Genomic DNA, 107,270 nt, shown 5'->3' with positions numbered 1-107,270 from the left:
GAGCGGCAGCCAGTGCTCCATGCCGGCATAACGCCGCCCTTCGGATACGGCCTGGTAGAGCGCATCGTCGCGGGTGGTCGCGCCGAAAAGCGACAGATACTGCTTGCGGAAATGGCTGATCGTCTCCGGCGTCAGCGACACCTCGCTCATCGGGTTGAGATCGAGAGAGCGGACCTGGCCGGTCGTGCGCTGGCTTGCGGGATCGAAGGAGCGGATGGTCTCCAACGTATCGCCGAAGAAGTCGAGGCGCAAAGGTTCGCCGCTGCCGGGCACGAAGACATCGAGGATGCCGCCGCGCACGGCATATTCGCCAACCTCACGCACCGTCGCGACGCGCTCGAAACCATTGCGCTCGAGCCGCATCGCGATGTCATCCATGCGCACCTGGTTGCCCGGGCGGGCCGAAAACGCCAGACTCTCGATCACATTCTGCGGCGAGATCTTCTGCAGGGCAGCGTTGATCGTCACCAGCACGATCGCTGCATGCGGTTTCTTCTTGTGCGCGATGAGCGCACTGAGCGCCGCGAGACGCCGCGCTGACGTGTCGGCGCTTGGCGACACGCGGTCATAGGGAAGGCAGTCCCAGCCCGGCAGCGTCAATACCGGGATATCGGGTGCCACGAAGCCGAGAACCTGCTCAAGATCCGCGATCCGTTGACCATCCGAGAGAATATAGGCGACCGGCTGGCCCGCCCGCGCGAGCTCGGCGAGAACCAGTGCCTCGGCGCCTGATGGAACCGGGCCGATCGTGATCTCTCGTTGTGCTTCGACAATCTTCTTCGGATCAAGGCCAACCAGCATCATCGCTCTATTTCATCCCTTCGGGAAGCTTGTCGAAATCCGGACGATAGGCGGCAATGCGCTCGAACATCGGCGTCTGATAGCGAACGGGCAGAGGTTGTTCACCGGTGATCCACCTGACGAGATCATTGTCCTCTTCGCGCATGATCGTCTCGAGTTCATCGAGCTCCACTTCGGAAAGCACCGAAAGCTCGGCCTCTGCAAACTGCCCGAGGATCAGGTCCATCTCGCGGATGCCGCGATGCCAGGCGCGGAACAGGATCCGCCGTCGCCGCGGATCGAGATCGGCGCTGGTGCGTGAGATGCCAGTCATGGAAATTCCTTCCTGCCGCCCGCTACCGCGCCGCGCGTCTTCCAAGGCGCACGAAAGTCGCTGTAGCACTTTAGATTGCTGCATGTTTTTGTCCCTAAACCGGATTGGATTTAGGGAGAAAGGAAACATGCAGGAGAGCGCCGCGCATTCGGACGAACACGCGAGGGACGCTCCAGCGCTTTGATTCCAGAGCACCTTGTCGCCTTCAGTGATACCACTTGAAAGCGGGACGCTCTAGGCTACGGTTTGTCGTCAATGGGCTCTATAAACTCTGAATTGGTGATTGTCAGCCTTGCCAAAGCCCGATTTATCATCGCAATTTCATCACCATGCGTCCCGCCCTGCTCGACCCGCTCTTCTCACCGCTCGACACGCTTCCCGGCATCGGCCCGAAGATCGGCGAGCTCTATGCCAAGCTGCTCGGCCGCGAAACGATCGAGGATTGCCGTGTCGTCGATCTTGTCTTCCATGCGCCGCATTCGCTGATCGACCGTCGCCAGCAGCCCGGCATTGCCCATGCGCCGCAAGGGGTAATCGTCACCATTACCGGCCGGGTCGATCGCCATCAGCCACCGCCGCGCGGCAAACCAAACCTGCCCTACCGCGTCTTCCTGCATGACGAAACCGGCGAACTGGCGCTCACCTACTTCCGGGTCAAAGGCAATTGGCTGGAGAAATCGCTGCCGGTGGATGAGACGGTGATCGTCAGCGGCAAGGTCGACTGGTTCAACGGCCGGCCTTCGATGGTCCATCCAGACTACGCGGTCCGCGCAAGCGAGGCGGAAAACCTGCCGCTGGTCGAACCGGTCTATGGTCTGACCGCCGGACTTTCGCCCCGGACCTTGCGCAAGTCGATCGAGGCGGCTGTCGCCCGCGTCCCGGAAATGCCGGAATGGGTGGACGATGCGCTGCTCACCAAGCAGGGCTTCGCCAGTGCGGCCGAGAGTTTCCGAGCGCTGCATGATCCCCGGGATGCAACGGATATCGATCCCCAGGCACCCGCGCGCCGCCGCCTGGCCTATGACGAATTTCTTGCCGGGCAACTGTCATTGGCACTGGTCCGGCAACGTCTGCGCAAGGTCGCAGGCATTCCGGTCCATGCTACCGGCGCGCTCTCCCGCCCGGTCATCGACGCCCTTCCCTTTTCGCTGACGGCGAGCCAGTCCACGGCTATTGCCGACATCCTCAAGGATATGGCAGGCACCGAACGCATGCTGCGGCTGCTGCAGGGCGACGTCGGCTCCGGCAAGACGATGGTGGCGCTGATGGCGATGCTCGCAGCGGTCGAATCCGGCGGCCAGGCCGTGCTGATGGCACCGACGGAAATCCTCGCCCGGCAACACCATGCGACCCTTGCCAGGATGGCCGCCCCGGCCGGCATCACGATTGACGTCCTGACTGGCCGCACCAAGGGCAAGGAACGCGATGCAATCCTTGATCGCATCGCATCCGGCGAGACGCGGATGGTGATCGGTACGCACGCACTTTTCCAGGATACGGTGAACTATAGAGAATTGACGCTGGCGGTGGTGGACGAGCAGCATCGTTTCGGCGTTCACCAGCGCCTGCGCCTGACCGCCAAGGGAATCTCGCCGCATATGCTCGTCATGACGGCAACACCGATCCCGCGTACGCTGGTGCTCGCGGCCTTCGGCGACATGGATGTCTCGAAGCTGACTGAGAAGCCTGCCGGGCGGAAGCCGATCCAGACCGTGACGATTCCGACGGAGCGTACCGGCGATATCGTCGAACGGCTGGATGCAGCGCTTCGCGAAGGCAAAAAGGCCTATTGGATCTGCCCGCTTGTCGAGGAGTCGGAAGCAGTCGACGTCATGTCGGCGGAAGAGAGGTACGAAGGCCTCGCCAAACGCTTCGGCAACACCGTCGGCCTCGTACACGGTCGCATGAATGGGGCGGAGAAAGATGCAGTCATGCTCGCCTTCAAGAATGGCGAGATCCGCTTGCTGGTCGCCACCACCGTCGTGGAAGTCGGCGTCGACGTGCCCGATGCGACGATCATGGTGATCGAACATGCGGAACGCTTCGGCCTTGCCCAGCTTCATCAATTGCGCGGCCGCGTTGGCCGGGGCGATGAGGCTTCGACCTGCATCCTGCTCTACAAGGGACCGCTCAGCGAAAATGGCCGATCACGGCTCTCGATCCTGCGCGACAGCGAGGACGGCTTCCTGATCGCCGAGGAAGACTTGAAGCTGCGCGGCGAAGGCGAGTTGCTCGGCACGCGCCAGTCGGGCACGCCGGGCTTCCGCATCGCCAGCCTGGAAGCCCATGGCGACCTGTTGGAAATCGCGCGGAAGGACGCCGCCTATGTGATCGAGCGCGACCCAGATCTGACGTCGGAACGCGGTGAAGCACTCCGGACGCTGCTCTATCTCTACCGACGCGACGAGGCGATCCGCTTCCTGCGCGCCGGCTAGAGGCGAGAAAGCGTGAGCCGGTTTCCGTCCCGAAGTGTGCCTCGATGTCAGGCGGTTTTCTGCTGGCTGATCTTCAGCGGCGCGTTGGCGAGCGGCTTGTAGTCGGGCGTCACCAAGCCGCCGGAAATCAGCAGCTTGGCTGCATCTTCCGCGCTCATCTCAAGCGGTATGATCTTGTCGCGCGCAACAAACAGCAGAAAGCCGGCAGTGGGGATCGGAGTCGGTGGCAGGAACACCGCCACCATGTCCATGCCACGATCGTCGAACTTGGATGCGATCTCGCCTTTAACGTCGGTCGCAATGAACACGAGCGACCAGAGGCCGGGGCTCGGATACTCGATCAGCCCTGCCTTCTTGAAGGACGACGACTGTTCCTGCAGCACCGTCTGGAAGATCTGTTTCGTTGCCTTGTAGATCGTACGGACGAGCGGCGTTCGATTGACCAGGGACTCGGCGAAATTGACGATCGACCGACCGACGAGGTTTGCGGTCATGAAGCCGACGAACGTGATCACGAAAATGGCAACGAGCAACCCGAAGCCGGGAATGGCTACGGGCGAATAGGTGTCCGGATTGTAGAAGTTCGGCAGATACGGCTTCACCCACCCATCGGCCCAATCGATGAACGTGCGCACGAGCCAAACGGTGATCGCCACCGGTGCGCAGACGATCAGGCCGGTCAGGAAATAGTTGCGCAGCCGGGTGCCGATATAGCCGCGTTTTGAGTGTTCCGTCATGCTTCTTCCGTCTTAACCTCACTCGGCCCCAAAGGCCGGATGATAGGCGACCGTGCCAGCCGCCATCGCGCTGGAAAGAGCCAGCGCCATGAAATATTGCGGCGCACAACCGGGGAATACAAGAGCCGATTCGTTGCGGAAACCGAACTTTTGATAATAGGCAGGATCGCCGACGACGACGCAGCCAGAGGCACCCTCGGCACGCAGCCATTCGAGGCCCTCGCGGATCAACTGCCTGCCGATGCCCTGTGCCTGAACGTCCGGCTTGACCGACACAGGCCCAAGCCCGAACCAGCCGGATTCTGCCGGCGTCAGAGTGACGGGCGAGAAGGCGACGTGCCCGACAATCTCGTCGTTCATCTCGGCAACCAAAGACACGCTGAGCGCCCCGGCTTCGCGCAGGCGTTCGATGATGAGGGGCTCGCTCTGATCACTGTGCGGATGCCCTTCGAAGGCGGCCGCGGTCACCTCGCGGATCCCCTTCTCATCTCCTGGGCGCTCATGCCGGACGTAGATCACTCAACGGTCACCGATTTGGCGAGGTTGCGGGGCTGGTCGACGTCTGTGCCCATGAACACCGCGGTGTGGTAGGCAAGCAGCTGGATCGGCAGAGAAAAGATCATCGGCGCGACGACCTCGTCGACATTTGGCAGCACGATCGTCGCCATCGTTTCGAGCTTGGAGGCGGCGGCCCCCTTCTCGTCGGTGATCAGGATGATCCGGCCACCGCGCGCAGCCACTTCCTGCATGTTGGAGACCGTCTTCTCATAGAAGCGGTCGTGCGGCGCGATGACGATGACCGGCATGTTTTCATCGATCAGCGCGATCGGTCCATGCTTCAGCTCGCCGGCGGCATAACCTTCGGCGTGGATATAGGAGATCTCCTTGAGCTTCAGCGCGCCTTCCATCGCCAGCGGGAAGCTGGTGCCGCGGCCGAGATAGAGCACGTCGCGGCACTTCGACAGCTCGCGCGACAGAAGCTCGATCTGCGGCTGGATCGCGTTCAGCACCTGGCCCATGATACGCGGCATTTCGGCGAGAGAGCGAACCAGCACCTGCTCCTCGTCTGCACTGACCGTGCCGCGGGCGCGTCCGGCGCCGATCGCGAGCGACGCCAGCACCGCGAGCTGGCAGGTGAAGGCCTTGGTGGAGGCGACACCGATCTCCGGACCGGCGAGGATCGGGAACACGGCGTCCGACTCGCGGGCGATCGTCGATTCGCGCGTATTGACGACGGCGCCGATCTTTAAGCCCAGCTCCTTGCAATAGCGCAGCGAAGCCAGCGTGTCGGCAGTTTCGCCCGACTGCGAGATGAACAGTGCTGCCGACTGCGGCGACAACGGGATTTCGCGATAGCGGAACTCGGAAGCGACGTCGATTTCCACCGGCAGGCGGGCATAGCGCTCGAACCAGTATTTGCCGACGAGGCCGGCAAGATAGGCCGTGCCGCAAGCGGAGATTGCGAGACTCGGAACCTTGGCAAAATCGATCGTGTCGCCGAGTGCCTTGATGCGGTTGCCGGCAAAATCGACGTAGTGACTGAGCGCGTGCGCGATCACCTCCGGCTGCTCATAGATCTCCTTCTCCATGAAATGCCGGTGGTTGCCCTTGTCGATCATATAGGCGGCGGCCGACGAGATCTGCCGCGGACGGTCGATGGCATTGCCGGCGAGATCGAAGATATGCACGCCGTTTGCGCCGATCACCGCCCAGTCACCATCGATCAGATAGGTGATCTCGTTGGTGAAGGGCGAAAGCGCGATCGCGTCGGAGCCGAGGAACATCTCGCCCTTGCCGTGGCCGATCGCCAGCGGCGGTCCGTTGCGCGCCGCCATGATCGTCGACGGGTCGTCCTCAAAGAGCACGGCGAGCGCATATGCGCCGGTGACCCGCTTGAGCATCGCATGCATCGCCTCGCGCCGGCCAAGGCCCTCGCGGCGGAACCTGGAGAGCAGATGTGCCACGACCTCGGTGTCGGTGTCCGTCTCGAACTTGGCGCCGTCGGCGATCAGTTCGTCCTTCAAATCGGCAAAGTTCTCAATGATGCCGTTGTGGACGACGGCGACACCGTCGGTGAAGTGCGGATGGGCGTTGCGCTCGGTCGGCGCGCCATGGGTCGCCCAACGCGTGTGCGCAATGCCGATCGTGCCGGCGAGCGGCTCTTCGCGAAGCCGGATCTCGAGATTGACGAGCTTGCCCTCGGCACGCCGGCGCTCCAACGCTCCACCATTGATGGTCGCAACGCCGGCGGAATCATAGCCGCGGTATTCGAGGCGCTTCAGCGCATCAACCAGGCGCTCCGATACCGGCTGGTTGCCAACGATGCCAACAATACCGCACATAGTCGTCTCCGATTTGTCCCCGCGCCCGTTGTGGCGCCTCAGCCGATAAGGGCGGATGTCCCGCCCGTTGCGCTGCCTTGGTAAAGCATTTGTCGAGCGAGGCAATCCGCCCCGATTTCACTTTCGGTTTCAGTATTTAACGCTCCGCAGGCTTCCTTGAATCGCAACCGATTCAGGCAAGAAAACCTGCAGCAATCAAAGCGCTACAGCGACCTTTGCGCATCCGATAAGGCGCGCGGCGCTGTAGATCTATTCGGCCGTTTTCGCAGCTTTCTTGGCCGCCTTCACAGCCAGGTAGCGCTCGCGCAGCAGCCGCGCCCGACCCGGCTTGATCTCCTGGCGCGCGCGGCCGAAGGCAACGGCATCGGCCGGAACATCCTCGGTAATCACGCTGCCCGAGGCGACCAGGGCGCCATCGCCGATCGTCACCGGTGCGACCAGCGACGAATTCGACCCGATGAAGGCATCTTCGCCGATGCGGGTCTCATGCTTGTTCACGCCATCATAGTTGCAGGTGATCGTACCGGCCCCGATGTTCGAACCCGCGCCGACGAAGGCGTCGCCGATATAGGTCAGGTGGTTGACCTTGGCGCCGGCGCCGATCTCCGCCTTCTTGACCTCGCAGAAGTTGCCGACCTTGGACTTTTCGCCAAGATCGGCGCCCGGGCGCAGCCGAGCAAAGGGACCAACTGTCGCCCCTGCCCGGACCGTCGCGCCCTCGACATGCGAGAAAGCGTGGATGATCGCACCGCTCTCGACGCGCGCGCCGGGACCGAAGACGACATTCGGCTCGACCAGCACATCCTGCTCAAGCACCGTATCCCAGGCGAGGAACACCGTTTCCGGCGCGATCATCGATACGCCCGACAACATCAGCTCGTGGCGCCGCCGCTGCTGCCAGAGCCGCTCGATGAAGGCGAGTTCGGCGCGTGTGTTGCAGCCGGTCAGTTCCTCCTCAGGAGCCTCGACGGCGATCGCCCGCCCGCCGATCTCGCGCACGATCTCGACGAGATCCGTCAGGTAATATTCGCCCTTGACGTTGGCGTTGCCGATGCGCCCGAGGAGATCGAGCGCCTTGCGGCCGTCGATCGCCATCAGTCCACCGTTGCAATAGGTGATGCGGCGTTCTTCGTCGGTCGCATCCTTATGCTCGCGAATGGCGAGCAAGGCACCGTCCTTGACGATTAGACGTCCATACCCGCTCGGATCCGCCGCCTCGAAGCCGATCACCACCACGTCGTTGCCGGCGGCAAGGCCATCACGTGCGGCCTTCAGCGGCTCCGGCTTGATCAGCGGCGTATCACCGAAGACGACGAGAATATCGTCATAGCCTTTCGCTATGGCGTCACGCGCGGCCAGCACTGCATGACCCGTGCCCAGCCGTTCCTTCTGCAGATAGGAAGAGACCGACACGCCGCCGACATCGGCCGCCGCCGAAACCGATTCCGCATCACGACCGACCACCAGGGCGATATCGGAAATCGAAGCGCTTGCCAGCGCCTGGACGACATGAGCGATCATCGGCCGGCCGGCGACCGGATGCAGCACCTTCGACATGGACGATTTCATCCGCGTGCTTTCACCCGCAGCCAGAATGATGGCCAGGCACGTCCGTTCCATACAATAGTCTCCTTGGTCTTTCCGAGGCCGACGCCCCCTGCACAATTTCTTAAATCGAAATCGCCTCAAGTACAAAATCACGCACGATTCGGCGCTGTGGTATCGCCAAGATATTGCGAGAAGCATAATTCTCACAATCACGTCGCATTAACCGGCTTAAAACCGGATGATGGCATAAGAAGGCGCGGAGCCTGTGTCAGCAAGCAGTGCGGGTGCATCGCTCCCCGGGGGGAACGAAACCGCAATGCATAGCCGCACCGAACTGGATGTACAGGCACGACAGGCGAGCGTGGCCCTCACCTTCGTCCGCTCACCATTGTTCTTGCTTGTCGTCACCCTCGGCGTGCTCGCGCTCCTGCTCTCCATCACGATCCGGCAGCCGATCGGCCCGATGTTCTGGGATCACTACCTTTATCTCGATGCCGCCAACCGCATACGAGACGGGCAAGTGCCGTCAGTCGACTTCTTCACGCCCGTTGGCGCGCTTGGCTACTACCTGTTCACGGGTCTCCAGGGCATCTTTCCCAACGGCCAGCCGTTGCTGCTGGCGAGCTGGTGCTTGCTGCTCGTCACCGGGCCGGCGATCGCGCTCGTCGTCTTCGACGTGCAAAAGCGCTCTGCGCTCCTTGCCTATGCGATCCTGCTGCCGTTCCTGGTCTTCTCGGTGGTGCCGTTCAACACCGGCGATTTCTACCCCTACCCCGGCTCCGATGGCTTCGGCATTTACAACCGCCAGGTCTGCCAGCTCCTCTACGTGCTGGCAGCGGCATTGGTTCATGTTCGCGACCGTCGTATTCTCGTGGTCGTCGTTGCAGCGGCGATGGCCGCTCTCTTTTTCGTGAAGATCACGGGCGTTATCGCTGGCACAGTTCTTTGCCTAGTGGCATTTGCCGCAGGCCGTATCCCCTTCAAATCAGCGGTAGCCGTAGCGTTGCTGTTCTTCGCCGTGCTGGCCGTGGTCGAGATTTCGATGGGCGCGGTGTCTGCCTATATCGACGACATCCTTGCGCTGCTGGCCGTCAATGACGGCAGCCTGTTGCCGCGTCTGCTGCAGGCGGCGTCGCTCAATGCCGGCCTGCTGATTCCGGCCGGACTGCTCGCGCTGGTGCTTTTCGTGGCGCACCTTCTGTCCTTTGCGCGGTCCTTGCGACAGCTTGGCGGGAACCCCTCTGCATCGGCACTCGCGGACGTCTTCGACCAATCGTTTCTTTGGCTGGCGGCCTTCGTTTTCGCCGGCATTCTTTTCGAAAGCCAGAACACCGGCAGCCAGGCCTTTATCTTTCTGCTGCCTTTGCTGCTCAAGATCGTTGTCGACGAGGTCAGCGGTGCCGCGCCCAAGCCACGTGCGATCACAGTGGCCATTCTTGCCCTGGCGGCCGCCCTGCCGCCGGCCAGCGCCATTGTTCAAAAGAGCGCTCGCGCCTGGATCGGCGCCGTCAACAATGTGCCGCTCGAGAGCCGAAACCTCAAAACGATGGGGGCAGTCAATCTACGGCCGATTCTCGCACTGCGCGCCGAGCGCCTGCGCGATATCTATGCGGCGCATCGCCCCACATTCGATGCCATGGCGGATGCCGGCGAGCTACCGTCTTTCCTGCTTTACAGCGATTTCGATTTCCAGGCCGGCTGGCTGACCAATGTGGATGAAGCCATCGATGCGATGCGCGCCTATGAAACGGCAAATGGCGTACGTTTCGAGACGATCCTCAACGTCGATTTCACCAATCCTTTTCCCTGGCTGATGGATCGCCGCGCGCCGGAACATGTCGCCATCGGTGCCGATCCGTTCCGTGCTGTCCCTCCGCCGGATGAAAATGTCCGCGCCGCTATCCGGTCACTCGACATCGCGCTCGTACCGACTTGTCCGGTCACCAACGTAAACCGCATGCTGCTTTCGCTCTATCAGCCGAGCCTCGAGCCCGGCCACACCCGAGTGATGCTGACGAAATGCTATGACGCCTTCATCCGCAATGAATTAAAGGCCGCGGCGCCCGCCGCCAGTGGCTCTTGAGATCTGACGATTAGGCTTCGGGCCGGAGACGGCTTTCGGTCAAAAGCCCGCTCTCCTCCAGGATCGGATAGGCGACGGACGCGATATGCGCGTTGACGCGCTTGAGATCGCGCAGCATGTCGAGATGCAGCGAGCTGGTCTGCAGGCTTTGAACCAGCCCGTCGCGCAACCGCTCGATGTGCCGCTCGGCCGAACGCTTCTCCATGTGGCGAACGCTCACCTTCACCTCGATGAGCTGGCGGGCGAGATCGGCATTGCGACTGACGAAGATGGATTGGGCAACGCGAAGATTGTCGATCGTAAGATTGAACAGGCTTTTCAGCTCCTGATAACCTTCCTCCGAGAACTTCAGACCGTTGTTGACCTTCTTGGCGATCTCATCGCAGAGCCCCTTCTCGATGATGTCGCCCATATGCTCGAGGTTGATGGCGTAGTCGATGATGACGATCGAGCGCCGGCCGTCTTCCTGGCTCAAACCATCGCGCCCCAAGCGCGACAGGAAGATCTTCACTTCCTGCTGTAGCTGGTCGACCTGTTTTTCGAACTTGGCGATGTCGCGAATATCGGAGAGATCGTTGTTCTCGAAAGCATTGGCTGCGCGCATCAGCATCATCTCGACCAGGTCGCCCACGCGCAGCACCTCGCGGGTCGCTCCGGAAAGCGCCATGACCGGGGTGTGCAGGGCATTTTCGTCGAGATAGCGCGGCCCGCTCTCTTCCGTCTCCGTATCGGGAATGAAGCGGACCATCAGTTGCGACAATAGCCCGGCAAAAGGCCAGGCGAGGATCGCGACGGCGAGATTGAAGGCAAGATGGATATCGACGGGCAGGTTCTGGCGCGGCAGCGGCAGGCTCTGCAGGAACTCGACGCTCATGCTGGTCAGCGGCAGCGCAATCAAACAGCCGACCGCACGAATGACGAGATTGCCGAGAGTGACGCGGCGCGCGGACGGGGCAGAAGCCAGGGTCGCCATGACCGGCGGGATCGCTCCTCCAAGGTTCGCGCCAAGCACGAGCGCCACCGTCAGCCCCACGGTGAGAATGCCCGCAGACGAAAGCGACAGGACCAGCATGACGACCGCCAGGCTGGAAGATGAAGCGAAGGCAAGCCCGGCAGATATGATGAGCGCGACGGGCCAGGCGCTGTCGAGCATGCCGAGAAACGCGGCGAGCGCCGGAGAATCACGCATCGGCTCGGTCGCCGAGCCCAGCAGATGCAACGACAGCAGCATGAGGCCGATGCCGACAAAGGCCGCCCCGAGACCCTGGCGGGCGTTCGAGCGGCTGGCACGGTGCAGAACTACGCCGACGAGGATCACGAGCGGCGACAGCCACTCGATGCCGGTCGCGACGATCCAGGCGGTCATGGCTGTCCCGACATTGGCCCCGAGAAGCACGATCTGCGCCATGCGCGAGCGCACGAGCCCCTTCTCCACGAAGGAAGCGGTCATCAAGGCGGTGGCCGTCGAACTCTGCAGGGCCAGCGTCGCCACAAGTCCGGTCGCGAACGAGCGTACGGCCCCGTTGGTTCCTTGGGCGAGACCGGCGCGCAAGCGCGCACCGAAGGCGCGTGTCACGCCGTCCTTGACGAGCGACAGGCCGAAGAGCAGCAGTGCGACTGCTCCAAAAAGATTGACCATCACGATTGTCGACTGCATGGCATGCCTTCCTGCGGGGTCTTCAGAATCGCCCCTTACCGTGCAACAGAAGCACAGTTCCAAGGCGTATTCGACACAATCTGACAGATAAATTTCAATTGCCGGCTAATGAATCCGACATGGATTGTACCGCGCGCGCCCGATGGGCTGGCGGGCTGACCGGCGATCTCACGCGCGCGCTGCAATGCGCCGGTGGCAACCATTGAAAACCGGGCGATCGGGATCGACCAACGATCCCGTGAGCGTGCGCAATTTGCGGCAAACAACCCTTCATTTCCTGTTTCGTTTGTTTTAAGGAACGAATTCGTTTTGGCCAATGGCCGCCGCATTGCAACGAGGTTTCTGCCCCCATGCTCGAATTCCTGAGAACTGCCGCCCAGACCTGGGTTGTCAAAGGCCTGCTAGTCATTCTCGTGCTGTCGTTCATGGTGTGGGGCGGCTCATCTCTGACGATGACGAACCAATCGGATGCGGTGGTGGTCGTCGGCGACGTCAAGGTCAAGGCGCCGGAGTTCCGGCTTACCTATGAAACCATGCTGGCTCAGGCCTCCCGCCAGCTCGGCACGCGGCTGACGCCACAACAGGCACGCGCCTTCGGCATCGAACAGCGGGTCTATTCGCAGGTCGTCGCCGGCGCTGCTCTCGACCAGCTTGCAGACGACATGAACCTCGGGCTGTCGCAGGACCGGCTGGCCAAGCTGATCGCCGACGATCCGGCGTTCCACAGCGTCAACGGCCAGTTCGACCGTCTGACGTTCTCCAGCGTTCTGCGCAACGCCGGCCTGCGCGAACAGGACTACATCAACAGCCAGAGCCAGACCGCGATCCGTTCGCAGATCGTCGATGCCCTCTCGGACGGTTATGCCGCTCCCAAGGTGCTGACCGACGCGATCGGCGCCTACCGCCACGAAAAGCGGACGGTCGACTACCTGCTGCTCTCGAACGCCAATATCGACGCTGTGAAGGCACCGGGCGACGACGTGTTGACGCCCTGGTACGATGGCCGCAAGGCAAACTATCGCGCCCCCGAATACCGCAAGGTCAGCTATGTAAAGCTCGAGCCGGTCGACGTCGCCGACACCGCAGCCGTGACGGAAGATGAGATGCGCACCGAGTATGACCGGCGCAAGGAGAGCTTCCGCACCGTTGCGACGCGGACCATCGAGCAGCTTACCTTCCCGTCGCGTGCAGCGGCTGACGCCGCAGCGGCCAAGCTCTCGTCCGGCACGAGCTTCGACGATCTGGTGAAAGCCGAAGGCAAGACGTCGGCCGACGTTCTTCTCGGCGAATTCTCCAAGGATCGCGTGCCCGATGCCAAGGTCGCCGAGGCGGCCTTCGCAGTTGCCGCAGACGGCGGCGTATCTCCGGTTGTCGACGGCGCCTTCGGCCCGGTCATTCTCCGCGTGACGAATATCCGGCCGGAAGCGGTGCGCAGCTTCGACGAAGTCAAGGAAGAGCTGCGCAAGGACATCGCGCTTTCCGCGGCGAGCGAAGAAGTCATGCGCCTCCACGACAAGATCGAGGACGAGCGCGCTTCCGGGGCTCCGATCAAGGAAGTGGCCGACCAGCTCAAGCTGAAGCTGGTGACCATCGATGCGATCGATGCAACCGGCAAGGACAAGAACGGCGACGACGTTGCCGGTCTGCCGGAGCAGGCAGCCCTTCTGCAGGAAGTCTTCAAGGCGGATGTCGGCGCAGAAACCCTGCCGGTGAATGTCGGCCGCGACGGCTATGTCTGGTTCGACCTCGATGAAGTTACCCCCGCGCGTGATCGCACGCTGGACGAGGCTCGCGACGAAGTCGGCGCCGACTGGATGGCAGAACAGCAGCGCGCAGCACTTGCCAAGAAGGCCGGTGAGCTGAAGCAGCGTCTCGCGCAGGGTGCAAAGCTTGCCGACATTGCCAATGAACTCGGCCTCGCCGTCGAAACGAAGTCCGGCCTGATGCGCTCCACTTCGGACGCCGCCCTTAGCCCGGCGGCTGTCGTCGCTGCCTTCTCGGGCCCGAACGGTCTTGTCACCAACGCTGCCGGCATCGGTGGCGAGGGACAGGTGCTCTTGCAGGTGACGGCGGTCGAGGATGGCGGCCCGACGGATGCCCTGCAGGACGATAGCCGTCAGATCGAGGCTCTGGCCAGCGTCAGCGGTGCAGATATTGTCGATCAAATGGTCGCCACGCTGCAGGCCGCTTATGGCGTGACGATCAACCAGACGCTCGGCGAAACCGCAATTGCGCAACGATAGGCTTCGAGGAAACAAACGATGAGTGATCTGAAGCCATTCGTCGCCAAGGTGGCCGCCCGTGAGGCGCTGAACCGCGAAGACGCGCGTGCCGCCTTCGAAATCATCATGTCGGGGGCCGCGACGCCATCGCAGATCGGTGGCTTCCTGATGGCGCTGCGCGTGCGCGGCGAAACGGTCGATGAGATCGTCGGCGCGGTCGGCGCCATGCGTGCCCGCATGCTGCCGGTCGATGCACCTGATGATGCCATCGATATCGTCGGAACCGGCGGCGACGGCGCCGGCACCTACAACATCTCGACGCTCGCTTCGCTCATCGTCGCCGGCGCCGGTGTACCGGTTGCCAAGCACGGCAACCGCGCGCTGAGCTCGAAGTCGGGCACCGCCGATGCGCTCTCGTGCCTCGGCGTCAAGCTCGACATCGGCCCCGAAGCTATCTCGCAGTGCATTCGCGAGGCGGGCGTCGGCTTCATGTTCGCACAGCAGCATCATTCGGCAATGCGCCACGTCGGCCCAACGCGGGTGGAGCTTGGCACGCGCACGATATTCAACTTGCTCGGCCCGCTCTCCAATCCGGCGGGCGTCAAGCGACAGCTGGTCGGCGTCTATGCGCCGCAGTGGGTACAGCCGCTCGCGGAAGTGCTGCGCGATCTCGGTTCCAAAAATGTCTGGGTCGTTCACGGCGAAGGCCTCGACGAGATCACCACGACCGGGACGACGCAGGTCGCTGCCCTCGAAGACGGCAAGATCTCGACTTTCACGCTGACGCCGGCCGATTTCGGCCTTCCTACGGTGACGCTCGATGTACTGAAAGGCGGCGACGGCGCGCACAATGCCGTTGCGCTCCAGGCCGTGCTCGATGGCGCCGAGAACCCCTATCGGGACATTTCCCTTGCCAATGCGGCCGCATCGCTGATGATAGCCGGACGGGCGAAAGACCTCGGCGAGGGCATGGCGCTCGCCCGCCAGTCGCTTTCGAGCGGCGGCGCCAAGATGGCGCTGCAGCGCCTGATCAGCGTTTCGAACGCAGCCTGAAGAAGGATCGGCAACGATGACGGATATCCTGCGCAAGATCGAAGCCTACAAGCGCGACGAGATCGCGGCCGCGAAAGCACAGACGCCGCTTTCCGAACTCAAGGCGCATATTGCCGAACAGTCTGCGCCGCGTGGCTTTCACTCAGCGCTCACCGCGCGCAGGGCCGGCGGCACATTCGGGCTGATCGCGGAGATCAAGAAGGCGAGCCCATCCAAGGGGCTCATTCGTCCGGACTTCGACCCGCCGGCGCTTGCCAAGGCCTACGAAGCTGGTGGTGCCGCCTGTCTCTCGGTACTCACGGATGCGCCGAGCTTTCAAGGTGCACCGGCCTTTCTGGAAGCCGCACGCGCGGCCTGCGGCCTGCCGGCACTGCGCAAGGACTTCATGTTCGAAAGCTACCAGGTGTTCGAGGCTCGGGCCTGGGGCGCGGACTGCATCCTGCTGATCATGGCTTCGCTCAGCGACGACGACGCCCGCCGCCTTGAAGATGCGGCCTTCGAGCTTGGCATGGATGTGCTGATCGAAGTGCACGACGCCGAGGAAATGGAACGGGCGCTCAAGCTCGCCTCCCCCCTCGTCGGCATCAACAACCGCAATTTGCGCACCTTCGAGGTCAACCTCGCCGTCTCGGAGCAGCTAGCAGGCATGGTCCCTTCCGACCGGCTGCTGGTCGGCGAAAGCGGCATCTTCACCCATGAGGATTGCCAGCGCCTGGAAAAGAGCGGCATCACCACCTTCCTCGTCGGCGAAAGCCTGATGCGCAAGAGCGATGTGGAAGCGGCCACGCGTACCCTGCTGACCGGCGCTGCAAACACATTGGCGGCCGAGTGATGGGTAAGCCGACGCTCACGCATCTTGGTGGCAGCGGCGAAGCGAACATGGTGGATGTCGGCGAAAAGGCCGAGACGGTGCGCATTGCGGTCGCCGAGGGCCATGTGCGCATGAAGGCGGAAACGCTGACGCTCATTCTCGAAGGCGATGCGAAGAAGGGCGATGTCATCGGCACCGCGCGGCTCGCCGGCATCATGGCCGCCAAGCAGACCGCCAATCTCATCCCGCTCTGCCACCCGCTGATGCTGACGAAGGTTGCCGTTGACATCACGCCCGACCCCACGCTTCCCGGCCTCCGGGTCGAGGCACTCGCCAAACTCACCGGCCGCACGGGCGTCGAGATGGAAGCGTTGACGGCTGTGAGCGTCGCGTGCCTTACCATCTACGATATGGCGAAGGCCGCAGATCGGGAAATGGAGATCGGCGGGATCCGGGTGGTCAGCAAGTCCGGCGGTCGGTCCGGCGATTTTCGGCGCGAAGGGAACTGAGGTCATGTCGCTGCTGTCCGTCGAAGATGCACTCGACCGAATTCTCGACAGCGCAACCCCGAGACCACTGGCAGAGCGTGTCGATCTTCACGACGCTGTCGGCCGCGTCCTTGCCGAGGATATCTCGGCACTCGTCACTCATCCCGCCTTCGACAATTCGGCGATGGACGGCTATGCGGTTCGCCATCAGGATATCGAGACCGCTGGCGCGGAACTTATTGTGATCGGCCAATCGGCTGCCGGCCATGGCTTCAAGGGAGAGGTGGGGCCTGGAGAGGCCGTCCGCATCTTCACCGGAGCCCCCCTGCCCGCCGGTGCCGATACGGTGATCATCCAGGAAGATACCGAGCGCCGGCCGGAAGACCGGATCCGCACCAAGTTCGTGCCCGGCAAGGGCCGCCATATCCGCTTGGCCGGACAGGACTTCGCTCAGGACGAAAAGGCGCTATCGGCTGGTAACCTACTCGATGCCGGGCGACTGACGCTGGCCGCGGGCATGAACCACGCGAATCTCCCCGTTTTCAAGCGGCCGAAGATCGCAATCCTTGCGACCGGCGACGAGCTTCTGCCTCCCGGGAGCAAGCCGGGGCCGGACCAGATCATCGCCTCGAACAGCTTCGGCGTCGCGGCAATCGCGCGCGACAATGGCGCGGAGGTCATCGATCTTGGCATTGTCGCCGACGACCAGCAGGCAATCGCCGCTCAGGTCGCGCGGGCTCAAGCAGCCGATGTCGACGTGCTTGTCACGCTCGGCGGCGCGTCGGTCGGCGACCATGACCTGGTTCAGGCAACTCTACTTTCCTGCGGCATGACGCTCGACTTCTGGCGCATCGCCATGCGGCCGGGAAAGCCACTGATGGTAGGCAAGCTCGGAGCTACGACCGTGCTCGGCCTCCCCGGCAACCCGGTCTCGAGCCTCGTTTGCGCGCTGCTGTTCCTGGAGCCGCTGACACGCAAGCTCGCACAGCTACCGTTCCGCGAACGCATGACGACGGCGAAACTTGCAAGCGCCTTGCCCGCCAACGACATCAGGCAGGACTATGTGCGCGCGCGGCTCACTAAGGGTGAGGATGGTGACCTCATTGCCCATCCGTTCTCGCGGCAGGATTCGTCGATGATGAAAGTCTTTGCCCAGTCCGACTGCCTGATCGTGCGCCGGCCGCACGCTGCAGAAGCACCCCAGGGCGCATCCTGCGACATCCTCAGGCTTCGCTGAACCGCTTTGTCAATTCTGCTGGCATCCGCGGACCGGCGGACCAAGCGTCGCCGATACTGGACGGACTCATTTCTGCTCCGGAGCCGTGGCTGGTGTCATGGCGCCGACATCATAACTCTGTACAAGCAAGCTACCACCGCCGAGGACCTCCGACTACGGATGTACTAGCGGACCCGCGGTGATCTGGAAAAAGGTCGGGTTTAGCCCGGCCTTTTGCATTTGCGGCGGGTGAGGCAATCCATAGCGACGCTACCGCCTCGCGCCGAGAGCAACTGCGCCCCCGGCCCCCTCGACACGTTTCATGGACTGGATCAGTTGGCCGCTTCGTCGCTTCGGCTGACCAGGATCTTGTCGATCCGGCGTGCATCCATGTCGATTACCTCGAACCGGTAGCCGTGAGCGATGGCGATATCGCCCTCCTCCGGCGTCTTGCGCAGCTGCTGCACCAGGAAACCGGCGATTGTCTCGAAGTTACCGTCGGCATCGATGCCTTCGATGCCGATCGTCAGGTGAATTTCGTCGATCGGCGTGCGGCCGTCGACGAGGTAGCTGCCATCCTCACGCACACGGATCAGCGCGTGTTCGATGTCGTCGTAGTTCGACGGCAACACGCCGACGATCGCTTCGAGGATATCGGCGATGGTGATGATGCCTTCGGTGCTGCCATATTCGTCGACGATCATCGCCAAATTGATGCTCGACGACTTGAAGGCTTCCAGTGCCTTTAGGCAGGAAGCCGTCTCCGGCAAGGTGTGGATTTCCTTTATGTACCTGCGCACATCGAACGGACTGGAGGTCGGGGCGTTCAGGACCTCCTTCGCTAGGACGGCGCCAAGCACGTCGCCGCTCGGTCCATCGACCACCGGATAACGGGAATGGTTGAATTGGCCGATCTTGCGGCCCACCGTCTCCAGACTGTCGTTGACGTCGATGAAGCTCACCTCGGTCCGGTGGGTCATAATCGACTTCACGTTGCGGTCGCCAAGCCGGATGATGCGGCGGAGCATCTCGTGCTCCGACTTCTCGATCGCGCCGCTTTCGACACCCTCGGCCATGATCGCGTGGACTTCCTCCTCCGTTACATGGTCCGGATCATCCGGGCGCATGCCGAGGAGGCGCATGGCGACCGATGCGGCCGTTTCGAACAGATAGACGATCGGAGCCGCGATCCGCGACAGAAGATGCATCGGGCGCGCGACGAACATCGCCAGCGCTTCGGAATTCTTCAGTGCCAGTTGCTTCGGGATAAGCTCGCCGATCACGACCGAGAGGAACGTAATCAGGGTGACGACGAGCGCGACGGCGACCGTATTTCCGTAGGGATGAATCCAGGCGATTTCATCGAGGGTCGGTGCGATCTTGGCAGCGATAGTCGCACCGCCATAGGCGCCGGCCAGCGTGCCGACCAGCGTAATGCCGACCTGTACCGTGGAAAGGAATTTACCGGGATCTTCCGCCAGCCGCAGCGCAACCTCGGCGCGGGCGTTTCCCTGTTTTGCCATCTGGCGAAGCATGGGCTTGCTTGCCGAGACGATTGCCATTTCCGAGAGAGCAAAAAATGCATTAATCAAAAGCAGGACGAAAATGACAAAAAATTCGGACATGGTCTCCAGATCACCGTTGACGAAAGCCGCTCCGCTGGGAACGACCAATCACCAGATAAGGCCAGCGGGCGATCTGAGCAAGCGCAAGCATTGAAATCTATGCGATCTGCTGAACATTGGAGATCATCAATAGCGGGATTTCGAACAATCCCGGAGAAGCTGAACTCAGGCGCGGTTATGCAAGGCGCTGCGGACCCGCTCGCGACCGATCTTGATCACATTCTCCATCGCGAGCCGGGCGCCGACTTCGTCGCGGCGGCCGATTTCCTCAACGATGCGGATATGGTTGCGGGCGACCTCGTCTATGCCGCCCCTTTCGGCGACAGGCGAGCTCAGCTTGAAGACGCCAACCAGCGCCGCTTCAATCAGCCCGCCGACCGTCCGCATGAACGGATTTCCGGAGGCTTCGGCGACAGCGAGGTGAAATTTCAGATCCGCCACGGCAAGGCTCTCTGCCGTGTGTCCCTCTTCGCCCATGGCAACGGCGAGCCGCATCATACGGCTGATTTCCGCTTCCGAGGCGTTTCGCGCGGCCAGGGCTGCTGCATGCGGCTCGAAGGCGAGGCGCACTTCACTCAGGTGGTAGAGAAAATCTTCATCGACCCCGCACTCGAAATGCCAGGTCAGGATATCGCTGTCGAACAGGTTCCAGTCGTTGCGCGGCGTTACGCGCGTGCCGATGCGGGCACGGGGCACGACCAGCCCCTTGGCGGCAAGCGTCTTCATGGACTCGCGCAGTACTGTTCGCGACACCTTGAAGCGCGCGGCGAGCTCCGGATCTCCCGGAAGGATCGAGCCCACAGGAAACTCGCCGGATATGATCGCCTTTCCCAGTTGATCGACGACATGCGCATGGCTCGTGCGTTTGCGCGAGCCGGACACAACGGTTTCCAGCAAACTCCTGTTCAATCCATCTCCTCCAGGCACTCCCCTGCCTGACTTTGCCGACACACGGATATCGGTGCTGCGCAGCGCCGCCGACCGTTTGTCCAAACTTGCGCAAACGAGTGTAGTTTGATCGACCGATTCCGGAAAGCCCCCGGAAAGACAGGCGAAATCGGCGTTGGCAAACGATGTCCGATCGTAGCCGCACAGGCTTGCCATGCCCCATTCTGAAACGAACAAACCCCGCCAGGCGGCGGGGTTTGTCCCACTTCGCTTCTGTGCAGCCGTTTACTTCGGCAGCTGGTCGTCGACGCCCTCGACGTAGAAGTTCATGCCGAGCAGGGTGCCGTCATCAGACGTTGCGCCGGCTGCGAGCCATTCGCTGCCGTCCTGCTTCTTCAGCGGGCCGGTGAAGGGCTTGAGCTCGCCCGACTTGATCTTGGCTTCGGTTTCCTCGGCCAGCTTCTTCACGTCATCAGGCATGTTGGTGTAGGGCGCCATCGTCAGGATGCCGTCCTTCAGGCCGTCCCAGCTCGATGTCGTTTCCCACTTGCCGTCGAGGAAAGCCTGCGTGCGTTTGATGTAATAGGCGCCCCAGGTGTCGACAATGGCCGTCAGCTGCGTCTCCGGGCCAGCCTTGATCATGTCGGAAGCCTGGCCGAAGGCCTTGATGCCGCGTTCCGCGGCAACCTGCATCGGAGCCGTCGTGTCGGTGTGCTGCGTCAGGATGTCGACGCCCTGGTCAACCAGCGCCTTGGCGGCATCGGCTTCCTTGCCGGGGTCAAACCAGGTGTTTGCCCACACGACCTTGATCTTGAAATCGGGGTTTACCGAGCGCGCACCGATGATGAAGGAGTTGATGCCCATCACCACTTCCGGGATCGGGAAGGATGCGATGTAGCCGGCGACGCCCTTCTGCGACATTTTCGCGGCGATCTGGCCCTGGATGTAGCGGCCTTCATAGAAGCGGCTGTTGTAGGTCGCGACGTTCGGCGCGGTCTTGTAGCCGGTGGCATGTTCGAACTTCACGTCCGGGAACTTCTGCGCGATCTTGATGGTCGCATCCATGAAGCCGAACGACGTCGTGAAGATCAGGCCGCAACCAGAGCGTGCCAGGCGCTCGATTGCGCGCTCCGCATCGGGGCCTTCCGGCACGCTTTCGAGATACTGGGTCTCGATCTTGTCGCCGAGTTGCTTTTCCAGCTCCTGACGGCCGATGTCGTGCGCCTGGGTCCAGCCGCCATCGGTCTTGGCACCGACGTAGACGAAGCAGACCTTGGCCTTTTCCTGAGCGCTGGCACCCGTGGCGAAGCCGATCACCGCCGCGGTGCTTGCGAGAGCGAGCAGTAGTTTCTTCATTTTTTTACCCCTGTCGGTTTGAGAAACGTTTGTCTGAAATACTGTCTGTCAGCGGTCCGGCACGAACGGTTTGCCGAGCGATGCCGGTGTATTGATCAAGGTCATGCGCCGGTTGTGCGAAATGAGAATGAGTACGACGATCGTCGCCACATAAGGAAGCGATGAAAGGAGTTGTGAGGGAATACCCAGACCGAAGGCCTGCGCATGCAGCTGGCTGATCGAGACCGCACCGAAGAGATAGCCGCCGGCCACCAGCCGCCAGGGCCGCCAGGAAGAAAAGACCACCAGCGCCAGCCCGATCCAGCCGCGCCCCGCCGACATGTTTTCCACCCATTGCGGCGTGTAGACGAGCGACAGCTGCGCACCGGCGAGCCCGGCGCAAGCGCCGCCGAACATGACGGCCAGATAACGGGTGCGGATGACGTCAACGCCGAGCGCGTGCGCGGAAGCGTGGCTGTCGCCGACAGCCCTGAGCTTGAGACCGGCGCGGCTGCGAAACAGGAACCAGTGCACGCCGGCGACAATCGCAATCGATAGATAAAAGATGATGTCCTGTCGGAACAGCAGCGGACCGATCACCGGAATGTCCGCCAGAAGCGGTATCGTGATCGGCTGCAGCTTGATGCCCTGAAGGCCGAGGAAACTCTCGCCCATCATGCCGGAAACGCCGATCCCGAGCAGCGTCAGGGCAAGGCCGGTCGCCACCTGGTTTGCCACGAGCGTCAACGTCAGGAAAGCGAAGAGCTGCGAGAAGATCGCGCCGCAGGCAACACCTGCAAGCATGCCGAGATAGGGCGAGCCGGTAATCTGGGTGATCGCGAAGGCGGAGACCGCCCCCATGATCATCATGCCTTCGACGCCGAGGTTGAGAACGCCTGAGCGTTCCGTCACCAGTTCGCCGATCGCGGCGAGCACCAGCGGGGTCGCGGCGGTGATGACACTCAAGAGGATCGCTTCGACAATACCCATCAGCGGCTCACCTCGGTGTTTGTCGCGGTCAACCGGTCGAAGACCAGTTTGATGCGGTAGTGGATGAGGGTGTCGCAGGAGAGCACGAAGAAGAGCAGCAATCCCTGGAAGACGCGCGTCACCTTTTCGGAAACGCCGATCGAAAGCTGCGCCGCTTCACCGCCGAGATAGGTCAAGGCGAGCACCAGGCCGGCGGCCACAATGCCGAGCGGATTGAGGCGACCAAGGAAGGCGACGATGATCGCGGTGAAGCCGTAGCCGGGCGAGATGACCGGGCGCAGCTGCTGGATCGCACCGCTGACCTCGGATATGCCGGCGAGCCCAGCCAAGGCGCCGGACAGCAGCATCGAAAACCAGATCATCCGGCGCGACGAGAAACCGGCAAAGCGCCCTGCCCGTTCCGACTGGCCGAGAACGGAAATCTCGAAGCCCTTCAGCGTGTAGCGCATCATGAACCAGACGAGGACTGCCGCGATGATGGCGAAAGCGAAGCCCCAATGGGTCCGTCCCGAGGCGATCATCTCCGGCAGGATCGCATCGACGGCGAAAGTGCGCGTCTCCGGAAAATTCATCCCACCCGGGTTGCGCCAGGGGCCACGCACCAGCCAGTCGAGAAAGAGCTGAGCGACATAGACCAGCATCAGGCTCGTCAGGATTTCATTGGTGTTCATATGCGCCTTGAGGAAGGCGGGAATTGCCGCAAACAAAGCGCCGCCGAGCATGCCCATTAGCATCATCAGCGGCAGCACCAGCGGCGACTGCCAGTCGTAGAAGACCACCGGCAGGATCGAACCGGCGATGGCGCCCATGATGAACTGGCCCTCGGCACCGATGTTCCAGTTGTTGGAGCGGAAGCAGACCGAAAGCCCGACGCCGATCAGGATCAGGGGGGCTGCCTTGATCGCCAGTTCGTGCAGCGACCAGACCTCGCTCAACGGTTCGACGAAGAAGCTGTAGAGCGCCATCACCGGGTTCTTGCCGAGCAGCGCGAACATGATGCCGCCGAAGACAATCGTCAGCAGGAAGGCGATGAACGGCGACAGGATCGAAAACAGCGTCGAGACCTTGGCGCGCTTTTCCAGTTCAATGCGCATGTGCGGCCTCCGTGCCTTCCGTCTTGCCGTACATGCCGCCCATCAGCAGGCCGATCTTTTCGCGCGAGAGTTCTTTCGCCGGATAGGGATCGGAGAGCCGCCCGTCGCTGATGACGGCGATTTCCGTCGCCACCTCGAAGATCTCGTCCAGATCCTGGCTGATGACGAGAACAGCCGAGCCCGCCTTGGCAAGGTCAACGAGCGCCTGGCGAATACGGCTGGCGGCGCCGGCATCGACACCCCAGGTCGGTTGATTGACGACGAGCACGCTCGGCTGCCGGTCGAGCTCACGGCCGACGATGAACTTCTGCAGGTTGCCGCCCGACAGCGAGCCCGCCGGCGGGTCCTCGCCGCTCTTGCGCACGTCCATCGCCTCGGAAATGCGCTTCGTGGCGCTCGTCACCGCATCGCGGCGGATGATCTTGAGGAAACCGCCACCAAGGAATGCCTTGGCGTCCGAACGGCTGCGGGCAAGCACGAGATTGTCCGAGAGCGGCAGCGCCGATACGGCGGCATGGCCGTGGCGCTCTTCGGGAACGAAGCCCGCGCCCATCAGGCGGCGGGCATTGATGTTCCTGTTGCCGACCGGCTTCTGCCGGATCTGCACGGCATTCTCGTCAACGACCGGATACTCGCCCGACAGCGCATCGAAGAGTTCGCCCTGGCCATTGCCGGCGACACCGGAGATTGCCAGCACCTCGCCGGCGTGGACCTTTAGACAGATGTTCTTCAGCGAAACGGCAAAGGGTGTGCGGGCCGGAACCGTCAGACGCCGCGCCTCGAGCTGCACCTGGCCCTTGGCGCTCGTGCCTTCGGCCGTCACCGCCGCGACGTCACTTCCAACCATCATGCGCGCCAGCGACGACGGGGTCTCCGCCTTCGGATCGCAAGCGCCCGTCACCTTGCCGTGACGCAGCACCGTTGCGCGGTCGCAGATGCGTTGGACCTCTTCGAGCCGGTGGCTGATATAGAGAACCGAGCGGCCCTCCGCCTTCAGCTTGTAGAGCGTTTCGAACAGGCGATCGGCTTCCTGCGGAGTCAGAACCGAAGTCGGCTCGTCGAGAATGATGAGGCGCGGGTTCTGCAGCAGCGCGCGCACGATCTCGATCCGCTGGCGCTCGCCCACGGAAAGATCGGCCACATGCGCCTTGGGGTCGAGCGGCAAGCCGTAGGCATGCGATAGGCGCGAAGCCTCTTCCGCCACCTTCGCGAGCGAGATGTTCGCATCCATGGAGAGCGCAATGTTTTCCGCGACGGTCAGCGCCTCGAACAGCGAAAAATGCTGGAAAACCATGCCGATGCCGAGTTTGCGCGCGGCGGCGGGATTGGCGATGCGCACGCTCTGGCCCTGCCAAAGGATCTCTCCTGCCGTCGGCGCCAATACGCCGAACAGCATCTTCACCAGGGTCGATTTTCCGGCACCGTTTTCGCCGAGAAGGGCGTGGATTTCGCCCTGTTCAATCTGCAGATTGATCCCATTGCAGGCCGCGAAGCTGCCAAACAATTTCGTCAGGTTGCTCACAGCCAATAGGTGACCGTTCGCCGCTACTCCCTCAACAGGCACGCTGCCCTCTTTCCCCTCTGTTGATCCGCGTCCGCCTTAAGGCTTCGATCACGGAATCAGCAGTGTTGTTCCACTTGTTTTTCTTGTCTCGAGATCCGTATGCGCCCGCCCTGCATCGGCGAGCGGATAAGTCTGATTTATATTGATACGCACTTTGTTGCTTTGCACAATATCAAACAGGGAATTTGCACACGCTTCCAGCGCAGGCCGCGTGGCAACGTAACCGAAGAGTGTCGGACGGGTCGCGAAAATCGATCCCTTCTGCGCCAGAATGCCGATGCTAAACGCGTCCACCGGACCGGACGAATTGCCGAAGCTGACCCAGAGACCGCGCGGCTTCAGGCAGTCCAGCGACGCCGGATAGGTATCGCGCCCGACGGAATCGTAGACGACATCAACACCGCGGCCATCGGTCAATTCCTTCACCCGCGCGACAAAATTGTCGGTGCTGTAGTTGATGACGTGGTCGTAGCCGTGCGCCAGCGCCAGATCGATCTTGCCCTGCGAGCCCGCGGTGCCGATCACGGTTGCGCCAAGCGCCTTTGCCCACTGCCCAGCGATTAGACCGACGCCGCCGGCGGCCGCATGGAACAGGATCGTCGCGCCGGGGCCCACCTGATATGTCTGGTTGAGCAGATATTGCGCCGTCATGCCCTTCAACATCATCGCCGCCGCGGTCTCGAGGCTGATGCCGTCTGGCACATTCACCAGTTGCGAGGCGTCGACATTGCGCTCACTGGCATAGGCGCCGTCGGCCGACGCATAGGCGACGCGATCACCAACGGAGAAGAGGCTGACGCCATCGCCAACCGCCGTGACGATGCCTGCGCCCTCCTTGCCCGGCACGAAAGGCAGGCCAGAGGCGGATTTATAGAGGCCGGTGCGGAAATAGACGTCGATGAAGTTGAGGCCAACAGCAACCTGGCGGATCTGCACCTCGCCCGGACCCGGCGGCGAGAGCGTGACGCCTTCGAGTTTCAGGACCTCCGGTCCACCGAGTTCGCGTACCACAATCGCCTGTGCCATTGCCTGCTCCTATTTCTGGCCGAGACTTGGAAAAATCTGCAGCACGAAGCCAATTACGTAGAGATAGATGCCTGTCACGACAAAACCGGTCACGACCCAAGCCGGCGTCGCGAAATGCAGGAGCAGCGCATAGACACCCAGCGCCGACCAGATCAGGAAGACGCCGAGGTTCAGCGGCCGCAAACGCTGGACGCGGACCGGGTGAAGGAAATTGATCGGCAGGAAGGTCAGCACCACGGAGACGAAGACGACGACCGACGCCGTCACCTCGCTCGCCTGGATGACGAACAGCGTGAAGACCACCATGTTCCAGACGACGGGGAAGCCAGAGAAAAAGTATTCATCCGTTTTCATGCCCATGTCGGCATAGTAGATCGCGCTCGAGACGACGATCGCACCCGCCGCCACGAAGGACCATGGCTCGCCGATCATGCCACTCTGATAGAGCGCAAAGGCCGGCAGCAGGACATAGGTCACGTAGTCGATGACGTTGTCGAGCGTGTCGCCCGACCAGTTGGGCAGCACTTCCTTGACGCGGACCTTGCGGGCGATCGGCCCATCGATACCATCGACGAGCAGCGCCAGGCCCAGCCACCAGAACATATCGACGAAGCGGTGCTCGGCCGCCGCAACGACGCCGAGGAAAGCAAGAAACGATCCCGAGGCGGTCAAGATATGCACGGAAAAGGCGCGAATCTCGGCGTAGGGAACTCGTTTGTAGTTAAAGAACTTCATCTGCGGACGCCGCCCACCCCTGCTGTTTTCCCCGTACGGACCCGGAAGCCCGCCTCAACCGCTCTGCGGCGCATTGGGCGTAATATGCACCCTTTGCAACGCATCGCCACTAAAATTCAAGCTCGGTCGCTTCCTGCAGCCCCATTGTCCTGTGGACACCTGCAAATTGCTTCTGCGCTGATTCTACCCATTTATTTCGCTCTCGCCCGCGACTAGAGGTATGATCGAGGCTCGGCCAAGACGCCTCGCAGCGTGCGTGAAAGGTTGGTTGCCTCATGGATCACTACGATATCGCCATCATCGGTGCAGGTCTCGCGGGATCGCTCGCGGCCATCGCGCTTGCCGACGCCGGTTACCACGTCGCCTTGATCGGTCCGGAGCCGACGGTCGCCGACGGACGCACCACGGCGCTGATGGACCAATCGATCGAGTATCTCAAAAAGCTCAACCTTTGGGAAAAGGTCGAGCCGCTGACGGCAACGCTCTCGACCATGCGCATTCTCGACGGAACCAACCGGCTGCTGCGTGCGCCGCCGGTCAATTTTCGCGCCTCGGAAGTCGGGCTCGACGCCTTTGGTTACAACATCCCGAACGCGCCTTTCATCGACATTCTCCGCCAGCGGGCCGAAGAGAGCCCGAAGCTGACGCGCATCACCGCCTCCGCAATCGGCTTCGACCTTTCGGATACTGTCGCGACGATCGAGCTGGCAAACGGCAGCCAATGCAGTGCGCATCTGCTCGTCGGCGCCGATGGCCGCCGCTCGCCGGTGCGCGAAGCGGCAAAGATCTCCGTCAGCACCTGGTCCTATCCGCAGACGGCGGTCGTTTTGAACTTTGCGCACGAACTGCCGCACCAGAACATCTCGACCGAGTTCCACACCGAAAGCGGCCCCTTCACCCAGGTTCCCCTGCCCGGCAACCGCTCCAGCCTCGTCTGGGTACGCAAACCCGACGATGCCGCACAGACGCTGACGTTGGATCTTGCTGCACTCTCCCGCGCGGTCGAGGACCGGATGCAATCGATTCTCGGCAAGGTGACGGTCGAGGGCACGCCGCAATCCTTCCCGCTTTCGGGCATGACCGCGCGGCGCTTCGGCAAGGGGCGTGTCGTGCTCCTCGGCGAGGCGGCGCACGCCTTTCCGCCGATCGGTGCCCAAGGCCTGAACCTCAGCCTGCGCGATGTGATGACGCTCGTCGATATCATCGGTACGGCCAGTGGAGAAACGCTCGCCGGCGATATCGGCGATCGTTTCGATAGCCGCCGCCGGCCGGACATCATCAGCCGCACGGCGAGCGTGGATCTGCTCAATCGCTCGCTGCTTTCCGGCTTCCTGCCGGTGCAGGCGCTACGCGCCCTCGGGCTGCACGTGCTTTCCGCCGTCGGGCCGCTCCGCAGCCTCCTGATGCGCGAAGGCGTTCATCCCGGCAGCGCGCTTCACGCCTTTAGGGATAGCCTACGGGAAAAGATCGGGCGGAAGAGCGCCTGAGCGGATCAGGTAAAGCAGGCCGGTGACGGTTGCGACCGACAGCGTCGTTGTGATCAAGATCGTCGCCGAGGCCCGCTCCTGCCATACGCCATACTGGTGGCCGATGACGAAGACGTTCGTTGCCGTCGGTAGTGCTGCCAGCAGCACCGCGGTCTGCACCCAGATCGGATCATAGTTGCCCGTCAGGCTCATGGCCGTGAACATGACGAGCGGATGTAAAAGCAGCTTGGCCGGAACGATGTAGCCGATCTCGACGGGAATGCGCTTGATCGGGCGCAGCGCCAGTGTCACGCCCATGGCAAAGAGCGCGCAAGGTGCTGCACACTGCGCGAGATAATCGATGAGCCGCTGAACCGGCACCGGCGGCAGCACCGCGAAGAAGGCGGCGACGACGCCGGCGAGCGTCGCAAGGATGAACGGGTGCAGGATGATCTTGCGCGCGACACTTGCGGCAAACACCAGCGGTTTTTCCTGTCGGCCGCCTGATATCGCCATCATCGCCGGCGCGACGGCGAAATGGGCTGCATTCTCGAAACTGAAGATCAGCGCCACCGGCACCGCGGCCGCATCACCCAACGCAAGAAGCGCCAGGCCGGGACCCATGTAGCCGATATTGCCATAGGCGGCGCCGAAGCCCTGGATCGTCGCCTCGGCAATGGAGTTGCGCCTGATATAGACGCCGATGAGAAAGATCAGCGAGAACACGATATAAGTCGCCCCGACCGTCGTCAGGATGAAGTCGGCGCGCGCCAGCTGCTCGATCGGCGTGCGTGAGACGAGCTTGAAGAACAGCGCTGGCAGGGCGAGATAGATGATGAAAGTGTTGAGCCACCCCATTGCCTCGCCTGGATGCTGGACGAAACGCGCCGTCAGATAGCCGAGAAAGATCAGGCCGAAGAACGGCATCACCAGGCCCGCGATTTCCGTCATCTTTCCCCTCGCATCTTTCACTTCCCCGCGCCGGCACCTACAGCGCCGCGCGTCTTACCAGACGCGCAAAGGTCGCTGCAGCACTTTGAATTGCAGCATCTTTTTGTACTTTAATCGGGTACGATTAAAGGAAACATGCAGTAGCCTTCGCACGCCTAGCCCATGAACCGGCCTGACGATTAGGCCGGCCCTTAGGAAAAGTGATTCCGAAATACGAGGGTATGCCCTAGCCGATTTTCATCAGGATCGGGAAGGTCGTCTGGAACCAGATGGCGACGGAACTGATGAAACCGAAGAGGAAAGCGAGGCCCGCCAGCACCAACAGGCCGCCCATCAGCTTCTCGACCAGGCCGAGATGACGGCGGAAGCGCAACAGGAAGCGCATGAAGGCGCCAGAGAAGCCAGCCGCGATCCAGAACGGAATGGCAAGCCCGAGCGAATAGACGGCCAGCAGCATGGCGCCGTCGGACACCGTGTCACGAGCAGCGGCGACACCGAGGATCGTGCCGAGTACCGGACCGATGCAGGGCGTCCAGCCGAAGGCGAAGGCTAGCCCCATGATATAGGCGCCGGAGAGCGTCGCCGGCTTGCCGCCGCCCTGGAAGCGTGCCTCGCGCGCCAGCAGCCCGATCTTGAACACGCCGAGGAAATGCAGGCCCATGATGATGATGATCACGCCGCCGATGCGCGACAGGAGATCCATATGCTGCCTGAGCAGCATGCCGATCGACGAGGCCCCTGCCCCAAGGGCCACAAAGACAGTTGCGAACCCGAGCGTGAACAACAGCGCCGCCGGCAGGACCGCACGCCGGGTGCTTCCGACCGTCGCCGCATCGCCGCTACGAAACTGGTCGACCGAAACGCCCGCCATGTAACAAAGATAGGGCGGCACGAGTGGCAGAACACAAGGGGAAAGGAACGAGAGGGCGCCGGCAAGAATGGCGGTCCAGATGGAAATATCGGCGATCGACAACGGCAAGAACTCCGGCATGCGGCATTTGGGCCATTCCTTAGCCGCAGGATCATGATGATACCAATCACCTTTTGGCGATCATTGCGCCATGCACCGTTTCTTCACAAAAGCCGCAATTTTTCGGTTGACCGACAGGAAACACGCGTGCATATGTCCGCCCACTTCCGCCGGGCTTCACAGCCGCGGCCAGGGAGCGCGTAGCTCAGCCGGTAGAGCAACTGACTTTTAATCAGTAGGTCCAGGGTTCGAATCCCTGCGCGCTCACCAACGAATTCAAGGGGTTAGGGCCATTCCTAGCCCCTTTTTCATGCGCCCCAGCAATAACATGCTTTCCCTTATTCTCCGGGCTTTTTTAGGCGCTTCCCGCCCTTCCCGGTATCAAAATGGTCTCACGAAAACATGAGGGCGGAACGCCTTCAGAGCCGTCGGCTCCAGAGACCCTTGCATGCGCCCGGAAGTTGCCACTTGGATGTGGCGCGGCGGCGGCTTTGGCACACATTTGCACTAGCTTTGTCACAACGAGAAATCCGTAGCGCGCCTTTTTGGCGACGGTCACCCCGAGGCCCGCAACTTCCGTCTAGTTGCATTGCCGCAGTGTCGGCTCATAATCGCGCCATCGCCGGGCGTAGATGAGGGCCTCGGCGGCTGGAAGATCATCACGCTTTCGCCCCAGTATAGGAGGTCGCGCGATGTCTCCGACGACCAATTCGAAGATGCTTCTCCCGCACGAAATCGACCAGATAGACCAGATTTTTAAGGACGTCCTGCGTGGGCTCGGCCTGTCGCGGAATAGTGAGGCCGCTGAGGCGATCGCAAGCCGCATTATCAATTGCTACCAAGGCGGCGTTCGTGAGAGCGGCGCTCTGAAACACATGATCGGATTCTACAAATCCGCTGCGTTGGATCCGAACGCGGACACTCTTCGGCAGGGCAACCAAGAGGTCTCGATGGAGGAGATTGCGGGAGGCCTAAACAGCCGGATCACCCCGGACGAACTAGACATGCTTCAACGGACGTTCGACCGGGTGTGCATCTGGTGCAGTATCCCGCGTCATGGAAAACGCGCCGATTTACTGGCCCGGTACATCACCGATCAATTCCGCGAGGGACTGAGCGACGAGGCCGCACTGTTCGGCGACGCCATGTGGCGGGAGCAGAATTCCGACGCCGCTCGATATCGCCCGGATGCCTAGCTCCGTTTCCGGATATCACACTGGACTTAAGTTCAAGATCACCAGCAGGCTATCTGATCTGCAATAATGTGAGGCGCGTTGGCAGCTTACATTGTGCATTCTCGCCACTATGAGGGGGTCATGCCCGAGCGCAAGCCGACGACCTCATCGACCTGCTGAATGTCCTCACGCGATTCCCGCTAAAAATCGAAGTAGACCGTAACGCCGGATCGACGCTGGTAGCGGTAATAGTCGCGGTAGCCATAGTAGCCGCGGTCACGGTAGCCACCATAGTAACCGTAATGGCGGGGGTAGCACCTGCCATAGTAACCGCAGGCGTACCGCCTATCCCACCGACGATCCCACCGGCGATCCGCGCGCCAATGACGATGACTCCGGTGCTTAACCAGTTCGACAGTGTCCGTCTGCACTTGGACGGGTTTCGGCGCGAAAATCGGAGCGGCGCTTAGCGGCAACGCGAAAGACGCAGCCAAGCCAATCGCTGCGAAGGCGGATAAGAGCTTTTTCATCGTAACTCCTCCTATCTGCCAATTACTCTGGGCTGATCAGCCTGAACCTCCGATGAACAATGGACCCCGCACGGGCCGAGTGGTCTGGCACCATCGGAGCCGTCCCCGCGAGCGGTATGGCGGCGGCGCAGGCGTGCAGTTCCGGAACTTCCTGTCGAATCGACAGTTCCTTCCCTGACCACCACAAGGAGAAACATCGTGGCGAAAGATCTGAAAGCGGGCTTCACCGGAAAACCCATCGAACCACCTACAGGCGCCCGCAAGGTCGCAAAGACAGCCGCCGACGCCGTGAGCCGTGAGGCAAACGCCGCGGCGGTCGGGGCCGCAGATCACCCGTACACTGCAGCCGGACTAGCGCTTGCCGTCGGCTTGCTTGCGTTTGCGATTGGCTACGTCATGGGCCGATCGTCGGTCGCCAGCGGGCAAAGCTACTGGCGATAGTTGCCCCTGCGCTTAGATGATCTACCGCCGGTTGGTGGACCGCCGGCTGTGGGCCTCGAGCGAGCAATGCCTGACCGTCAGAGATTCCTTGCTCCCAGCAAAACACCACTATCGACAATTGCGCGCGTTGCGTAGATGCTTAAGCTCGCGCTGAGGATGCAGAGTGGTGAACTCCCAGGTTGATTTGTAGCAAAGGGGTGAAAGCATGAAAAAGCTTATCATTGCGATTGGAATGATTGGTACGCTTGCGTCCTGCACGCAGACCGAGAAAGGGACGGCGATTGGCGCTGGCACCGGTGCCATCATCGGGGGCGCCGTGAGCGATAGCTGGGGCGGCGCGGCAATCGGCGCTGTCGCCGGCGGCGTCATAGGCAACCTGATCGGTCGTTCGCAAGAGCGCGCCGGCTATTGCATCTATCGTGATCGCTACGGTCGGCGATACGAAGCACGCTGCCGATAACAGCAACATTCGGAGCGGACGGGGTGTCAATTTCGACGCTCCGTAGCTTCGAATCTGGCCAGCGGCCTTCCCATCGCCAACAACCTAGCCGCCACGCGTAGCGCCTGGGCGGTCGGGCCATGTTTTTGGATGGGGCCAAGCCATGCCGGCACCAGCTTCTCGGTGCCAAGTACAAGATGGCGGTGACGACTAGCATCGATGCCCGCTGGAGCAGCGATAACTGCCGAACAGCATGAGACGTCCTTTATCAAGCGTGTTAGACTGCGGAAATGACTGACGAAGAGCAGACGTACGAGTATTCAGAATTTTCCGGCCAGTTCAGTGACGACGGCGTCGTCGTCGAATTGCGCATTTATCGGCCAGCGGGCTCGAATCTCGATTGGGTCCTCGAGGTTATCGATGAGGAAGGTTTTTCCACCACGTGGGAGGAACCCTTCCCCACCGATCGCGAAGCCTTTGAGGAGTTCATTGCGACCGTGCGGCGAGACGGCATCCAGGCGTTTACCGACGAACCGCCGCAGACGGTCCACTGACCCCTAGTCCTGATCTGAATATCTGAGATGTCTACAGCGCCGCGCGTCTTATCAGACGCGCAAAGGTCGCTGTAGCACTTTGAATTGCTGCATTTTTTTGTCCTTTAATCGGGTACGATTAAAGGACAAAAACATGCAGCAGGCGCGTTTGGCCTTTGCCAACGCTAAGCCGCAGCCGCTCGCCGCGCCAGCCGCATCTTCAGTGGGCTCATGCCGTATTCGCGGCTATAGGCACGCGAGAAAGCCGACAGGCTGTCGAAGCCGCAGCGGAGTGCAATCTCGCGAATCGGGCTGCCAGAATCGCGAACCAGACGGTGTGCGACCTGAAGGCGAAGGCGCAGATAGTAGGCGCCGGGACTGGTCGACAGTCCCCGCGCAAAAAGTAACTCCAGCTTGCGCTGCGAAATCGACAGCCGCTTCGTTAAAGCCGCGATCGTCAACGGACGCTCAAGGGTGCGCTCCATCAGCCGAATCGCCTCGGCGAGCTCCGGGTCGCGCGTCTCGATGCGCCCAAGCGAAACGAATGGCTGAACGTCGGTCGCGTTGTGCGTTTGGTCGTAGACGAAGATGCTGGCGACATCGAGTGCCAGCGCCGAACCCAATCTCTGCGTGATCCAGTGCAGCATCATGTCGAAGGTCGGCGATGCGCCGCCCGATGTCCAGAACTTGCCGTCGGCGACGAAGCGGTCGCCAAGCACGGTCAAGGCCGGAAAAGCCTGGCTGAAATCTTCGAGCTCTTCCCAGTGGGCGGTCGCCCGCCGGCCATTGAGCAAGCCGGTTCGCCCGAGCAGCCAACAGCCTGACTCGATGCCGGCGACGATGTCGAAATGCCGGGAGGACTCCTGCAGGATCCCGATGAATTTTTTTCCCACATGCCGGTCGAGATTGAAACCGCCAATCACCAGCAGCGCGTCGCCGGCGAGCGGCTGGGCAAAGGTGCCATCGACCACGATCGGCACGCCGCAGGTCAACGTCACCGCCTTTCCATCCGCCGAGAGCAACCGCCAGCGAAATACATCGCGACCGCAGATGCGGTTGGCAGCGCGCATTGGATCCAGCACCGAGGCGAGCGACATGATCGACGACTCCGGCAGGATGACAACAGAAACTTCGATCACAGATTGTGGGCGTCCATCGGAGGGCATGCGGGAAATGTCAATTTTTGAGCGATAAATGTCAATTCCGGAAATGGCGTTCGGGCATTATCAGTCCGTATCGATCTCCCTACGCGCGGCGCTGCAGCCCCGCGCAGAGACGTTCCCCTTTCCGCCTTTTGCCGGAACGGGCCGGTTGGAGCCATCCACCGGCCCGTTTTTTTATGTGTCATCACAAGAGGAAGGGCCGCAGGCGGCCGTCACAGACATTGTCGACCAGGCTCACCTGGTCCAGTCTTCGTGCGGACGTCGAGGATCGGCACGGCGTGAGCAAAATACAGACCAATTACAACTTCTACCGGATGTTAGCGAACATATCCGCCACTGGCTCCGGACGTTTCGCACCATCCGCTGACACTGCAGTACTCAGCATCAATATTTTCGGATATTTCGATCGATGTCGTTTTTTTTGACGGAGACTCTTCTCTCCCTGTAGCTGGATGTGGCGTCATGAGCATCACAAGATTTCTACTCATCTTGCCGCTGGTGGCGGTGCTGACCTATCTCGTTCTTCTCGGCCTCATCTATTTTTCGCAGCGCACCCTTCTCTATCCCGGTGCCGACGCCACTGCCGCACCGAACCCAGCGAGTTGGGGTGAGAACGTCTCCGTCAAAACACCGGATGGTGAGACGCTGCACGGGCTTTATAGTCACGGTAAGCCCGACAAACCCGGTGTGCTGCTCTTTTTCGGGAATGGAGATCGAACAGACAACTATGGGTTTCTCGCACAGGCATTGGCTGCGCGGGACATTGGATTGCTTGCGATTTCCTATCGCGGCTATCCGGGATCGACCGGCTCACCAAGCGAGGACGGCTTGCTGACCGACGGCATCGCGGCGTTCGACTGGCTGGCGCATCGCAACAAAGGGGGCATCGTCGTGCTCGGCCGCTCGCTCGGCACCGGCGTCGCCGTGAACACGGCGGCACAAAGGCCAGTCTCCGGCGTGATCCTTATCTCCCCATATCTGTCGGTTCTGTCGGCCGCCGAAGCGCGCTATCCGTTCCTGCCGGTCGCGCTTCTCATCAAGGATCCCTTCCGCTCCGACCTCAAAATAACGACGGTGAAGCAACCAAAGCTTTTCATTCACGGGCGGTTGGACGACAGCATTCCCCTGTCGTCGGGCGAGGCGCTCTATCGCATTGCGCCTGAACCCAAGCAGATGCAGATCGACGAGCGCGCCGGCCACAACGACATCTGGAACGACAATACGGTAAGCGAGGTTATCCACTTCGTGGAGGCGCTGAAGCGGAACGCCACATAGGCCGCCCTCCGCACCTCGTGACAGGATCCACAAATTCTATCGAAGAAACAGATCGTTAGAAACTTGGCGACCCCTGCAGGATTCGAACCTGCGACAACCTGCTTAGAAGGCAGAAAGCGAACTGAGGGTTTCCAGGCAGTGCAGCGAAACGGTTTACAATCACCGCCCTGCTTTTCATTGAATAATCCGAGGTCGATGTAAACGGGACTGGCGCCTCACGTCTCGAATTCATAGACCAAAATTGTGCCATCGTCACGCCGCCTAGCCGCACCACGGCTGTTTGAAGCCAACCCATCGATGTGCCAATCCTTCGTCAACGAGTTGGGCGCCGAGGGATTGCCCATTGCGATACACGTCCCGTAGCTTGCGGCCGTATTTATAGCCCCCTTTTGCGTGACGCGGTTAAACAAGAGGAGCGAAACGAGATGGGAGTACGTGAGAGGTCACGCCGCCCGATTACTCCTGCCTTTGGCGTAGCTCACGTGAGCAACTGGCGCTGAATTTCAGTGGCTGCTATTTTAACTCTGAAGATCAAACCCAGCTTAGGCGGGGCTTTCCAGGAGGCTGGAATGCACAGGGACGATGCTCGGATCAAACAAAAGCTGGCGCAGATCGACAATCATCGCCGCCATGCGAAATACGCGGAAGACCAAGCCTATATGCTGTTGGAGGATGCGCAGTATTCGTATGAGCACATTGCGCGTCTGAAGCGCGAGATTTTCGAAATCGAGAGGAGCCAATCCCAAAGCAGTTTCATGCTGTCCCAGTAGATCGCCATGGATGCGCCGGACTACAGGCCGATCCGCTCGACCAAGTCTTGCACCCGAAATCGGACGTATTGGCTTTCTTCATTCGCTCCGCGCCAAACCGCGCTGCTATAGCGCCCCTCGGACGCGATCCAGTCGACCGCCAGGCCGGACGCTACCAAAGCACGGCGACTTAACTGGTATGGCTCGCGCACATCTGGTTCCCTCAAACCAAAACTGCAGATCCGCGCTTTTTGTATTCCCCTGCGCCGGACGATAACACACGTTAAAATTTAGAGAAGCCTAAATAAGACTTGACTGTAACTTGTATTGTGGGACCATTCGACCTCATGGTTGTAGTGCGTTGGGGGCAAAATCATGAATCTTTCCACTGCCGAGCAGATACTGGTTGAGCAGCGCGTGACGAACGAGGCGAAATCCGTGGGTGTCGCCTACCTGCTATGGATCTTCCTTGGTGGCTTCGGAGCGCACAGGTTTTATATCGGGCGCACCGGAAGCGGGATTGCAATGATCGCTTTGCTCGTGATTGGCCTCGTCACCGCGGGCGTTGGAATCGGGGCTCTGTTTATTGTCGCCTTGGGTGTATGGCTGCTAGTCGACCTGTTTCTCATCCCCGGGATGATCCGCAATCATACGAACGCGGTGCGAGAGAGCTTTAGCGCGCAGATATATGCCGAGAGCCTGGTCGCTGTTGAACGTCTCGGGCGGGCTGCGCAATGATCAGGAAATACGGAAAACTAGTCTGGTTCTATGCTTGCTTAACGTTGCTTTCGGCCAATCAAGCATTCGCGTTCACTCTTACCAGGCGCATAAGAGTCCCGGACTGGATGGACATCTATCTCATTGAGTTTGGGGTGGCTGTGTTCTTTAGCTATGTGGGCCTGCTGATAACGAAACCGCGTGGTGTGCCTGTTAAGCAGCTTTATCGATTGCATCTTCCACCACTCGCAAATTTCTTCCGCATCCTCTTTGGGGCCATGTACATGATGATGCTAGGTATGTTCTTCACTGGGATGTTCTTAAGTCGGTTCGCAGAAAACTGACGGTAGATCTGCCTCTTTCGCCGCGCGCATAATTGGCAATTGGTTTGGAAAGCCTGCAACGAGGCAGGTTCACTGCACTGCAGTTCGCATTGGCTGCGCATTGATCTCGTAGACATCGGATGGTCCTTCCATCTCTCGCACGCCTTTGAAGGAAGGATGCCGAAGCTTTCCATCTTGCGTCCACGCGCGATACTCGACTTCGGCTACCAAGAGCGGACGGGCGAAAACCGCCCCCTTGCGCTTCAATCCTACCGGCGGCTTCTCCGCTGGGATTGCGTTGAGCAATTCGCGAAGCGCGACGGATTCCTGATTGCTCCACCCAGTGCCGCACCCTCCGACGTAGATGAGATCATCACCCTTCCTCGCGGCCAGGAGCAGCCGGCCAATTGCGCCTGGCATGGTCGAAGGCTCATAGCCGACGATCACGAACCAGTCGCGCCGCGCGCATTTGATCTTCAGCCATTCCGGCCGGCGGCCTGAGTGATAGGGCTTATCCCGTCGCTTGGCGATGATGCCTTCGAGACCATGCTCGCACGCGACGCGGAAGAACTCGGCGCCGTCGGCGTGCACCTCCTCAGAGAAGCGGATCGCGCCAGTCCTTCCAGAGACGATCGGTTCGAGCAGTTGCCGGCGTTCGGCAAGCGGCATCATCCGGAGGTCTTGGCCGTCGAGATAGAGAAGATCGAAGGCGAAGAAGAGGATCTCGGCGGCATCATGCAGGCTAGGACGCCTGCCCACCGCGCGCTGCAGCAGACCGAAATCAGAACGGCCCTGGTCGTCGAGAACGACGGCCTCGCCATCGAGGATCATGGAGGAGTGCCCCAGCTCGCGCGCCTCTGCGACGATCGAGCCGAACTTCTTGGACCAATCATATCCGCCGCGCGTGATCGCCCTCACCTCGCCAGGCTCGACGTGCACCGCCAGTCGGTACCCGTCCCACTTCACCTCGAAGGCCCATTCCGGACCCTTCGGCGGCTTGTCGACGAGGGTTGCGACGCAGGGATCGACCCGCCGCGGCATCGGCTCGGACAGCGGTGTGGGAGTTGATCTCCGAGGTGTTTTAGCCATGACGCATTAACGCACGAACCAGCGAAAACGTCTAAGCTGCCGCACGAGGAGGAACGCCATGCCGAAACAGCCGATATTTTCAGCTCCCAAGCGCGGTGAAGCCTATCCCGATCGGGATCTGGATTGCCAAATGGCGATGGAGGAAGTGTTCCGGGCAGTGGCCGAGGAAGCGCAGGCCGTTGGCTGGTCTGAGCGAGAGGTCGCCGACGCGCTGATCGAGCTAGCACATAATCATTGGTTCGCGCTGGACGCCAAGGACCGCATGTTCGACGAGGCCGCCGGCGTGCTCATTCGCAAAGCAAAGCCAGCAGCGGTGCATTGAGGGCTAGGCCGCGCCCCTCCTCAGATCTCCATCCGCCGGCGGGATAAAGACCACCGACACCAGGCGCGACCCGCAGCGGGGGCACCGGAGCCGGGAAGCAAGTATTGCGAGGGGAAAGTCGCGGCCGCGCGTCGTGACGAGCGTCAGCATATCGAGATCATAGGTCCATGTGCATTCCCGGATAGACTTCAGGCCCTCGCGCTTGCCATACGCGCAGCGCGCCTTGAGGCGCCATCCGAGGCTGAAGGCTTCACCGATTGTCTCGACCATAAGGTTGAAATAATATAAGAACAAAAGAAGAACAATCTTTAGCATTCGAATTCCCCAAATTTGGGGAGGGAGGCCTACTGTGAGCGACGATCCATCCGCCGCAAAGAAGTCAACCGAAGGCCCCAAGGCGCACGTCTGCGAGCACCCTGGCCGCAAGCAATGGGGCGGCTTCGGCTTTGCCATCGGCAAGGGCCCGTCCAACTGGTTCTGTTTCGAGCACCGGCCGGCGGTCTGGTCGCCTTCGAAGCAAGCATGATCCCATGACCGATCACCGGAGCCTCGATCAAGGCATCTACATCCGCCTCGTGACCACACGGGAGCCAATAAAGCGAGCGTTCGCCGGCACTGGCCGATCACGGCGGCGCGAGAAATCGAGCGCTCATTGGATTGCTCAGTCCATCGTCACCGGCATCCGCGGCAATCACCGTATCGAGCAGGACGGTGTGGCAATAGACGAAGCAGAAATCGTCGAACTACTGGCGGACGAACTTTGGAAGGTGCCCGAGGCGATAGCTAAGGATTTCGTCGGCGTTGATGCCAGCAAACGGGACGATGCTAAGGCGGCGATCACACATGCGCTGCTAACGGCCCTGACCAGCCGTTTCGAATGCACGTTCTTTCAGCCTGAGTATCGCGGCATGGGGCCATCGTCCTATCCTTCGTGTCGTTGACGAAAACAACGGCGCGGAACGACTTTGATGAGCGTGCGTTATTAGAGCGGGCTCCGTTTCTTCCGGGGCTCTGCCACCCTTCCTTCTGGCCCCGGGCGACGCGTTTCGGGGCCATTCTTTTTGGCTCGCTCCCTGCCTGGGAACCTTTTCGCCGTATGTGCGTTTCGGGCGTGTCCTGGCCCCGACCTCCCCCTCGGGGTCACAGGCCGGCTTCACCAAATCCCCGGAGTGAAGTCCGAAGCAGCCTCTGGCCTCGTCACCCCGACGAGGCCATTTCTTTGCGCAGTCTCCATAGGCGAAGGGAAGCGCACGCGGCTGGGAACAATGCTCGTACGGACGGGTTGGAACTCCAATAAGGAGCTCTGCCGATGATCCTAATCCCACCTGAATTTGGCTGTCGCGCCGGCGAGGGGTCTGATCCCTCGGGACTTATCGCCTCCCTAAAATATGCGCTGGCAGCCGAAGCTCCATTTGATACGCAAGGCCTCTGCTTTAGAGCGCTCGGAAACAGCGTCGTGATCGAGGGCCAAGTAAGTGCCGCCGGCGCGGACGAGTTTATCCGCAGGGTTGCTGAGGATATAGCGGGCGCCGATCGGGTTGTCGTACGGGTCGGGTGTCCCGTCGGACCATTTCCGAACGGTCCACTGGATAAAGGTTCGGAACCCGGAGACCGAAGTCTGGCCATCGGAGCGAAAATTGCGCAACAGGTGGTAGTAGTCGCGCCTCCCCATCTGCGGAGTTGGCTGGATAAAAAAAGACCCCGCTGAACGGGACCTGAGGCGAACCAGCGCCCGGCTTTTGCTAGCCGGTCGAGAACGCGAGCATCAATGCCTCAGTAGGCCCCACACCTTGCGGGGACGCTAATGGCAGCGGGGCCTAGAGGCGCCTCGATCGACCGGGTTGAGGATCGAGAGCATTATAAAACGTAGGGGGGAGGAAAAGGTTCCGCCATGGGACTTCCCCCCATATGGCCGCACAAAGGTGCCTTCGGAAGCAAAAAGGAGGACGCGACGCGGATGGCCCAACTCCACCCCCCGTCATTCGGTCACCGCCTCGGACTTAGGTCTGATAACTCCCCCGCAAAGGTCCTACCCGCATTGCCGAATCTCATTCGCGTTGCCATTCCTAGTTGAGCGTCAACCGCACTTGGCGCGAGTGACCCCGGAGCGCGTCCCAGCCCCAAGCACTGCGCGCTCTGGGGTCCGGCTCTCTACCCCCAAATTTTAGGAACCATTTCTGCGCCTAGCGGATCTACTTAGTGCCGCCCTACCCTTCCTGCTGGATCAAAGGAGGATTGAGATGGCCCAAAGCAAGCGGCGAATGATGAAGCCGAGCGAAATACCAGATTTCGTGTCTGAGCTGATTGCGGCCGGCTGGGAGATCACCGCCATAGGCCACGACAAGTACGTGCTTGGCGATATCGAGGAACAGCATCGAGCAAGAGACGAACTCGACCGCATAACCGAAAAGTACGGCGACCGCGATAGCCTGAAGCTGGAGATTGTCGCCTACCTCTGGTCGATCGGGCGATACATAGAGATTGCCTCAGAAGGCACGCGGCATTAGCGCCCACCGAAGCACTAGGCTCAGGACCCATTACTCTGGCAGGCTGCAACCACCTGTTTGTGTGGTGAACAGCGCGGGCCGATTTCGCCTTGCATCTGGCGATTTCAACGGAACCTGGAAGGTGCCGGGACGTTGACGGTTATGCGACCCACAGCGGCGACCCGAAAGAGCCGCAGCGATCATCAAACAACAACACGTCAGGGAGACGAGCAATGGTTAGCAACGCATTGAAGGCGCTTCTGGGGGTTCTGGCGGTCGCCGGCTACCAGAACCGGGATAAAATTGGCGAGTTGTTGAAGGGGCTCAGAAACCCGGCACAACTCGGACCTGATGGTCAACCGCAAGCGGGCGGAGGATTGGGCGATCTTCTCGGAGGACTGGCGGGCGGCAGCCAAACGGGCATGGGTGGTCTCGGAGGTCTTGGTGGCCTGTTTGGGGGCGCTGCCTCAGGAGGTGGGCTCGGTGGAAGTCTTGGCGAGTTGCTCCGGCAGTTTGAACAGAAGGGGCACGGCGAAACGGCTAACTCATGGGTTCGCCCCGGGGAGAATAAGCCAGTCGGCGATCGCGAGCTGTCCGAGGTGCTTGGCCCAGAGGTGCTCAACGACCTCTCGGCACGCACAGGCCTGCCCCCCGCGGAAATTCTAAGCCGTTTGAGCCGCGAACTTCCGACGGCCGTTGACGATCTCACTCCGAACGGCCAGTTGCCATCTGATGTGGATGACGAGGCAGGCGCGCCCGGCTCCGTCCCGTCGGTGAAGCCCCAGATCGTGTGAGGCCACGACGTTCCGGCATTAGATTCAGGTGATTAAGCGTACTAGGGCTCGTTGGAACAGTATCTCTCTCTTTTTGGCCCCGCCCCATCGGGCCATTTCTTTCCCTGCACGGAAAGATTGATTTCTGTCATTGTCAAATAGAAGGTGAGCCGCCATTACTGGTTGAGCGTCATCACACCATTGACGCTAGGCCCCCAGAGCACGACCCGCCCCAAGCACTGCGCGCTCTGGGGTCCGCTTAGGCGAAGGGTCGACATGTGAAAGCCCCTCTTCATCACGAAGGCGACGCCGCCGGCCACCATTGCACTTTTCTGTGCGTGCGCTGGGAGAACCTCCGCCAGCCACAATCTGACATTGTGCGCCACCGAAAGGAGGCAGCACATGTCCTACGATTGGGAAAGCTCCAGACGGCAACGGTTTAGGCACGCTCGGGTTTGGCTTTTGATCGCCTTGGCAGCTTGGCTGGTTGTCCTCGCTCTAGCGCCATAATTTCGTGCGTCGTTTATCTCCTCAACTGCCCGCCTTCGACCCGCTGCAAAATCTCCTTGATCACCTTCAGATCGCCGGACTGCTGGCTGACCAGCGTTTGCAGATCCTTGATCGCAGCGGCTGTCGACGTCGACGACTGTTCGGTCGACGCAACGCGATAGGCGAGGTTGTCGATCTTCCGCACTTCGGATTCGAGTGCACGGAACCGCTCTTCGCTCCGGGCTTCCATTGCGCTGCGCCACTTCTGAAGCTCCTCGATGTCCCGCCCCTTGTTCACCCAGATCGTGACGCCGCCAACACACATGCCGAAGAGGGTCACGAGCTGGATGATCGTGTTCAGATTCCATTCGAGTTTCTGTGCGCGCTTCGGGAGTTCCATCGGTTGATCCTCAAGCCCCATTATGCCCCTCGTTGTCTTCAATGCCGCTCGTGCTGAAAATGATGGCGGGCCCCCGAGGTTGAGAGCCCGCGGATGCTTTACTGCTGGTTCTTCGGCGCCAGATAGGTCAGGACTGCCGGCAGGCCGATTGTGAGCGCGTAAAGCGCGAGATAGCCATACCAGGGCGTGCCTTCCGGCATGAAGGGGATGCCGACAGTGCCGACCCCTGCCCCGCCGACAGCGGCGGCGATGGCTTTCGAGACATTCTGCATGATGTTTCCTTTCTACTGAGCCGCGCGGGCTTCTTTGAGGGCGAGAGAAACGGTGGCGTAGGCGGTCGCAGCGACGACGAGCGCGTTGGCAGCCGTGACGCTGCCCGGATCGGTGCAGATGACGCGAACGCCGTCGTAGGCGGCCTTTTCCTTGGCGATGGTCGAAGGCTTGATGTTGCCGGAGACCGAGGCCGCGATGAACGCGGCATGAGCCGTTTCGAGCAGAGCGCATGTCTTCGGCAGGTTGTTCTTGATCGTGGTGTCGATCGAGCCGGTGGTGGTGCAAGGGGACAGCACAAAGGCCGCCGCCGATACGATGATCAGCGAACGCATTTGATTTCCTTCGATGTTGGGAGGTTGGTTAGAGGCGTGCTTTGACTTCGGCGCGCATCTTGTCGCCGCATGCTTTGGCGCCGATGACGTTCGGCGCGAACGGGAGCCGGGTGAAATCCCACTTGCCGGCCTGCTTGATGCCCAGGTTCGGCTGAACCTCGGCATGGGAAAGGATCGTCTTCGAGGTGACCTGGATCTTATAGAACTCGGCCAGATGCGCGATGACGTCCATGGCGCGGTGCCACTGGGTTTCCGTCATCGGGAACTTGCCGGCATGGAACGGGCTTTCCATCGCGCCCGCCATGCAGGCGAGCGAGACGCCGATCGATCCGGTGTTGCAGCCCCGCGTATGCGCGGCGTAGTCATCGTCGGCCGTGTTCACGTTGTCGGAGATGGTGTGGTCGCCGCGGACTACGTTGCCGGAACCTTCGACGATCAGGTGATAGTGCTCCTTGTCGAGCTCGGATGCTCGATGGGCGCCGGCACTCCAATGCGCGATGATACGCGACATCTTCACCGGCTGGAGCCAATCCAGCGGCAGGCGGTATGTCATCTTGAAAATACTTCTCAAAGGGACAGGTTGTAGAAAGACTGAAAAGCAACGGGAGACGCGGCAACGGCTTTGAAGGGCTCCAAAGATCACGTCCGCGTGGAAAGGCTAAATTAACCCGCTCCCCCGCAATCTATGGTCGGTTGCCATTGTCCCTGCACGTTACAACTGGCACTCAGAACCGCAGCCCCATAGACCCCGGGGCTGCGGTTTTGCCGTCGGGCCAACGCGGCGAAGCTCGGCAGGACAAGTGAGCTCGTCGTTTACCGAGGTCGCTCGCAATTGAAATATTGATTTAACTCTTCCTTGGCAGCGCCACCTTAGATTGCACTGAAATGGGAGAGGAAAATGCAAAAACTCAGGGAACTGGGGCGGCGCCGTTTATGGGTGAGACTGCCGAAATTTCGACGAGCGCTCGAAGCTGATGTCTGCCCGGCGGAGCTGAATGACCTTTTCGAGGCGTATGCACTCGCCGCCGAACGGTTAGAAGAACTGCGAGAAGCAGAACAACCAGATCAACATCTTGTATTTGAGTACGAGGTGGCAAGCAGAGGGATCGAAGAGGAGGTAACGCGGCTTCTAGATGCGATCCTCTGGGATCCGGTCAACAATCCCTTGTCATTGATCGAAAGTGGCCCGGTCCAAGGTCGCATACGAATTCGAGCTGGTTGGCCATCTTCATACTGAGAGGTCCTGTTCAAAGCACGCGGCCAGGTCGTGACGAGCGCGCTCCGAAACGCAAAAGGCCCCTTCTCCTACGAATAAGAGAAGAGGGCCCCGTCTGAGCGTTCGAATTCACAGACGGCGCTATCTACAGCTGAAATTTCCCTTCATTCAAGCCTCACGTCTACCTTGCTCCCGTATTTGTCCAGCGCCACAAGCACGGACGCAAGGTTGCTCTCGTTCAGGGGGGAGCATGATGGGCTATGATTGGGATGGCGCTCGCAGGCGCCGGATGAAGATCGTACGATTTGGAACGGCCGTCGCACTGGCGGCTTTACTGGTATCGGTCGCAGCCCAAGTGGTGACGCGAGCGATCTGATTGGAGACAGAGATGGATTCCGCAAAGCCGCGATACCGCGTTAATCTGCTTGACGACGGTTCTGTCGTTACCGACGACGGCGAGTTTCTGGGTACTTGGGATACTGACGAGACCGACGCGCTGTATCGATTTTCCCCAGACGGCGCGGCAAGCCCACTGTTCATTCACCCATTTCGTAAGTTTCTGTGCGAAGCGATTGACACGTGGCACAGGCAGAACGCTTGAGAAGCTAGACTCCCTTTAGGCTTCGTCTGATATCGCCGTCAGGGCCCCAACCACACCCGACTGCGGGGTCACCCGTGCCACGCCGAAGCGCGCACGCATGCCGGCGACAAAATCCGGATCGTGGCTCTCCAACGCCGTCAGGGTCTCATTCAGCGCTGCCACCACTGTGTCCAGGCTGTTCGCATGTCGTTCATTCTCTTCGTGGGCGAGCGCCAGTTGTTTCTTCAGGGATGCTGCAAGTGAGGACATTTCAGGCTCCATAGTTGACGTTTGCGGCAGCGTTGATCGCCTCGATCGTGGCCGCCTCGGCTATGGCCTTCTTTGCGCCGAGGCGTTTAGCCTCGATCTCGGCCGATACGTTCTGCCACTGCACGAAGGTAGCGATGATCTCGCTGGCCTTGACCTCGACCGTGACGCTGTCGATCGCCGCCTCTGCGACGATGTGCGGGATCTCGCTTTCGGCTGCCGGCGGGTCGGCCACAGCCGCGCGCGCCTCAGCAAGCTTCTGCTGGTAGGCCATGACTTGGCCGGAGCCGGGCGTGATGAAATTCCGCCGATACTTCTCGGCTTCTCGATCGACCTTGCGGACAGCGTCAGCCCGCAACGCGACAAGATCCGGAGCGGGCTGGACGGGGTCCCAGGAGGTGAACAGGCCCGCCAGCGCTGGGGGCAGAACCGGCCAATCCGAGATCGGGTTATCGACATAGGCGTCTTCTTGCTTGCCGAGCTGCGCAACGATCGCGTCTCGATCGGCGGCCGGGAGCATAGATGTGACCCGGCCGGCGACCTGGAACCAGTATTCGCGCTCGTTCATGATCTGCTGGCGACCGAGCCACCATGCGGTGGCGGCCATCGAGCGATGGATGGTCCCGGCCGCCATCGCCGCGTGAAGCGCCTCCATCATCGGGTTGTAGCTGTTTTCGATGCTGTACATGCGGGTGTCCTCTTAGGGTTGGGGGATGCCGAAAATGAAGTAGCGGATGCCAACGGGCGCGTAGGCGCCGGAGGTGCGCCACGTACCGGGACTGTCGTTGCGATTGTAGTAATCGCCGACGTTGCCGGCGAAGGTGACAAACCGGGCATTGTTGCCCGTCAGCTCGCAATAGGTGCTTTCCCCGGCGTGCGCCTGGTTGCCGTTGTAGATGTACTTCAGCCGCTTCACGAACGGCAGGCGCCACATCGCGCTCCACGACATCGGCAGGTTGGTCTGTCCGAGGCTCGCACCGTTTCCGGCGCCGTGATGCGTGAGGTACTTCACCATCGGGAACATGCCCGTCCCATCAAAGGGAATGTCCGTGATGACGCCATTGCCGGCGCCGAAAGTGAAGTACCCTTGCGCCAGTATCTGGACTTGCGGGCGCCGACTATCGACAATGATGTCAGCCCATGACGGCGGGTCGGCGGAGCCTGGACGCAGGATCTGGACGACGTCCACGCCACCCTCGGTGAATTTCCGAAGGGGCTTATTGCTTCCGCCCGTCGGCGCGCTCGTATCCTCAAGATAGAGCATGAACCGGGCGCGCATTGCCTTTGTTGCGTTGAAACCGATGTTCGTCCCGTCGAACCAGTACTCGGCGCCGAAATCGAGCACTTGCGGGTTGGACGGATACATGATCGTCGCGCTGTCGTAGAAATGAACGTCGAGCACGACAGTGTCCGGGAGGGGAATTCCGGTGTTGTAGTAGCTCACGCCGGCCGGCAGCGCGATGTCAGCCGCCGCGATCACCTTCACCGGCATTTTCGAGAGGTCGAAAGCCATCTGTTGAGGCGTCGCGGTGTCGACGTTGTACCCCGGCTTGGCGATCTTCGTTTCAGTTGAGGTGATCTTGATGGTCTTGGTCCCGTTCGGCGCCAAGACAGGAGCATCATCCGGAGCGACATTGTTCCCCGGCAAATTCCAGACAATCAGACGCTTGTCGCGTGATCGGAATTTGTTGAATGCATCGATACCGTCATTCGGCGTGACGATGATCGGCATCCCGTAGGCGAAGTTCCCCAGATTGTTGTTGAGAACCATGTTCTCCGCCCATCCCATCTGGGCGTAATTCCCCACGGCGTAATAACCACCCTGACCGTGGTAGTATTCCCCGTTGTCGGTCCAGGCGACCATCTGTTGATTGTAGACGTTGCTGCCGCCGCCCTTCTTCGCCTTCACGTCGAATAGCGGGACATTGTAGCGGAGCGTCGGGAACGCCGAGTTGCGAAAGCCCCAAAGCGTTCCCTGCGCAACGGTGAGAGACATGTAAGTGAATGTCGCCGCATTGCTTCCGGGCGGATAGTAGGTGACGCCGTTGCCCGCCTGGAACGTGTTGACGACCCAGATGTCGCACAAGCTCGCCTGAATGCCGAACTTGCTGTTGTAGAGGAACTTCCAGCGCTCACTATCCGGCGTCGAATAGGGATCGTCGGCGTTGCTTTTCATGATCTTCAGCGCACCGGCGCCGGTGTAGTCGTTGCCGATCCGGATCCTCGCCATCAGGTGAATACCTCGATGCCGCCGTTGTTGAAGTCCAACAGGAGCTTGCCGTTGACGCTTCGGGCGATGCCGGAGAAGTAGGCGTCGCCGAAGTTCGCGGAGATAGCTGAAAGGCTGTTCACGTTCAGCTTGTTCGCGGTGACGGCCCCGTCGACGATCAGCTCGGCATTCGCGGCGCGACGCATGACCGGCTTTGACCAAAATGTGGATGAACCTGTTCCGGCCGTCCGATCAACCTGCAACAACATCCGGATGAACGCCTTGCCAGCCGGTACGGTCAGCCGGCCCTGAAGTCTGACCCAAGCGTTTTTGACGTCAGTTCCCGTCGCGGCCCACCACGTATGGGCGCCATCGTTGCCGTCCGTGAAAATCGCGTAGAGGTTCGCGCGACTGGCGTCCGTATTGTAGACCCAAGCGTCGAAGAAGTAGGCTTCTCCCGGCGAGCAAGCGGTTCGCTGCGAGGTCGCGCAATCTCGGCCAAGAGTTTGCAGGATGTATCCGGCCGCGTCCCCGCCTTGCTCGTTCGGGCCGAAGTAAAAGGCTTGCTGGTTCTGGGTAAACCACGCCTCCAGCGTGCCCCGCTGCCAACCGTTGTCGACAATGTTGGAGAAGTCCGTCAGGACGAGCTTGCTCGCCGTGATGGAGTTCGCAGCGATGTGGACCGCGCCGATCGAGTTGGCGGCAATCTTGTCGGCCGTCACTGCGCTCGCGGCGATCTTCTCTGCCGTCACCGCGCCGGCCGCGATCGTTCCGGCGGTGACCGCGTTCGCGGCGATCTTTCCGGCAATGACGGCGCCCGTTCGGATATAATCCGCACCGATCGTGGTGATACCACCCGGCTCCCAAGGCGAGAATTGCGTCTGGTTGGGGTATGCCTCGCCGAAGTACGGCCTGACCATGTGCATGTAGCTATTCGCTTGGCCGGGTAGGGTCGCGGATTTCCGAACAAAGAACATCGCGGTGGCTGCATTGGCGGGTGCGATCGCGAAGACGCCAGCTTGTGCATAGCCCGTCAGCGCCTTGCCATTGCTGATCTGAACTTGCTCATTGATCCAGCCAGTACTTGCCTCTGAAATCCAAACCCCGGCGCTGTCGGAAAAAGATATTCCCACGAAATGCTGGCACCGGTGAGAACCGAAAAAGGCAAACGCCTCGTACCGCACTCCGGCCTTTACCGGGATGCGTCGATCGCAAGTCCACTGCTGTGCGGAAAAATCGGCATTCGCATCGGTCTGCTCCAACACGATCGTGACCGGTTGCCCCGCCAGCGCCCAAGTATCTCCGTCCGAGCGATAGCTCCATTGGCGGTTGGCGATGCCGTTCTGGTTCCAATAGGACCAATCCTGGGTGAAGCCATAGTTTTCCGTGTTCGGAAGCATATTTTTCCCCGAACCGACTGAAAGATGCTTCGCAAGAATGGCGCCATCGACGATCAGCTCTGCGCCCGAGGCGCGTCGCATGACCGGCTTCGTCCAGTAGGTTTCAGTTCCGACCCCTGCCGTCCGATCGGTCGTAAGTGCCATCGCAATTCGCACTTTGCCGGCGGGCACTGTCGCGATCCCGCGAAGACGGACCCATTGGTTCTTGAGATTGGTGGTGGCTATCGCTTGGCCCGTCCAGCTCACGCCCGTCGCATCCCAGGCGAACCAGTAGAGGTTGGCCGGCGACGCATCGGTTTGATAGACCCACGCCTCCAAGTAATATTGCTCACCGGGCGTACAAGCGATCCACTGCGAGACCGCTTGATCGCGGCCAATGCTTCGCATCCGCCAGCCGGCCTGATCGCCGGCCGCCGCCGCAAGCACGAACTCCTGCATGAAGCTCGTCGACCAGCCGTCGAGCGTGCCTTGCTGCCAGCCGTTGTCCGCGATGTTGGAGAAGTCCGTCAGGACCAGCGAGCGTGCTGTGACAGAGTCCGCCGCAAGCGCCGTTGCGGTGACGGCGTTCGCCGCGATCTTGCCGGCCGTGACCGAGTTCGCCTGCAGCTTGTCGGCCGAGACCGCGAGTGCCTGCAGCTTGGGGGTCGAGATCGCATCGTTGGCAATCTTCGTCTCGGTAATGGCAAGATCGACGATCTTGGTGCCGGTGATTGCCGCGTCCGCGATCTTCGCGCCGGTCACCGCCGCGTTGGCGATCTTATTCGCCACAACCGAGTTGTCGGCAAGGCGCAGCGCGTCGATCGCACCGACCTGGATCTTCGCTGTCGTGACCGCCTCGGCCGCCAGCTTAATGCTGGTGATCGCCTCGTTCATGATCTTGTCGGCCGTAACGGCGGCGTCCGCTATCTTCGTGGCGGTGATCGAGTTGTCGAGTACGCTCAAATTGCCGGTCGGAGCGGCAGTCGTCACCCACGGCGTTTCCGTCCGGAACCGATCCGGGTTCGTCGTGATCGTCGCCTTCGCACGGTAGGCCTTACCCGAGACCACGTTGTCCGTCGTCAGCTTCAGCCCGCTCTCAGGGTCATTCGACACATCGCTAAAGGTCTGAGTGTCGCCCACGATCTGATAAGTGATGTTGACCGAGACGATGGTCGGATCTTCTGGCGGGGTCCAGGTGAAGCGCAGGCACGGGACCTGGCTGCCACTGGCGCCAGCGATAACGTCGGTCACCACACCAAAATTCTGAATGACCGACAACTGCGACGGATTGATCGGCGCTAAGGGCGGAATGACGATCGGACCCGGCGCGATGTCGGCGTCGTCATAGATGTCGGCGCCCGCCTCGGTGAGTTCGAGTGTGCCTTCGAACTGCTCCGAGAGCCGCCATTCCGCGACCATCCAGGTCTTGCCTTCGTAGGTGACCCATTCACCTTCCTGCACTGCAAAGCCCACGCGACGGCTGACGGGGACCGTCGCCGTGCCACCCTTGCGGTTCTGGCGATAGCGGATGTTGAGCAGATATTGAGCGACGTCGGCGTCGTGCACCTGAAGGAAGTCGTTGGACGTCTGCCGCGGGCGCTTGTCGGCGGCAACGTCCGCATTGACGACCACTGTCTTCAGACTTTCCGGATTCCACATAGCATCCGGAGAGGTGAACTGGCCGGATAGATGGTTGTAGAGCGCAAAGGCCGACTTGCGGAGCTGCTTCTGCTTAGCGCGCTTCGCCGGTATGTCCTGCGGCGTGATGTCGAGAACAGGGATCTGCGGCGCGCCGACGATGACGCCGGAAAGGCCGCGCCTGTTGACGCCATAACCCGCCATCGCGTCATCGAAGGCAGACAGCGCTTCGGTATGGTCGGTATCACCGTCCACCCAAAGCGAACACTGATAGACCGGCTTTCCCTTCCTCAGCGTGCGGCAATAGTTGATGGCCGTGAAATAGGACGCGAGATCGAGTTGGCCGAGGCTCTTGCCCTCGCCCACGATCGAGCGACCAGAGCGCAGACCTCGAAGCCCAAGCTGATAATTGAGGCGATGGATAGCCGGATTGAGCGTGTGCACCCAGGTCGAGCGATCATTGATCCGCTGCGGGCCGTTGCCGCCCGCGACCGTTGAATCTTTCGTCGGATCGTATTCACGAAGTCCGCGCAACACCCATTCAAAATCCGGCCGCCCCCTGCCCGCATCACGGAAGAACTTGAGATGATAGTACCGGTAGACGACGACGTAACAGATGCCACTCAGGCGGCTGGTGTTCTTCCACGAGTTGCCCAGAGCCGCCGTCTTTGAGACAAGCTCGGCATCAGCCACCTGCCCCGGTCGACCGTCATAAAAGCGAATATCGATCGAGCTATTGCCGTCGCCATCAATGTAGCCTTCGACGAAGTAGCGCGCGGCCTCTCCGCCAACCACAGGCTTCGCAATGAGGTTGGCCTTGGAGCCGAACATATAGAAGTACGGCTCCAGTCCATCGCACCAGCCGTTCGCCAGGATGAAGACATCGGCATTCATCTTGTTGCCTTTGTCCCACTTGGCGTAATAGGCGCGATGTCCCTTCGTCTTGCCAGTGCCGAAGAGCGAGCCGGCAGGAACGTCACCGCCCATCTGGACCTGCCCTTGAACGGCAGTGAACTTCTGCTTCTTCGGCTGAGTCGCTTTCGAGAAGGCGAATTTGGTGCCAAAAGCCAGAGCGCCACCAATCAGCTTCGCGACAGAAATAGACGCACCGAACAGCGACAACGTCGCCGTGCCCGCCAGCAGCGTGCCGATTGCAGAGAAGATTGCCATTTAGGAACTATCCGAGATGAAAGGTCGCGATGACGTCGGAAAGGCCATGATCGGAACGGCCATTCTCGGTTTTGGTGGTGAAGCGTAGGCCGTTGCAGACGCCGACATGCTCGGCCCCGTCGGCAAGTCGCAGAATGACCAGGTCGAAGTATTGCGCTGACCCGGCGCCATCCGGTTCCTGACCGAGTTCAGCCGACCAGAAATCGACAAGGCTCGAAAACCCGCGTCGGCGCAGCGCGATATGCGCGCCCTTCAAGGTCTTGTAGGTGCCGCGATATTTCTCGACGAGCGATGTGCCGTGCAACGCATCCGCCATGGCGCAGCCGAGATGAAAGCAATCGGCCGAGCCATAGGCATAGGGGGTCGACAGCTCACGCGTCAGCGTGGCCGATCCGATACGAAACCGTTCCATGATTACCTCGAAACCTGTCCCCATTCCTCGGGGATCGTTCCGACCGTGGCGACGTATTCGAGCCCCGTGTCGGTTTCGTCATTGTCAAACTGCTGCTCAGCCTGCGATCGCTTCACCAGCGTCTGACCGCGCGCCGATCGACCAGACGGCTGCAGCTCGATTGTGACCGAGAGCGTGCGGGTGCCGCTATCGTCGACCGCGCCCTTTTCATAGCGAACGTTGTCGATCTCATAGATGCTGGAAGCAAGGATGCCGAGCACCTGGTCGCTGTTCGGCACACCGGCGAGGTGCGTGAGGATGACCGGAGAATTGGGGTAGTCGTAGAGCTCGAGCCGCGCGATTGCATCCTCGGGATTTGTGACCGGGATGTTCGAAAAACGCACGGTTCGGCTTGTGACCGACACCCCGAGCGCGCTGCGCATCTCCCCCGGCTGAAGGAACCGGTTCGGCAGATAGGTCAGCCCATTGTAGGTGTAGGGCCGACCGCCCCTGTGATAGCCAACCGTCTTGCCGGGCAAATCGAAGCGGATCAGGTCGATACGTGAAATATGCCCGCTCTCAAGGGCAGCGACGACGGCGGGATCAAGAATGCTCACGAGTAGAAAACCTCAGTTGCTGTGAACGAGGGAGAGCGGTTTGCCCATGATTTCTTCCCGTCGTAACTGCCGGGATCGATTTGCATGGTGCACGACGGCTTCTCGAAATGAACGGTGCACGTTGTGTTGAAGACGCCGGTGTCCAGGCCGTATCGGATCGACAACGTCGCGACGCCGCTTGCGTTTGCGGTCGCCGGCGCGATGATCCGATGCAGGGACCGCACAAGCTGGCTCTTCCTGATCTCGGCATAGTCTCCGGGCGACAGACGAAAGCCAACAGGGAGCCCGGAAACCACGATTGTGGTCGGGTTCGCAATCGCTTGAAAGACGGCATCGCCATTGAATGTCCCGCCCCCGGCTTTGGTGCCGGAAAGCGGGAAACCGGTGTCGTGAGCTATGGGCCGAGGCCGGAAGACATCGTGGGCGAAGAACGTCTGCCCATTGTCGTCAAGCTGCATCATAAATGCATCCATGACGCCGAACTCAGGACGAAGCAGTGGACGGGTCACATAGCTGGCAACCCAAAAGGGCGTTCCGAATGTCTGGCTTTCGGTTCGGCGGCCTTCCATCTGATCGCTATTGCGAGGCTGGATTGGGTCGAACCTGCATTCGGCCCAATCCTTCCGTCCGTCGGTGAATTTCGGAAGAGGAACTGGATCTGGCATCAGTAGACCTCACCGCCGTTGTCGTACTCGTTTCGCTTGCCCTGATCGTAGGCGCGGATGTTCTCGATGGTCACGTTCTCGCTCTCGGATCGGATTGTCGGCCGGAACATCGGACCTTCCTCCCCGATGACGCGAAGGACGACCTGCATAGGCTGCGCTTGAGCGGACGAACTGCTTTGTGCGGGTGCGTTGGTGTTTGCTGGCCGGTACAGGCGATGATTCGGGATCACCTCTTCGCCGCCTTTGAAGCGGACCAGCTCAGGCCCCTTCTCGCCAACCCAAGCTACACCCGGCCGCGCCGAAGGCGTACCAGTCGCGTAACCGCGCAGGCCCGCCCAGGGATCAGCAGCGGAGGAGCCTCCGAAGATACCGCCGAGAATTCCCAACAGACCACCGCCGCCCTTCCCTGCGTTGCTAACGGTGAATACCGCATCGATGACGTCGGTCAGCAGCTTGTCGGCGATGCGGTCGAGAACACCGAGCGCTGCGTCACCAAAGGATCGCCATATCGACTTTCCGCGCTCGATCCCGGCGAAGAAGTCATCGAAGAAGCCCCGGGTCAGCGCTTTGCCGAAGTCGAGCGCCTGGCCCAACAGCCGGGTCTCTTCCTCGATCGTCGCCATGGTCTCGGCGAGACCAGCCAGTTCGCTCCTCTGGGCGTCAGTGAGCGAGATGCCGCGCTGCTGCGCTTCGTTCAGGAACTGCTGCTCATAGCGGAGCGCGGCCGCGGCCCGTTCTGTCAGGCCCATTGCGTCCCGCTCCGCCTCGAGCATTGCGATCTGGCGCTCCGCCCCGGCGACAATGTCGGCGTACTTCTCCTGTTCGCTCTTGCCGGCGCGCTTCTTCGACTTCTCGTCGACGTCGGTCAGGCCCTTGGCGAGCTCGCGCAGCTTATCGGATGCCGCTGAGGCGCCGCGCCCGATCGCGTCCACCACGCCCCCGACATAGTCGGTGCCTTGAGCGGCCTTCATTTCGTCGATAGCGGTCTGCAATGCTCCACCAGCCGCGCCTTTGTAAGGATTGGTGATGTTGCCGAACTCGATGGGTTCGATGATCATGTCATTGTAGTTCTGAAGCGGGCGCCCGATTGACGCCGACCAGAGCGCATACTTGTTTATGAGGTTGTTGATGCCGCCGACGGTGGTTTGCACCATCGCCTGAACTGCTTTGATCACGCCTTGAGCGGTAGAATAGACAACGTCCCCCAAGGCAGCCGGCAGCTTGTCCCAGGCGGCTTTGACCGCATTGAAACCGCCGACGAAGGCCCCGACGATGAAGTTGATCCCATTCTTCGCGTCAGCCACGATGTCCCGACCGAAAATCTCCGCGAGTTCATCACGAAACACGACCGCCGCTGCAACAGCTGCAGTGATACCCGCAATGAATGCGACTGCTGGGTTAGCGAGAAGAAGTGACCCGGCCACAATGCCCAGTTGGACAACAAATCGGCCAAGAAGGGCTATTAGCGACACGACGCCTCCGACAATTGCCGGGGCGTACAACAGAGCCAGGGCCGCGGCCGCCGCGACTGCATAGGGGGCGATATCTTCGAGAACCGAGGCAAGCAACTCAAGGGCGGAAGCTGCAAGCTTGCTCCAGTTGACGGTTTGAATGCCCACAGCCGCCAGGGTGGTCAACGCCACAGCCAAGAATGTCACGGGCGAAAGCATCGCCGCAAACGATGCGGCGAGCGTTTTGGCGAAGCTGTCCGACGACATCATCGCCACTTGGGCGACCTGCAGGCCCTGCTGCATGCCGATCAAGCCTGCGTTCATCCCGCCAGCGGCGGTGGTAACTATATCGAAGCCTTGGGCCGCCAGATTTGCGGTATTGTTCATCTTGACGAGACCGGACGAATTCTGGTTGGCCGCCAAGTTTAACATTTGAACCTGCTTGGATGCGGCGGCTGCCGCTGCACCCTCATTGGCATAGGCCTTGGCAGCTACCGAAGCCGCGCCTGTGACGCCACGATTCGTGACGTTCAGGCCTTCAACCTCAGCCTGCGCGCGCGCCGCGGCGCCTGAAACCTTGGTGAGCTCTGCCGTCGCCCGCTCAGTCCCGTCTGTTTTGACTTGAATGCCCAACGTGGCGACATCGGCCATGGCTTTTCCTTTTCAAAGAACGTGCGATATCGTCCTGCCCTTCAATCGGAGGATGATTCATGCGCAAATTTGCGGTTGCTGTTGCACTTGCAGCAATGAGCTCAGGGCTCGCGGCCAACGCTGCTGATCAAAAGGCGGACCCGCGCGCCGTTGAGTATTGCAAGGCAACCTCCGGCACCTTTGTCGCGGTCGCCGAGTGCCTCCCCAACGCGCATGTCTCGATCAAAACTCTTGATGCGTTCGAGAATATCTATCCAGCAGCGGGTCAACCGTTACGGACGAAGTGCGCCGAGCTTAACGAAGGCAATATCATCGGCACAGCTACGTGCGTGACAGAAGCGGTGAGTGCTGCAATCGATCTGAAAGAGACTCTGCCTGCTGGGTCTCGACTTGATGACGCCGTGTTTGAAGCAGTTTCAGATCCAGCATTGGGAAGGCAGCTTGATGAAGCGGAAGCCGCCGCCAAAGCCACATTTCCTAAGGTCAGTATTTGGGGCGGGTCAGTTTACCGCGCGTACAAATAACCCTTAGTGCCGTCCTCTATGAAGACGGCACTAAGGAAGAACTAGAAGACTCGACTCCTCGACAAGTTGTGACATGATCCACTGCGATGGCACACGAATGGAGGCCGGCATTTTCTGGTTAGTCTTATTGGCCGCAGCAGGTGCTGCTGTTTATCTATTTCAGAAGTCGAGACCTTCTAAAGCGCACCAAAAATCGCAGCCTCGTCAGCAGGAGTGGGGCTCCTCCGATAAGGGAAATCCGACGCAGATTTACCACGGCAAACACGTCACTGTGTTCGAATCCGATGGCGGATGGAAGTTCACCATTGGTGACCCGAACGATCGACGCGAACCGTATTTTTCCGAACCGTATGAGACTGTCGACATAGCAAAGACTGAAGCTCTCCGGCACATGAACCGCCTACCCTCGCTACACCAGTCGTTGCCGGAGCAGCGTCGTGAAGAGCGCCGCCAAAAAGAAGAGGAGCAGCGCGAGGAGTTTGTTTCCAATGAACCGGAAATCATCGCGGCATTGGCGGCTTCCGCTGACGCAGCGGCCAACGTTACTGAACTCAGAAAGATTGAACGCAAAGCCGAAACCCAGCTTCGACACGTTGACCGCGTCGTGGGTTCTATCGCCATTTATGGCTCCGACGAGGCGATTGAGAAGGCGTTGATTGTCCAGAAGCAAGCTCGAGAGTTGTTGGAAAAGATCCGCATGCGCGTCGCCGAACTGAAAGAGAAACCCAAGACTAACAAGACGGGGCCGTCCGCCAGTTAGTTTGCAGTCTCTCTTGCCCTGATGGCCTCACTCTCCCTCTCGATCTCAGCGCAGAACCTTGCGTCCATCACCTTGAGGATCGAGGCTTCCTCCCTGCTGACAATATTTCCGGTCACCTGACACCAGGTTATCAATTCGAGATTGGAAACAGGTACCGGTCCAGAGAACCCCGGCGGCTGCGACTGACGGAGTTCCCAAAACCAATCCCAGATGAAGGCACCGTAATCCGGCACCTCCGCTTCCGGGCTTTCTGTCGCGAAGGCCTCATTGCGCTCGCGCCTGGTCTCGCCATCCTTGTCGCGGACGCTGTCGTAACGAGCGACAACGGCCACAGCCTCGGCTAGGGCTTCGCCGAGATCTTCGTAAAATTTGCCCGGTCCTCCGATGCCGCTGCAATCTGGTCGTAGATCCAGCCCGCTTCTTCCAGCACCTCGCGCACCTGCTCAAAGGTGCATTCCGGCTTGGCGCCCTTCCAATCGTGGTCGCCCCAGTCCCAGGACGCCACGGAGGCAGCAGCCTTGTCGAGATATTCGGCCTCAACCTTGCTCGAGGTGAGCTTCTTCTTGCGGCTGGCGAGGAACTTGTCACTGTGCTGGCGAACGACACGCTTTACAGCGTCGCTCTCGGCCGAACGGATCATGAAGCGGATGCCGATGAGTTCGTCCGTGTCTGGGCCGGTAAGCTTCAGTTCATAGAGGTCTTCAGAATTGACGAGCTTGGAAATGTCCATGTTTTCACCTCTGATTACGGTATGGCAGTTGGATTGACGCGGATCGGCAGCTGGTTGAGGCCGATCGTGAAACGTTCGAGTTCGAAATCGTCAGAGCCGCCGCCCGGGTAGAGCGGGCCGGAAACGACACCGCGGCTGTAGAAGATCGTGTTCGTCTTGCCGGCGCCGCCGTCGTTGCGCTCGATCTTGATGGCCATGTTGTCGAGGTTGAGCGGGTCGCCAAAGGTGCGCAGGATAATCTGGCCGGCGTCGTCGAAAACGGAAGCGACTTCGATCTGCGGGTCGCCCGCATTGGCGGTGCCCTTCTGTTTCTGGGTAACCGGCTCGTCGAGCGTGTTGTAGCTGTTCATTGTGCTGTCGGCGCCGAAATCACCGACGTTGCCGACCTTCCCGACCTGCACCCAGGTCAGCGCCACATAAGCGGACTGTATGAGATCGGTATTCTGGGCGAGCGCGCAAACATAGACCTTGCTGCCCTTCTTCGTTGCCTTGTTTGCCATGTCAGTTCTCCGGTTCGAAGGCGTGGTAGGGAATGGAGACAGGGATCTGCACCCGGTCATCCTCTTGGAATGTGCCAGCCGCCCAGGGCTCGCAAGTGGTCGATGACCTGATCGACGACCTCGAGCGCGTCGATGATGCCCTCCCCGACCGGCCAGACGACCGAGACTTGCAGAAGGCCTCGTTTCTGCTGAGGATCATCGCCCATGGTGATCTGGCGTGTCCGGTTGGGCATGAAGGAGAGGCGCAGGTACTTTGCCGGCGTATGCTGACCGGCCGCCGGAAAGACGACGTTCGGGCCTGCTATGGGCAAGACCTGCGGCATGGCCCGCAACCGATCGGTCAGTGCCTTGAAGATTATTGCGTCGGTCCCGGTCGCCATGTATCGATTGCCTATGTCTGAAAAGCCGCCTCTCAGCGACGACGAAGTCTATGAGCGCATCCATGCCGCGCTGCTGGCGTTGGGCCGGGATTCGGGCGCAACGGTGCGAGGCGACACCTCTCTCAAGGCCGCCCGAAAATCGTTGACGTTGCTTCAACTTGGTTTGCTGGCGGCGATGGAAAAGAACATCGACAACAATGCAGCGATCAAAGACCCAGGCGGGCCCTCAACTCAGCTGCCTTTCGATCCACGATAATCGGCCAGTTTTGGGCGGCCAACCGGACGAAGCCGTCGGCTGGCTGGCTGTTTGAGCCGTATTCCCTGTGGCCCGCATATGCGGCGGTGTATCCCAAATAGAGCGTGTCCCCGATATCGGCGCCGGCTATGACTGCCTCAACCTGGGCGAAATCGGGTGTGTAAGCCCTGCCCTCAGCTGGCTTGGACGAGGCATTGATCGCCGGCATCGATGTCGAGGACGCAAGCAAGGAGGCGCGCAGAAAGCCAGTGTCGACCCGCATTCGCCCGCCCTGCGCGACGGGTGTCTGCATCTCCTCGACGACCTCTTGCGTAGCTTCCTTGAAAACTGCCTCGACCGCGCCTTCGACCTTATCGGCCCACTGAGCGACCGCTGCGCTAAACGTGAGCGTCGCCATCACGCCATCTCGGCTCTGTAGCGCCGGGTGACCGCGCCGATGTAGTCGATCTTGTATTGCAGCCGGCAGCGGCAGCCCGAAGTCTCCGAGATGGGCGCCTGCGGATCTCCTGGATACCGGAGCCGCGCACCGGATGGGCTCACAAAGGTCTCCCCGAATGCAACCGTCTGACCGTTGAGAGATCGATGGGTATGGCGCACCCGATTGTCACCGGCAGTCTGCCAAGTAGGTGTCACGTCTTGCGCCTGGACCTTCCCGCTTTCGATCTGCTGACGCATCGCTTCATCGCGAGCCGAGCCGAGCGCCATCATGGTTTCGGTTCGCGCCAGCATCTCCGCGCGGAGAAGCAGGTTTTTGTCGCGCAGCCGGCCAATGACCTTCGAGAGCGCGTCGCCGGTGATCGGCTTACCCTCGCGCATGGCCGCCACGATGGTCCGGTCGAAGCGCTTATCGCGGGTCTTGAGCTCGAAGTACTGCTTCATCAACTCCGGGTCGCCCGAGGCGAGATTGACGCGGGCCCGCTCGATGAAGGCGATCTGGTGGCGCGTCAGGCCGATGACGCCGCCCTCGCGCTGCTTGCTCACCCTGTTGACGCGACCGACGACGTCGAGCGCCGTCGATCGTGGGTTCGCACCTCTGGTGAGGCCCGCTTCCAACGCCTGGCGGATGCCCTGCCGCTGATCGTCGGTGATGTGTGTGACCATCGTCGACGACAACTCGCGCAGGATCGCCTCGGCGGCCGGATTGCGAACGCCGAAGCGCCAGATGACACGGTTGCCTTGCGGGTCGGTTACCTTCGGCAGTTCGACGACGGCATTCGTGCCGCCGGCGTTGAAGGCCTCCTGAAGGGCTATTTCGAGAGCCGAGAAAGCCTCGGACTCGATCTGCATCGCTTCGACCGCGCCATTTATGTCGCCACGTTCAAGTCGCTCGATGACGCGTGCCAAGACGATGGAGGAGCGGATTTCGTCTATCGCTTCTCGAAACGCGGCCGTAAGGCGTGGCTCGTAAGTGGCGAGCAATTCGTCGAAGGTCATTCATCCCCCTGATCGCTCGCAACTGGTTTGAGTAACCGGGCATTAAAGCCAGGTCGCTACGAAGAGCCCCCCACACGGAGGTGCTGAGAATGGCGAAGAAATCGGTAAACCAAAAAAGCACGAGGCGAGCAAAAATCTACTTAGTGCGATTGGACGGAGGTGGGTCGAACAGGGACTACCAGCAGTTCTTCGACAACCAAAATCAACTGCTTGGCAAATGGCCGGATCTGACGGGGCATCACAACGAATATCTGCTGAAATCCTTTGCGCCGATCGAATTTCTTCATTCGGAGGCTTCGCGTCGCAAGGATAACAGTTCATTCCGAGAAAGTGTCAGCGTCGTAGAAATCACCAAGAAGATGGCGGCGACCACTCACTCACCGTACCTCGAAACCATACAGAGATACTTCAAGGTCTTCACAGCGGTGAAGCCCCAGATAGACCCTTAACGTCTCCCCTGCACGATGAACACGACGTTGGTCACCCCGTCGTATTTGTTCGGGTCGCCATTCACGATGGCGTAGTCGGTACCGTTGGCAGTGACGACGTCGCCGACGGTCGGCTCGACCGCCAGGCCGACCGACGAGATGTAGATCTGCATGTCGCCGGTCTTGATCGTGGTGCCGTCGATGTAGCGGGCCTCGTAGGCCATCGGGACGAGCGTTGCCGGGTATGGCGTGGGCACCGGCTCGCCGCCTAGGACGGGATCGGGCGGGATCACGCGGGTGACGACGCCGGTCTGGCCGTACTTGGCGATGAGGCGCTGCGCCGTTGCCTGTAGGCGCGCGTAGAGCGGGTTGACCATCAGACTACCAGCGCCCCGGGCCAGACTGGCGTCAAGAACGGCCACAGCAGCCCCTCGATCGTGGTGACGACCGGAGTTGCAAGCGCGACCACATCGTCGATATCGGTCGACGACGACGTCGCGTATTCGACTTCAAGCTGCCCGACCTTCTCACGCTTGACCGTCGAGGTGCCGGTGACGACGGGCGATAGGCTGCCGGGGTTCGTCGTTTCGAGGAACGCGGCCTCATAGGAAGCGTTGATGATTGGGACAGGCACCTCGCCGGATGGGATCGCCTCCCCGTAATAGGTCGACGCACCGGTGCGCGGCCATGCCCGCTCCTGGGCATAGCCGCCGGAGCGGCGGCCATTGAACCGAGGCTCGTACCGATCGATCACCAGAGAACCGCGCTGGCGCGCCGCGGTCTTCTGGGCATCGGTCGTACCATCGGGGAAGACATAGCCGGCCGCCGTAGCGTAAGCCGTGAAGCCGTCGTTATCGCCGTATCCAGCCATGTCATTCTCCGGTGGGTAGAACCCGGCGCTTATGCGCCGGGCTTGGTTGCCAGGTCTTCGAGTGCCGCGATGATCTCGTCCTTCTTGGCCGGCGTCTTGTCGCCGAGCAGCTTCGCAGCTGCTGCCTTGAAGGACATAAACTGGACGGCCGGATCCTTAGCCATTTCCAGGACCTCGGCGGCAGTCTTCGGCGGCTCTTCCTGCTGTGCCTTGAGCTTCGCCAGTTCGGCGTCGCGGTCGGCAAGCAGAGCCTGAAGGCGCTCAAGTTCGGAGCCGGTGTTATCGGCTGCTTCCTTGAGGACCGGAGCCCCTGCGACGACAACGACCGGGTTTTCGGTGTATTCGCCGTCGATCTCGAACCAGTTCGAAGCCTCGATATGAGCCTTCTCGCGGTCGAAGATTTCGACCTCGACCGTCTCGCCCGGCTCAATGAGAACCGGGCCGTTCACCGCGTTGACGCCGCGGGGGCCCTTTTGGGTGTTGGTGACCTTCATTGCCGCCTCCCTTAAATGCCGTCGAGGTAGCGAACGGCCTTCGGCCGACGAATATCGACGCCGCCGACGCGGAAGATGCCGGGGACATCGAACTTCATCGGACCGGTCTGCCATGCCGGCAGGAACCGGAACGGCATCGGAATGTGCATCTTCAGCACTTCCGGCGAGCGACGGTAGGCAACCATGCGCTTGGTACCGCCTGCGCCGGCGGTATCGAGGTAACCGAACACACCGCGGATGGTGAGCGGCTGGCCGGTAGTCCGGGTGTAGATGTTGTTCTTCTCGATCCATTCGAGGATGGTCGTCTGGTTGACGGCATCGATACGACGGGTCGAAAGGTCCAACAGGACCGAGTACGGCAGGAGCAGCGTGTCCGCGATCTCCGCGCCGAGCGTGCCGGTAAAGATGCCGGTGAGCTGGCCGTTGATATCGCGAAGGATCTGGTCCGGCGTCTTGCTGGCGAAGGTCGTCGCCGAGCCGGTACCGTCGGCCGGAGCCGTGGTGGCCGTCGGCGTCGAGGAGTTGACCAGACCGGTGTAGCCCTTGCCGGTATCACCGACGAAGGCGACGCTGTCGATCTTCTCTTCAGCGATGCGACGGGCCGAGCTCGCCTTGTCCGAGGTCAGGCTCATGCCGAGCAGCTGGGCGGTGCCCAGTTCCTCGAGCGTATACCCGTAGCCGATCGCCGCCATGCTGACGGTCGTTTCGAACTTCTCGCGGGTCAGTTCGACCTTCGGCACATCGTGCGCGAGGCCGCTGAACCACTGAGCCTGGCCGACCGAGTCCATGGAGAAGTACGTGACCGACTGAATCCATTCCGGCGCCGAGGTGTCGACGGGGATCAGCTGGGAATACTGGATCTCCTGGTACTTCATCGCGTAGACCGTCGGCTCGATCAACGAGGCCTGACGGATAAGGAAGCTCATCGCGACCTGCTGAGCGTCCTGGGTGATAAGCATGTTCATGTTGGAACGCTCCTGTTAGCCGAGGCGGAGAGCGGCGAGGCCGGCACCCGAGGTGCTGGTATCCCACTGCGCGCCAACGATCTGGGTGTTGCTGGTCGAGACGTTGGTCAGGACGCCCGTTGCCGGGACGTAGTAGACCGGATCGCCAACGGCGACGGCGACCGAGGCCTGGACCACGATCACGCCTTTCTTCATCAGCGCGACGTTGGAGTACTGCTCGTACTTGCCCGTCGGCTGCGTGGGGTCGAGGACAGCGATGCCGACGAACTTGACCGTGGCCTCGGAATCCACGACCTGATTGTCGGCGGTGCCCTGAACGCCGACCTTGCCGAAACCGATACCCTCAGCGTCTTCCGCAAGGCGGGTGACGATGTCGCTCGGCTCCATGTTGAGAACCATACCCTCGACCCAGCGGGCGTGGGTGGCGCTGTAAGTAGTCTGAACTGCCGGCATCACTTGGCTCCCTTCGTCTGCCAGGCCGATTCAAGATCGGAGACCATGGCCTTGTGGGCGGTTGCGGATGCGTTGGCGTCAGTGGTCTGCGAGAGACCCTGCTGAACAGCCACGCGGAACGGATCGACGCCGCCGGCGCTCTTGCCAGCGTCCTCGACGAGCATGTCGAAGCGGGCATCGATGTAGGCGTCCGACTTGTCGGCGACGGCGGCATCGCCGATCTTGGCAACGACGACGGCCTTGCGGATGGCAGCATCGGACAGGCCTTCGGTCTTGACGTCCTTCGCCAGGACCTTGGCCTTGGCGACGAGATCGGCGCGAGCCTGCACGCGCTTGTCGAGGTCGGCGTCGGAAAGCACTTTGGCCTTCGTGGCGTCGAGCTCAGCATCCTTCTTCGCCAGTTCGGCATCCTTGGCGGCCAAAGCCGTCTGATGTGCCGTTTCAGTGGCGGTAAGCTTGGAAATGGCGTCGGCAAGGCGCTGCTGCAGCGTGCCGATAACCGTGGCACCCTGATCGGTTACTTCAACCGGGATGCCATCGACGGTAACCGTCTTCAGGGTCATGATCTTTTCCTCTTTCGGTTTCTGATCACTGGTGAACGGGGCAGCGCCCCACTGTCCCGCACCGTCGCCGATGCGAGCTTGCGACCCGGCGCGCCCACGCTCGACGATGGCGACGTGGTTGATCCGGATATCTTTCTGGATTGCGTCGTACTTCTCGCCCTCGGGCGTCGTGCCCGGCTCCCATGCGAGATCGCAGGTGTAGCCGGCGGAAAGCTCGCGCTTGCCCTCGTCGATCGCCTTGATCGCCGCGGCGTCCATGACAACGAGCGGGATGCGGACGAATTCACCGTCGCGCGCCACCTCGTCGCCGATCTGGCCGACCGAAACGGCCTTCCAAGTGTCGGCGGTGACTGCCTCGGTCGGGTGATCGTTGGTCACCGGCTTGTGGGCGTAGCTGCCGAGGCTGGCCTTGTCGAAAACCTGATCGGCGGAGCGGTAGACCTTCACGGACTGCATTTCCGGCTTCCCGACCTCGCGGCCGGCATAAAGCTGGATACCAGTGCGCGCGGTCTTGACGTCCGCAACAAGGTAGCCGTCGGCGGTCCGTCGCGTTCCCGCGATCGGTGCTGCATCTATGAATTGCATTATTGTCTCCGCGCCGTGTATATGGCCTCCGGAAAAGGAGACCCCAAATGTCAGCACTCGAAAATGCCATCCGCCAGTCTGCTGCCCTGCGTGGCAAAGGAGAATTTCAAGCCGCGATCAATTTGATTGACGAAGCTTTGGCCAACGCTAGCGGAGACGATGATGTACTTGTCATCGCTAACCTCGAAGGGTTGAAGGCAGCAGAGGAGGCAGGTTTCTCTGCTGAAGCAAAGCGATTTGCCGTGGCGATTAAAGCGACTGATCCCGACATGCCACGTATTCAGAAGTACTTTTAAGTAGTCGCATCAATCCCGCCGAAAATTCACGGAGAACACGAATGCTCGCCAAGCTTCACGACACATCAAACGGCCGCCGAGAAGTTTACATCAACCCTCGCTACGTATCAGCAGTAATGGAGCGGTTCGGTCGAACCGAGGTGCTTCTCAACGTTGGGGGCAGCAGTATGGAAGTTCAAGTTTCTGAGTCCGTAGCCGAAGCCGGCGCGGCTCTGAACAAGGCTACGCAAAACGATTGAGGTGTTCACGCCGTGATGTGCTCCACATCACGGCCTTTGCTTGATCCCTTGTCGCCAGTCCTCGAACACCTCACTGAAGATCTCCGGACCCAGCGCGATCTCGCCCTGATAAGGCTGAACCTTGGCAAGGTCCGCGGCATCCTCATCGTAGCTGATGGTGATGTGCGGCTGGTATTCGGGATGATCCCAGCTTGCTCCCCTGTCGACCATCTCGTCGTGGCGCCACGACAGCATGTTGGAGACGAATAGCAGGACATGCGCCTCGCCGAACTTCTCCATCAATCTCGCACCGCCACGCGGGATCTTCACCTCGTCTTCCCAAGTGCTGCCCATCTTCATCCAATCAACCGGTGTGCGGCTGAATGTGATGGTGACGTGCAAGTCGTCGGCCGGGAGCGTGGTCTTGAAGCCTTGCCCCTTGGCCCAGGCAATGATCTCGTCGGCGTTTAGCACCTTGCGCGAGACGTAGAGCGTGCGTGGCGCGGCGTCGGCGGTAACTGGCTTCGCCTTTTCCTTCGGCTCCTCGCCGACGGCGGCGCGCTGCTCGTCATCGTCTGGCTCCTGCTCGCTGAGCGCCCCATGCTCCTCAATCGCCGCATCGAGACCGGGCAACGCGCCGTCCTCGACGAACGTATTGACCAGAGCATCCGACAGGGCGTCGATCGGCAGCAGCGGCGGAGATGTCGATGTGCCGGCGAGCGCCCGGGCTGCATCGGCCTTTGTCTTGAAGACGTCGGCCTTTTCCTTCTCGGACATGCCCCAGAGCGGTGCCCACTCGTAATAGATATCCTGGTCACGCGAACCGAGGGCGCTGCGGATAATGCACTCATCGAGCCGGGCCATTGCCGGCGTCATCTCGACCGACTGCATGGCCTGCAAACGGTCGTAGTAGTTGCGCAGGTCGCTTTCGCCGGTGGCGTTCATGCCGGCCGGCGATTGACCGAGAAGACGGGTTGCCGGGATGTCGGCGGCGCCGGATACCAGCTGCATGAACGACATCAGCACGTCGGGAAGCGTGGCGAAGCTCGCCGTCTTCTGTTCGAACTCCTCTTCCTTGTCGAGGAGGAGGTCGCCGTTGATACCCTTGGCCGTGGCAGCGAGCGTGTAGCGTTCGAGGATCTTCTCGCGGTACCGCTGATCACCGACGTTCTGCATGAAGTCGGGGATACGGATGACGTTGACCTTGGCCTCGAAGACGAGGCTGGCAATGTTCGCCGCGGTACCGTCGGCCTGCTTGATCGCCTCGACGACCGACAGGAGCACGCTATCGCCCCAGCCTGCATAGGTCGTGGTGACGATCTCCTCGTCAGGCTGGGCGGCCCCATTGAAGACGACCAGTCGCGACGGGTGAATGTCGACCTGCACGCCGTCTGTCGATTTGATTTGATAGACCTTCGGCTTTCCGTACCATTCGGAGGCCGGGTCGCGCTCGATCTCGCCGGCGGTCAGATTGCGACGGGAGATAACCGTCAGGTACTTCAGGCCACCTTTGCCAACGCGCTCGACATCGAGCGGCTCGGTCAGGTTCTGATCGCCGGTACCGATGACGACGGCGGCGCCACCCCAGAGCCGAGCCTTGATCTTGGCTTCGAGGATCTTGCCCTTGACGTTGAGGCGCTTCTCTTCGGCCTCGATGGCTTCGATCTGAGCTTTCTTCGCCTGCCAGTCACGCCAGGCACGCACGCTGTCGAAAGCCGGGATATCGACGATCTTCCGCGGTAGCCACGCACCACGGTAGGCGTTGAGCAACTCCTCGTCCGAAAGCATCGGCATCGAGTAGAAGGTCGATGACGCCTTGTCCCGGCTGGTGCCGATGTTCGCAACCATGTTCGTCAGGCTGTCGCGGACGAAAGCGATGATGTTTCCCATGTCCGCTCCTAAACGTTCGCCAGCGTGTACGTGCTTGCGCTGAGAAGCGCGTTGAATGCCCGGCTCGTGCTGTCGGCGTCGTCATCGTGCGTCGCCTCAGGAAAGCCTTCGAGCGACGAAAACCATGCTGCATTCCAAGGGGCCCGAAGGACGAGGACGTTGCCTGCTTCCGCCTGAGCGGAGAACGGGCTGAACCGTGTCACCTTGTCACCGGATTCGGGCGTGGCCCGTACCGTGAAGCCGGCAAGCAGCTTCGTCAGGTTGGTGACCTGCGACTTGCCCGCCTGGCCCGGATCCTGCGGCAGCGATATGTGCACGTCCTTGCCATCGGCTTCCGCCGTGTTTCTGATGAGCCGCTCGACGCCTGACGGTGACAAGAAGTCGTTGCAGTGATGCGCCACGATGTAGCGGCCGTCGGACAACTTGCCGATCTTGGTGCCGGCGGTGGCATCTGGGTCGGTGCCTTCTGCCTTCGGCGTGGCCGCCATGTCCCAACCGCGCATCCATTTGACGACGCCGGCCGGGATCACATCGACGACCTCACACCAGCCACGCTGGAACAACAGCCCGGCGGCCGGCCTGATCTTCCAGTTGCCGCCGAGGAGGCGCTCGCGCTCAACAGTCGGCAGGGCCATCAGGTTGGCGAGGTAGCCGGGATCGGCTGCCATCAGCGCGGCGTTGTCAGTCAGCTTCGCCGGGACGAACGTCACCGACTTCGGCGGGATCGGCGTGCCGTCGACCGGGTTCTTGTATTCGGCGAGCTTTTCCGGATCATCGGCCCAGATGACCGCGTCACCGATGCGGACGAACCAACGAAGCTTGCCGGCCCGCTCTGGTATCGGGAGACCGGTATCCTGGTCGATCCACCACGAAATGAACTCGGCAACCCAACTATCCGCATCCGGGTTGCAGGTTGCCCTGACATACGGCCGGACGCCGCACATCGATCGGTTACGTGACAACAGGTACCAGAACTGCTTTGCACTGAAGTGCGTGAGCTCGTCGAAGCAGATCAGCGGGATCTGCGAACCCTGCCAGTTCGATACCGTCTTGTCGTGCTCGAGGTGGGCGAAGCTGACTGACGCCCCCGACGGGAACGTCCACGATAGATCCGGCGCCACCTTCGGCCTTGCGTTCAGGCTGGGATAGAGCTTCTCGCTCTCGTCCCAAAGGCCACCCTCGTTTCTGACCTGCACCAGCGTGCGCCGAAAGAACACGGCGCCGAACTGAGGATTGGCAACGTGGCGCAGCGGCTCCATGAGGAGCGCCCACGTCTTGCCGCCACCTGCCGACCCGCCGTAGATGGCGATGTCAGCTGGCGAACCAAGGAACTGTGTCTGCGGGCCAGCCTGCGGCCGGATGATTGTCTGGGCGCCCTGCCCTTGCTCAACCCCTGCCATTATCGGGCAACTGGAAGATCGTCACCGGAGAGACCGGCGCCGGAAGATCCTTGCCGTCCTTGCCCGTGATCTCGCGTCGGTTCGTATAGGCGCCGCCGACCTCTTCCGCCGCCTGCTTCAGCAACGACGATGCAAGCACCATGTTGCCCTGGGTCTCTGCCTTGTCTGCCATGCGCTGGAGAGCGCGGAGACGAACGGCGCGATGGCTGATCGCGATCGAGGCGGTGTCCTCAAGGAAGGTCTTGCGGGTCTCCTCGAAGAGCATTTTCCATTTCGCGGCGAGGCGCGCACCGGCCTTCTTGTTCGGGTCATAGGCTTCGATCGCCTGAGGCGTCAGCGTGACCGCGTAATCCTTCTTGAGTGCAGCGGCGACAACCGACGGGCTATCGAAGCAAGCCAGCGACTGGACGACAAAGGTCTGCTGCTCATGTGTGAGTTTTCGCTCGGCCATAGCTTTATCAGGACACCATCAGGATCAGGCGGCGCGAGCCTGGCAGGTCCCGCATGCACAGCCGATTAGGTCTGCGGTCATCAACGGCGGCTTTGACAGCGCCTCGACCAATTCCTTTACGCCCGCCTCTACTGCACCGTACCGAGCAGCCACGCCGATGAAGGCTTCCACATCATGGGAGCGCATCGTGTAGACCGGTAGCCCTGTGCTCTTTCGGAACTTCGGGGCGCCGAAGTCGTCAAGCTCCTGGGCGCAGTGTGAAAGCTCATGCTCGATCAGAGCACAGGCTTGTGCATCACTGGCCGATACCCAGAAGTTGGCATCGATCGTGATGATGAAATCTGGGACGGAGCCGAACCAACCGAGGACCTGCGCCTCTGCTCTTGCCCGGGCCCACTTGCCCATCATGCCCGCAGGCTGACCCATCTCGGCTTGACCGATGACGGTGCGGCCCTTCTTTGTGTTGCTCACTGTGGTCCACAGCATGCCGATCGACGCCGGGATGAGATGGGCGTGATCCGGGTTGAACATATCGCTGTCCGGATCGATGAAGGTATCGCGGGCCCAGGCTTCGAGTTCAGGAGCGGCCACGAAGGCGCATCCGCTGAAATCCTCGAAAATCTCTGATGGCGGTTGTGGGCGCATCAATTCACCACTTGCCTTTACACAACACACACGCGAACTTCTTCACCCCCGGTGAAGGATCAGTGGCGTTCCGCGTTTGGAGGTAAGCATGCCGATTGAGCAACAGTCAGTGCAGTCTCTGTTTATCGAGATGTACTTCGACCAGACCCGGTTGAGCACGGGGACGGCGTTCGTTGTCAGTGCGGTGCGCGGCAACGCTCTGATCACCAACAGGCACAATGTCACCGGCCGGAGGCAGGACAACAATCAACCACTATCGCCTCACGGCGGCGTCCCAAACAAAATACGCGTCTGGCACAATGCTGCTACCGGTCTCGGGAATTGGGGGTCGATCGATTATCCACTGTATGACAACAATGATGTCCCGCTGTGGGTGGAACATCCAGTTCTTGGGGCCGCAGCCGACTTTGTCGCGCTTCCTATCGATGTTCCTGATGTCGCGACAGTCTACCCATACGATTTAACGGCGCCGCAAAATGGCCTGTTAATCCGGGCGTCCGACCCACTCAGCATTATCGGATTTCCATTTGGGCAGGCCGCCGGCGGGTTATTCGGCATGTGGGTTACCGGGTTCGTCGCTTCAGAGTTGGACATCGACTACGATGCGAAGCCCATCTTTCTAATCGACAGCCGTACAAGACCCGGCCAGTCCGGTTCTCCCGTTATTGCTGCGCGTCGCGGCATGATCCACTACAAGAACGGGAACATCAACATGGGTGGTGAAGCTGTCGAATTCCTAGGGATATACAGTGGACGGATCAACGAGCAATCAGATCTCGGCTTCGTGTGGAAGCGGTCTGCCATCAAAGAACTTGTCGACACGCTTCGATAACGTGCGACCAACCACGAAATTCGCGACTGTCGCGTGGCCATGTGACGCGCTGTCTGATGTTGTCTTTCTGATGTAAGCGCGAAGCATTACCCCGGTCAGGTTTGAACCCTGCCTCCGCATGTGCGTCATCTGCTGTCTTGCCTTTGGACAACGCCTGCGCGAACTTCTCGTGGCGCGCGTTCTTTAGGACGGGCATAGGGGAACCTTGGGGAGGATGAGATTGCGCGACATGGCAATCCCGATTTCGATAGTGCTCGGCTTCATGATGCTGAGCTTTGCTGTTTTGTTACGGGACAACGACTTCGAGAGTTGCTTGTCGACCCTGAGCGCGAGCATGGAAACCAGGGCTGGCAACACCATCACCGAGAGGGCGGCGGCCTCCAGAGAATTTGCACTTGGCCGCATGTGCGCTGGGTCTCCGATCGGAAACTGACGCCCCTTTCTCTACTCTCATCCGAGGATACAGAGAGAAGCATCGGGGAACCGGGCCAGAGGTCCGGCTCCCTATTCAGGCATGCGAATCAGGGTCACAGGGGCTCATTTTGCTAATGACCGAGGTAAACACCCGACGCTTCCAATTTATCCGAGGCAGCGACATTCATCGAGATGGAATGTACCTGGAATTGTTGGATGTCGATGCCCAAACAACCGTTGCTGAGGTCTTCTACACAGACGCAACGGGAGCGCTGACGTTTAGTGCCTACGAACGAGACATTCCGCTTGAGGCCATTGAAGCGTTGATCGAACGGGGCAAACAATTGCTGACACCCTCGACCTCCGCCTAAAGACACTGGCGAGCTACCGGGCTGCTCTACTCCGACATGATGTTTATGATAGCAATTGCAACAGGAGCGACGGTGAACTGAGGAAACAGCCGCCTACGAAGCCCACGAAACCTAACGCTAACGCTCCGACGAACCCGTGGTTATCCCAACCATAGTGGGCGCCGATAGCAGTCGCCGCCAGGACGATCGATACCGACCACACGACCTTAAGCGCCGATACTGGCCGGCCACTATTTGTTGGCTTCTCGTCCGCCATCGCGACCCCTGCATATACGTCTACCTGCATGCTTTAATTGAGCGGTGTCAACAGTTCAAACAAGGCGGCAGGGGTGAAAGTCGCGACGACCAATACCCCGGGGATGAAGGCGACCATCCTGCGCATAGACTGCGGTCCTTGGGTGGTCGCGCTTGCCAACCTTAACCGCGCCCTAGCGTCCCCGTGATAGTGATTTATCGTCAACCAAAGTTAAGTGGTCATGAGCGAGACAGGAAAGTCGACGGAAGTAGAACGGTTCCCCCGCCTAAGAAAGATAGCAGCGGCGATAGGCCTCGCGGCATTTGGCCCTGCGACTCTCTACGGTGTGCTTGAAGCAACGATAGCTGGTGAAATCCGCAACAAATGGGGTGGGGTAATAGCGTCTGCCAAGGACGATGTCTTCGAATTTTACTTGCTCATACTTATCGGCGGCGGCGCCGCCCTGTTTATCACCGTACTGGGCGCCTTGTTTCTGTTCCTGCTTTACAAAGGGAGATCGCGCCGCGTCTAATCTGTTGCCGGATTCATCCGCCTCTCCGGCGGGAGGTAAAGGTCGCCATTGGCGTGGCGCTGGATCTCAGAATTTCGGCAATATTCGTCAAAGGCGGGAGGCGGTGACATCCTCCCTAAGGCCCGGCGAGTGTTCCCTCTAATCGAGGTCCGCGATCAGAACAGCCTGCAAATCACCAATGATTGCAGCGACATTAAGCGACTTTATCGATCAGTTCAAGCGGAAGATCGACGTGGACGAGACCGCCGAGGTATTCGACCACAGCTTTGATCGTGTTGCGGCCGGTGACGTCGAGGACGGTTGCCAGCATGCCGCCAACCAGGCGGTGTTCGGGCGCGATTCGGACGGCTGCATCCTTCGGGAACTCCTGCTGCAGTTGCTTGCGGCTACGCTTCTTCCGGGCGTCACGCTCGCGCTGTAGGGCCGATCCAGCCATGTCTTCGGCTTGGCGAATGCTCGCGACCTCGAAGTCTGAGATACGCAGCGGGTAGCCGGCAACGCCGAGGATCGCCGTCACACCGTCAACGCGCGATAGCCGGTAGAAGTCTCGCGTCGGCAGGTAGACGAACGAGTAGCCGACGATCATGGCGAAGCGGCGCTCGATCAGTTCCTTGGTTCGGTGGTGTTTGATGTCCTTCCGGAACGACGGCATGTAGATTTCGATGTCGGCGTCGCGGAGGTTTCGCTCGATGATGAACTCGCCCTTGCGGTCCTCGGTCTCGCCTATCCGCGGCGTTGCAGGACGCTGGGTTCCGGGTCGGGTCTTGATTGCGTACCAGCTCATTGGGGGTTCTCCTATTCGATCCAGCCGGAGCGAAGAGCCAGGCCGACAAGGCCGGTGGCCTTAGAAGCGCCTGCTTTGCTCATGGCGTTGATGATGTTGCGATTGACTGTGTGGATGCTGATTCCCATGATCGTGGCCGCCTCTTCCGCCGTTTTGCCGAGTGATAGCCATTTGACCGTTTCGAGTTCTCGGGCGGCAAGCGGGCAACCTGCGTCTGGTCGGGGGCGAGGCTTATGCTGCATGGCTGGCCTCGTCGTCGGTCCGTGCCTCGGAGACCTCGGCTTCGATCTTGCGGCGGAAGGCCATCTGCTCGGCGCCAACTTCCCACCAGTCGGGCAGTTCTTTGATCTTGGCCCAGTATTCGGCCTTCTCTGGCGACATTGGCTCGTGAACGACGATGCCCCGTTCTTTGGCCTTGGCCTCCTCGTGGTCCTGGCGGAACTGGGCCAGCCGGGCGCGAACGCGGGCCATCACCTCCGGCGAGCGGTCGACCTCCGGAGCGACGCCCTTCATCGCCGAGGCGATCTCGCGCTTGCGGGCCAGATCCTCGCGGGCCGCCCTCGCCTCCTGCTTCGCCAGCGCGGCGAGGATCGGCGGCTTCGGGATCATGCCGAGCAAGATATCCGGGTTGCCGGCGTAGTCGCCCTTAATGAGCTTCTGGGTCGCGATCGTCAGACCGCAACTCGGCACGCCGTCGAGGGCGTAACCGTAGATCACGTCAAACTTCTGGGGGTCGATACCCTGGGGCAGGCTCATGCCAGCGCTCTGCATGACGCCGAGGCTGCGAACGATGGCATCAGCGCGAGCCGGTGCCAGTCGCTCGGTGAGCGTGGTAATCTCCCGGTTCAAGGTCGAAAGCTGGGCCGGTGCTGGCAAATTCGTCATGGCCTGGATTCCCGTTCAGTTTCTGCTGGATGGCTTCTCGAAACTCCCGCTGATGGCGGGCATTCTCGGTTTCTCGCGGGGGCGCTTGAGCTTGGGCTCGCGGCTTCGCCACGTTCCGCATCCAGTTGCGCCAGGTGGCCTCCCAATCGAGCTTGGCGGCGTCCTTGCCGCTCTTGCCGACCCAGAAGTCGCGGAACTTGTCGGCCTCGAAACGGATCGTTGCTTCGGAGTGGCCCTGATCGATAGCCCACTGGCCCCATGCTGCCGGGAGAGCCCAGCCAGCCGGCAAACGCGTCCCGCGTTTGTTTTCCGAGCGAAGCGAGGATGGGGTGGGGTTAATTTCTTTAGGGGGTGTGGGGGACCTTTCTTTATCAGGGGTGGGGTTGTCCCCGGACGGTCCCGTGACTGTCCCGTCCTTGTCCCGTGACTGTCCCGCCCGCTGACGGCGTTTGCGGTCGCGCTCGACCTGCCGACGGCGCTCGATTTCAGCGTCTTTGCCCTCGATCGCCTCGACGGCGAGCGCTATTGCCTCCGGCGGTGCACCGGCTTCAGCCATCTTTCGGATCAGTTCGGCAATGCTCACTTGACCACCTCGACTTCCAAGCCGTGGCAGGCTTTCATGAGCTTCTGCTTGATGCGGAATACGGGCGTGACCATGCCCTTCACATCGATGACGCGGCGGCGCTTCATGGCGACGTCCCAAAAGACGAAATCGGCCCGGTAGGTGCAGACCAGCACGCCGTTGATCGTCAGCGCATAGGAGCGCTGCATTTCCACGTCTTCGACCTCGCCCGCCCGCTGGCGGAGCTTCAGGCTGGCGTAGTATGCGGCCTCGGCTTTGCTATCGAAGCAGATGCCGTCGAGAAGCGTGCGCTGGGCCTTGTACTTGTTCCCGCGCTTCGATTTGGCGATCGCGGCCTGGTACTGGGCGGCGGACAAACGCTCGTTCATGCCGCACCTCCGAAGAAGTGTTTTTGTGCAAGTCGCTGCGTCATCCTCTTGAACTCGCGCAGCCGCGAAAATAAATCTTCAGCGGGCGCTGACGAACAGCGCTTTCCTTGTTGAAAACCAACGAATTCAGTGAGGTAGAAATGCACCCGAAGATGTTTGACCGGCCAGTTTACCTGCGTGAAAGGAAGGATCTGGTCCTCGAAATCACCAACCTCGACGACGCGATCGATTTCCTTGAGGAATGGTCCAAAGGGGATCGCGATATCATTCACGACGCGACCCTGAAGACTTGCTACCTGGCACATGACGGCCACAAGCCAGTCCAGGTGGCGCGTGACGCTCTCCGCTCCTTCGCGAAGAAGAAGGGCATACTTGTCAAGGCTCCCGCGGTCCTGCCGTGGATGATTAAAGCCAAGCCGGGCGGCGGTCGAATCTCCCCGTAGACTGACATTCGATAGTGAGAGGCTGCGCTCGCGGCCTCTCTTGTCATAGCCTGATGCTGGGTATGGAAGCTTGATCATGCCGCGTCCTTTCGCTCTGCGCCTTCGATGCGCCGGACGGCGATGTCCGCGTATTCGGGATTGAGTTCGATCAGGATGCTGCGAAGGCCGAGCTGCTCGGCGACAAGGCCGACCGTGCCGGCGCCACCGAACGGATCGAAGACGGTACCGGGCACGCGATCGAAGGTTTCGCAGATCGGACCGCAGCCGTGGTCAACGCCACAGCAACCGCAAACGGTCTTCGGGGTGCCTGCCTTGATGCAGCGCTCGGCGAGCGCCGGCGGGAACGTGGCGAAATGAGCTTCGCGGAAAGCCTTCGGCGCGATGGTCCAGACGTTGCGCGCGTTGCGGGTCTCGGTGAGATCCGATGTGCTGTCGCGGAAAGACTGCTTCGACTTTCGGTATGGGTCGCCTTCATCCGCGATCTTGTAGGTGGATGAGGTTCTGCCGGACCGATTGATCGTGCCATGTGCCCCGGGCTCAACGTCCCATCCACCGGGGACTTTTAACTTCCTCGAGACGGGCACCCGATCGACGTTCTGCCTACTGTTCGGTCCAGGCTTCCGCGCATGCGAGCCGCCGGTCACCGGCTCACGGATCGCCTCGTGTTCGTAGAAATACTCCTCGCCTTTCGTGAGCAAGAAGACCTTCTCGTGCGCCGTCGTCGGGCGATCGTAGACGCTTTCCGGCATCGGGTTGGGCTTGTGCCAGATGATCTCTGAGCGAACCCACCAGCCCGCCTCTTGGAGGGCAATCGCCAACCGGTTCGGGATCATGCAGAGGTCTTTGGGTTTCAGGTAGCCGCCAGCGACGATGGCACCAGGTGAACTGACACCAGCAGCGCGGCGATGAAATTTGCCTCGAACACCTCTGTCGCCGTGACGGTCGGCCTGGTAGATCGGGCCCACGGTCGAGAACGGCTTGTCCCGGAAAGTACGGTCGTCAGAACCCTCGGCTTTATAGGCTTCTGCGCTCTTCCCGTTCGGAGCTGCTGCGTAGCAGTCGCCGTAGTTGAGCCAAAGCGTGCCTTGCGGTTTCAAGATCCGCCAGACCTCGGCAAACACTTCGACCATCACGGCGAGGTGCTGGCCGAGTGTCGGCTCAAGGCCGATCTGGCCTTCGACGCCATAGTCGCGCAGGCCCCAGTAAGGCGGGCTGGTGACGACACAGTCGACCGAGCCCGAAGGCATGGCGCGCATAACGTCGAGGCAATCGCCAACATGGATAGTGCAGCGCCCGTGGAGGATGGAGCGGGTTTCGAAGCTCATGCCTCACCTCCCCGCTCACGGCGAGCAGCGAACGGATCGAGCTTTTGGAACAAACACCACTTGGTCGCGGTTGCACCACCAAATAGGAGGCGAGCATGCCCAAGACCCCAATTCCGCAGCCACCGGATCCGGTATTCCCGCCGGACCTGCCGCCGGATGTTCCACCAGATCTGCCGGAGCCCCCGATCGAGGAGCCAGAGCCCGACGTCGGTCCGGACGAAGCGCCCGCCATCACCTCCGTCCCCGGCGCGATAATTCCGCCGAAGATGGGAGATTGAGCTTGCCGTAGTGCTACCCAGCACCGCCCCATTGGAACAGTTCTCTCTAATATACGTTTGTGGGAAGCCTGACCCACGGAGGACACCATGGCCAGCATCTGGGATGCAAACGTCGAGTTGAAGATAGACGATCGTTTTCACGTCATCAGGAACGCCCGAGAGGCGGTCGCATTCCTGATGAAATCCTGGCCCGAGACGAAGAGCGAGAGTTACGCAACAGCTCGAAAGATCTGCCTGGATGCAGCCAATGGAGAAGTCCCAAGCACGGAAGCCAGGGCGGCATTCGAAGCTGCCGCGAAAGAAGCCGGCCTCCTGCGATAGGCCCGAGGTGAGGAACTTAATCATGCTGCCTGCCCTCGCCGCTCAAGCGCCTTCAGGTACGCGGCCTTGATCTCATCGAACCGGGCGATGTCGTACTCCTTGGTGGCGATCTCGTTTTCGGGGCGTGGCTTCTTAGAGCCGTGGCCGTGGTCTTCGAGCCAGGTCATAGCGCTGGCGATGCGGCGGTCGAGCCAAGCGATCATTTCGGCGGGGTCGGTCATTCCGCCTCCTGACGATTTCGGCGGAGTTCGGCTGCCTTGTGATCGACGCGCGCAAGCGTCATCAGGACAGGCTTCAGTTCATCGGGCGCCGTGTCGTAGGCCATGACGCGGGTCGCGCGACCGCCGTTCAATCGTGGCAAGACCCCGCGAGGGATCATGAGCCAGTTCGACGGATCGGTATTCAGCCTGTCTCCGTCAACGCACTTCAGGCACATGCCTGCTGGAAGCGGACCGTTGATCTGCTCCCAAAGATGAAGATGCTTCAGGACATAGCGGCGCTCGTACCCAGTGTGCGGATTTTGCTCGTCAACGCTGATCTCGACGTAACCGTCCTTGCTGACGCGCTCGTGGCCGAGGAATTTGGTGTTGTGCGGCAGACCGCCGACCTTGAACTGAGTTCGGCGCGCGTTCGGGTGTCGGCCACCCTTCCCAGGCGGGCACGGCTTACCCTTGTTGACGGGGACCTGGCCCTTCACAAAGCAGCCGGTCCGACCCGTCTTCCAACCCTTGCGCTTGCGCAGCGCGTGAAGGTTTCCCGCGGAGACGTCATCGCGCTGAAACATCGCGGAGAACTCGCGGTGATAGTCGCCGATCGGCAGGGTACGGTTGGCTTCGAGCCATTCCATCTCTGCGACGCTGTAGCTGATCCACTTGCCCTTCATTTCTCGGTACCGTCCGTGATGGCCTTGCCGTCGAGGGTTTCGGGCTGGCGGAAAATCGTCGGGAGCATCGGCTTGAAGCGGTCGCCGTGGTTCGCGACCAAGGTCGCGGCCTTGAGAGACAGGTCGGAGTTGCGGATAAGCTGCTCGCTAACGGCAACGATTGCGTCGGTGCGCTTCACCTCGGTTTCGATCTGCTCGGCGGTCATGCTTTCGTCGCTCAAACGCTCGAGCTGAGAAAACAGGTGGTTGTTCAAGTCGATCAGCCGGTTTTTCATGACAGCGCCTTTGGGTTCTCTTTGAGAGTTACGATCCATGCGAGGACGAGCGCGGCTTCTTTGCCGGGCTTGTCTTTGAGCCTCTCCTCGATTTCCGAAGCGGCGTAGAACAGGGCGTCGTCGCGCGTTTGGGCGAACCTTCCCCACTTGGGGCCGACCCGATAACCACCGCCGAAGTTGTCGCAGTGAAAGCTGGCCGACCACATCCACAGGCCGTCCGTGTGCTGGTGCAACTCGATCTTGGCACGGTCCCATGCCAGTCGCGGGTGCCTGAGCCGGTAAACGGCGTCCGGATCACCTTGGATAACGCCTCCATGGGGCTCGACTGGCTTCCGGATCGCCGGACTGCGCAGCGTGTCGAACAGGCTAAGCTGCTGCATCACTGGTCACTCCCGTCCGTAAGTTCCGGGCAGATCCATTCCGCGAGAGAGGAGCCGATACCGCGCAGCTTCTCAGCGATGATCAGCCGTTGCTTCAAGCTGAGCCAACGCACGAATACGGGCGGTCTTTTCGATGAATTCGGCATGATCCCTCTTTGCTGCGCTTAGCAGCTCTCGTTCTTCCTTCGCGGCTTCTGCAGCCGCGTAGAGTTCCATCATCTGCCAGTGGCGAACGACGTCGGTTTCGTTGTTCCACCAAGCTTTGAGACGGCGTTCCGTCCATTGCTTCTTGGGTTCGCCCTTGTGCGGGAAGAGTTTTCGGAGGATTGCCGCAGCCTCGAAAAACATATCGCTGACACGGCCACCGCCGCCGATCGATCTAATGAGGTAGTTTGCAGTCGCAACGTCGCTCATGTTCTTGCATTTCCCGTTCTTCGTCTCGTCCAGAATTCTGGATTTCTTTTCCATGTTTTCGGTTCCCGCCTATGACACAGTGTCTTTGCTAGGAGACACTGCAGATGAGCAGAAACCTTACTGACCAGTCCGAAGAGAGCCTGACCGCGCCAACGGTCGGCGCTCATTCGGAGGTCGAAAATCTCATTCCTTTCCGCAGAGGAATCCGGGCGCCGCATCCCGCCTCTGCCGCCGGTGACGATCCCCTCTCGTCACCGGCCATTCCTTTGGGAACCGCTGTTCAAGCCGTGGTCATGCGCCTGGCGAACAAGCGGATCCGGTTGCGAGTTGAGAGCCCCAGCCGGGAGGAGGAAGACTGGGGCTCTCGTTGATCGCGAGGGAGGAGGAGAACCGCGATCAATCCTTTGGCCGGAAGCCGTTCCGGCGAAATTCGAGTTCGGAAAAGAGAGCGACACCGCCGAGGAGCAGCATTGCGGCGACGACAGTCGCGACGAGCGCAGCAGCAACGAACATCAGGCAGCCCTCTTCTCGGTTTGATCTTCAGGCTGCTGGCTCTCGGCGGCCTTGAACCTGTTTGGACCGGAGCGAATGCCTCTGACCTCGCCCTCAATGAAGCGCTGAACCATCTCGTCGAGGCCGGATGAAATCTTCCTCATGCAAGTTCCTCTCCGCTGGTTCGCGTTCGCGCATCGCTTTCGCGCATGTGTGGCAGTGGTTCCGGCCATAGCCGCCGCATGCCTCCGGCTGCCGGCAATGCGGCCTCAACGGGGACGGTGGCTTGGCGGTGAAAGAGGTTGCCCGTTCAGCCTCCGGGCCAGAGGGTTCAAGGTTGACGGGGCCTCCTTCGAGACCTGCGCGCTTCGCGCTGCGATCTACATTTTCGCCTCCTTCTTTGGCGCCAGGTTCTGCCTCAGCGCTGGGGACCTCGGCTTCGCCTTGAGAGGCCGAGGCGATTGCGGAATTGGTGGGGAGGTCGACCGAAGCCACCTCCCCGTCATGGCGGCCCTCACGATCCGCAAGCGTCCCGGTTCCAGTCCCGGCAGGAGAGGCTTCGGCTTGCGGACCTGCCTCTGGGGATGGCTCATCGTTGGTCGAGGGCCTCTGGTGCGTCTCTTCTTCCGCCTCTTCCTGCTCGATCATGACGTCGACAGCTGCGGTCAAGACCTTGCGACCGATCTCGGTCTGGACGCCCATGGCGATGGTCTGGACCAGCTTCGGGTCAAGGTTGTCGTCGAGGAACTCGCCGGTCAGCGGGTCAAATTGTTCAATGTTTTCTCGTACGCGGGCGGGCGCAGGCGGATGACCCTCGTAAGCGGCGAGATAGATGTCGAAGATGGCGCCCTGCTCGGCGACCGTCTCGGAACCCTTCTTCGCGACTTTGCGCAGATGAGCGACGACGTTGCCCATTGCGGTCTTGTCGAAGCCCATGCCCTTGGCTTCCGCGTAGATGTCGCGGATGTCGTCGCCGATAACGTCCTGCTCTTCCTTGAGGCGGAGGATGCGGTCGATGAATGCCTTGATCTGACCTTCGGCGCTCATTGGGCGCCCTCCCGTACCGGGAAGAAGTCTTTTTCCTTGAGCGGGATCCTCTTCGACTTGGCGTATGCCAGGATCGCTGGGGCGTCGGTCTGGGGGATTAGCCCACCGGTGCCACCCTTCTCTTTCGGGTACATCCAGCGGTACACCCGGGAGACGTGCTTACCGGTGACCTCGGCCACCTTTTCGATGCCGATCTTTCCGATGATGGATTTTGCGGGGTCGAGATGTTTTTCGCTCATGTCGCGAAATTTGCGATTGTCGCGACAAGAAGTCAATGGGGTCGCAACAATTATTTTGCGATATTCGCGATGGAGTTTTTCGCGGAATCCGCGAGGATCGCCGCATGAGTGACCCACAATATGAACTGAAACAATGGCTTGCGGAGAAAGTCGCGGCTCGCGGTGTAGCTTCAAAGCTCGCCGAAGCAACCGGCATGTCCAACGACAAGATCACGCGATCGAAGGAACTGCATAGCGACGATCCGAAGAAGCGCCGCCAGATCTCCCTGCAGGAGATCGAGGCAATGGCGAAGTTCTTCGGGGAGCTACCGCCTGGCTTCGAGCAGATGACTAACTGGCTGCAAGGCTCCTCGCCTAACGCGCCGGTCGCTCGGCCTATGCCGAAGCCGAACGCGAGCTTCCCGCCTCGCTGGCAGTCGTTCCCCGGCGATACCTCGATACCGCTGCGGGGCCACATCTCTGCCGGCAAGAATGGCCGCTTCATCATGAATGGGCAGGATATCGCCCAGGTGTTTTGCCCGCCCGGGCTTGAGGGCGTCGAAGGCGCCTATGCGGTGCAGGTGGACGGCCGCTCCGGTGAGCCGCGCTTCTTCCACGGCGAAACAGCCTGGGTGAACCCGCATCTCAAAGTGCGGCAAGGCGACGATGTGGTTGTGCAGGTGGTCGAAGACGACGAGGTTTACAGCTACCTCAAGCGCTACGAGTCACGCTCTACCGACCTCGTACGCCTTTACCAGTACAACCCGGGCGAAGGCGAACAGCACGAACTCGAGTTCCCCGCAGACAAAGTTTTTAGCGTCCACAAAGTCGTGTTTCACGCGATGCTCTGAAGCACCTCATCGCACCGCCAAGTCGGGCGAATGGTCAGGTTTCTAAAGGCCGGCGGCTTCTTCGGGCATTCACTGCAACGGATCTTCCGGCACAGCTGCATGTAGTTGTGAACGCCCAGTTCTGCCACCTTCGTCAGGTTATCGAGGCGAAGGATGCGGGAGTGCCCGCAATCATCGCAAGCTACATATACGCTCGCTAGTTCAACGACGAGCCGCAAGGCGTCGGGGTGATCTACGGGAGCGTTACGCATCATTTCTCTCTCCTGCAATGTTCCGTTTTTGTTCTCATCAAAACAGCAGGAATGCAGCCGAGAGTCGAGTCGATTTTCAGAAATAATTCGCTTGCCACAACAGGTGGCAGATCGACCTGTCGGCGGCCCCAGATGTGCGGTGGAAATGAAAGCTACCGACTCGATACGGCTGAGGTGAAGGCCTGCGCCTAACCAGACGGTCAAAGACGACCTGAAGAACCCGCCCCAAACCGGCGGGTTTTTTATTGCGTCCAATTTCGCGATTTTGCGATTTTGCGTCTGTCGCAAAATTCCCTGTTGACTTATTTTGCGATTGTCGCGAATATCTCTTCATCAGCAAGGCGCTGAGAGAGGACGAAGCAAATGGCGATGGTCACCCGATACAGCATCACCGACGAGGTTGGCCGGTTCCTGACCGCTGAGGGCCTTTTCTCCTACGACGACGCCGATGCAGTCGAGTTCTGGGACGAAGACGAGGCCAACGAAGAGTTGGCCACGAACCCGGAATGCCGCGGCTGCTCGGTCGAGACCTATCAGCGCCTCTCCGATTTCCCCGATTTCACCGCAACGCCCTCGATCGAGAAGGAGGCCGCGTAATGTCCTTCGAGCCCCGCCGCGTGAAGCTGCACGAACTGTACCGCGAGATTGAAGCCCTCGGAGGTGGAGACACCGACCCGGAGGCGAAGCCTATAACCGAGCCATCCTCGATGCTCTGTCGATCTTGCGCGCCTCCGGCTTCGGCGAAGGCTTTTACGTCGATCAGCGCGAATACGAGAACCGTGGCCGCCTCGCTCGCGAGTTCGCGCCCGTTATCGGAGCGGCGCTGGCATGAGCACGAAGTATCACACCAAAACCCCGCTCCTGATCCAAGTCGCCGGCCTCGATATCGAGTTGGACCTTGAAGTCGAATACTCGATCAGCCGTTACCGCGCCGCGACACTCACTCAGCCCGAGGAGCCGCGGTCGGTCGAGGTCGAGCAGATCCGCGCGATGCTGGAATCTCTAGAGCTCCCTCTCCCCAGCTGGGTTGAGCACGAAATCTACGAGAGCGACGGCTTCAAGAACCACCTTCTCGAAGATGCGGCCGACAAGGATGCCATGGCAGCCGAGGACGCCGCCGAGCGCCGTCGCGAGATGAGGGACGGGCTATGAGCGGCCGCCCTATCCAATACGCGTGCTCGCAAGCTGATCGGTACTGCGAGTGCGGTCACTGCCAGCTGCCGCCGGCCCGCAACATCGACCTGGACGGGCTCGCAGAGTTCAACCGCGCCACCTATGGCGTCGCCACCTTCATCATCCTCCTCGCCGCCCTCCTCGCCTTCATGGCGATCGGCTTTGCGAACACCGAGGAGATCCACCGCAAAATCGTAGCCGAGAGGACCGTCTAATGACCGCAGAAACAAGCATTTGGACTTGGTGGCAGAACGCGCTGGCGGGCAACGTCGGCCCGATGCACGAAGGCGAGCCCCAGCAGGGCTATTACCGTACGCGCTTCAAGGGCGGCCAGTGGGAACCGGTGGCAATCTGGCTCGACGGTGGCGCCTGGCTGGCGATGCGCGGCGAGCGCATGGTCGACGCTGGCGAGGCTTGGAACTTCTGCCGCACGCACCCTGTCAGCTACGAGGCCTATCAGAAGGCCATCGAGGGCGCCGGTTGGGACGACGAGCCGCCGGCACCTGCCGCAGGCCACAATCTGCCGGCCGACCCGTTCGAAGCACTGAAGCTGGAATTTCTGTCCGAGAAAGAGCAAGCCGAGGCGTTCATGAAGACGCCGATCACGACCCAGGACCAAGCCGATAAGGCTGCGATCTGGTCGAAGCGGCTCACCGCCATCAAGACGAAGGCCGAGAACCTGCACAAGGTCGAGAAGCAACCGCACCTCGACGCCGGACGCTCGGTCGACAACAAGTGGCGCTCTCTCAAGGAAGATCCGGACGCGCTCGCCAAGAAGCTGAAGGCGCACGTCACGCCGTTCCTGCAGGAGCAGCAGCGCCTTGAATACGAGCGCCAGCAGCGCGAGCGCGACGAAGCCGAACGGAAGCGTCGCGAGGCTGAAGCACTCGCCGCCCAGGCAGACGTGAGCGACACCGCAGCGCAAGCCGAGGCAGAGCGCTTGCAGCAGGAAGCCGCGAGGCAGGAACACGCAGCGCAGCCGAAGAACGCCAAGGCTGGCCGCACCGGCGCGAGCGTCTCGCTCCGGACCTTCGTCTCGGCTCGCATCGTCGACTACGACAAGGCCATCAAGGCCTTGAGCAACCATCCCGAAATGAAAGCGCTCGTCGAGACGCTCGCCAACCGCGCGATCCGCGCCGGCGTCGAGCTCGACGGTGTTGAGCGCTTCGAAGAGCAGAGGGCCGCCTGATGACAGACGCAACCACCATTTCGCCCGCCGTCGCCGCCGTGAAGTTCAAATGGCAGAAGGACGAGAAGACCTACGACTACTTCATCCCCGAAGGCCTCGTCGTCAACGTCGGCGACAAGGTCATCGTCGAAACGGCCCGCGGCGAAACCACCGTCGAGGTCATGGCGATCGAGGCCGAATCCGAAATGGCCCAGAAGAAGATCGTCCGCGTCGTCGAGCCGGAAGTCGAAGGAGAGAAGGCATGAACAGTCATGTCCCAACTCTGACTGGCGGCGGCAATGTCCTCGCCATCGTGCCTCAGACCTTCGAAGAGACCATGCGGATCTCGCGAGCGGTGGTCGCCTCTGGCCTCGCTCCGGCGGCGCTGATCGGCAAGCTTGAGGGCGATGATGCAGCGGCGGCGGTCGCCGTCGCTATCATGTCCGGCGCTGAGCTTGGCCTGAAGCCGATGGTGAGCCTTCGCAGTTTCACGGTGATCAACGGCAAGCCGGCGCTTTACGGCGACGGCCTGATCAACGTCGTCCGCATGTCGGGCAAGGTCGCGTATCTGCGCACCGGCTGCGAAGATCGCAATGGCAAGATGGTTGGCTTCTGCGAGGCCAAGCGTCTCGACACCGGAGAAGATAAGCGCGTCGAGTTCAGCCAGGATGACGCCGTTCGCGCTGGCCTTTGGCCGTCGAGCCCGACGGTTCGGCGGAAGGTCTGGGAGAACAACCAGCAAGTCTGGAAGGACGTCCCCAACGATACGCCTTGGGCTCGTTTTCCGCAGCGCATGCTTGCCTGGCGCGCCGCCGGCTACTGCCTGCGCGAACTCTTCGGTGACGCCCTTGGCGGTATCCGCGACGAGTTCGAGGTCCGCGAGATCGACGAAGTCGAGACGATGCGCGACATCACGCCAGAGAAGCCGGCACTTCCGCCGAAGCCTCCGGCACCTCCTGCCCCGCCAGCCAAGGCCACCGAAACGGTCGAAACCGCTCCGGTCACCGAGCCGACGGAGCAAGAATTCAACCTCGGTGACTTCCTCGAGCAGATCGAGACTGGTCTCGCCGGCGCCAAGGATGAAACCGACGTCGCCGAGATCTGGAACGACTTCGACGCGCCGGCCGTGCTCGAAACGAACGGCCACGCCGACATGATCGATACGGCCTTCGCTATCCGCGATCGTCGTCTCGCTCAACTCGCACCGTTGAACGGAGGCTGACATGGGCCGCGCGCTTCTGGTTTTGGCGAACGAAACGTTCCGCCGCAAGGCGATCGACTGGATCATGCGCGCGCCAGTCGACACGCGCGTCGAGTTCAAGGGACCGAAGCGCACGACGCCGCAGAACGATCGCATGTGGGCGATGCTCACCGACCTGTCGCTGCAGCTTGCCTGGCACGGCCAGCAACTCACCCCCGAGGACTGGAAGCTCGTCATGTTGGACGCGTTGCGCCGCGAGAAACATGACCAGCTTCGCCTTGTGCCGAATACCGACGGGACCGGCTTTGTCCCACTAGGCACCTCCTCATCTGACCTCTCCAAGGAAGAGATGACCGATCTGATCGAGATCATCTTCGCCTTTGGAGCCCGTCACCACGTGATTTGGTCTGAACCGAAAGCGAAGGCAGCAGCATGATCGATTGGCAGAAAACCGCCTCTCACGTCATCGGCGAGGTTCACCGCAATCTTGCGCCTGACGCTGATCTAGCCACGCGCAAAAAGGCATTGCGCGCCGCTCGGCCTGGTCTGTTCGCCCAAACGAGCTGGGGCAAGAAGGTCTGGGCGAAGCACTCGCGCAAGTATCTCGAAAAGTTCGGCCTACCGCCGCTCAAGGCGAAGGCCGTCGAGGATCACCTGTCACCACTTGAGCGCATGATCGCCAAGGCAAAGGCAGGTGCAGCATGACGGACCGACATATGCACTTCTCCGGTCCCGCAAACCGCCTATCGGCTGCTTTTCGGCACCTCTTCGTCGAAGCGGGTCTTTTCGCGTCCCGGGTCGTCGTCGAGGATCTCCTCTTCGGTGTCCTCCGGCAGGGCCTCATCCGGTTCCATATTGGCTTCATCGCGGCTTGGAACGGGCGGCACCCGGCCCTGATCGGCCTGCCGTTCGTCGGCATCTGCTCCGGACAAGTCTGGAGACGGAATCGGTTCGAAATCCATTTCCGGCGGCCGTGGCCTCTCGATGGGTGCGGGCATCGGTTCGTCGGTGGCATTTTCGTGTTTCGGTTCGCTCATCATCTGGCTCCTTTCCGGTTGCCAGGTGAACCGGCTGGCGTCGGTAAAGTTCCGCTTGGGGAGGCTGTCTGATGCGCAGCGTCCCCGAATGGATTGCCAAACACGATGACCAGAAGGTGCCCGACCGCGTCCGCCAGCGCGTCTTCGACCGCGAGGGCGGCATCTGCCACCTGACCGGCGAGAAGATCGATCCTGTGCGCGACGAGTGGGATCTAGACCACAAGGTCGCCTTGATCCTCGGCGGCGAGCATCGCGAGACCAATCTTTTTCCGGCCAAAAAAGAGCCGCACCGTCGAAAGACGGCAGTCGAGATGAAGGTCAAATCCAAGATCGCCCGCACCCGCAAGAAGCACCTTGGCATCGCCAAACCCAAATCCAGCCTGTCCCACCCGCGGTTCAAGCGCTGCATGGATGGAACGGTCGTTGACCGCAGAACGGGAGAAATCATTCGATGAGCGACCTTCTCATGACAAGGCGCGCGGTTTTCTCCGAATGCGGCCTGTATCGCTACCTTCTTGAACATGACTTCGGTGGCAGCGGCCCAGTCATATCGCTCGGGATGGTCAACCCGTCCAATGCCGACGACGAGAACAACGATTCGACCATGACCAAAGTCGATGGCTTCGCCGTCCGCCTAGGAGCCAGCAAGGTCAAAGTCTGGAACAAGTACGCCTTCGTAGACAAGGACGTGAAAGCGCTTCGATCGGCTACTGACCCAGTGGGCCCGGAGAATGATGCCTATATCGCACAAGCCGTAACCGACGCCGATATCCATATCGTGGCGTGGGGCCCGCTCTCGAAGCTTCCGAAGCCGTTGCGCAATCGCTGGCTCGCTGTCGCGGATGTTCTGGCCAAGGCCGGAGCCCGGCCCATGTGCTGGGGCATCGCGCTAGACGGGCAGCCGCGCCATCCCTTGATGCTGGCCTACGCTACACCTCTTGTTCCGTGGAGCGCGCCCCGCCAACGCCATACTCAAGGAGGCGAGGAATGACGGCCAGAGCAGCAATCAAGGCGGCCGACCTGAAGCGAATGGCCGACGTCGCCAAGTCGAAGGGCGTCACGGTTTGGATCGAGGTCAACGGCCAACGCGTCGGCGTTTCACCAGATATCCAAGATACCTCCAAGCCTGCTACGGTTGACCTGAAACCTGATGACTTCACATCATTGGCGGATTGGCAGGCGTGGAGAGATCGAGAACGTGCTCGTGAAGCTCAAAGGAATTCATAAGGTCAAGCGCCGGCTGGCGAGCGGAGAGGTCCGCGTCCACTACTACGCCTGGCGCGGCGGTCCGAAGATGGAGGCCGAACCGAACACCGAATCATTCGCTGCAGAGCTACTGAAGCACCGCGCCGAGAGCGCCCCTGCAGAGGTGAAGACGCTCGACGACCTAATAGACACCTTCCAAAAGAGCCCTGCATTCTCCGCGCTGGCAGAGAAGACCCAGGACGCCCACAAGCATTCGTTCAAGGAAATCCGCAAGGAATGGCCGAAGCTGCCGCTGAAGCTCACACAGCAGCGCGGCATGAAGGCGATGATCCGCAAATGGCATCACACCTTTTCCGCCAACCCGCGGAAAGCCGACCAGATGCTATTCTCCCTCTCCCGGGTCTTCACCTTCGGGATTGACGAAGAGACGATCGAGAAGAACCCATGCACCGGAATCAACCGGCTTTACACGGGATCTCGCAAGGAAAGCGTCTGGACGCCGGAACTGATCGCGCTGTTCCGGGCCAAGGCCAAGGCTCATATGCTCCTTGCCTTCGAAATGGCGATCCACACCGGGCAACGTCAAGGTGATCTTCTATCCCTCACATGGAAGCAATACGACGGCACGCACCTGTCGTTTCAGCAAGGGAAGACGAAAAAGAGAGTTCGCGTGAAAGTTCACAGCAAGCTCAAAGCCATGATCGACGCCCTGCCGAAGGACAAGATGCGAATCATGAACAACTCTCGCGGCCGGCCATGGACGAAGGACGGCTTCAAAACGTCATGGGCGAAAGAGTGTGCCAGGCTGAACAAGGAGAGCGATGGTGTCCAGATTGAGGGCGTGACGTTTCACGACCTGCGCGGCACGTTCATCACCGAACGGCGGCGGGAAGGATCGACGACAGAACAGATCGCGTCGATCACTGGGCACTCGATTGCAGAGGTAGGAAGAGTGCTTGAGAAGCACTATCTGGCGACGGATCAGCAGACCAGCGATGCGGTCATTCTGCGGATGGAAAAGAACATCACGTGAATGAATGCTGTAAACGGCTATGGGAAAGCTGTAAACGGGGTCTAGTAGAACCTCAAAAACACCCGCTAAGTGCTTGAATTTTTTGGCGACCCCTGCAGGATTCGAACCTGCGACAACCTGCTTAGAAGGCGAATGTCGGAGTCGGTGCGCATTGGTGCAGACTGGTGCACTTGGTGTCGAACCCAACGTTGTCATCGACTTACCCCGGTGGCGGTGCTTTCCTTCGGGCACACCGGCACCGCGTTTGCCGCCGCTCCCGCTGCCCAGCGCGCTGTCCGACCAAAAGGAGCACGACCATGTCCCGACCGCACGCACTGACAGAGAAACACATCGACAACCTCCCGCCGGCACGCGCCGGAAAGCGCTACGACGTCCCCGACGGGGACACGCCCAACCTGTTCGTCCGCGTCGGCGCGCGGCAGAAGACGTTCGTGCTGCTCGCCCGGTTCGGGCGCAGCAAAAACTCCACCCGCCGCGGCATCGGCGTCTACGGGCCAATGTCGCTCGACGCGGCGCGGGCCATCGCTGCGCAGTGGAACGCCCTGATCAAACGCGGCCTCGACCCGTGGGAGGAGGAGGAACGGCTGGAGGAGGAAGCGGAACTGGCGCGCCGGCACACGTTCGCGTCGGTGATGGAGGACTACATCGCCGAACTGCCGTCCCGGGTCAGAAACAAGCATGTTCCGCAGGACATCGAGGCGATACGGCGCGACATCCTCGACCCCGACAGGAACCCGTGCCTCGGGATACCGATATCTCAGGTCGAGGACTACCACGTCTCCAGCCTGGTCAAGGCGATCCGCGACCGTCCCGCCCCCGCGGTGGCGCACACCACGTTCCGCCGGTTCAAGACGTTCTTCAGTTGGCTGATGGAGCCGGAGCGACGCCGCGCCTACGGTTTGAGCCCGGGCAACCCCATCCGCGACCTCAAGGCCGGCGTGCTCGGCCTTGAAAACGTCGTCAGGCAGCGCGTCCTGCACAAGAACGAAGTGCTGGCGTATTGGAGGGCGGCAGACCGAACTCCCTATCCCTATGGCCCATTCTTCAAGGCGCTGCTGCTGACCGGCGTGCGGAAAGCGGAGCTCACCGGCATGCGCTGGTCCGAGATCGACTGGGCGGAAAAGCTGTGGACCGTGCCGAAGGACCGCTTCAAGGCCGGCACGGAACACCTCGTACCGCTCTCCGGCCTGATGATCCGGCTGCTGCGGGAAATCCGGGACAACCAGCCCGAATTCCACGGCGACTGCGTGTTCAGCAACACCAACGGCCAGTTGCCGGCCAGCGTAGGCGGCAAGCCGATGGACGCGTTCCGCGCCAGGGTGGCCGCCGAGCTCGCGGAAATCCAGCCCGGCGTCGAGATGGCGTCGTTCGTCATGCACGACGACCGGCGGGTCGTGCGCTCCAATCTGGCCGCGTTGAAGGTCCCGGAGGCGGTCATCGACACGATCCAGGGCCACGGCAAGAAGGGGATGAAACGCATCTACGACCAGTACCGCTACCTGGACGAGACGGCGGAAGCGCTGACGCTGTGGGCCGAATGGCTCGAGTCGCTGACCACCGGCACCCCCGCCCCGGCCCCGTGGGGGCATCGATGATAACGCGCGAAGCGCTCTACGAGCTGGTCTGGTCCATGTCCGGCGAGATGGCGGCCGCCACGCAGGACGTGTCCGACAGCTACCTGGTCCGCGTCTGCCACAAGCTGGAGGTGCCCCGCCCGCACCGCGGTTACTGGGCCATGCGCGAGGCAGGGCGCGCGCCCGAGCCGCCCCCTCTGCCGCCGGCCGGACCGCTGACGCCGGGAAGCTGGACGAAGTCGCCCAGACCGCCGCGGCCCTACACGCCGCCCGCCGCGCGCAAGGCCCCGACGAAGCGGCCGCCGGAGGAACACCCGAAGCACCCGCTGATCCGCGCCGCCGAGGGGTACTTCCGTGACGCGGAGCCGGGCGCGGACGGGTACTACCTCAAGCCCCGGAAAAAGCTGGTCGTCGACGTCTCGGCCTCCGGCTCCGGCCTGGCGAAGTGCCTCCGCTTTGCCGACCGGCTGTTCAAGACGCTCGAGGGGCTCGGCCACCGTGTCATGATCGCGCCCACTTTCGAACTCACCCGCATCGCACTCGATCCCAGGCAGGAGCAGCCCGCGCCGGGAGGCGCGCGGATTTGGTCGCCGCTTCGCCCGACCGTGGCTTTCGTGCACCGGATGCCGATCGGCCTGGCCGTCGCCGAGGTCGGCGAGACGGTCGTCATGCACTACGTCGGCTACGGAAACCTCGTCACGGAGGAAGAGTTCAGTCGGAAGAAGCGCTTCGGGCCGACCTGGAAAAAGGAGATGCCGGTGCCCCGCGGCAAATTGAAACTCACCGCCTACAGCCCCCTGCTCGGCGTGCCGTGGTCACGGGTATGGGTGGAAATGCCCGGGAGCCCGCTCGAAGAGCGGCTCGAAACGATCGTGGCGGCCATCGAAACCGTCGCGCTCGAGCTACTTGCGAAGCTCGAGCGCGACGGGCGCTACGGGCCCCAGCCGGGAGACGAAGTCCCGCCCCGGCCAGGTCCGCGCTGACTGCGCGGACCGCGGCGCGCCGATTTGTGGCTCAGCTTCCAGGGTCGCACGGGACGGCAGCGGATAAGCCCGCGTTGTCGGCGGGGGCCGCCGCGCGCCTCCTCGCGCTTCAGCTTCCAGGCGTGGACTTCCGGAATTGGAAAGCCGATCCGCCCGCTGGTCAGATCGACCGCCTCCACGAACTCTCCTCTCCTGCGCATCCGGTAGATCGTCCATCTGGACAGCGTCAGCAACTTGCAAACCTGCTTGAGCGTGTAGTATCCGGTCGGAAATTCCATGGCGCGACCTCCCTGTCGTCGGCTTCCCGCCGTTTTCGGTGGTTCCGGTGTGCCTTTGTCCGCGCGAGCTTCGCGTCGCGCCGATTGCCGTATAATTCACGCTCTTTCCGGCTCCAACGTCAACAAACGCCAGAATAGATAAGCGTTTTTCCCGGATATCTGTCCGGCGCAATAAATACGCAGATTGTTACGTTAAATATATACAGACCCCAAAAAGGGGTCCGCGCGCGGAATTGCAAAGCGATGTCTTGAGAATATAGCAATGTTGTTTACGGAACGCTCTTTCAAGCGCAGATGAATTGTAGACTTCAACGCGTAGCACAATATGATGCCGCGGCTGCCGACGTTGGAGATCAACGGCTCCGCGCGTGCGGCAGTGCGCGCGGCCTCCTTGCGGCCTGCGGACGAGGTCGGTCGCGACAAGGTTCTTGAAATCAGGACCGGTGAAGGAGCGGCAACTGCCGCAAAACACCAATTGTAGACGTCGACATACTCGTCGCTTTTCGATCCGAAGGGGCGGCGTTAGAAAAACGTTTCTGTGAGCGGCCGCCGCCGGCGGGGCGACTGGTCCGGCATGACGGGGGCGTGAGGCTTGGCTGCCGCCCGCGGCAGGGACACGGACGCCACTGAAGGCACGGGATTGGTCGTGGTCAATCGGCATGGAACAAAAGCGCGACAGGTGGAGGCAATAGGAGCCGGCTTCGGTCATCCACGGGGAGACAGCCCATCTCACGGTGACCGATCACGGATGTCAACCTGGGCACGAAAGCCACGTCAGCCCATGGCTATTCGGCTAGCTCCAGAAGTAGTCCGCGATCAGCTTCATCGATAAGAGGAGAAGGGTAAGCTCAATGATCCGGAAGAAAACGCCATCCGGCAGTATCTGTGTCAGACGCCTGCCCACCACGGTCCCGACTATCGCCGCCGGAGCAAGCCAGAGAACGAGTTTCGTGTCGAAACTCGAGAACTGCTGCAGTTCCCAATAGGGGACGATCTTTGCAGCGTTGACGATGGCAAACAATATCGTCGCCGTACCGGCGAACTTCATCTTCTCGAGGTTCTGCGGCAGCACGTACATTTGGAATGGCGGCGCGCCAGAGTGAGACACAAAGCTCGTCAGCCCCGTAAGGATGCCCCAGAAAGTTCCGGAGGCTACCCCGGCTTGCCTTACGCGTGCCCTGTAACGTCCGCCGAACCATGCGTTCAAACAGAATATGACACCGACCGCCCCTACCAGCATGCCAATGAACACACTCGACAAGTGCGCGCTAAAAGCCCAACCGAGCGCGACGCCGACAAGCGACGTGGGGGCCAGAATTGCGAGATTCCGCCCGGAGTAGCTATGACGATAGAGATAAAGACCGACCATGTCGCTGGCGACGAAGATGGGAAGCAACAGGGCGGCGGCGGTGACGGGCGAGATGACTAGCGCGAGAAGCGGAACTGACAGGGTCCCGACAGAGGGGAGCCCGCCCTTCGACAAGCCGACTATGAACGACGACAGAGCCGCGATCGCGATGATATAGGGGGTATGCTCTATCAAGGTTGGTCTCTTCGAATTGGATGACGCAAATGCGTCGCGTCTCTGGCAACCGCTACGCAAGAAGTGGCAATAGTGAATCGATGCTCTTCTTGGCGTCTCCATAGAACATACGGGTGTTCTCTTTGTAGAACAGAGGGTTTTCGATCCCCGAGTAGCCGGTACCCTGCCCTCGCTTGGAGACGAACACCTGCTTGGCTTTCCAGACTTCGAGGACCGGCATGCCGGCAATCGGGCTGTTCGGGTCCTCTTGCGCCGCAGGGTTCACGATGTCGTTTGACCCGATGATGATCACGACGTCGGTCTCGTGGAAGTCCTCGTTGATCTCGTCCATTTCCAAAACGATGTCGTAGGGAACTTTGGCTTCGGCAAGGAGAACGTTCATATGTCCGGGCAGCCGACCCGCAACCGGGTGAATGGCGAAACGAACGTTTTTGCCGGCGGCCCGCAATTTCCGCGTCAACTCCGAAACGGCTTGTTGCGCTTGCGCCACCGCCATGCCGTACCCGGGAACGATGATGACGCTGCCGGCGTCCGTTAGAGCGGCTGCGACACCTTCGGCGTCGATGGCGACCTGCTCGCCAACGATCTCCATGACGGGTCCGCTCTGCGCTCCAAACCCTCCCAGAATTACCGAGATGAAGGAGCGGTTCATCGCCTTGCACATGATGTAGGAGAGGATCGCGCCGGACGAGCCGACGAGCGCGCCGGTGACGATCAGAAGGTCGTTGCCGAGCGTGAAGCCGATGGCGGCGGCCGCCCAGCCGGAATAGCTGTTCAGCATCGACACCACCACCGGCATGTCAGCGCCGCCGATGCCCATGATCAGATGGTAGCCGATGAAGAAGGCGGCAAGCGTCATGGCAAGCAACGTCCAGGTGCCGGCACCATAGACGTAGAGCACCAGTAGCAGGAGCGAAAGAAGGGCCGCACCGGCGTTGAGCAGATGACCGCCCGGCAGCTTCTTCGCCTTGCCGTCGACCTTGCCGGCAAGCTTGCCGAAGGCGATGACGGAGCCGGTGAAGGTGACCGCGCCGATAAAGACGCCGAGGAACACCTCGACCTTCATGATCGACAGTTCCACCGGTTCCTTGTGCGCGAGGATCGCGGCAAAGCCGGTCAGTGCGGAACGGGTCGCCGCATCGAGGCCGGCGACATCTGCCGCTTCGATGTGGGCGTTGAAGCCGATGAACACGGCGGCGAGACCGACGAAGGAATGCAGTGCCGCAACGAGTTGCGGCATCTCGGTCATCTGGACGCGAGAGGCGACGAAGTGGCCGAGCACGGCCCCACCCGCGATCATCAGCGCGATGATGAACCAGTTGCCGACATCGGGTCCGAAGACCGTGGCGACAATGGCAAGGCCCATGCCGGTCATGCCGTACCAGACGGCGCGCTTGGCGCTTTCCTGGCCCGAGAGACCGCCGAGCGAGAGGATGAAGAGAACGGCTGCCGCAATGTAGGCGGCCGATACGACACCGATCATCATGGTGATACCCCTGCCCGATCAGGATTTCTGGAACATGGCGAGCATGCGCCGTGTGACGAGGAAGCCGCCGACGATGTTGATCGTGGCGATCAGCACCGACATCGACGCAAGCAGCACCACCAGCCAGTTGCCAGAGCCGATCTGCAAGAGAGCGCCGAGAATGACGATGCCGGAAACCGCGTTGGTGACAGCCATCAGCGGCGTGTGCAGCGAATGCGAGACGCTCCAGATGACCTGGAAGCCGACGAAGCAGGCGAGCACGAAGACGACGAAGTGGCCCATGAAGGCCGGCGGTGCAAAGGCACCGACAAGAAGCAGCAGCGCCGTGCCGACGGCGAGCAGCGTTAGCTGGCTCTTCGTCTGCGCCTCGAAGGCCGCGGCCTCGGTGGCGCGCTTTTCCTCCGGCGTCGGTTCCTTCACCTTCTCTTGTCGCTTCTGCGCCGCGATCGCGGCGATCTTCGGCGGTGGCGGCGGATAGGTGATCGCACCCTCGAAGGTGACGGTCGCGCCACGGATGACGTCGTCCTCCATATTGTGGACGAGCTTGCCATCCTTGCCCGGCGTCAGGTCGGTCAGCATGTGGCGAATGTTGGTGGCATAGAGCGTCGACGCTTGCGCGGCCATGCGGCTCGGGAAATCGGTATAGCCGATGACGACGACGCCGTTGTCGGAGACGATCCGCTGATCGGCAACCGTCAGGTCACAGTTGCCGCCGCGCTCGGCCGCAAGGTCGACCACCACCGATCCCGGTTTCATCGCGGCCACCATGTCGGCAAGCCAGAGTTTCGGTGCATCACGTCCGGGGATCAGCGCGGTGGTGATGACGATGTCGATCTGAGGTGCAAGTTCGCGGAACTTGGCAAGCTGCTTCTCGCGGAACTCGGGCGAAGACGGAGCCGCATAACCGCCGGTGGCCGCACCGTCCTGCTGAGCGCCGTCGAAGTCGAGATAGACGAACTCGGCCCCCATGCTCTCGATCTGTTCGGCGACTTCAGGGCGCACGTCAAAGGCATAGGTCTGGGCACCAAGCGAGGTGGCGACGCCGATCGCGGCCAGACCGGCGACACCTGCACCGATCACCAGCACCCTCGCCGGCGGCACCTTTCCGGCGGCCGTCACCTGCCCGGTGAAGAAGCGGCCGAAATTGTTGCCGGCCTCGATCACCGCGCGGTAGCCCGCGATATTGGCCATCGACGACAGCGCGTCCATTTTCTGCGCGCGGCTGATGCGCGGCACCATGTCCATGGCGATGACGTTCGCGCCCTTCGCCTTGGAAAGCTCGAGCAGTTCGGCATTCTGGCCGGGATAGAAGAACGAGATCAGCGTCTTGTCCGCAGACAAATACGCGGCCTCGCTTGGCTCGGGCGGTCTGACCTTCGCGATGACGTCCGCCGCCGCATAGAGTGCCGCGGCATCCGGCACCACCTGCACCCCTGCCGCTCGGAACGCCTCGTCGGAGATGCCGGCCTTGAGGCCGGCTCCGGTTTCGACCAGGCATTCGTGTCCAAGCTTCTGAAGCTGTTTGGCCGACTCTGGCGTCATTGCGACACGCGCCTCGGCTGGGGCGATTTCTCTCGGTGTCCCGACCTTCATCGTCAAATCCAAGCTGTTTGCGGATGGGTTTGGTCGGTGCCCCGCCCAAGTAGACGACGGCCCCGCCAACGGCAGGGCCGTCCACTCCGGTTACGTTCTCTTCCGCTTCTGGCGGAGGACGTCAGCAACCACGGCAGCGACGATAATGATGCCCTTGATGATCTCTTGGTAGTAGGCGTCAACTCGCAGGAAGGTGAAGCCAGAGGTCATCACACCCAAGATAATGGTTCCAATTACCGTGCCGGTAATGCGTCCCACGCCGCCGGCGAGCGAGGTGCCGCCAATCACGGCCGCGGCGATGGCGTCCAGTTCGTACATGACACCCATACCGGACTGCGCCGTCTGTGCGCGCGCGGCGGTCACGATGCCTGCGAGGCCTGCCAGAGCGCCGGCAATCGCGTAGACCTTGATCAGATGGGCCTCGATGTTGATGCCGGAAACGCGGGCCGCTTGAGGATTGGCACCGATTGCATACGTGAACTTCCCGTAGCGGGTGTAGCGAAGCGCGATGTGGAAGATCAGCGCGACGACAAGGAAGACGATTACGGGCCATGCGCCGCTGCCGATGAAGTTGAACTGGTCGGTCAGGCCGGAAACTGGCTGACCCTTCGTGTACCATTTCGAAACTCCGCGGGCCGAAACCATCATCCCCAGCGTGGCGATGAACGGCGGTATCTTGGTGAACGCGATCAGGCACCCGTTGATCAGGCCGGCTCCCACGCCGATCAGGACGCCGACCGCGATCGGGATGATGGCGGGAAGATCGGTCAGATCAGGATACATGGCCCGCGCCCACGTGGACGATTGGGCAAAGCCTGCGGCGACCATTGCCGTCATGCCGACGACCGAGCCGGAGGACAGATCGATGCCCCCGGTGATAATGACCTGCGTCACGCCAACGGCGATGATGCCGATCACCGAAACCTGCAGGATCATGATCGTCAGACGCTGCGAGTTCATCAGGAAGCTTTGGCCGACGAAAATCCAACCGAGAATCTCGTAGGCGAACGCAATGCCGATCAGCACCAGAAAGATGCTTAGTTCCGACGGTAACTTCCGCTTCCGTCGAGGTAAATCGTGAGTTGCCGTATTGGCCAGGGCGTTGCTTTCCATCTTAAATTCCTCCACTTGTCCGGCTTCAGCGCGAAGCGAGTTCCATGACCTTGACCTGGGTGGCCTCGGCTCGATCCAGGAAACCGGTTACCCTGCCCTCGTGCATGACCATGATGCGGTCGCTCATCCCGAGGACCTCTGGCATCTCCGAGGAAATCATGATGACCGCGACGCCCGCCTTCGCGAACTCGGTGACAATCCGGTGAATCTCAGCCTTCGCGCCGACGTCGATGCCCCGCGTCGGTTCGTCGAGGATGAGAATCTTCGGATTGGTGAGCAACCAACGACCGATCAAAACTTTCTGCTGATTGCCGCCCGATAGGTTTTCAATCCTCTCGAACATCCCAGGTGTCTTCACACGCAGGCGCTTTGCCATTTCCTCGCAAGCCGCCTCGATTGCGCGCTCCTGGACAAACCCGCCTTTCACATAACGGTCGTGCAGAACGGCGACTTGCATGTTCTGGAGGATGTCGAGGATCAAGAGACACCCGGTATCCTTTCGATCTTCGGTTAGAAACGCCATCTTGTTTCGGATCGCCACCGTGGGTGTCGAGACATCCACCTGCTTTCCGAAGAGTTCGATCGTTCCCGAGGTGGCGGGCGTGACGCCGAAGATGGTCTCGGCGACATTGGATCGACCGGAGCCCACAAGCCCGGCGACGCCGAGAATCTCGCCGGCCCTGACGTCGAAGCTGACGTCCTCGAATACGTCTTTGAGCGTCAGGTTTTTGACGGACAGGACCACGTCTCCGATCGGGACGTCCTCCTTGGGGAACATCTGGGTAATCTCGCGGCCCACCATCATGCGGATGATGTCGTCGCGGGTAACGTCGGCTGCGGCGTGGCTACCGATGTACTTGCCGTCGCGAAACACCGAGAATTCGTCCGCGATCTCAAATAGCTCGCTCATTTTGTGGGTGATGTAAACGATCCCGATCCCGTGGGCGCGCAGGTCGCGAATGATCGCGAACAGGTGTCCCACTTCGGTCTCCGTTAGCGCCGAGGTCGGCTCGTCCATGATCAGGACATCCGACTCGTACGAGACCGCCTTGGCGATCTCCACCATCTGCCTGTTGGCGACGGACAGGTATCGAACCTCGATTTCCGGGTCGATGTCGATCTTGAGACGTTTGAAAAGTTCGGACGTCATCCGATGCATTTCGCGGTGATCCACAAAGCCGAAGCGGTTCTTGGGCTCCCGTCTAATCCAGATGTTCTCGGCCACCGTCATGAACGGCATCAGGTTGAGCTCCTGATGGATCATGGCGATGCCGTTTTCCAGGGCATCCAGTGGGGACTGGAGTCTGATCGGCGTTCCGCGGAGCGTGACCTCGCCCTCGTCCGGGATGTAAATACCGGCGAGGATTTTCATGAGTGTGGACTTTCCCGCGCCGTTTTCGCCCATGAGAGCGTGGACGCTACCGCGCTTGAGGCGGAACGAGACATCGTCAAGCGCAAGCACGCCTGGAAATTCCTTCCGAATTCCCTCGACAGCGAGCAGATATTCGGCGTTTGGAACCGCGCCGCTTCTCCGGACTGCCGACATGGTCGATGGACTGATCGAGGACATGCTCTTGCCTCCCTTCAGGATAGAGGGGCGCGGTCAGGAACCGCGCCCCTGCGTCCGTTAGTTCTTCGCGGTGTACTTATCGAGGTTCTCTTTGGTCACGAGCTCGAACGGGATGTAGGTCTTCTTTTCGACCGTCTCGCCGCGCGCGATCTTCAGCACGGTGTCGATCGCGCCGACGCCCTGCCCCTTCGCGTTCTGGAAGACCGTCACGTCGAGGTCGCCCGCCTGCATCGCGGCAAGCGCATCGGCCGTGGCGTCGACACCGCCAACGACGACCTTGTCCATCGGCTTGCCGGCCGCCTTGAGGGCCTGAATCGCGCCGAGGGCCATTTCGTCGTTGTTGGAAATCACGGCGTCGAACTCACGTCCCGCAGAGAGCCAATTGCTGACAAGGTCGAGAGCAGGCGTGCGCATCCAGTTCGCGGTCTGTTCATCGACCACCTCGATGCCCTTGCATGCATCCGACGCGAGGACATCATGGGTCGCTTTCGTGCGCCCGCGCTGGCCGGTTGTCCCGAGCTGGCCCTGGATGATCACAGCCGTGCCCTTGCCGCCGAGCATCTTGCAGACCGTTTCGGTTTCAAGCGTGCCGGCCTGCTCTTCGTCCGAGCCGACAAATGCCTGCTTGTCCGGGAGGCTGTCGACGTTGGCCGGGGCGTTGTTGACGAAGACGAGCGGAATGCCGGCTTCGGCCACGCGCTTCGAGATAGCCGCACCGGAGTCTGCATCAACGAGCATGATGACGATCCCGTCCACGCCGGCGGCAATGAAATTCTCGACCTGGCTCTGCTGCTTGGCAATGTCACCCTGGCCGTCTTCCGTGTTGATGGTGACGTCTTTCAGGCTCTTGCCGTGGTCCTCCATCGATTGGCGAAGACCGGTGAGCCAGTTATCGTCGAACAGCGACATTGCAACGCCGATCGTCTCGGCATGAGCGGCCACAGACGTCATTGCGACAATGGCGGCGCTGAGCATGAGTTTCTTCATTGTTTTCTCCTCCACATTGAGGCGGTGCCTGCGGCTACCGCCAGAAAACCGGCAACAGTTATCCATCCCCGCGGAAGGTCATTTCCGCCTGGGTACACCGCCCGGCCGCGGTGCAAATTCTCTATGGATGCCTTAGCCCGGAGCCGATCCTGTTCCCTCGCGGGTCGGCTGCCGGGTCATATCTGTCTTAGGCGAACCTTGGCTTCAGCCAGCCGCCGCCTTGTTCATGGCTGTCGACCACGGCGTCGACGAAGGCCACGCCTTTCAAACCGTCGTAAGACGTCGGTACATTCGAACCTGAAGGCCCGGGGGCGCGACCGTCGGCTTTCGCGCGGATAGCCTCGGCGAAGCCCTGATAGAGGTTCGAAAACGCCTCGATGTAACCTTCCGGATGACCGGGCGGCGTCCGCGTGCGAGCCTTGGTATCGGCGCTCAGGTCATCGCGACCACGCTTGATCGTCTTCGGAGCGCCGAACAGCTCGGTGAAAATGAGTTCGTTCGGGAACTCCTGGTGCCAAACGAGACTGCCGGTCTCGCCGAAGACCCTGAGACGCAGACCGTTGGATTGGCCGATCGCAACCTGAGACGACCAGAGGAGGCCCCTTGCCCCGCCTTCGTAGCGGATCATCACGTGGGCATTGTCGTCCAACGCCCGCCCCTCGACGAAAGTCGCGAGGTCGGCCGAGATAGCCTCCGCCTTCAGACCGGTAACGAAACCAGCAAGATGATACGCATGCGTTCCGATGTCCCCGATGGAACCACCGCGGCCATTCTTCTTCGGATCGGTTCGCCAGGCAGCCTGCTGGTTGCCCTGGAGCTCGATACCCGTCGCCATCCATTCAAGCGGATACTCGACCTGGACAACCCTGATCTTCCCGAGATCGCCCCGAGCCACCATTGCGCGGGCCTCGTGGATCATCGGATAGCCGCTGTAGGTATACGTTACGCCCACAAAGCGGCCCGTTTCCTTGGCCAGGTCATGCAGTGCAATCGCATCTTCGATCGTCGTCGTCATCGGCTTTTCGCAGATGATTTCAATGCCCGCCTCGACGAAGGCTTTTGCAATCGGAAAATGGGTATGGTTGGGAGTGCAGATCGCAACTGCGTCAATTCGGTCGGCCCGATTAACTTCGCCTTCGACCATCGCCTTGAAGCTGTCGTAGGAACGGTTGGGTTCGATGAAATTCTCCGCTGCGAAAGCATGTCCGCGGGCTGGATCGACATCGAACGCCCCAGCGACCAGTTCGAACTGGTTGTCAAGGCGGGCAGCGAAGCGGTGGATGCCGCCGATGTATGCGCCTGCGCCGCCGCCAACCATGCCAAGACGCAATCTGCGTTTAGAAAGAGAGGAGCCGCTCACCGGATTATCCTTCGATACCAAGAATTTCGTTGTTCACCGCACGATCCGCGCCAGACTTCACGAAGTCGTCGAATGCCCGTTCAGAAACGCGGATGATGTGGTCGTCGATGAAGCGAGCGCCCTCGGCCGCACCGTCTTCGGAGTTCTTGAGAGCGCATTCCCATTCGAGAACAGCCCAGCCGTCAAAGTCATAACCGGAGAGTTTCGAAAAGATCGCGGCGAAGTCGACCTGACCGTCGCCCGGCGAGCGGAAACGGCCGGCACGGCTGATCCAGGGCTGGTAGCCACCGTACGCACCCGTCTTCCCGGTTGGCCTGAACTCGGCATCCTTCACGTGGAAGGTCTTGATGCGCTCGTGGTAGTGATCGATATACGTGAGGTAGTCGATCGACTGCAGCACGAGATGGCTTGGGTCGTACATGATGTTGCAGCGGGAATGGTTGTCCACTCGGTCGAGGAACATCTCGAATGTAAGACCATCGTGGAGGTCTTCCGTGGGGTGAATCTCGTAGCAGACGTCGACCCCCTCGTTGTCGAAGGCGTCGAGAATGGGACGCCAACGGCGTGCAAGCTCGTCGAAGCCGTCGGAGATCAAGCCATCCGGCCACTGCGGATAGGGATAGAAGTAAGGCCACAGCAGCGTTCCGCTGAACGTCGTGTGCCGGTCGAGACCAAAGCGGCGCGACGCTTTCGCGGCGCAGAGGAGTTGGTTGACCGCCCATTCCTGGCGAGCCTTGGGGTTCCGGTGCACCTTCTTGGGCGCGAACGAATCCGCCGGCAGATTGAACGAGGGATGCAACGCGACGAGCTGGCCTTGCAAATGGCTTGCGAGATCGGTGACAACCAGATCGTGCTCCGCGAGCGTCTCCTTGAATTCGTCGACGTAGTCCTGGCTCTCGGCGGCGAGCTCGAGGTCGATTACCCGGGTGTCCCAAGTCGGAATCTGGACGCCCTTGAACCCCTTGTCAGCGGCCCAGCCCGCGAGCCCTTTGATCGAATTGAACGGTGCTTCGTCTGCCGCGAACTGTGCGAGGAAAACACCCGGTCCTTTGATAGTGCGCATTGCTTCCACCCAAACTTAAAGAGCTGCCGCGGGATGGGGAACCGCGTCGTACGCTCCCCAGATTCCCTGGTCGAAATTCACGATCGCGCCCGTCATCAGCCCGGATTCCGCCGAAGCCAGAAAAGCGATCGCACGCGCCACCTCGGCCGGATCGATCAGGCGGCCATTTGGTTGCTGCGCCGCTGCCTTCACCAGCCAGTCATCCGGTTGACCGTCGACGACGCGCTGAGTGCGATCCTCGCCTTCGGACGCCATCCAGCCGATGTTCAGGCTGTTGACGCGGATGCGGTTGCGCAAGACTGCATAGGCGGTGTTTCTCGTCAGCGTGTCCAACGCGCCCTTCGACGCGCTGTAGGCGGAGAGGAACGGCTGGCCGCCCATCGACGACATGGTCGAGATGTTGACGATCGTGCCTTGTGTTTCGTCGCGCCGGAAAAGACGGATCGCTTCCTGCATCAAAAAGAACGGCGCGCGCGTATTGATGGCGAACAGCCGATCGAAGAGCTCCGGCGACGTTTCAAGAATGGTGCCCCTATCGGTCGCGCCCGCGACGTTGATCAGGGTGTCGATACGACCGAAGGCCCGATCCGCTTCGGCAACGACATTCCGGCAATCGTCGACGACCGACAGGTCGGCTTTCACAAAGAGTGCCCGGGAGCCGAGTTCTTCGAGCTTGGCGACCTGTTCCCGGCCCTTTGCCTCAGAGCGCCCGCAGATCACGATTGCTTCAGCGCCACGCCGCGCAAACAGCTCAGCGGTTGCGGCTCCCAACCCTTGAGTGCCGCCCGTGATCACCGCGACCTTGTTTTCGAACTGATTTTCCATTGTGAACTCCACCAGTCCTTCACACGCCGACGCGCTGGCGCTTGCGGCCATTCTGCTGCTCTTCGGCGGCTGCGTTTACTTCCTTGCGGGAGCTAACCTGCGGCACACCAACGTCCCACCAGGCATCGCCTGGCGTCCAGGTAAAGGCATCGGAGACGATCGTCAGAACGGTCGTCCGGTCCGTCGACTTTGCCCATTCGACAGCCGCGCCGAGATCGGCCAGGCTGTCCACGTGGCGCGTCAGCGCTCCCATCGCCTCGGCATGCTTGCCGAAATCGACCGGGAATGGCTCCTTGACTCGGCAATCCTTGAGCAAGTTGTTGAAGCCTGGCGTGCCCTTGGCGTTCTGAAGCCGATTGATGACAGCGTAACCGCCGTTGTCGCACACGATGAGGATCATCTTGTGACCGGACAGCACGGTCGAATAGACGTCCGAATTCATCATCATGTAAGTGCCGTCTCCGATCATCACGATCGGCGTCCGCGTCGGGTCGGCCATCGCAGCGCCCCAGCCGGCTGCGATCTCGTACCCCATGCAAGAGAAGCCGAATTCACAGTCGAAGGTGTTGGGTGCCTTTACGCGCCAATTCTTCATCACTTCGCCAGGCAGCCCGCCGGCCGCCGTGATGAGCAAGTCACGCTCGCCCGCTTTCTCGTTCACGATGCCCACCACCTGGGCATAGGTCGGGATCGCGGCATTCGTCGGCTTCTGATAGCCGTCCAACGCTTCATTCCACTTCGCGAACTCCGTCTGGCCCTTCTTGGTCCAGCCTGCGTCCGCGCGGTAATCGCCGATGGCTTCCGCCAGTTCCGTGATGGTCTCCAAGGCGTCACCGACAACCGCCACCGCCTGATGCTTATGGGCGTCAAAGCGCGCGGCGTTGATTGCAACAAACTTTGCATCGGGGGAAAAAGCGGTCCACGAACCCGTCGTGAAATCCATCAGCCGCGTTCCGACGGCAAGCACGACGTCGGCCTCTGCGGCCATCGCATTTGCGGACGTCGAGCCCACGATGCCGATCGGCCCGACGTGCGCCGGATGGTCGTGTGTTACGGTACCCTTCCCGGCAATGGTCTCGCACAGCGGAATGCCGTGCTTTACAGCGAACGCCGCGAGTTGATCCTGCGCGCCCGAATACCGCGCACCGCCGCCGGAGATGATCAGCGGACGCTTTGCCGCCATCAGAACTCGAACCGCCTGTTCGAGGCTCCCCCGGTCGGGGCGCGGTCTCGGCGACCGGTGGACGGTCGGGGCGAAGAAGCTCTCTGGATAATCCCAGGCGATCTCCTGGACATCCTGGGGAAGCCCTATGAAGGCGGGACCGCAATCGGCCGGGTCCAGCATGGCGGCGACCGCCTGCGGCAAGGACGAAATGATCTGCTCCGGATGAACGATGCGATCCCAATAGCGGGTAACCGCCTTGAACGCGTCGTTCACTGTGATCGTCGGGTTTGCGAAGTGCTCAACCTGCTGCATCACCGGGTCAGGACGGCGGTTGATGAAGGTATCTCCGGCAAGGAGGAGGACCGGCAGGCGGTTGGTATGCGCGACACCCGCTGCGGTCACCATATTCAGAGCGCCCGGACCAATAGATGCCGTGGCAACCATGATTTGGCGACGGCGAGTGGCCTTTGCGAAACCGATCGCCGCGAGAGCCATAGACTGTTCGTTCTGCCCACGCCACGTCGGGAGAACGTCCTTCACGGCTTCAAGCGCTTCGGAAAGGCAAGTGACATTGCCGTGGCCGAAAATCGCGAACACCCCTGGAAAAAGCGGTTCGCGCTTGCCGTCGATCTCGGTGAATTGGTTGCAAAGGTAGCGCACCAGGGCTTGAGCCATGGTCAAACGAACAGTATTCATAATGGCCTCCCAGATCGACATAATTGCGTCGATCACTGCTGATGGGAATTTTTATTGCGACTTCGCATCAATTGCAAGTGTTTTTGCAATTTTTGTTGCGAAAGCCTTTTTGATCTCCTCTCGAAGCAGCCGAAAGCGCCGCGCCTGGAACTCAATCGTTCGCGTCGAGACAGCGAAATATTGCAGCAAAACCAATAACTTCACTGTCCATCAGGGCACTCGCCCTACGCTCGACGTCTACGATCCGATGGCCTCCATGTTCTAGTGGCTCGACCCACCGACTGACCACTCGCAAGCATGCCAATTGACGCTCGTCGAATGCTTCGCGAAGAAACAACGTTGACAAATTTCTATATCTGCAATTTTTATTGCGCGCATCCCACCCAAGTCAGTGGTGGCCTACGCTGGAGGAAAATATGCTCAAGATTGCCCTATTGGGCTGCGGCAGAATCGGAAAGATGCATGCAGCTACCATCGATCGCGCGGGTGACGCGGAGCTAACCGCTGTTTTCGATCCTGTAACGGAAGCGGCGAAACAAGTTGGAGCCCAATTCAATTGTGCAGTGGCCGCGACCGCTGAGGAAGCGATATCCCTCGCAGACGCGGTGTTGATCGCGACGTCCACGTCCACGCATGCCGATCTTATCGAACAATCGATCCGCGCGGGCAAGGCAGTATTCTGCGAGAAGCCCATTGATCTCTCTCTGGAACGCGTCCTGAAATGCCAAGAAAGCATCGCCGGATCGAAACTTCCAATCCAGATTGGATTTAACCGGCGCTTTGATCCGGGCCACCGAGCAGCCCGTGACGCAGCCCGAAACGGCGACATCGGGAACCTGCAGCAGGTCATCATTACGTCCCGCGATCCAGGCTTCGCCTCTCGCGACTACATCCGAGCTTCGGGTGGGATTCTTCGCGACATGACGATTCACGACTTCGATCTGGCGCGCTACATGCTCGCCGAGGAGCCGGTCGAAGTCTTCGCATCTGGCAGCGCGATCATCGACCCGACCCTGGCTACCGAGTTCGGCGACGTCGACTCAGTCATGGTGGTCATGAAGACAGCATCCGGAAAACTTTGCTCGATCACGAACTCCCGCGTTGCGACCTACGGCTACGACCAGCGTGTGGAACTGCTCGGTTCCAAGGGCATGGTGATCTCCGGCAATCGCCGTCCCCACGAACTTCAGCGCTTCGGAGGCGAGAGCACGGGCGGTGGCGAGCCCTACCTCAATTTCTTCATCGAACGTTACGCGGAAGCTTTCTCGGCAGGGTTGGAGTCTTTCATTAAGGCGGCTGCCGCCGGAGCCGAAACCGAAGCCACTTTCGACGACGGCGTAAGGGCTCTGGCTCTGGCAGAGGCGGCAGTTCTGTCGCTCAAGGAGAACCGGTCCGTAGCGGTATCCGAAATCCTACGCTGATGGGGTCAGCCGCGCCCTCTCTGGTGGCGCGGCTTCCCTTCAGGTGCCTGCAAAGGCGCTTCAAGTGGGCGACGGACGGCACCTCTCCATACCGTAGCGCCGATTGATGCTTGATGCGGATCGCCGTGTAGCTCGCACGAGATCACGAATTGTTCCGTTCGAATGTGGAAAAGACCAGTATTCGGCTGCGATTCCGCCCAACAACTTACGATATTGTCGTCGTCGTAGTGGACCTTCGGAATCCTGGTGGTTTCCTTTCGAATCTTTACGCCTCTTGCGAAGCTCATGTGGTCCATCTGGAATTCCACAATCATGGGAGCACCGTCGAGGAAATAATCTCCCATGAGATCGCCGCACCTAAGAACAGCGGTTCAGGCGTCGATGCGACCAGAGGCGGATAACGATCGAGTGCGGCCGCCGGCTGGCGACTCTCACTGATTGCACGTCAAACTGGAACCGAGTAGGAGTTTTCAAGCGTCGATATTTTCAAGCATTTCTGGGTCACGCATGCCGTCATCTGAAAATCCATCATTGAAACCCAACTGTTTTCGCTGGCTTCATTTTAGCGACATCCACGTTGGGGTTAAAGAACAACAAGCGCTTTGGCCTCGGTTCGGACACCTCCTTGATGGCGACCTTGAGAAAGCTCTTGACCGCTCCGGCACCATCGATCTCGT

126 protein-coding genes, 1 tRNA gene and 3 pseudogenes (2 of these 130 running past the window's edge) are annotated in these 107,270 nt (G+C 60.9%); 54 read left to right on the top strand and 76 right to left on the bottom strand.

Going from position 1 to position 107,270, the window contains the following annotated elements; translation table 11 throughout:
- Positions 1-801, bottom strand: the 5' end (the start) of a protein-coding gene (mfd, locus tag AC070A_RS23440; protein ID WP_057256084.1) for a transcription-repair coupling factor. Its footprint begins 2,703 nt before the window's first position; only the first 801 of its 3,504 coding nucleotides appear in the window; the start codon lies at positions 799-801; the stop codon falls past the left edge of the window.
- Between the two features lie 7 nt (positions 802-808).
- On the bottom strand, positions 809-1,114 hold the full coding sequence (locus tag AC070A_RS23435) for an FAD assembly factor SdhE (protein ID WP_057255936.1): 306 nt from the start codon (positions 1,112-1,114) through the stop codon (positions 809-811).
- Between the two features lie 329 nt (positions 1,115-1,443).
- Here AC070A_RS23435 and recG point away from each other — a divergent pair, with 329 nt between their 5' ends.
- Positions 1,444-3,549 carry an ATP-dependent DNA helicase RecG gene (gene recG, locus AC070A_RS23430; RefSeq protein ID WP_057255934.1) on the top strand — a complete coding sequence of 702 codons (2,106 nt, stop codon included), beginning with the start codon at positions 1,444-1,446 and terminating at the stop codon, positions 3,547-3,549.
- A gap of 47 nt (positions 3,550-3,596) precedes the next feature.
- On the opposite strand, the gene AC070A_RS23425 is transcribed toward recG, so the two are convergent.
- From AC070A_RS23425 to glmU, 4 genes are all read right to left on the bottom strand, one after another.
- Positions 3,597-4,286 carry a DUF502 domain-containing protein gene (locus AC070A_RS23425; RefSeq protein WP_057255931.1) on the bottom strand — a complete coding sequence of 230 codons (690 nt, stop codon included), beginning with the start codon at positions 4,284-4,286 and terminating at the stop codon, positions 3,597-3,599.
- A gap of 18 nt (positions 4,287-4,304) precedes the next feature.
- A complete protein-coding gene (locus AC070A_RS23420; RefSeq protein WP_057256082.1) occupies positions 4,305-4,802 on the bottom strand; it encodes a GNAT family N-acetyltransferase in 498 nt (165 codons plus the stop codon).
- On the bottom strand, positions 4,802-6,628 hold the full coding sequence (glmS, locus tag AC070A_RS23415) for a glutamine--fructose-6-phosphate transaminase (isomerizing) (RefSeq protein WP_057255929.1): 1,827 nt from the start codon (positions 6,626-6,628) through the stop codon (positions 4,802-4,804). Before glmS ends, AC070A_RS23420 begins: the two co-directional genes overlap by 1 nt.
- 249 nt (positions 6,629-6,877) lie before the next feature.
- Positions 6,878-8,248, bottom strand: coding sequence for a bifunctional UDP-N-acetylglucosamine diphosphorylase/glucosamine-1-phosphate N-acetyltransferase GlmU (gene glmU / locus AC070A_RS23410; protein ID WP_057255926.1), 1,371 nt, complete (start codon positions 8,246-8,248; stop codon positions 6,878-6,880).
- Positions 8,249-8,492: 244 nt separating this feature from the next.
- Between glmU and AC070A_RS23405 the strand changes: the two genes are divergently transcribed.
- On the top strand, positions 8,493-10,259 hold the full coding sequence (locus AC070A_RS23405; RefSeq protein ID WP_057255924.1) for a hypothetical protein: 1,767 nt from the start codon (positions 8,493-8,495) through the stop codon (positions 10,257-10,259).
- 10 nt (positions 10,260-10,269) lie between these two features.
- Here the strand turns inward: AC070A_RS23405 and AC070A_RS23400 are convergent, their stop codons facing one another.
- Entirely contained in the window at positions 10,270-11,916 is a 1,647-nt protein-coding gene (locus AC070A_RS23400) for a Na/Pi cotransporter family protein (RefSeq protein ID WP_057255922.1), read from the bottom strand.
- A 350-nt stretch (positions 11,917-12,266) separates the two neighbouring features.
- Here AC070A_RS23400 and AC070A_RS23395 point away from each other — a divergent pair, with 350 nt between their 5' ends.
- Genes AC070A_RS23395 through AC070A_RS23375 form a run of 5 tightly spaced genes read left to right on the top strand, consistent with a single transcriptional unit; the run spans position 12,267 to position 17,727 of the window.
- Positions 12,267-14,159 carry a peptidylprolyl isomerase gene (locus AC070A_RS23395; RefSeq protein WP_113737539.1) on the top strand — a complete coding sequence of 631 codons (1,893 nt, stop codon included), beginning with the start codon at positions 12,267-12,269 and terminating at the stop codon, positions 14,157-14,159.
- 18 nt (positions 14,160-14,177) lie between these two features.
- A complete protein-coding gene (gene trpD / locus AC070A_RS23390; RefSeq protein ID WP_057255919.1) occupies positions 14,178-15,191 on the top strand; it encodes an anthranilate phosphoribosyltransferase in 1,014 nt (337 codons plus the stop codon).
- A 16-nt stretch (positions 15,192-15,207) separates the two neighbouring features.
- Positions 15,208-16,023: an indole-3-glycerol phosphate synthase TrpC gene (trpC, locus tag AC070A_RS23385; protein ID WP_057255917.1), complete on the top strand. Its 816-nt coding sequence runs from the start codon at positions 15,208-15,210 to the stop codon at positions 16,021-16,023.
- Positions 16,023-16,511: a cyclic pyranopterin monophosphate synthase MoaC gene (gene moaC, locus AC070A_RS23380; RefSeq protein WP_057255914.1), complete on the top strand. Its 489-nt coding sequence runs from the start codon at positions 16,023-16,025 to the stop codon at positions 16,509-16,511. The genes trpC and moaC overlap by 1 nt, the downstream gene beginning before the upstream one ends.
- A 4-nt stretch (positions 16,512-16,515) precedes the next feature.
- The gene (locus AC070A_RS23375) at positions 16,516-17,727 is read left to right on the top strand and encodes a molybdopterin molybdotransferase MoeA (RefSeq protein WP_057255912.1); all 1,212 of its coding nucleotides are present in this window, start codon (positions 16,516-16,518) and stop codon (positions 17,725-17,727) included.
- Positions 17,728-18,038: 311 nt separating this feature from the next.
- On the opposite strand, the gene AC070A_RS23370 is transcribed toward AC070A_RS23375, so the two are convergent.
- The 8 genes from AC070A_RS23370 to pcsA form a co-directional block, all read right to left on the bottom strand.
- A complete protein-coding gene (locus tag AC070A_RS23370; RefSeq protein WP_057255910.1) occupies positions 18,039-19,331 on the bottom strand; it encodes a hemolysin family protein in 1,293 nt (430 codons plus the stop codon).
- Positions 19,332-19,496: 165 nt separating this feature from the next.
- A complete protein-coding gene (locus tag AC070A_RS23365; RefSeq protein ID WP_057255908.1) occupies positions 19,497-20,240 on the bottom strand; it encodes a FadR/GntR family transcriptional regulator in 744 nt (247 codons plus the stop codon).
- 264 nt (positions 20,241-20,504) lie between these two features.
- Complete coding sequence (locus AC070A_RS23360) at positions 20,505-21,575, bottom strand: BMP family ABC transporter substrate-binding protein (RefSeq protein ID WP_057255906.1); 1,071 nt, start codon at positions 21,573-21,575, stop codon at positions 20,505-20,507.
- Between the two features lie 48 nt (positions 21,576-21,623).
- Complete coding sequence (locus tag AC070A_RS23355; protein ID WP_057255904.1) at positions 21,624-22,544, bottom strand: ABC transporter permease; 921 nt, start codon at positions 22,542-22,544, stop codon at positions 21,624-21,626.
- The gene (locus AC070A_RS23350) at positions 22,544-23,638 is read right to left on the bottom strand and encodes an ABC transporter permease (protein WP_057255902.1); all 1,095 of its coding nucleotides are present in this window, start codon (positions 23,636-23,638) and stop codon (positions 22,544-22,546) included. The genes AC070A_RS23355 and AC070A_RS23350 overlap by 1 nt, the downstream gene beginning before the upstream one ends.
- Positions 23,628-25,202, bottom strand: coding sequence for an ABC transporter ATP-binding protein (locus tag AC070A_RS23345; RefSeq protein WP_492384603.1), 1,575 nt, complete (start codon positions 25,200-25,202; stop codon positions 23,628-23,630). Before AC070A_RS23345 ends, AC070A_RS23350 begins: the two co-directional genes overlap by 11 nt.
- 48 nt (positions 25,203-25,250) lie before the next feature.
- A complete protein-coding gene (locus AC070A_RS23340) occupies positions 25,251-26,228 on the bottom strand; it encodes a quinone oxidoreductase family protein (protein ID WP_057255898.1) in 978 nt (325 codons plus the stop codon).
- Positions 26,229-26,237: 9 nt separating this feature from the next.
- A complete protein-coding gene (gene pcsA / locus AC070A_RS23335; RefSeq protein ID WP_057255896.1) occupies positions 26,238-26,963 on the bottom strand; it encodes a phosphatidylcholine synthase in 726 nt (241 codons plus the stop codon).
- A 275-nt stretch (positions 26,964-27,238) separates the two neighbouring features.
- Between pcsA and AC070A_RS23330 the strand changes: the two genes are divergently transcribed.
- Positions 27,239-28,450 carry a UbiH/UbiF family hydroxylase gene (locus tag AC070A_RS23330; protein ID WP_057255894.1) on the top strand — a complete coding sequence of 404 codons (1,212 nt, stop codon included), beginning with the start codon at positions 27,239-27,241 and terminating at the stop codon, positions 28,448-28,450.
- Here the strand turns inward: AC070A_RS23330 and AC070A_RS23325 are convergent.
- Entirely contained in the window at positions 28,418-29,380 is a 963-nt protein-coding gene (locus AC070A_RS23325; protein WP_112996236.1) for an AEC family transporter, read from the bottom strand. The two genes, AC070A_RS23330 and AC070A_RS23325, sit on opposite strands and share 33 nt — an antisense overlap.
- Before the next feature lie 226 nt (positions 29,381-29,606).
- The gene (locus AC070A_RS23320; protein ID WP_057256079.1) at positions 29,607-30,353 is read right to left on the bottom strand and encodes a cytochrome c biogenesis CcdA family protein; all 747 of its coding nucleotides are present in this window, start codon (positions 30,351-30,353) and stop codon (positions 29,607-29,609) included.
- A gap of 191 nt (positions 30,354-30,544) precedes the next feature.
- On the opposite strand from AC070A_RS23320, the gene AC070A_RS23315 reads away from it, so the two are divergent.
- Positions 30,545-30,620: transfer RNA gene (locus tag AC070A_RS23315), tRNA-Lys, on the top strand.
- A gap of 422 nt (positions 30,621-31,042) precedes the next feature.
- Positions 31,043-31,546, top strand: coding sequence for a hypothetical protein (locus tag AC070A_RS23310; protein WP_057255889.1), 504 nt, complete (start codon positions 31,043-31,045; stop codon positions 31,544-31,546).
- A 179-nt stretch (positions 31,547-31,725) separates the two neighbouring features.
- Here AC070A_RS23310 and AC070A_RS23305 read toward each other — a convergent pair whose 3' ends face one another.
- Complete coding sequence (locus tag AC070A_RS23305; protein ID WP_057255887.1) at positions 31,726-32,055, bottom strand: hypothetical protein; 330 nt, start codon at positions 32,053-32,055, stop codon at positions 31,726-31,728.
- A 198-nt stretch (positions 32,056-32,253) separates the two neighbouring features.
- Between AC070A_RS23305 and AC070A_RS23300 the strand changes: the two genes are divergently transcribed.
- The 3 genes from AC070A_RS23300 (at position 32,254) to AC070A_RS23290 (ending at position 33,489) form a co-directional block, all read left to right on the top strand.
- A complete protein-coding gene (locus tag AC070A_RS23300) occupies positions 32,254-32,496 on the top strand; it encodes a hypothetical protein (RefSeq protein ID WP_057255885.1) in 243 nt (80 codons plus the stop codon).
- 205 nt (positions 32,497-32,701) lie between these two features.
- Positions 32,702-32,956, top strand: coding sequence for a YMGG-like glycine zipper-containing protein (locus AC070A_RS23295; RefSeq protein WP_057255883.1), 255 nt, complete (start codon positions 32,702-32,704; stop codon positions 32,954-32,956).
- Between the two features lie 269 nt (positions 32,957-33,225).
- Positions 33,226-33,489: a hypothetical protein gene (locus AC070A_RS23290; protein ID WP_057255881.1), complete on the top strand. Its 264-nt coding sequence runs from the start codon at positions 33,226-33,228 to the stop codon at positions 33,487-33,489.
- A gap of 164 nt (positions 33,490-33,653) precedes the next feature.
- On the opposite strand, the gene AC070A_RS23285 is transcribed toward AC070A_RS23290, so the two are convergent.
- Positions 33,654-34,634, bottom strand: coding sequence for a GlxA family transcriptional regulator (locus tag AC070A_RS23285; RefSeq protein WP_057255879.1), 981 nt, complete (start codon positions 34,632-34,634; stop codon positions 33,654-33,656).
- 459 nt (positions 34,635-35,093) lie between these two features.
- Between AC070A_RS23285 and AC070A_RS23280 the strand changes: the two genes are divergently transcribed.
- The 4 genes from AC070A_RS23280 (at position 35,094) to AC070A_RS23265 (ending at position 37,716) form a co-directional block, all read left to right on the top strand.
- Positions 35,094-35,906 (top strand): alpha/beta hydrolase, encoded by an 813-nt coding sequence (locus tag AC070A_RS23280; RefSeq protein ID WP_057255877.1) that lies wholly within the window; start codon positions 35,094-35,096, stop codon positions 35,904-35,906.
- Positions 35,907-36,475: 569 nt separating this feature from the next.
- Complete coding sequence (locus tag AC070A_RS23275; RefSeq protein ID WP_113737540.1) at positions 36,476-36,676, top strand: hypothetical protein; 201 nt, start codon at positions 36,476-36,478, stop codon at positions 36,674-36,676.
- Between the two features lie 354 nt (positions 36,677-37,030).
- A complete protein-coding gene (locus AC070A_RS23270; protein WP_113737541.1) occupies positions 37,031-37,393 on the top strand; it encodes a TM2 domain-containing protein in 363 nt (120 codons plus the stop codon).
- Between the two features lie 107 nt (positions 37,394-37,500).
- Positions 37,501-37,716 (top strand): hypothetical protein, encoded by a 216-nt coding sequence (locus AC070A_RS23265; protein ID WP_162770991.1) that lies wholly within the window; start codon positions 37,501-37,503, stop codon positions 37,714-37,716.
- A 69-nt stretch (positions 37,717-37,785) separates the two neighbouring features.
- Here the strand turns inward: AC070A_RS23265 and ligD are convergent, their stop codons facing one another.
- Entirely contained in the window at positions 37,786-38,784 is a 999-nt protein-coding gene (gene ligD / locus AC070A_RS23260) for a non-homologous end-joining DNA ligase (protein ID WP_246806029.1), read from the bottom strand.
- 58 nt (positions 38,785-38,842) lie between these two features.
- On the opposite strand from ligD, the gene AC070A_RS23255 reads away from it, so the two are divergent.
- Positions 38,843-39,106, top strand: a complete 264-nt coding sequence (locus tag AC070A_RS23255; RefSeq protein ID WP_113737557.1) for a hypothetical protein — start codon at positions 38,843-38,845, stop codon at positions 39,104-39,106.
- Positions 39,107-39,109: 3 nt separating this feature from the next.
- On the opposite strand, the gene AC070A_RS23250 is transcribed toward AC070A_RS23255, so the two are convergent.
- Positions 39,110-39,421 carry a hypothetical protein gene (locus AC070A_RS23250; RefSeq protein WP_246806030.1) on the bottom strand — a complete coding sequence of 104 codons (312 nt, stop codon included), beginning with the start codon at positions 39,419-39,421 and terminating at the stop codon, positions 39,110-39,112.
- Positions 39,422-39,455: 34 nt separating this feature from the next.
- On the opposite strand from AC070A_RS23250, the gene AC070A_RS23245 reads away from it, so the two are divergent.
- The 4 genes from AC070A_RS23245 (at position 39,456) to AC070A_RS23230 (ending at position 42,386) form a co-directional block, all read left to right on the top strand.
- The gene (locus AC070A_RS23245; RefSeq protein WP_218374336.1) at positions 39,456-39,632 is read left to right on the top strand and encodes a hypothetical protein; all 177 of its coding nucleotides are present in this window, start codon (positions 39,456-39,458) and stop codon (positions 39,630-39,632) included.
- Positions 39,633-39,636: 4 nt separating this feature from the next.
- Entirely contained in the window at positions 39,637-40,047 is a 411-nt protein-coding gene (locus AC070A_RS23240) for a hypothetical protein (protein ID WP_492384600.1), read from the top strand.
- A gap of 1,299 nt (positions 40,048-41,346) precedes the next feature.
- Positions 41,347-41,613, top strand: coding sequence for a Y4lK-related protein (locus AC070A_RS23235; RefSeq protein ID WP_113737951.1), 267 nt, complete (start codon positions 41,347-41,349; stop codon positions 41,611-41,613).
- A 212-nt stretch (positions 41,614-41,825) separates the two neighbouring features.
- The gene (locus AC070A_RS23230) at positions 41,826-42,386 is read left to right on the top strand and encodes a YidB family protein (RefSeq protein WP_057252422.1); all 561 of its coding nucleotides are present in this window, start codon (positions 41,826-41,828) and stop codon (positions 42,384-42,386) included.
- A 502-nt stretch (positions 42,387-42,888) separates the two neighbouring features.
- Here AC070A_RS23230 and AC070A_RS23225 read toward each other — a convergent pair.
- The 4 genes from AC070A_RS23225 to AC070A_RS23210 all read right to left on the bottom strand — a co-directional run bounded on the left by AC070A_RS23225 (position 42,889) and on the right by AC070A_RS23210 (position 44,412).
- Positions 42,889-43,254, bottom strand: a complete 366-nt coding sequence (locus AC070A_RS23225; protein WP_057252426.1) for a hypothetical protein — start codon at positions 43,252-43,254, stop codon at positions 42,889-42,891.
- A gap of 98 nt (positions 43,255-43,352) precedes the next feature.
- Complete coding sequence (locus AC070A_RS23220; RefSeq protein ID WP_192495225.1) at positions 43,353-43,526, bottom strand: hypothetical protein; 174 nt, start codon at positions 43,524-43,526, stop codon at positions 43,353-43,355.
- A 12-nt stretch (positions 43,527-43,538) separates the two neighbouring features.
- A complete protein-coding gene (locus AC070A_RS23215) occupies positions 43,539-43,859 on the bottom strand; it encodes a cell wall anchor protein (RefSeq protein ID WP_113737953.1) in 321 nt (106 codons plus the stop codon).
- A 28-nt stretch (positions 43,860-43,887) separates the two neighbouring features.
- Entirely contained in the window at positions 43,888-44,412 is a 525-nt protein-coding gene (locus tag AC070A_RS23210) for a peptidoglycan recognition protein family protein (protein ID WP_113737954.1), read from the bottom strand.
- A 345-nt stretch (positions 44,413-44,757) separates the two neighbouring features.
- Between AC070A_RS23210 and AC070A_RS23205 the strand changes: the two genes are divergently transcribed.
- On the top strand, positions 44,758-45,096 hold the full coding sequence (locus AC070A_RS23205; RefSeq protein ID WP_218374335.1) for a hypothetical protein: 339 nt from the start codon (positions 44,758-44,760) through the stop codon (positions 45,094-45,096).
- A gap of 367 nt (positions 45,097-45,463) precedes the next feature.
- On the top strand, positions 45,464-45,676 hold the full coding sequence (locus tag AC070A_RS23200) for a hypothetical protein (RefSeq protein ID WP_113737955.1): 213 nt from the start codon (positions 45,464-45,466) through the stop codon (positions 45,674-45,676).
- A 15-nt stretch (positions 45,677-45,691) separates the two neighbouring features.
- Here the strand turns inward: AC070A_RS23200 and AC070A_RS23195 are convergent, their stop codons facing one another.
- From AC070A_RS23195 to AC070A_RS23160, 8 genes are read right to left on the bottom strand one after another with little or no spacing between them, the layout of a single operon-like run.
- Entirely contained in the window at positions 45,692-45,925 is a 234-nt protein-coding gene (locus AC070A_RS23195) for a hypothetical protein (RefSeq protein WP_113737956.1), read from the bottom strand.
- Position 45,926: 1 nt separating this feature from the next.
- Positions 45,927-46,610, bottom strand: a complete 684-nt coding sequence (locus AC070A_RS23190) for a hypothetical protein (RefSeq protein ID WP_113737957.1) — start codon at positions 46,608-46,610, stop codon at positions 45,927-45,929.
- Between the two features lie 12 nt (positions 46,611-46,622).
- Positions 46,623-48,152: a hypothetical protein gene (locus tag AC070A_RS23185; RefSeq protein WP_113737958.1), complete on the bottom strand. Its 1,530-nt coding sequence runs from the start codon at positions 48,150-48,152 to the stop codon at positions 46,623-46,625.
- Positions 48,152-52,318 carry a hypothetical protein gene (locus AC070A_RS23180; RefSeq protein ID WP_494773595.1) on the bottom strand — a complete coding sequence of 1,389 codons (4,167 nt, stop codon included), beginning with the start codon at positions 52,316-52,318 and terminating at the stop codon, positions 48,152-48,154. Before AC070A_RS23180 ends, AC070A_RS23185 begins: the two co-directional genes overlap by 1 nt.
- A gap of 7 nt (positions 52,319-52,325) precedes the next feature.
- Entirely contained in the window at positions 52,326-52,730 is a 405-nt protein-coding gene (locus tag AC070A_RS23175; RefSeq protein WP_113737960.1) for a DUF6950 family protein, read from the bottom strand.
- Positions 52,731-52,732: 2 nt separating this feature from the next.
- Positions 52,733-53,326 (bottom strand): DUF2163 domain-containing protein, encoded by a 594-nt coding sequence (locus AC070A_RS23170; RefSeq protein ID WP_113737961.1) that lies wholly within the window; start codon positions 53,324-53,326, stop codon positions 52,733-52,735.
- On the bottom strand, positions 53,323-53,991 hold the full coding sequence (locus tag AC070A_RS23165; protein WP_113737962.1) for a hypothetical protein: 669 nt from the start codon (positions 53,989-53,991) through the stop codon (positions 53,323-53,325). Before AC070A_RS23165 ends, AC070A_RS23170 begins: the two co-directional genes overlap by 4 nt.
- Positions 53,991-56,093, bottom strand: coding sequence for a phage tail tape-measure protein (locus AC070A_RS23160; RefSeq protein WP_113737963.1), 2,103 nt, complete (start codon positions 56,091-56,093; stop codon positions 53,991-53,993). Before AC070A_RS23160 ends, AC070A_RS23165 begins: the two co-directional genes overlap by 1 nt.
- A 59-nt stretch (positions 56,094-56,152) precedes the next feature.
- Between AC070A_RS23160 and AC070A_RS23155 the strand changes: the two genes are divergently transcribed.
- Together AC070A_RS23155 and AC070A_RS23150 are read left to right on the top strand one after the other, a co-directional pair.
- Complete coding sequence (locus AC070A_RS23155) at positions 56,153-56,617, top strand: hypothetical protein (RefSeq protein ID WP_113737964.1); 465 nt, start codon at positions 56,153-56,155, stop codon at positions 56,615-56,617.
- A 97-nt stretch (positions 56,618-56,714) separates the two neighbouring features.
- Positions 56,715-57,377: a hypothetical protein gene (locus AC070A_RS23150; RefSeq protein WP_113737973.1), complete on the top strand. Its 663-nt coding sequence runs from the start codon at positions 56,715-56,717 to the stop codon at positions 57,375-57,377.
- Here AC070A_RS23150 and AC070A_RS23145 read toward each other — a convergent pair.
- From AC070A_RS23145 to AC070A_RS23130, 4 genes and pseudogenes are all read right to left on the bottom strand, one after another.
- Positions 57,374-57,709: a phage tail assembly chaperone gene (locus AC070A_RS23145; RefSeq protein WP_255571618.1), complete on the bottom strand. Its 336-nt coding sequence runs from the start codon at positions 57,707-57,709 to the stop codon at positions 57,374-57,376. The genes AC070A_RS23150 and AC070A_RS23145 overlap by 4 nt on opposite strands.
- An 8-nt stretch (positions 57,710-57,717) precedes the next feature.
- On the bottom strand, positions 57,718-58,107 hold the full coding sequence (locus tag AC070A_RS23140) for a hypothetical protein (RefSeq protein ID WP_113737965.1): 390 nt from the start codon (positions 58,105-58,107) through the stop codon (positions 57,718-57,720).
- Positions 58,108-58,121: 14 nt separating this feature from the next.
- A complete protein-coding gene (locus AC070A_RS23135; protein WP_110878232.1) occupies positions 58,122-58,607 on the bottom strand; it encodes a hypothetical protein in 486 nt (161 codons plus the stop codon).
- Between the two features lies 1 nt (position 58,608).
- Positions 58,609-58,987: pseudogene (locus AC070A_RS23130) on the bottom strand (phage tail terminator-like protein).
- Here AC070A_RS23130 and AC070A_RS23125 point away from each other — a divergent pair.
- The gene (locus AC070A_RS23125) at positions 58,929-59,243 is read left to right on the top strand and encodes a hypothetical protein (protein WP_162771051.1); all 315 of its coding nucleotides are present in this window, start codon (positions 58,929-58,931) and stop codon (positions 59,241-59,243) included. The pseudogene AC070A_RS23130 and the gene AC070A_RS23125 overlap by 59 nt on opposite strands.
- Here the strand turns inward: AC070A_RS23125 and AC070A_RS23120 are convergent.
- Together AC070A_RS23120 and AC070A_RS23115 are read right to left on the bottom strand one after the other, a co-directional pair.
- Positions 59,194-59,640 carry an HK97 gp10 family phage protein gene (locus AC070A_RS23120; protein ID WP_113737966.1) on the bottom strand — a complete coding sequence of 149 codons (447 nt, stop codon included), beginning with the start codon at positions 59,638-59,640 and terminating at the stop codon, positions 59,194-59,196. The two genes, AC070A_RS23125 and AC070A_RS23120, sit on opposite strands and share 50 nt — an antisense overlap.
- Complete coding sequence (locus AC070A_RS23115; protein WP_113737967.1) at positions 59,640-60,677, bottom strand: phage minor head protein; 1,038 nt, start codon at positions 60,675-60,677, stop codon at positions 59,640-59,642. The genes AC070A_RS23120 and AC070A_RS23115 overlap by 1 nt, the downstream gene beginning before the upstream one ends.
- A gap of 89 nt (positions 60,678-60,766) precedes the next feature.
- On the opposite strand from AC070A_RS23115, the gene AC070A_RS23110 reads away from it, so the two are divergent.
- Positions 60,767-61,126, top strand: a complete 360-nt coding sequence (locus AC070A_RS23110) for a hypothetical protein (RefSeq protein ID WP_113737968.1) — start codon at positions 60,767-60,769, stop codon at positions 61,124-61,126.
- Here the strand turns inward: AC070A_RS23110 and AC070A_RS23105 are convergent.
- Genes AC070A_RS23105 through AC070A_RS23080 form a run of 6 tightly spaced genes read right to left on the bottom strand, consistent with a single transcriptional unit; the run spans position 61,123 to position 65,036 of the window.
- Positions 61,123-61,482, bottom strand: a complete 360-nt coding sequence (locus AC070A_RS23105) for a hypothetical protein (RefSeq protein WP_113737969.1) — start codon at positions 61,480-61,482, stop codon at positions 61,123-61,125. The genes AC070A_RS23110 and AC070A_RS23105 overlap by 4 nt on opposite strands.
- On the bottom strand, positions 61,482-61,976 hold the full coding sequence (locus AC070A_RS23100) for a DnaT-like ssDNA-binding protein (protein WP_058320132.1): 495 nt from the start codon (positions 61,974-61,976) through the stop codon (positions 61,482-61,484). Before AC070A_RS23100 ends, AC070A_RS23105 begins: the two co-directional genes overlap by 1 nt.
- 29 nt (positions 61,977-62,005) lie before the next feature.
- Positions 62,006-62,470 (bottom strand): hypothetical protein, encoded by a 465-nt coding sequence (locus AC070A_RS23095; protein ID WP_113737970.1) that lies wholly within the window; start codon positions 62,468-62,470, stop codon positions 62,006-62,008.
- Between the two features lie 11 nt (positions 62,471-62,481).
- On the bottom strand, positions 62,482-63,435 hold the full coding sequence (locus AC070A_RS23090) for a major capsid family protein (protein ID WP_113737971.1): 954 nt from the start codon (positions 63,433-63,435) through the stop codon (positions 62,482-62,484).
- A 15-nt stretch (positions 63,436-63,450) separates the two neighbouring features.
- Positions 63,451-63,888, bottom strand: coding sequence for a structural cement protein Gp24 (locus tag AC070A_RS23085; protein WP_113737972.1), 438 nt, complete (start codon positions 63,886-63,888; stop codon positions 63,451-63,453).
- Positions 63,888-65,036, bottom strand: coding sequence for a DUF2213 domain-containing protein (locus AC070A_RS23080; RefSeq protein ID WP_218374331.1), 1,149 nt, complete (start codon positions 65,034-65,036; stop codon positions 63,888-63,890). Before AC070A_RS23080 ends, AC070A_RS23085 begins: the two co-directional genes overlap by 1 nt.
- A 47-nt stretch (positions 65,037-65,083) precedes the next feature.
- On the opposite strand from AC070A_RS23080, the gene AC070A_RS23075 reads away from it, so the two are divergent.
- Both AC070A_RS23075 and AC070A_RS23070 read left to right on the top strand, forming a co-directional pair.
- The gene (locus AC070A_RS23075) at positions 65,084-65,332 is read left to right on the top strand and encodes a hypothetical protein (protein ID WP_113737737.1); all 249 of its coding nucleotides are present in this window, start codon (positions 65,084-65,086) and stop codon (positions 65,330-65,332) included.
- Positions 65,333-65,373: 41 nt separating this feature from the next.
- Complete coding sequence (locus AC070A_RS23070) at positions 65,374-65,571, top strand: hypothetical protein (protein WP_113737736.1); 198 nt, start codon at positions 65,374-65,376, stop codon at positions 65,569-65,571.
- Between the two features lie 27 nt (positions 65,572-65,598).
- Here the strand turns inward: AC070A_RS23070 and AC070A_RS23065 are convergent.
- The 5 genes and pseudogenes from AC070A_RS23065 to AC070A_RS23045 all read right to left on the bottom strand — a co-directional run.
- Positions 65,599-66,036: pseudogene (locus tag AC070A_RS23065) on the bottom strand (anti-CBASS protein Acb1 family protein); the annotation flags it as partial.
- Positions 66,037-66,093: 57 nt separating this feature from the next.
- Positions 66,094-67,440: pseudogene (locus AC070A_RS23060) on the bottom strand (DUF1073 domain-containing protein); the annotation flags it as partial.
- Between the two features lie 8 nt (positions 67,441-67,448).
- Positions 67,449-68,840 carry a phage terminase large subunit gene (gene terL, locus AC070A_RS23055; protein ID WP_113737734.1) on the bottom strand — a complete coding sequence of 464 codons (1,392 nt, stop codon included), beginning with the start codon at positions 68,838-68,840 and terminating at the stop codon, positions 67,449-67,451.
- Positions 68,827-69,291: a DUF2280 domain-containing protein gene (locus AC070A_RS23050; protein ID WP_113737733.1), complete on the bottom strand. Its 465-nt coding sequence runs from the start codon at positions 69,289-69,291 to the stop codon at positions 68,827-68,829. The genes terL and AC070A_RS23050 overlap by 14 nt, the downstream gene beginning before the upstream one ends.
- Positions 69,292-69,315: 24 nt before the next feature.
- On the bottom strand, positions 69,316-69,936 hold the full coding sequence (locus AC070A_RS23045; RefSeq protein WP_113737732.1) for a putative metallopeptidase: 621 nt from the start codon (positions 69,934-69,936) through the stop codon (positions 69,316-69,318).
- Between the two features lie 88 nt (positions 69,937-70,024).
- Between AC070A_RS23045 and AC070A_RS23040 the strand changes: the two genes are divergently transcribed.
- Positions 70,025-70,768, top strand: coding sequence for a S1 family peptidase (locus tag AC070A_RS23040; RefSeq protein ID WP_113737731.1), 744 nt, complete (start codon positions 70,025-70,027; stop codon positions 70,766-70,768).
- Between the two features lie 183 nt (positions 70,769-70,951).
- Here AC070A_RS23040 and AC070A_RS23035 read toward each other — a convergent pair whose 3' ends face one another.
- Positions 70,952-71,173: a hypothetical protein gene (locus tag AC070A_RS23035; protein ID WP_113737729.1), complete on the bottom strand. Its 222-nt coding sequence runs from the start codon at positions 71,171-71,173 to the stop codon at positions 70,952-70,954.
- A gap of 143 nt (positions 71,174-71,316) precedes the next feature.
- Here AC070A_RS23035 and AC070A_RS23030 point away from each other — a divergent pair, with 143 nt between their 5' ends.
- Positions 71,317-71,553 carry a hypothetical protein gene (locus tag AC070A_RS23030; RefSeq protein ID WP_113737728.1) on the top strand — a complete coding sequence of 79 codons (237 nt, stop codon included), beginning with the start codon at positions 71,317-71,319 and terminating at the stop codon, positions 71,551-71,553.
- Positions 71,554-72,029: 476 nt separating this feature from the next.
- The gene (locus AC070A_RS23025) at positions 72,030-72,320 is read left to right on the top strand and encodes a hypothetical protein (RefSeq protein WP_113737726.1); all 291 of its coding nucleotides are present in this window, start codon (positions 72,030-72,032) and stop codon (positions 72,318-72,320) included.
- A gap of 193 nt (positions 72,321-72,513) precedes the next feature.
- Here AC070A_RS23025 and nusG read toward each other — a convergent pair whose 3' ends face one another.
- The 5 genes from nusG to AC070A_RS23000 are packed head-to-tail and all read right to left on the bottom strand — an operon-like array spanning position 72,514 to position 74,940.
- A complete protein-coding gene (gene nusG / locus AC070A_RS23020; protein ID WP_113737725.1) occupies positions 72,514-73,104 on the bottom strand; it encodes a transcription termination/antitermination protein NusG in 591 nt (196 codons plus the stop codon).
- 11 nt (positions 73,105-73,115) lie between these two features.
- A complete protein-coding gene (locus AC070A_RS23015) occupies positions 73,116-73,346 on the bottom strand; it encodes a helix-turn-helix transcriptional regulator (RefSeq protein ID WP_112997305.1) in 231 nt (76 codons plus the stop codon).
- Positions 73,336-73,989 (bottom strand): hypothetical protein, encoded by a 654-nt coding sequence (locus AC070A_RS23010; protein ID WP_255571622.1) that lies wholly within the window; start codon positions 73,987-73,989, stop codon positions 73,336-73,338. Before AC070A_RS23010 ends, AC070A_RS23015 begins: the two co-directional genes overlap by 11 nt.
- On the bottom strand, positions 73,901-74,572 hold the full coding sequence (locus AC070A_RS23005; RefSeq protein WP_255571621.1) for a hypothetical protein: 672 nt from the start codon (positions 74,570-74,572) through the stop codon (positions 73,901-73,903). The genes AC070A_RS23010 and AC070A_RS23005 overlap by 89 nt, the downstream gene beginning before the upstream one ends.
- Complete coding sequence (locus AC070A_RS23000) at positions 74,569-74,940, bottom strand: DUF1064 domain-containing protein (protein WP_192495258.1); 372 nt, start codon at positions 74,938-74,940, stop codon at positions 74,569-74,571. Before AC070A_RS23000 ends, AC070A_RS23005 begins: the two co-directional genes overlap by 4 nt.
- Before the next feature lie 140 nt (positions 74,941-75,080).
- Between AC070A_RS23000 and AC070A_RS22995 the strand changes: the two genes are divergently transcribed.
- A complete protein-coding gene (locus AC070A_RS22995; protein ID WP_057252503.1) occupies positions 75,081-75,383 on the top strand; it encodes a DUF982 domain-containing protein in 303 nt (100 codons plus the stop codon).
- A gap of 74 nt (positions 75,384-75,457) precedes the next feature.
- Here the strand turns inward: AC070A_RS22995 and AC070A_RS22990 are convergent, their stop codons facing one another.
- Positions 75,458-76,708, bottom strand: coding sequence for a DNA-methyltransferase (locus tag AC070A_RS22990; protein ID WP_192495259.1), 1,251 nt, complete (start codon positions 76,706-76,708; stop codon positions 75,458-75,460).
- 95 nt (positions 76,709-76,803) lie between these two features.
- On the opposite strand from AC070A_RS22990, the gene AC070A_RS22985 reads away from it, so the two are divergent.
- Together AC070A_RS22985 and AC070A_RS22980 are read left to right on the top strand one after the other, a co-directional pair.
- Positions 76,804-76,986, top strand: a complete 183-nt coding sequence (locus AC070A_RS22985; protein ID WP_113738029.1) for a hypothetical protein — start codon at positions 76,804-76,806, stop codon at positions 76,984-76,986.
- Positions 76,987-77,073: 87 nt separating this feature from the next.
- On the top strand, positions 77,074-77,307 hold the full coding sequence (locus tag AC070A_RS22980; RefSeq protein WP_192495260.1) for a DUF982 domain-containing protein: 234 nt from the start codon (positions 77,074-77,076) through the stop codon (positions 77,305-77,307).
- Between the two features lie 20 nt (positions 77,308-77,327).
- On the opposite strand, the gene AC070A_RS22975 is transcribed toward AC070A_RS22980, so the two are convergent.
- The 5 genes from AC070A_RS22975 to AC070A_RS22955 form a co-directional block, all read right to left on the bottom strand.
- Positions 77,328-77,528, bottom strand: a complete 201-nt coding sequence (locus AC070A_RS22975) for a hypothetical protein (protein WP_113738030.1) — start codon at positions 77,526-77,528, stop codon at positions 77,328-77,330.
- The gene (locus tag AC070A_RS22970) at positions 77,525-78,190 is read right to left on the bottom strand and encodes an HNH endonuclease (protein ID WP_218374351.1); all 666 of its coding nucleotides are present in this window, start codon (positions 78,188-78,190) and stop codon (positions 77,525-77,527) included. The genes AC070A_RS22975 and AC070A_RS22970 overlap by 4 nt, the downstream gene beginning before the upstream one ends.
- Positions 78,187-78,465: a hypothetical protein gene (locus AC070A_RS22965; RefSeq protein WP_192495262.1), complete on the bottom strand. Its 279-nt coding sequence runs from the start codon at positions 78,463-78,465 to the stop codon at positions 78,187-78,189. Before AC070A_RS22965 ends, AC070A_RS22970 begins: the two co-directional genes overlap by 4 nt.
- A complete protein-coding gene (locus tag AC070A_RS22960) occupies positions 78,462-78,845 on the bottom strand; it encodes a hypothetical protein (RefSeq protein WP_192495263.1) in 384 nt (127 codons plus the stop codon). Before AC070A_RS22960 ends, AC070A_RS22965 begins: the two co-directional genes overlap by 4 nt.
- Before the next feature lie 72 nt (positions 78,846-78,917).
- Positions 78,918-79,313: a hypothetical protein gene (locus AC070A_RS22955; protein ID WP_246806034.1), complete on the bottom strand. Its 396-nt coding sequence runs from the start codon at positions 79,311-79,313 to the stop codon at positions 78,918-78,920.
- 50 nt (positions 79,314-79,363) lie between these two features.
- Between AC070A_RS22955 and AC070A_RS22950 the strand changes: the two genes are divergently transcribed.
- On the top strand, positions 79,364-79,630 hold the full coding sequence (locus AC070A_RS22950) for a hypothetical protein (RefSeq protein ID WP_113737816.1): 267 nt from the start codon (positions 79,364-79,366) through the stop codon (positions 79,628-79,630).
- Positions 79,631-79,865: 235 nt separating this feature from the next.
- On the opposite strand, the gene AC070A_RS22945 is transcribed toward AC070A_RS22950, so the two are convergent.
- Both AC070A_RS22945 and AC070A_RS22940 read right to left on the bottom strand, forming a co-directional pair.
- Entirely contained in the window at positions 79,866-80,798 is a 933-nt protein-coding gene (locus AC070A_RS22945) for a DUF2312 domain-containing protein (protein ID WP_113737814.1), read from the bottom strand.
- Entirely contained in the window at positions 80,795-81,037 is a 243-nt protein-coding gene (locus AC070A_RS22940) for a hypothetical protein (protein WP_077961669.1), read from the bottom strand. Before AC070A_RS22940 ends, AC070A_RS22945 begins: the two co-directional genes overlap by 4 nt.
- A 35-nt stretch (positions 81,038-81,072) precedes the next feature.
- On the opposite strand from AC070A_RS22940, the gene AC070A_RS22935 reads away from it, so the two are divergent.
- From AC070A_RS22935 to AC070A_RS22895, 9 genes are all read left to right on the top strand, one after another.
- Positions 81,073-81,867, top strand: a complete 795-nt coding sequence (locus AC070A_RS22935; protein WP_255571620.1) for a S24 family peptidase — start codon at positions 81,073-81,075, stop codon at positions 81,865-81,867.
- 614 nt (positions 81,868-82,481) lie between these two features.
- The gene (locus tag AC070A_RS22930; protein ID WP_113737809.1) at positions 82,482-82,715 is read left to right on the top strand and encodes a hypothetical protein; all 234 of its coding nucleotides are present in this window, start codon (positions 82,482-82,484) and stop codon (positions 82,713-82,715) included.
- 231 nt (positions 82,716-82,946) lie between these two features.
- The gene (locus AC070A_RS22925) at positions 82,947-83,270 is read left to right on the top strand and encodes a hypothetical protein (RefSeq protein ID WP_113737808.1); all 324 of its coding nucleotides are present in this window, start codon (positions 82,947-82,949) and stop codon (positions 83,268-83,270) included.
- A complete protein-coding gene (locus tag AC070A_RS22920; RefSeq protein WP_113737806.1) occupies positions 83,267-83,506 on the top strand; it encodes a hypothetical protein in 240 nt (79 codons plus the stop codon). The genes AC070A_RS22925 and AC070A_RS22920 overlap by 4 nt, the downstream gene beginning before the upstream one ends.
- Positions 83,506-84,480, top strand: coding sequence for a hypothetical protein (locus AC070A_RS22915; RefSeq protein WP_113737805.1), 975 nt, complete (start codon positions 83,506-83,508; stop codon positions 84,478-84,480). The genes AC070A_RS22920 and AC070A_RS22915 overlap by 1 nt, the downstream gene beginning before the upstream one ends.
- Positions 84,480-84,725, top strand: a complete 246-nt coding sequence (locus AC070A_RS22910) for a primosomal protein N' family DNA-binding protein (protein WP_113737804.1) — start codon at positions 84,480-84,482, stop codon at positions 84,723-84,725. The genes AC070A_RS22915 and AC070A_RS22910 overlap by 1 nt, the downstream gene beginning before the upstream one ends.
- A complete protein-coding gene (locus AC070A_RS22905) occupies positions 84,722-85,681 on the top strand; it encodes a recombinase family protein (RefSeq protein WP_113737803.1) in 960 nt (319 codons plus the stop codon). Before AC070A_RS22910 ends, AC070A_RS22905 begins: the two co-directional genes overlap by 4 nt.
- Position 85,682: 1 nt before the next feature.
- Entirely contained in the window at positions 85,683-86,096 is a 414-nt protein-coding gene (locus AC070A_RS22900; protein WP_113737801.1) for a recombination protein NinB, read from the top strand.
- Complete coding sequence (locus AC070A_RS22895) at positions 86,093-86,365, top strand: hypothetical protein (protein ID WP_113737799.1); 273 nt, start codon at positions 86,093-86,095, stop codon at positions 86,363-86,365. Before AC070A_RS22900 ends, AC070A_RS22895 begins: the two co-directional genes overlap by 4 nt.
- A gap of 38 nt (positions 86,366-86,403) precedes the next feature.
- On the opposite strand, the gene AC070A_RS22890 is transcribed toward AC070A_RS22895, so the two are convergent.
- Complete coding sequence (locus AC070A_RS22890; protein ID WP_246806035.1) at positions 86,404-86,697, bottom strand: hypothetical protein; 294 nt, start codon at positions 86,695-86,697, stop codon at positions 86,404-86,406.
- 71 nt (positions 86,698-86,768) lie between these two features.
- Between AC070A_RS22890 and AC070A_RS22885 the strand changes: the two genes are divergently transcribed.
- The 6 genes from AC070A_RS22885 to AC070A_RS22860 all read left to right on the top strand — a co-directional run bounded on the left by AC070A_RS22885 (position 86,769) and on the right by AC070A_RS22860 (position 91,493).
- The gene (locus AC070A_RS22885; protein WP_113737795.1) at positions 86,769-87,152 is read left to right on the top strand and encodes an HNH endonuclease; all 384 of its coding nucleotides are present in this window, start codon (positions 86,769-86,771) and stop codon (positions 87,150-87,152) included.
- Positions 87,149-87,688: a DUF1643 domain-containing protein gene (locus AC070A_RS22880; protein WP_113737794.1), complete on the top strand. Its 540-nt coding sequence runs from the start codon at positions 87,149-87,151 to the stop codon at positions 87,686-87,688. The genes AC070A_RS22885 and AC070A_RS22880 overlap by 4 nt, the downstream gene beginning before the upstream one ends.
- On the top strand, positions 87,685-87,924 hold the full coding sequence (locus AC070A_RS22875; protein WP_162771028.1) for a hypothetical protein: 240 nt from the start codon (positions 87,685-87,687) through the stop codon (positions 87,922-87,924). Before AC070A_RS22880 ends, AC070A_RS22875 begins: the two co-directional genes overlap by 4 nt.
- Positions 87,896-88,936 carry a tyrosine-type recombinase/integrase gene (locus AC070A_RS22870; protein WP_113737820.1) on the top strand — a complete coding sequence of 347 codons (1,041 nt, stop codon included), beginning with the start codon at positions 87,896-87,898 and terminating at the stop codon, positions 88,934-88,936. Before AC070A_RS22875 ends, AC070A_RS22870 begins: the two co-directional genes overlap by 29 nt.
- A gap of 296 nt (positions 88,937-89,232) precedes the next feature.
- Positions 89,233-90,531, top strand: a complete 1,299-nt coding sequence (locus tag AC070A_RS22865; RefSeq protein ID WP_494773594.1) for a tyrosine-type recombinase/integrase — start codon at positions 89,233-89,235, stop codon at positions 90,529-90,531.
- On the top strand, positions 90,528-91,493 hold the full coding sequence (locus AC070A_RS22860) for a hypothetical protein (protein ID WP_492384595.1): 966 nt from the start codon (positions 90,528-90,530) through the stop codon (positions 91,491-91,493). Before AC070A_RS22865 ends, AC070A_RS22860 begins: the two co-directional genes overlap by 4 nt.
- On the opposite strand, the gene AC070A_RS22855 is transcribed toward AC070A_RS22860, so the two are convergent.
- The 11 genes from AC070A_RS22855 to iolD form a co-directional block, all read right to left on the bottom strand.
- The gene (locus tag AC070A_RS22855) at positions 91,442-91,771 is read right to left on the bottom strand and encodes a helix-turn-helix transcriptional regulator (protein ID WP_492384594.1); all 330 of its coding nucleotides are present in this window, start codon (positions 91,769-91,771) and stop codon (positions 91,442-91,444) included. The two genes, AC070A_RS22860 and AC070A_RS22855, sit on opposite strands and share 52 nt — an antisense overlap.
- Before the next feature lie 793 nt (positions 91,772-92,564).
- Positions 92,565-93,314, bottom strand: a complete 750-nt coding sequence (locus AC070A_RS22850; RefSeq protein WP_492384593.1) for a sulfite exporter TauE/SafE family protein — start codon at positions 93,312-93,314, stop codon at positions 92,565-92,567.
- Between the two features lie 52 nt (positions 93,315-93,366).
- Positions 93,367-94,800, bottom strand: a complete 1,434-nt coding sequence (locus AC070A_RS22845) for an NAD(P)(+) transhydrogenase (Re/Si-specific) subunit beta (RefSeq protein ID WP_492384592.1) — start codon at positions 94,798-94,800, stop codon at positions 93,367-93,369.
- Between the two features lie 18 nt (positions 94,801-94,818).
- Positions 94,819-96,393 (bottom strand): Re/Si-specific NAD(P)(+) transhydrogenase subunit alpha, encoded by a 1,575-nt coding sequence (locus AC070A_RS22840; RefSeq protein ID WP_492384591.1) that lies wholly within the window; start codon positions 96,391-96,393, stop codon positions 94,819-94,821.
- 90 nt (positions 96,394-96,483) lie between these two features.
- Positions 96,484-97,506, bottom strand: coding sequence for an ABC transporter permease (locus AC070A_RS22835; RefSeq protein WP_492384590.1), 1,023 nt, complete (start codon positions 97,504-97,506; stop codon positions 96,484-96,486).
- A gap of 25 nt (positions 97,507-97,531) precedes the next feature.
- Positions 97,532-99,076 (bottom strand): sugar ABC transporter ATP-binding protein, encoded by a 1,545-nt coding sequence (locus AC070A_RS22830; protein ID WP_494773593.1) that lies wholly within the window; start codon positions 99,074-99,076, stop codon positions 97,532-97,534.
- A 57-nt stretch (positions 99,077-99,133) separates the two neighbouring features.
- On the bottom strand, positions 99,134-100,063 hold the full coding sequence (locus AC070A_RS22825; protein ID WP_492384588.1) for a sugar ABC transporter substrate-binding protein: 930 nt from the start codon (positions 100,061-100,063) through the stop codon (positions 99,134-99,136).
- 187 nt (positions 100,064-100,250) lie between these two features.
- Positions 100,251-101,381, bottom strand: coding sequence for a Gfo/Idh/MocA family protein (locus AC070A_RS22820; protein WP_492384775.1), 1,131 nt, complete (start codon positions 101,379-101,381; stop codon positions 100,251-100,253).
- Positions 101,382-101,427: 46 nt separating this feature from the next.
- Positions 101,428-102,486 (bottom strand): sugar phosphate isomerase/epimerase family protein, encoded by a 1,059-nt coding sequence (locus AC070A_RS22815; protein WP_492384587.1) that lies wholly within the window; start codon positions 102,484-102,486, stop codon positions 101,428-101,430.
- Positions 102,487-102,501: 15 nt separating this feature from the next.
- Positions 102,502-103,311, bottom strand: a complete 810-nt coding sequence (locus tag AC070A_RS22810) for an SDR family oxidoreductase (protein ID WP_492384586.1) — start codon at positions 103,309-103,311, stop codon at positions 102,502-102,504.
- Positions 103,312-103,330: 19 nt separating this feature from the next.
- Complete coding sequence (gene iolD, locus AC070A_RS22805; protein WP_492384585.1) at positions 103,331-105,172, bottom strand: 3D-(3,5/4)-trihydroxycyclohexane-1,2-dione acylhydrolase (decyclizing); 1,842 nt, start codon at positions 105,170-105,172, stop codon at positions 103,331-103,333.
- 416 nt (positions 105,173-105,588) lie between these two features.
- On the opposite strand from iolD, the gene iolG reads away from it, so the two are divergent.
- Both iolG and AC070A_RS22795 read left to right on the top strand, forming a co-directional pair.
- Positions 105,589-106,593, top strand: a complete 1,005-nt coding sequence (gene iolG, locus AC070A_RS22800) for an inositol 2-dehydrogenase (RefSeq protein WP_494773592.1) — start codon at positions 105,589-105,591, stop codon at positions 106,591-106,593.
- Positions 106,594-107,100: 507 nt separating this feature from the next.
- On the top strand, positions 107,101-107,270 hold the start of the coding sequence (locus AC070A_RS22795) for a metallophosphoesterase family protein (RefSeq protein ID WP_492384583.1). Its footprint extends 3,193 nt past the window's final position; the window shows 170 of its 3,363 coding nt (coding positions 1-170); the start codon lies at positions 107,101-107,103; its stop codon lies beyond the right edge, outside the window.

It is taken from the genome of Ensifer sp. GW101-20A05 (assembly GCF_059424735.1).
This window is presented reverse-complemented; position numbering and strand designations above follow the sequence as displayed.

What these genes read in the sequence shown, in the direction of transcription:
- AC070A_RS23435 (WP_057255936.1), bottom strand. Translation starts at nt 1,114, where the DNA reads ATGACTGGCATCTCACGCACCAGCGCCGATCTCGATCCGCGGCGACGG.
- recG (WP_057255934.1), top strand. Translation starts at nt 1,444, where the DNA reads ATGCGTCCCGCCCTGCTCGACCCGCTCTTCTCACCGCTCGACACGCTT.
- AC070A_RS23425 (WP_057255931.1), bottom strand. Translation starts at nt 4,286, where the DNA reads ATGACGGAACACTCAAAACGCGGCTATATCGGCACCCGGCTGCGCAAC.
- glmS (WP_057255929.1), bottom strand. Translation starts at nt 6,628, where the DNA reads ATGTGCGGTATTGTTGGCATCGTTGGCAACCAGCCGGTATCGGAGCGC.
- glmU (WP_057255926.1), bottom strand. Translation starts at nt 8,248, where the DNA reads ATGGAACGGACGTGCCTGGCCATCATTCTGGCTGCGGGTGAAAGCACG.
- AC070A_RS23405 (WP_057255924.1), top strand. Translation starts at nt 8,493, where the DNA reads ATGCATAGCCGCACCGAACTGGATGTACAGGCACGACAGGCGAGCGTG.
- AC070A_RS23400 (WP_057255922.1), bottom strand. Translation starts at nt 11,916, where the DNA reads ATGCAGTCGACAATCGTGATGGTCAATCTTTTTGGAGCAGTCGCACTG.
- AC070A_RS23395 (WP_113737539.1), top strand. Translation starts at nt 12,267, where the DNA reads ATGCTCGAATTCCTGAGAACTGCCGCCCAGACCTGGGTTGTCAAAGGC.
- trpD (WP_057255919.1), top strand. Translation starts at nt 14,178, where the DNA reads ATGAGTGATCTGAAGCCATTCGTCGCCAAGGTGGCCGCCCGTGAGGCG.
- trpC (WP_057255917.1), top strand. Translation starts at nt 15,208, where the DNA reads ATGACGGATATCCTGCGCAAGATCGAAGCCTACAAGCGCGACGAGATC.
- moaC (WP_057255914.1), top strand. Translation starts at nt 16,023, where the DNA reads ATGGGTAAGCCGACGCTCACGCATCTTGGTGGCAGCGGCGAAGCGAAC.
- AC070A_RS23375 (WP_057255912.1), top strand. Translation starts at nt 16,516, where the DNA reads ATGTCGCTGCTGTCCGTCGAAGATGCACTCGACCGAATTCTCGACAGC.
- AC070A_RS23370 (WP_057255910.1), bottom strand. Translation starts at nt 19,331, where the DNA reads ATGTCCGAATTTTTTGTCATTTTCGTCCTGCTTTTGATTAATGCATTT.
- AC070A_RS23360 (WP_057255906.1), bottom strand. Translation starts at nt 21,575, where the DNA reads ATGAAGAAACTACTGCTCGCTCTCGCAAGCACCGCGGCGGTGATCGGC.
- AC070A_RS23355 (WP_057255904.1), bottom strand. Translation starts at nt 22,544, where the DNA reads ATGGGTATTGTCGAAGCGATCCTCTTGAGTGTCATCACCGCCGCGACC.
- AC070A_RS23350 (WP_057255902.1), bottom strand. Translation starts at nt 23,638, where the DNA reads ATGCGCATTGAACTGGAAAAGCGCGCCAAGGTCTCGACGCTGTTTTCG.
- AC070A_RS23340 (WP_057255898.1), bottom strand. Translation starts at nt 26,228, where the DNA reads ATGGCACAGGCGATTGTGGTACGCGAACTCGGTGGACCGGAGGTCCTG.
- pcsA (WP_057255896.1), bottom strand. Translation starts at nt 26,963, where the DNA reads ATGAAGTTCTTTAACTACAAACGAGTTCCCTACGCCGAGATTCGCGCC.
- AC070A_RS23330 (WP_057255894.1), top strand. Translation starts at nt 27,239, where the DNA reads ATGGATCACTACGATATCGCCATCATCGGTGCAGGTCTCGCGGGATCG.
- AC070A_RS23325 (WP_112996236.1), bottom strand. Translation starts at nt 29,380, where the DNA reads ATGACGGAAATCGCGGGCCTGGTGATGCCGTTCTTCGGCCTGATCTTT.
- AC070A_RS23310 (WP_057255889.1), top strand. Translation starts at nt 31,043, where the DNA reads ATGTCTCCGACGACCAATTCGAAGATGCTTCTCCCGCACGAAATCGAC.
- AC070A_RS23305 (WP_057255887.1), bottom strand. Translation starts at nt 32,055, where the DNA reads ATGAAAAAGCTCTTATCCGCCTTCGCAGCGATTGGCTTGGCTGCGTCT.
- AC070A_RS23295 (WP_057255883.1), top strand. Translation starts at nt 32,702, where the DNA reads ATGAAAAAGCTTATCATTGCGATTGGAATGATTGGTACGCTTGCGTCC.
- AC070A_RS23290 (WP_057255881.1), top strand. Translation starts at nt 33,226, where the DNA reads ATGACTGACGAAGAGCAGACGTACGAGTATTCAGAATTTTCCGGCCAG.
- AC070A_RS23285 (WP_057255879.1), bottom strand. Translation starts at nt 34,634, where the DNA reads ATGCCCTCCGATGGACGCCCACAATCTGTGATCGAAGTTTCTGTTGTC.
- AC070A_RS23280 (WP_057255877.1), top strand. Translation starts at nt 35,094, where the DNA reads ATGAGCATCACAAGATTTCTACTCATCTTGCCGCTGGTGGCGGTGCTG.
- AC070A_RS23275 (WP_113737540.1), top strand. Translation starts at nt 36,476, where the DNA reads ATGCACAGGGACGATGCTCGGATCAAACAAAAGCTGGCGCAGATCGAC.
- AC070A_RS23270 (WP_113737541.1), top strand. Translation starts at nt 37,031, where the DNA reads ATGAATCTTTCCACTGCCGAGCAGATACTGGTTGAGCAGCGCGTGACG.
- AC070A_RS23265 (WP_162770991.1), top strand. Translation starts at nt 37,501, where the DNA reads ATGGACATCTATCTCATTGAGTTTGGGGTGGCTGTGTTCTTTAGCTAT.
- ligD (WP_246806029.1), bottom strand. Translation starts at nt 38,784, where the DNA reads ATGGCTAAAACACCTCGGAGATCAACTCCCACACCGCTGTCCGAGCCG.
- AC070A_RS23255 (WP_113737557.1), top strand. Translation starts at nt 38,843, where the DNA reads ATGCCGAAACAGCCGATATTTTCAGCTCCCAAGCGCGGTGAAGCCTAT.
- AC070A_RS23250 (WP_246806030.1), bottom strand. Translation starts at nt 39,421, where the DNA reads ATGCTAAAGATTGTTCTTCTTTTGTTCTTATATTATTTCAACCTTATG.
- AC070A_RS23240 (WP_492384600.1), top strand. Translation starts at nt 39,637, where the DNA reads ATGACCGATCACCGGAGCCTCGATCAAGGCATCTACATCCGCCTCGTG.
- AC070A_RS23235 (WP_113737951.1), top strand. Translation starts at nt 41,347, where the DNA reads ATGGCCCAAAGCAAGCGGCGAATGATGAAGCCGAGCGAAATACCAGAT.
- AC070A_RS23230 (WP_057252422.1), top strand. Translation starts at nt 41,826, where the DNA reads ATGGTTAGCAACGCATTGAAGGCGCTTCTGGGGGTTCTGGCGGTCGCC.
- AC070A_RS23225 (WP_057252426.1), bottom strand. Translation starts at nt 43,254, where the DNA reads ATGGAACTCCCGAAGCGCGCACAGAAACTCGAATGGAATCTGAACACG.
- AC070A_RS23220 (WP_192495225.1), bottom strand. Translation starts at nt 43,526, where the DNA reads ATGCAGAATGTCTCGAAAGCCATCGCCGCCGCTGTCGGCGGGGCAGGG.
- AC070A_RS23215 (WP_113737953.1), bottom strand. Translation starts at nt 43,859, where the DNA reads ATGCGTTCGCTGATCATCGTATCGGCGGCGGCCTTTGTGCTGTCCCCT.
- AC070A_RS23210 (WP_113737954.1), bottom strand. Translation starts at nt 44,412, where the DNA reads ATGACATACCGCCTGCCGCTGGATTGGCTCCAGCCGGTGAAGATGTCG.
- AC070A_RS23205 (WP_218374335.1), top strand. Translation starts at nt 44,758, where the DNA reads ATGCAAAAACTCAGGGAACTGGGGCGGCGCCGTTTATGGGTGAGACTG.
- AC070A_RS23200 (WP_113737955.1), top strand. Translation starts at nt 45,464, where the DNA reads ATGGATTCCGCAAAGCCGCGATACCGCGTTAATCTGCTTGACGACGGT.
- AC070A_RS23195 (WP_113737956.1), bottom strand. Translation starts at nt 45,925, where the DNA reads ATGTCCTCACTTGCAGCATCCCTGAAGAAACAACTGGCGCTCGCCCAC.
- AC070A_RS23190 (WP_113737957.1), bottom strand. Translation starts at nt 46,610, where the DNA reads ATGTACAGCATCGAAAACAGCTACAACCCGATGATGGAGGCGCTTCAC.
- AC070A_RS23185 (WP_113737958.1), bottom strand. Translation starts at nt 48,152, where the DNA reads ATGGCGAGGATCCGGATCGGCAACGACTACACCGGCGCCGGTGCGCTG.
- AC070A_RS23180 (WP_494773595.1), bottom strand. Translation starts at nt 52,318, where the DNA reads ATGGCAATCTTCTCTGCAATCGGCACGCTGCTGGCGGGCACGGCGACG.
- AC070A_RS23175 (WP_113737960.1), bottom strand. Translation starts at nt 52,730, where the DNA reads ATGGAACGGTTTCGTATCGGATCGGCCACGCTGACGCGTGAGCTGTCG.
- AC070A_RS23165 (WP_113737962.1), bottom strand. Translation starts at nt 53,991, where the DNA reads ATGCCAGATCCAGTTCCTCTTCCGAAATTCACCGACGGACGGAAGGAT.
- AC070A_RS23160 (WP_113737963.1), bottom strand. Translation starts at nt 56,093, where the DNA reads ATGGCCGATGTCGCCACGTTGGGCATTCAAGTCAAAACAGACGGGACT.
- AC070A_RS23155 (WP_113737964.1), top strand. Translation starts at nt 56,153, where the DNA reads ATGCGCAAATTTGCGGTTGCTGTTGCACTTGCAGCAATGAGCTCAGGG.
- AC070A_RS23150 (WP_113737973.1), top strand. Translation starts at nt 56,715, where the DNA reads ATGGAGGCCGGCATTTTCTGGTTAGTCTTATTGGCCGCAGCAGGTGCT.
- AC070A_RS23140 (WP_113737965.1), bottom strand. Translation starts at nt 58,107, where the DNA reads ATGGACATTTCCAAGCTCGTCAATTCTGAAGACCTCTATGAACTGAAG.
- AC070A_RS23135 (WP_110878232.1), bottom strand. Translation starts at nt 58,607, where the DNA reads ATGGCAAACAAGGCAACGAAGAAGGGCAGCAAGGTCTATGTTTGCGCG.
- AC070A_RS23125 (WP_162771051.1), top strand. Translation starts at nt 58,929, where the DNA reads ATGGCCCGCAACCGATCGGTCAGTGCCTTGAAGATTATTGCGTCGGTC.
- AC070A_RS23120 (WP_113737966.1), bottom strand. Translation starts at nt 59,640, where the DNA reads ATGGCGACGCTCACGTTTAGCGCAGCGGTCGCTCAGTGGGCCGATAAG.
- AC070A_RS23115 (WP_113737967.1), bottom strand. Translation starts at nt 60,677, where the DNA reads ATGACCTTCGACGAATTGCTCGCCACTTACGAGCCACGCCTTACGGCC.
- AC070A_RS23110 (WP_113737968.1), top strand. Translation starts at nt 60,767, where the DNA reads ATGGCGAAGAAATCGGTAAACCAAAAAAGCACGAGGCGAGCAAAAATC.
- AC070A_RS23105 (WP_113737969.1), bottom strand. Translation starts at nt 61,482, where the DNA reads ATGGTCAACCCGCTCTACGCGCGCCTACAGGCAACGGCGCAGCGCCTC.
- AC070A_RS23100 (WP_058320132.1), bottom strand. Translation starts at nt 61,976, where the DNA reads ATGGCTGGATACGGCGATAACGACGGCTTCACGGCTTACGCTACGGCG.
- AC070A_RS23095 (WP_113737970.1), bottom strand. Translation starts at nt 62,470, where the DNA reads ATGAAGGTCACCAACACCCAAAAGGGCCCCCGCGGCGTCAACGCGGTG.
- AC070A_RS23090 (WP_113737971.1), bottom strand. Translation starts at nt 63,435, where the DNA reads ATGAACATGCTTATCACCCAGGACGCTCAGCAGGTCGCGATGAGCTTC.
- AC070A_RS23085 (WP_113737972.1), bottom strand. Translation starts at nt 63,888, where the DNA reads ATGCCGGCAGTTCAGACTACTTACAGCGCCACCCACGCCCGCTGGGTC.
- AC070A_RS23080 (WP_218374331.1), bottom strand. Translation starts at nt 65,036, where the DNA reads ATGCAATTCATAGATGCAGCACCGATCGCGGGAACGCGACGGACCGCC.
- AC070A_RS23075 (WP_113737737.1), top strand. Translation starts at nt 65,084, where the DNA reads ATGTCAGCACTCGAAAATGCCATCCGCCAGTCTGCTGCCCTGCGTGGC.
- AC070A_RS23070 (WP_113737736.1), top strand. Translation starts at nt 65,374, where the DNA reads ATGCTCGCCAAGCTTCACGACACATCAAACGGCCGCCGAGAAGTTTAC.
- terL (WP_113737734.1), bottom strand. Translation starts at nt 68,840, where the DNA reads ATGGCAGGGGTTGAGCAAGGGCAGGGCGCCCAGACAATCATCCGGCCG.
- AC070A_RS23050 (WP_113737733.1), bottom strand. Translation starts at nt 69,291, where the DNA reads ATGGCCGAGCGAAAACTCACACATGAGCAGCAGACCTTTGTCGTCCAG.
- AC070A_RS23045 (WP_113737732.1), bottom strand. Translation starts at nt 69,936, where the DNA reads ATGCGCCCACAACCGCCATCAGAGATTTTCGAGGATTTCAGCGGATGC.
- AC070A_RS23040 (WP_113737731.1), top strand. Translation starts at nt 70,025, where the DNA reads ATGCCGATTGAGCAACAGTCAGTGCAGTCTCTGTTTATCGAGATGTAC.
- AC070A_RS23035 (WP_113737729.1), bottom strand. Translation starts at nt 71,173, where the DNA reads ATGCGGCCAAGTGCAAATTCTCTGGAGGCCGCCGCCCTCTCGGTGATG.
- AC070A_RS23030 (WP_113737728.1), top strand. Translation starts at nt 71,317, where the DNA reads ATGACCGAGGTAAACACCCGACGCTTCCAATTTATCCGAGGCAGCGAC.
- AC070A_RS23025 (WP_113737726.1), top strand. Translation starts at nt 72,030, where the DNA reads ATGAGCGAGACAGGAAAGTCGACGGAAGTAGAACGGTTCCCCCGCCTA.
- nusG (WP_113737725.1), bottom strand. Translation starts at nt 73,104, where the DNA reads ATGAGCTGGTACGCAATCAAGACCCGACCCGGAACCCAGCGTCCTGCA.
- AC070A_RS23015 (WP_112997305.1), bottom strand. Translation starts at nt 73,346, where the DNA reads ATGCAGCATAAGCCTCGCCCCCGACCAGACGCAGGTTGCCCGCTTGCC.
- AC070A_RS23010 (WP_255571622.1), bottom strand. Translation starts at nt 73,989, where the DNA reads ATGACGAATTTGCCAGCACCGGCCCAGCTTTCGACCTTGAACCGGGAG.
- AC070A_RS23000 (WP_192495258.1), bottom strand. Translation starts at nt 74,940, where the DNA reads ATGAACGAGCGTTTGTCCGCCGCCCAGTACCAGGCCGCGATCGCCAAA.
- AC070A_RS22995 (WP_057252503.1), top strand. Translation starts at nt 75,081, where the DNA reads ATGCACCCGAAGATGTTTGACCGGCCAGTTTACCTGCGTGAAAGGAAG.
- AC070A_RS22990 (WP_192495259.1), bottom strand. Translation starts at nt 76,708, where the DNA reads ATGAGCTTCGAAACCCGCTCCATCCTCCACGGGCGCTGCACTATCCAT.
- AC070A_RS22985 (WP_113738029.1), top strand. Translation starts at nt 76,804, where the DNA reads ATGCCCAAGACCCCAATTCCGCAGCCACCGGATCCGGTATTCCCGCCG.
- AC070A_RS22980 (WP_192495260.1), top strand. Translation starts at nt 77,074, where the DNA reads ATGGCCAGCATCTGGGATGCAAACGTCGAGTTGAAGATAGACGATCGT.
- AC070A_RS22975 (WP_113738030.1), bottom strand. Translation starts at nt 77,528, where the DNA reads ATGACCGACCCCGCCGAAATGATCGCTTGGCTCGACCGCCGCATCGCC.
- AC070A_RS22970 (WP_218374351.1), bottom strand. Translation starts at nt 78,190, where the DNA reads ATGAAGGGCAAGTGGATCAGCTACAGCGTCGCAGAGATGGAATGGCTC.
- AC070A_RS22965 (WP_192495262.1), bottom strand. Translation starts at nt 78,465, where the DNA reads ATGAAAAACCGGCTGATCGACTTGAACAACCACCTGTTTTCTCAGCTC.
- AC070A_RS22960 (WP_192495263.1), bottom strand. Translation starts at nt 78,845, where the DNA reads ATGCAGCAGCTTAGCCTGTTCGACACGCTGCGCAGTCCGGCGATCCGG.
- AC070A_RS22955 (WP_246806034.1), bottom strand. Translation starts at nt 79,313, where the DNA reads ATGGAAAAGAAATCCAGAATTCTGGACGAGACGAAGAACGGGAAATGC.
- AC070A_RS22950 (WP_113737816.1), top strand. Translation starts at nt 79,364, where the DNA reads ATGAGCAGAAACCTTACTGACCAGTCCGAAGAGAGCCTGACCGCGCCA.
- AC070A_RS22945 (WP_113737814.1), bottom strand. Translation starts at nt 80,798, where the DNA reads ATGAGCGCCGAAGGTCAGATCAAGGCATTCATCGACCGCATCCTCCGC.
- AC070A_RS22940 (WP_077961669.1), bottom strand. Translation starts at nt 81,037, where the DNA reads ATGAGCGAAAAACATCTCGACCCCGCAAAATCCATCATCGGAAAGATC.
- AC070A_RS22935 (WP_255571620.1), top strand. Translation starts at nt 81,073, where the DNA reads ATGGGGTCGCAACAATTATTTTGCGATATTCGCGATGGAGTTTTTCGC.
- AC070A_RS22930 (WP_113737809.1), top strand. Translation starts at nt 82,482, where the DNA reads ATGGCGATGGTCACCCGATACAGCATCACCGACGAGGTTGGCCGGTTC.
- AC070A_RS22925 (WP_113737808.1), top strand. Translation starts at nt 82,947, where the DNA reads ATGAGCACGAAGTATCACACCAAAACCCCGCTCCTGATCCAAGTCGCC.
- AC070A_RS22920 (WP_113737806.1), top strand. Translation starts at nt 83,267, where the DNA reads ATGAGCGGCCGCCCTATCCAATACGCGTGCTCGCAAGCTGATCGGTAC.
- AC070A_RS22915 (WP_113737805.1), top strand. Translation starts at nt 83,506, where the DNA reads ATGACCGCAGAAACAAGCATTTGGACTTGGTGGCAGAACGCGCTGGCG.
- AC070A_RS22910 (WP_113737804.1), top strand. Translation starts at nt 84,480, where the DNA reads ATGACAGACGCAACCACCATTTCGCCCGCCGTCGCCGCCGTGAAGTTC.
- AC070A_RS22905 (WP_113737803.1), top strand. Translation starts at nt 84,722, where the DNA reads ATGAACAGTCATGTCCCAACTCTGACTGGCGGCGGCAATGTCCTCGCC.
- AC070A_RS22900 (WP_113737801.1), top strand. Translation starts at nt 85,683, where the DNA reads ATGGGCCGCGCGCTTCTGGTTTTGGCGAACGAAACGTTCCGCCGCAAG.
- AC070A_RS22895 (WP_113737799.1), top strand. Translation starts at nt 86,093, where the DNA reads ATGATCGATTGGCAGAAAACCGCCTCTCACGTCATCGGCGAGGTTCAC.
- AC070A_RS22890 (WP_246806035.1), bottom strand. Translation starts at nt 86,697, where the DNA reads ATGAGCGAACCGAAACACGAAAATGCCACCGACGAACCGATGCCCGCA.
- AC070A_RS22885 (WP_113737795.1), top strand. Translation starts at nt 86,769, where the DNA reads ATGCGCAGCGTCCCCGAATGGATTGCCAAACACGATGACCAGAAGGTG.
- AC070A_RS22880 (WP_113737794.1), top strand. Translation starts at nt 87,149, where the DNA reads ATGAGCGACCTTCTCATGACAAGGCGCGCGGTTTTCTCCGAATGCGGC.
- AC070A_RS22875 (WP_162771028.1), top strand. Translation starts at nt 87,685, where the DNA reads ATGACGGCCAGAGCAGCAATCAAGGCGGCCGACCTGAAGCGAATGGCC.
- AC070A_RS22865 (WP_494773594.1), top strand. Translation starts at nt 89,233, where the DNA reads ATGTCCCGACCGCACGCACTGACAGAGAAACACATCGACAACCTCCCG.
- AC070A_RS22860 (WP_492384595.1), top strand. Translation starts at nt 90,528, where the DNA reads ATGATAACGCGCGAAGCGCTCTACGAGCTGGTCTGGTCCATGTCCGGC.
- AC070A_RS22855 (WP_492384594.1), bottom strand. Translation starts at nt 91,771, where the DNA reads ATGGAATTTCCGACCGGATACTACACGCTCAAGCAGGTTTGCAAGTTG.
- AC070A_RS22845 (WP_492384592.1), bottom strand. Translation starts at nt 94,800, where the DNA reads ATGATGATCGGTGTCGTATCGGCCGCCTACATTGCGGCAGCCGTTCTC.
- AC070A_RS22840 (WP_492384591.1), bottom strand. Translation starts at nt 96,393, where the DNA reads ATGAAGGTCGGGACACCGAGAGAAATCGCCCCAGCCGAGGCGCGTGTC.
- AC070A_RS22835 (WP_492384590.1), bottom strand. Translation starts at nt 97,506, where the DNA reads ATGGAAAGCAACGCCCTGGCCAATACGGCAACTCACGATTTACCTCGA.
- AC070A_RS22830 (WP_494773593.1), bottom strand. Translation starts at nt 99,076, where the DNA reads ATGTCCTCGATCAGTCCATCGACCATGTCGGCAGTCCGGAGAAGCGGC.
- AC070A_RS22825 (WP_492384588.1), bottom strand. Translation starts at nt 100,063, where the DNA reads ATGAAGAAACTCATGCTCAGCGCCGCCATTGTCGCAATGACGTCTGTG.
- AC070A_RS22820 (WP_492384775.1), bottom strand. Translation starts at nt 101,381, where the DNA reads ATGGTTGGCGGCGGCGCAGGCGCATACATCGGCGGCATCCACCGCTTC.
- AC070A_RS22815 (WP_492384587.1), bottom strand. Translation starts at nt 102,486, where the DNA reads ATGCGCACTATCAAAGGACCGGGTGTTTTCCTCGCACAGTTCGCGGCA.
- AC070A_RS22810 (WP_492384586.1), bottom strand. Translation starts at nt 103,311, where the DNA reads ATGGAAAATCAGTTCGAAAACAAGGTCGCGGTGATCACGGGCGGCACT.
- iolD (WP_492384585.1), bottom strand. Translation starts at nt 105,172, where the DNA reads ATGAATACTGTTCGTTTGACCATGGCTCAAGCCCTGGTGCGCTACCTT.
- iolG (WP_494773592.1), top strand. Translation starts at nt 105,589, where the DNA reads ATGCTCAAGATTGCCCTATTGGGCTGCGGCAGAATCGGAAAGATGCAT.